The following is an 87361-nucleotide window of genomic DNA, read 5'->3' on the forward strand; positions in this document are numbered from 1 at the left end:
AGCGCGCCCCGCAATTTGCCATAGACATCGATTACGGGCACCGCTGCGGCCGCAACCTCAGGATCACGCTCGCCGATCGAGACGTAGAAGCCACGATCTCTGATCTTCTTTCCATCAGCGAATGCAAAATCGCGGTAAGCGGTAAGAACGCGGCCCGCAGCGCCGCGATCAATCGGCAATCGTTGTCCTTCTTCGAGGTGATGCCGGACGGAACGCGGAGAATTAACGCGATAAAGGCAAATGCGCTCGTCGCCCTCCGCGATGTAGAAGGATGCGGTCTCTCCGGTTGCTTCGACCAGACGATGGAGCGAGGGTCTGATCAGGTCACCGAGGTCCAGCCCACGCTGATAGAGCGCCCCAAGGCGCCATAGCTCCGGTCCGGGTCGAAATAGCCGGTCGGTCCCCCGCACCAGGAATCCGTCCGCTTCCAGGGATGCGGCAAGGCGAAGGACCGTGCTCTTGTAGAAGTCGGTCGCCTCGGCAATCTCGGTCAGCGTCATGGCTGCTCGCTCAGCGCCGAAGGCCTTGAGGATCGCCAGGGCGCGCCCGACCGCATCAACCCCAGTCTTTGCCATTGATACAGTCCTCGTGTTCTGTCGTGCAGAACAGATATCCAGAATGGATAGAAAGTCCAGTATTCAATGCTCATCTGGGTTCTATGTTGCAGAATGCAATTGACTCCGGATGTAGCGCCATTTACCTGTTTTGAGGCTTAGAACAGGTTCTGCGGAGCGAAACAATGGAAGGGCAGCCGGCACTTGCCGTCGACCTGCGCGACGTGATGATTCGCTTCGGCGACTTCACCGCCGTGAAAAGCATGAACCTCCAGGTCGGCGAAACCGAATTCGTTGCAGTGGTCGGGCCGACCGGCTGCGGAAAATCGACCATTCTCAATACTGTCACCGGACTGCTGAAGCCGGCCGCCGGCGAGGTTCGCATTTTCGGCAAATCGCTTAGGGGCCTGAACGGTCAGTCCGGCTACATGCTGCAACAGGAAGGGCTGCTGCCCTGGAAAACAGCCCAGGACAATGTCGGCCTCGGGCTGGTGTTTCAGGGAAGCTCGATCGCAAAGGCGCGCGAGCAGGCGCGGCCCTGGCTCGCCAAGGTCGGCTTGAAGGGGTTCGAGGAGCGCTATCCGCATCAATTATCCGGAGGCCAGCGCAAGCGCGTTGCCATGGCCCAGACCCTGATCATGGAGCCGAAGATCGTCCTGATGGATGAGCCTTTCTCCGCGCTGGACGTTCACACGCGCCGCCTCATGCATCGCATCCTGCTCGAGCTATGGCAGGCGGACCGGCGCTCCCTCGTCTTTATCACCCATGATCTCGATGAGGCGATCACGCTGGCGGACCGCGTCGTTGTGATGTCTGCCGGTCCTGCCAGCTGCATGGTTGGCGATGTCAGGATCACGCTGTCCCGTCCACGCGACGTCTTGGCACTCCAGACCACGGATGAATTCGTCGCGCTCTATCGTGAAATCTGGTCGCTGCTCGGCGCCGAAGTGGAGAAAAGCTATGCGCAGGGGTAAGGTTGCTCTCACGCAGTTCGCCATCGTCCTCGGTGTGATCCTGATCTGGGAACTGGGTGTGAGGGTCGGGCTGATCGATCCTTTCTTCTTTCCGGCACCATCGACGCTTGTCGCAAGAATAGGCGAGTGGATGTCAACATCGGACTTCTGGACCGATGTTGGGACAACACTGCTGGAGACGGTGCTGTCTTTCCTGGTTGGGATCGGGATCGGCACCGCGCTTGGTATCTGGCTCGGCTTAAGCCCGTTTGCGGCCGAGGTGGTCCAGCCCTTTATCAAGATGTTCAACGCGATCCCCCGCATCTTGCTAGGACCCATCTTCGTCATCTGGTTCGGATTGGGGCTCACCTCCAAGGTCGCGCTCGGGGTAACGCTGGTCCTCTTTGTCGCATTCTTCAACACGTTTCAGGGGGTCCGCGAGGTCAATCCGGTCGTGCTCGCGAATGCCCGCTTGCTGCGTGCATCGAAGTCCTCGCTGCTGCGCCACGTCTACCTGCCGTCCGCCACCACGTGGATCCTGTCGAGTCTGCGGGTATCTGTCGGCATGGCCGTGATGGGAGCGGTGGTCGCCGAATATCTCGGTTCGTCCGCAGGATTGGGGCACCTGATTGCGCAGGCCGAGGGCGTCCTTGATGCCACCGGTGTCTTCGCAGGGATCATCGTCCTCTCCGCCTTCGTCATCGCGCTCGATGCCATCGTCGACCGGGTGGAAAAGCGGCTGCTGGTCTGGCGGCCGGCACCTGCCCACGAAGTTTGATCGTAGCGCTCCCATTCTCACGGAGGTTCCCATGCACGCTTTTCCGAGACTGATGGTGGTTATCGCGGCAGCTGTATTGCCGCTCATTTCAGCGCATGCCGCCGAGCCCGAGAAGACAAAATTGAAGATCGCAGTGGGATCACAGATCCTCAACTATATGCCTCTCGAGCTTGGTGTGAAGCTCGGTTCGTTTAAGGACCAGGGCCTTGAGGTGACCGTCGAAAACTTCCAGGCCGGTGGTTCGAAGGCTTTGCAGGCGCTGGTCGGCGGTTCGGTGGACGGGACAGTCGGCTTTTACGATCACACCATTCAGATGCAGGCGCAGGGCAAACAGATTTCCTGCGTGTTCCTGCTCAATGACATTCCCGGCGTGTTGCTCGGTATCCGCAGCGGCCTCGCTGACAAGGTCAAGTCCGGTGCCGACCTGAAGGGCCTCAAGCTCGGGATCACGGCGCCGGGGTCATCGACCGACACCATGGCGCGCTACTACATCAAGAAATCTGGGTTGGGTCCGCGCGACGTGAACATTATCGCGGTCGGCAGCGGGGCACCCGGTATGGTGGCACTCGAGGCCAGGAATATCGACGCGCTCGTCTATTTCGACCCGATTGCGACCCTTCTCGCGCGCAAAAAGAGTGCGACGCCGCTGTTCGACGCGCGCACACTCGAAGGCTCAAAACAGGCCTTTGGCGGAATCTATCCGACCGCCTGTCTCTACCTGCAGCAGACTTTCATCGACAAAAATCCAGAAACGGTCCAGCGCCTCGTCAACGCCTTGCTCAAAACCCACCGCTGGATCAACACGGCGTCGACGGAACAACTCGTCGACGCGATGCCTCCTGCATACAAGACCGACAATCGCGAGGTGAACATCGAGATCATGAACGCGTCGAAAGCGCTGTTCTCGCCAACAGGTCAGATGGACATCGAGGCGGCCAAGATCCCGCTGGCTGTCCTAGGCGACTTTGATCCGAAGATCGCAGCCGCAAAGATCGACCTGATCAAGACCTTCACGAATCGATTCGCGGAACGTGCTGCGCAGCAACTGAAATAAGTTGCGTACTAAGCGCTCGCTATCGGATCACCTACAAGAAGGCTCTTCAGATGTCTCTGCCGCTAACCGGTATCCGCGTTCTCGACCTGTCAAACGTGTTGGCGGGTCCGTTCTGCGGTTACCATCTTGCGCGCCTTGGCGCGGAGGTCATTAAGGTGGAAAATCCGAACGGCGGCGACCTGGCGCGGCGCCTCGGCGCGGATCCGCAAAGAGCGGAGCGCCTGCAGGGACTCTCGTTTGTCGCTGTGAACGCCGGCAAGCAATCGATTGCACTGGACCTGAAATCGGAAGCGGGCCGCGAGGTGTTCTTGCGACTGGTCAAGGAAGCCGACGTGGTGCTCGAAAACTTCCGGCCGAAGGTGATGGAACGCCTTGGCCTCGGCTTTGATGTGCTTGTCAGGCTGAACCCGCGTCTGGTCTACTGCGCGATCTCCGGCTTTGGGCAGAGCGGACCGTGGTCCGCCCGTCCGGCCTATGACCAGATCGTCCAGGGTCTCTCCGGAGCCATGAGCGTCACCGGCGATATAGCCTCGGCTCCCCTGCGCACGGGCTTTCCGATCTCGGACACGATTGCGGGACTGACTGCTGCGTTTGCTATCGCCGCGGCTCTGGTCGACCAGCGGCATAGGCAACGGGGTCGGTTCATCGACGTGTCCCTGCTCGAGGCCACCATTGCGGCGATGGGATGGGTCGTCTCCAACCACCTGAACGCCGGGATCGAGCCGCAGCCCATCGGCAACGAGAACTTTACCGCGGCTCCCTCCGGCACGTTCCGCACCGCAACGGGCCCGCTGAACATTTCCGCCAACGAGCAGAAGCAGTATCAAGCCCTATGCGACCTGATCGACCGACCGGACCTGAAGACGGATCCACGCTTTGCTGGACGCGAGATGCGCAAGGTGAACCGCGCTACGCTGAGCGCGGAGTTGAACAAGGCATTGAGTTGCAAGCCCGCTGAGGAATGGGAGGCCCAAATGAACTTGGCTGGTGTCCCTGCCGGCCGTGTGCTGACGGTCTCGCAAGTGTTGCAGCAGCCACAGGTCGTTGAGCGCGGATTCATCGAGACTTTGGCGCCAGAACAAGACGATGCGCAGCCGTTACGAATCACGCGGCCGGGGTTCCGGCTGGATGAGGAGTTTTCGGTGCCTTCACCACCTGCGACGCTCGGAGCAGACACTGAGCGATGGCTGCAGCGGCTCGGCTATTCGTATGCGGAGGTTGAGCAACTAGTCTCAAGCCGAGCCGTCGGGAGGCCAAAGCAAGGAGAGGCTGATTTCCTGCCCGTCCGCGCAGCCACGGACGGACCGATATCATGACATCCGACGGCTTGCGTCGGTTGGCAATCGGCAGGTTGAAAGGACGGAAGCGGAAATGAGCGAAGAAGAACTGAGACAGCAAGCGGCCAGTTGGTGGCGAACCTCCATTTGCGATATCGCGCCAGGTCGCATCGCCTATCGGGGTTATCCAATTGAAGATTTGATAGGCCGCGTTTCTTTTCCCGCCATGATTTGGCTGATGTTACGTGGCAATCTGCCGACGCCAGCACAGGAGCAGCTGCTGCAAGCTGCGCTGGTTGGATCCGTTGACCACGGTCCGCACGCGCCCTCCATTGCAATTGCCCAAATGGCGGTGAGCTGCGGCCTGCCCCTGAATGGCGCAATGGCCTCGGCAATCAACACGCTCGATGACGTGCATGGCGGAGCAGGGGAGCAGGCTATCGAACTCTACGAGGATGTGCTGCGACGGCGCCAAGGGCGAGAGATCGAGCAGGCCGCTGGCGCTGCAATCGACCATTTCACCGCAACCCGCAGCAAATATCTGCCGGGCTTTGGCCATCGGTTTCATCCAGTCGACCCGCGCGCGGCCCCGCTATTGGCGCTGGTGGATGCCGCAGCTGACGAGGGCAGTGTCGGCGGCGATTATGCCAAGGCCGCTCGCGCGATCGAGCGGGTGATGCAACAGCGCAAGAGCAAGCTCATTCCGATGAACATCGATGGCGCGACCGCGGTCATTTACGGCGAACTGGGCTTCGCCTCTCCGCTCGCGCGGGGGGTCTTCTGCTTGTCGCGCGCGGTCGGAATCCTGGCTCACGCCTGGGAGCAAACTGGGCGCAACGATCGCAACAAGGGCCCGATGCCCAAGCAGTTCGGCTACAAATACGAGGGCCAGCCGCGTCGCAGGCTCGAAGGCGCATCATGAGCATCTCGAAAACCCGCCCAAGCTGATGGAGGTTAGCGTGTTCTCGTCGATGCCGGCGGAGTTTCGTCGCCCGGCTGTTTCTTCGGAATGGGCAGACGCGAACCGCGGGGCATATCCAGTAGATTGTTTCATCGAGGGACCGTCGTTCGACCAGTCCGGGAATCTCTATGTCGTCGACATCCCCTTCGGCTGCATTTCCGGATTTCACCGGAGGGCGTCTGGTCTTTGATCATCGAATACGACGGCTGGCCGAACGTCTGAAGGTTGCTCCGGACGGCCGGGTGCTCGTGTCCGACTATATCAACGGTCTCCTGGAGCTCGATCCACAGAGAGGGACCATCCGACCGTTGCTGGGCCACCGCAATTCCGAGTCCTTCAGAGGCTGCAACGACCTGCATATCGCGACCAAAGGCGACATCTATTTCACCGATCAGGGCCAGACTGGATTGCACGATCGGACCGGCCGGGTATTTCGACTTTGCCCTGACGGCCGGATCATTGCTTGATTTCTAATGGCCCGGGCCCGAATGGCCTGATCAGTTCGGACGAGACCGTATTGTTCGTTGCAATGACGCGCGACAATAGCATCTGGCATGTACCGCTGATGCGTGATGGCGTGGGGAAAGTCGGACGATTCAGCTGGTTCTTCGCGACGAGCGGTCCTGACGGACTGACGGTCGATCAAAAAAGGGCGGCTCTTTGTCGCGCATGATTCCCTCGGCCCACGTTTTCGTATTGGCGCCAAACGGCGAAGCGGTCCGCTTGCATCCAGTCCTGCGCATGGGGGAGCTGCACGAATGTCGTATTGGACGCGGCACTCGGCACATTGCTCATTACGGAATCCTCTACCGGATCAGTGTGATGGCTGATCTCGCGCACCTTCCTCGAAATTCGCCAGCAGGAGTGGCAAGGTGGTGCGGAATCCTTTCACGCGCCGGTCCGCCGCACCAAGATGCAGGAAATGAGACTGGTAGACGACTGGCTGGCCAGTTGCCGAGAGAATGTAATTGGTGACGAATGGATGGCGTTTGTGTGGGTGATCTCAAGCCAGAGCCAGTAAATCGCACTGCATGGGAAGCGCAAACGAACGATTCGTAAGGCTGGGTCGGGCTTCGCCCGCGACGGGCCGCAGCCGACCTGTCGCCTTTTGGTCGGGCGGGTCGCGGTATCGCTTCCCACAATGCAGAATGATTGATCGCTGATATTTTTGAACGTTCTCGCCAAGAAGGCCGAAGAGGTAACCGCTCGCGGTGGGAGTCAGCACCGCATCAGCGTCAAAGGTTCTCGATCATGCTGGGCCGCGACGCACGCGTGAAGCGTTCGTTTTGAGAAGCAACAAGCCCAGGATTGACTGCGTGAAGGACTTTACCGATAGCACGCTAGCCCAGGAGCGCTTTAAGTGTGTGGCGCAGAGGTCGTACCACTGTCAGAGCCTCTTGCGCGCGCGCAATCCTCCAACCCGATATCCCCTCTCCTCGTAGAAGTGGCGTACCCGTTCTAGGGCCGGATAGCCATCCGGAGGCAACGCAACCTCAATCATCTGCCAGCCGCGTCGCTTCGCCTCCGAATCTACCGCCTCGAGCAGATGCCGACCGCAGTCAGAGCTGCGGAAGTCACGAGAAATCCATAGCTCCTGAAGCACGCCGTACGCTCCGGCTGCTCTCACGGCCTGTACGGCCGAGATGCTAGCTACCCCTACAATCTGCCCGGTGCCTTGTTCCTCGACGACAAAAATGAAGCCCTGCCCGGGATCCTGAATCAGGCGCAACGCCGCCTGCTTCGCGCCTCGAAGGCTGAACTCCGGTCCGAGGCCACCTAACTCGGAAAGTAGCTCTTCGACCGCTTTTGCGACCGCGTTCTCATCTCCTGGCACGCTCTTGCGCAAAGCCGTGCCCGCGCTGGACGTGCCTCGCCCTTCAGCGCCAACACGAACACCTGACCGAGCCCTCTAGAGGAAATTCATGCTCAGGAGGATACAGAAAACGCAATTGAGAGCAACTATCTGGCTCGGTAGGAAGCAGCACGTCCACACTCGCTATAGGCAACAGAGCTGAGGTAATTGCAAGCCATTGCCGTTCTCAGAATCGACTGCGGCTTGAGCAGCTGCGAACTCATGATGGGCTGCCTTCGATTGGAAAACAATCACCAAACGGCACACGCCGGTCATGTCGATCAAACGTTCGTAAGAGTGATTGCCGATCGTCGCTCACGAACTACTCTATTCAATAAATCGTGCGCCACGATGATCGCAGCGCCATAGAGCGTCAGCTCGGTCCGTCCGAAGGAGAGATTCCCACCTCGCGTACGACATCGTACAAAGTTGCGCGAAGCGCGACAGGTATCATACGCGTGCGCCCGATAAAATCGTCTGAGCAAGATCGCGAAAGATTTTGCACACTAATGCACTATCTTAAGCTTATCTCGAACAATCGAAAGATATCGGGAAGCACAGCTTGTTTGGACCTTCGCTCCTCGTTTAAGGCACCGTCACGGAACGGGAGTGGTTGCGATGGAACATGGGCAGGCCGAACTGGTCAGACGGAAACCTGTAATCTTCGGGCAACGTAAGGTGCGGCCGCGGGCATGCCTGGCCGTCGGCAAGCGGCATCTGCGCGCCTTTCTACGGGATGTGCTGGAGGATATGGGATTTGTTATCAGCGAATGCAGGACTGCTGATGAGTTGCCGCATGTACTCCGCACGGAGTTCCCTGATCTGATCCTGCTCGGCATTGGCTCGGACCGCATCGAGCCTGGACGATTGCTCGAGATACTGGTGCGCGAAGAATTTGCAGGCCGAGTGCTGGCGTTCGGAGCGCGCGAGTCGATCATCATGGCGGCAGTGCAGCAGGTCGGCAGTGAATATGGACTTGCTATGCTGCCGCCGCTCAGGGCGCCGTTTGCAGCCGAGACGTTGCGCGATCGGATCGGCATGCTCTTGCCAAGAGAGCCGGCGCCCCGTCCCGCGGTCCATGTCGGAGAAGCCTTACACGCTGGCTGGCTTGAGCTCTGGTATGAGCCGAAGTTTGACGCGTGTACCCTTAGCCGCCGCGGCGCCGAGGCGCATGTGCGAATGCGGCACCCGACCTGGGGCGTTGTTCCACCGGCCTATTTCATCCCGGAACCTCACGATCCGCATTTTAGGAACTTGTCGCAGTTCGTGATCGACCGCGCGATCAAGGATTGGCAGTATCTTCTGGAGCAGCAAACTTCGATCGATCTCTCCATCAATCTCCCGGCAGCATTCCTGATTGACCCGCAGGCAGTACGCGATCTCTGTCGGCGCATGCCGTCGCACGCCGCTTTCGGCGGTTTGACGATTGAAATCGAGAGCGTGGAAGCGATCCAGAACCTAGATCTCCTGGTCGAGGTTGCGCGTGAGGTTCGCTTTCACAACATTGGCCTTGCAATCGACAATGTCGGTGCCAATTGGCCGCAGCTGATGGGGAGGACAAAATTCCCGTTCATGAAATTGAAAGTGGATCGTCAGTTCGTCGGCGGCTGCGCGAATGGGCCCCTCAAGCGAACGGTGTGCCGCCATATCGTCGATCTAGCCAAAGAGTACAATGTGCGCACCGTCGCCGAAGGTGTGGAGAGCCAGGCTGACCTAATTGCCGTGGCCGAACTCGGCTTCGACCTTGCGCAGGGCCATCTGTTCGGAAAAGCCATGCCACTGAAGCAATTTGCACAGTCATCTTTCAACCCTGCTCCAGCTGGTCTAAAATAGTTGCGAGTGGCTGAGTGCGGCCAAGCGACGCTCACGAGCACCGCCATGCCTACTCGGCACCAGGCATGAGGCTGAGTGCAATTCGGTCTGCAAGGCCAGTGTCGCTCGTCCCGCCGCCACTTCATTTCCCTCCGAAGCTTGTTATACCACAAGCCCGTTTTGGCAAGCCTCCAGCGAGTCCTCCGCGCAGCTAGCGTTGCAGCCATGAGCGAGGCTTGCACAAACCTCCAGTCGGGGTGTGTGACCGGAGGTTTGCCGAGATCCAACGTAGACCTGCGTCCGTTGGCGGTTTTTGCCGTCGCCGGTTGAGGAAGCGTCAGCCTCGCTTGCCCCCGCGCTGACGTGCCAAACAAACCGACGGACGCTTCCAGCGTCAAGTCGCGACTGACTCTCGCAAGAGGGCCCGAGGGCTCGTAGCCTGAAATTGAAGCGACCTGTTGCTGTCGCAGATGCAACATGGTCTCAGACCCGGGACAGCCGAATTGGGCAAATTGCCCAACATTGAGCGCGTCTGCGTTTGGCACGGCATTTGAAAGGGATCGCCCATGGCATCGCTCGCCTAAGGAGTCGGAAGGCATGGCTTACAAGATCGTCGCTTCGCAATGCACCGTTTGTGGCGCATGTGAGTTCGAGTGTCCCAACGCGGCGATCAGTCTGAAGCGCGACATTTACGTTATCGATGCCAAAAAATGTACGGAGTGCGAGGGCCATTGCGACACGCCGCAATGCGCGGTGGTCTGTCCGGTCCCTGACACCTGTGTCCCGTCCAAGACAGGATAGGCAGCCCGCGACCAAAAGGCCTCATCGCTCGATTTCGCGAACGAAGTTGTAGATGTGGGACCTTGAGGAGACCACGACCGCATGGGGCGCATCGAGGTCGATTAACATCGTTATGAGCTTAAGGCGCTGAGCGACTCCGAGGAACCCCTCAAAGGGCTCTGTCGGAGGACACCGTCGAATTTGTCACGAACAAGGACAAGGCCCTCGATGCTCAGTGGCCGCGTTAAGGCCTATCGTCGCTCGCCGCGAGTCGAGGCGAGGCAGACCGGCGTCGAGCGGCCACCGACGCATCGAAGCCGACGCAAAAGTCGCTCAGCACGTGAACACCTAGTGCACCGAGAAGATCATCTTGGCCAACCTCACGGAGCGGTCGACCTCGTGCCTGGTCGCGGGCCCGCCGAACACCAAGGAGCCGACCTGATCATCCGTGCGGTCCTGGAGCAATCCGGCTTTCGAAATTTTTAGGGAGCCTCGTGGGCTGTGACCAAACGGATGCCGGCCGAGGATGATCGCACCTTCCTGACGCGCAGGTTCGAAAAGCTGCTGACGGAAGGTCGCCTCCTCGCGATCACACAGATACCGAAAGCGGCCCGGGTTCGTTCCGGTGGTGGAGCTCAACCGTTACGCGAGCAGGGAGCGAATGCATTTCACAAGCGGAGCCTCCACGGATCAGGGCGTGTTCACCAGGCCGCGAGCAAGACCGTCGTACCCGCCTAGTGCGCTCGTAATCGCTTGGGCAATGTCGCAGCGAGAATCGGTAGGTTGACGCATCGATCCTCGTGCGCATAATTTCAAGCCGTCGCGGTCTCCGGATTTCGTTTGATCCGGAGCTAAGAGGGAAGCCGGTGCAATGCCGGCGCTGCCCCCGCAACTGTAAGCGGCGAGCCGCTGTCCAACGAAGTCACTGAAGCCATGCGGCTTCGGGAAGGCCGGACAGCAGCGACGACCCGTGAGCCAGGAGACCTGCCTCGACAAGATATCGTCCACGGGCGGGGCGTCCCGGTGTGCGCCAAGCAGTTGTCGCTCACGCGATGTTCGCTGTCTGCGTCCGCCATGGCCTTTGCCCCAACATGGGGTCTAAGCTATGTCAATCCTTTCGCTTCCCGTTGCCACACTGGGGACGTCACGCATCGGCCCACGACGCGAACTCAAATTCGCACTCGAGAGCTACTGGGCGGGAAAATCCAGCGAAGCCGAGCTCCTCGAGGCGGGGAGTGGACTTCGTGCCGCTAATTGGGCACGGCAGAAATCCCGCGGTGCGACCGTCATTCCTTCGAATGACTTCTCGCTCTACGACCATGTGCTCGATACCAGCCTAATGGTTGGCGCCATTCCCGACGTTTACGGCTGGAACGAAGGTCCTGTGTCGCTTAAAACCTACTTCACCATGGCGCGTGGCGCTCAAGACGGTGGTCACGCTCAGCATGGGCCCGGCGTAGCCGCACAGGAGATGACGAAGTGGTTCGATACGAACTACCACTACATGGTGCCGGAATTTCACCAGGATCAGATCTTTAAGTATGCCTCTCGGAAGCCGATCGAGGAATATGAGGAGGCAAGAAGCCTCGGTTATCAGACGCGGCCCGTCCTAGTGGGCCCAGTCACTTTCCTGAAGCTCGGCAAAAGCGTAAATCCCGCATTCAATCCGCTGTCGCTGCTTGATCGACTCCTCCCCGTCTATGTCGATGTTCTCCGCGAACTAGCCTCGCGCGGCGCTGAATGGGTTCAGCTCGACGAGCCATGCCTAGTGATGGACGTCGACGAAGCATCTCGGGCCGCTGTCCGCCGGGCCTATGCTCATTTCGCTAAGGCCGTGCCGGCCCTTAAAATCATGGTGGCCACATACTTCGGGGGTGTCGGCGACAATCTTGAAACAGTCTTGGCCTTGCCCGTTGCCGGGGTTCATGTCGACCTGGTTCGTGCACCTGACCAGTTGGACGCGATTGTCGCCAGAGCAGGTAGAGATCTCGTGGTCTCGCTCGGTGTCGTTGATGGTCGCAACGTGTGGCGCTCTAATCTGCCGGCGCTACTCGACCAACTTGCTCCTATGGTCAAAAAACTGGGCAGGGACCGTGTTCAGATTGCCCCCTCCTGCTCGCTGCTTCATGTTCCGACCGACATTGAACTAGAGATCGATCTCGATCCCAATCTGAAGACGTGGTTGGCGTTCTCAGTGCAGAAGATCAAGGAACTTTCGATATTGGGCAAAGCGCTGGCTGGCCATGCTGCCGACGTGACCGATGAACTCACGCTCTCAGAGGATGCATCCGTCACCCGCGAAACATCGCCGAAGATCCACAGTGCGAACGTCGCCGGACGAATGGCCGCGATCGACGATAGCATGCGTCGCCGTCGCAGTGCGTTCACCCAGCGCGCCGACGTCCAGCGCGTCGCCTTCGCATTGCCGATGTTTCCAACCACAACCATCGGATCCTTTCCGCAAACGGCGGACGTCCGCAATGCGCGTGCAGCTCATGCGCGGGGAGCGCTGAATGACACGCAGTACGAGCAGCTTCTGAAAGCGGAGACAGCCCATACCGTGCATTGGCAGGAAGATATCGGCCTGGACGTGCTCGTACACGGTGAGTTCGAGCGCAATGACATGGTTCAATACTTTGGCGAGCAGCTGTTGGGTTTCGCATTCACCAAGCACGGCTGGGTTCAGTCTTATGGCTCGCGGTGCGTTCGTCCTCCTATCCTGTTTGGAGATGTCTCCCGCCCGAAGCCCATGACCGTTAAATGGTGGCGACATGCGCAGTCTCTGACCAAAAAACCCGTCAAGGCTATGCTGACCGGACCGGTGACGATCCTGAACTGGTCGTTTGTCCGTGACGACATCCCGCGGAGCGAGACATGCCGACAGATCGCTCTCGCGATCCGAGACGAGGTCATCGACCTTGAGGCGGCTGGAGCGACCATGATCCAGATCGACGAGGCTGCGTTGCGGGAGGGATTGCCACTGCGCAAATCGCAGTGGAAGGACTATCTAGATTGGGCAGTGGACAGTTTCCGTGTTTGCTCCTCCGCTGTCGCTGACGGAACTCAGATCCATACGCACATGTGCTATTCCGAGTTCAACGAAATCATCGATGCGATCGCAGCAATGGATGCCGACGTCATTTCAATCGAGGCGTCGCGCTCCAAAATGGAATTGCTCGACGCTTTCAAGAGCTACAAATATCCTAATGAAATCGGGCCGGGCGTCTATGACATTCATTCACCGCGCATTCCCGCAGCAGCCGAGATCAAGCAGCTGATTGTGTTGGCGCGGCAGCGGGTTTCCGATCGGCAGCTCTGGATCAATCCCGACTGCGGACTGAAAACTCGAAGATGGGAGGAGGTGCGTCCCGCGCTCGTCAATATGGTGGCCGCCGCACGCGAGTTGCGGGCCGAGGCATGATCGTACGGAGCGTGTCGCCAACCTATCTGTGAATAAGATGAACGCGCTTTGGGAGCTCGCGATAACCTTGCGAGCTTCCAAAGTTTCCAGCGCCTACGAATGCCGGTTTGCCCCGGCGGAGGCGATCGCATACAGCGGCGACAAGCTCGAATCCGGCGGACGACCGCATGCCGGCCATACCGATTAGGTGACATATTCCCAGTCACTTGCGCTCGACGCGAACCACGATCCTATCGCTTCATTTATCCATCCCATGGATGCGTCCCATCACAACAATCTATTTTACCGCCCTTGCGGAATTTCATACCTAATTTGCGCCTTCGCGCGGTCTTCGGGAAGATTTGCTGGTATTCGGCGGTGCCAAAATACTGGCGCGTGACGGCAAACTGACGGTTGAGTTTCAGGGCTCGGCAGTCAAACCGCCTGCGCGATGGATCCCAGCTCCGTCAAGGCGCTGCCCGTGCCAACCGGACAGCTGGCAAGTGGTGAGCAAGTCCTGAAGTTTACGACAGGAGCGGAAGGCAAGCGGCTCGCTAACTTGTGCAGAGCGATATCCGCTTCTTGTTGTTTGACGGCGAGTGCCCTCGTCGTAAGTCGATCGCCGGTAGTCCTCCCTACCGACGAAAGCTGGAACGATGCGGAAAGCAGCGTCGCTCCCGCGTGACTTTCGCCCGGCCTCGCATTGAGGCCGGGCGGCTTTTTATGTGCCTGCTTATCAGTGACAGCAGGGGATCATTCATTTTGGCGTCATTGCGGGACCCCGGGTTCTTGGAGCGCATCTGTTGCTGTTCGGCAGGGCATGAGGCCGGTGCTGCTAAGGCTATCTGTCTATTGAAGGCTTTGGTGTCGTGTTGGTGCGCGTCGGCAGTATCGGATATTCGATCTTAGGCAGCCGACCGGTCAGCGAATTCAGAAATGAGATAATGTCGTTTTCCTCTCTATCGCTAAGCTTGGTGCCGAGCTGGATTTCACTCATCAGGGCAACAGCTTGCTTCAGGCTCCAAACCTGTCCCGAATGAAAGTAAGGGGCTCGCAACGCGACGTTTCGCAATGGCGCCGCGCGGAAGACATATTCGTCGCCGACCGCCCTGGTGACCGCAAACCGGCCCTTATCGGCGTCCGGAAGCACGCTTGCGTCCGGCTTTTTCATCACGCCGAACGGGAAGTAGGCCTGTCCACCGAGATTGATACCATTGTGGCAAGAGGAACATCCCTTCGCCATAAACAGTGCCAACCCTGACTTCTGCTGATCATCGAGGGCATGTGTATTGCCCTCCAGATACTGATCGAATGGAGCCGCAGGTGTAATGAGAGTCGCTTCAAAAGCCTCGATCGCCTTCGCAAAATTTTCAAAGGTGACCGGCCTCGCTTCGTTCGGAAAAGCGTTCTTGAACAAGACGACATAGCCGGGCATTGAGTTCAAGATACCGAGCACATGATCTGGAGTCGCATTCATTTCGGCACTCGCCTGCACCGGGCCGGTGGCCTGCGCCTTGAGGTCCGCGGCGCGTCCGTCCCAAAATTGCGCCGCATTGAACACTGCGTTGTAGACAGTTGGGGCCCGGCGCAGGCCGACCTTCCAGCCGTGACCAACGGAGGTCGGACCGGCATCGACTCCGCCGGTGCCGAGATTGTGGCACGTATTGCAGCTAATGACCCCGCTCGCCGATAGCCGCGGATCGAAGAACAGCATCTTGCCAAGCTCCACCTTTCCATGCGTCACCGGATTGTTTTTTACCGCAGGAATGACCGAGGGGATTGGATGGAAGATCTGCTTGGCGTTTCTCATCAGATCATCGTCGGCGTTAGCTCCTGACGACATCAGCAGCCCAATAGCTAAAATAGATGCTTCAGCGACAACCCGAAGCTCCGGGATCGACATGTTCATACACCGCCTCATTAGTTCTGATTGTTAGAAAAGGAAACAGTCGAAAGCGATGCCACGCGCTCCTCGAGGGTCCGGCGCAGCATGCAGCGGATCCTCTGAAGCGAGGCTGCATCAAAAATGTACGACTCTGAGGAGCTCGCCGCCGGCGTTCACGCACGGGCTTGAGGGGCTTATGTGATTCGCGAGTTCGCTTTGAGCTTAGATCGCGGCCTTTCTGTTGGTCGATCAGACTAGCGCCTCAACGTTCGGCGTGAAGGTCGATCTGACAACAACAAGTGTGCCGCAAGCAGTAAGCTGTCCGGTGGCCGCATCGGTGCTCCATCGAGCGATTGGGTGGCCAATACGCTCCCGCAAAGTTGATGTATCCGTCTTGCACCGCTGGCCGCGCTCAGCGCTCACGGTGTGGTTGGACAATTAGCAACTGCGATGCCAGTTGCGTCCGAGATGCAAGTTGCTGATTTAGTTGTAGAACGGGTCCGGAGGAACAAACAAAGGCGGATGTCTTGGTTTGATCACTACATTCAGTGTCACAGATGCTACAAGGCGCCAGGCCCGGCTAGAGGTGATCGCAGATGCTTGTGGTGAAGTTCGCTTGCCAGCTTGCCGGCCGCACGCGGGAACGGCGGTAACAAGACCTACGCAGCTGGCCGAGACACTGAGCCGAGGCGCCCGGCGGTGCGCATCGTTCACGATTTCGCCGAGCCCTGCCGACTGAAGCCTCTCCGACTCATATCCGGGCCGCTCTGGCGCGCCGCCGCCGCGAAGCCCGGCTCGTTCGTAAAGGACGAGCCTCCGAACCGAACATGGCTTGTTTCAATTCCACCTGAGGTTCGCTGGCATGGCAATTGCCGTGCTCAAGTCTGAAAGGCGCGGCTGCCCAGAGTGTGACCCCGTGATCCGGCGGGTGTTGGTTGGATTACCTAGTCGGCCCACTCACGGGCTGCTGCTAGCTTTTGAAATCCTGCGCGGTGAGGGCAGAATAAGCTGAACTTCTGCAGGAGCAACCGCTACTTCGTGCTCTTGCGTTGAAAGACGCCGATACAAGAGGACACGCTGGGAGGAGATCGTGACATCATGTCCGCAGATGGCCCAAGTCCTGAGATCTATCGGCGGCTTAGCGAGGAAGGACGTGATTGAGCACTTGTCCATGGCTGGTTCAAGTTGGATACGGTATCCGTGATGGCTTCGATTGACGATCGCTTGAATGAGATCAGATCCGTACGGAATGACATTTGGCGTTGTCGCAGAAGGCTTCAAAGCGAGCTAGATGATCTCCAGCGTAAGATGCTCGAAGAGCGTCTGCTTGAGCGGCAGTCTGCCTTTGAACGGCTCGTCTCGGCCACGTTTCCTTTTACATTGAGATTGTGAAGCAAAATTTTGGGACCTGTGCCGCGGGAGCATTCCGCGTTAAATAGCGTCCGCTCACAGAGCGCCTGCGCCTGGGTCAGGAATGTAGCGCCCCGGCGCCGCGGGCCGTCGCGCCTCTCATGGCCGCCGCCGACCTGAAAAGCTCGGCCCATAGCCTTGGTTCACCGACGTGCTGCCCGCTGCGCACCGACATTGAAATCGTTCCGGCCCCATCCAAGGGCACTGCGTCGCCTCGCTTCTGCGACACCGCAGTCACCTGAGTAACGTTGATCCGGCAGAGCGATCGAAGGAGCTTGAATCGCCCGTAGCGTCAGATTGTACAGAGCAGGGAACGATTTTTCAGATCAGGTGCAGTCGAATGATAAGACCCGCTCTCGCTTTTGTACTATGTTCCGCTCTCGAGTGGATCGGGCTAGGCATGGGGGCGGTTGCGGAAACAAGGCGGTACGCGTGCACGATCACTGCCGCCGATCGAGAGCCGGCCGGAGTTCGGAATGAGCGGATTATTCTCACCGTTCAATATGGCTGCCGGATCGAAGGTGGTCTCTTGACCGACGCGGGGATCACAGCAGTGTCGGTCAGCGAGTGGGCTGCTGACAAAGGGACATACTTGGCCTCCATGGAATTTCACCACGCGCTGGAGGGAGTTGCACTTGGGCAACTCTCCGAGGCGACCGACTTCTCTAGCATGGAAGGCGAGCAAGGCATTGGGGTCGCAACTTCCGGCACGACAGTTTTCACATTCGCATCTGGTTCATTGGCCGACCTTTCAGGGAAGACTCTTAAATTCACGACAAAACCCACCGGCCTACGTAGCTTCGAGTTGGAGTTCACAGACTGGCCAGAATCTCTTCTATGGAAGTGACGCGTGTCTTACGCTGAATTCCGCAGGCGCGTGCACACGAATACTGTCCATACTCTTAAGCACACACATATGTGGTCCCCGGCCGATATATGCCGTCCCCCAAGACGAGCACACCCGCAACAGGTTAAGCCAAGACTCCGAAGGCACTCGAGCGCGTAGAGCGTTCAAATTGACCTTCACGCGGTCCGATCAGCAGCTCTTTTGGCCGCCGATCCGCATATGGGACGATCTGGCCTCGCATGGCAGCGCCTGCGCGACGCGGAAGCTATCAACACGGAACAAACGCAGCCCGATCATGAGCACGAGGAAGAAGTTGCCCGCCAACCGCCTCCCGAACGCGGACGAGTACCAACTCAAGGCAGCCCTCATTGTACACTGAAGCGGTTGATGGCGGAGCGGGAGATCACTCAGACCGAAGCCGCGAAGCTCGTCGGCGTGAAGCAGCCCAACATCTCCAAGCTGCTTCAAGGGCAGTTCAAGTTGGTTTCCGTGGAGAAGCTGCTGCGCATGCTGGCGGCGTTCGATCAGGACGTCGAAATAAAGATAAAGCCACATCGGAAGCGTGGCGAAGGGGGCCGGATCACGTTTATTCGGGCCTAAGAGCTGCCGAAATGGAGGGTTCATGACACCTAACCCGACGGCGGCAAAAGGGCCCATGAACTCACCCTGCAGTGCCCAATCTGCAATCGAGATTCGGTTGACTGAATCCTTCGCCCCCGCTGTTCTCGCCGAGGCCCGCCAGCGTTTCCAGGAACAACTGGGCGAAGGACGCGAGGTCGCCCGAGAGACCGAAGCGCTTCAGCAGGAGCGCGAGAAGCTCAAAAGGGAAGATTAACGGGTCTAACGCTAGGTCGTGAACCGACGCGGCGGCTTAGTGCAGCAGCCAACTCGTCCCTACAGAAGCGAAAGGCGCGCGAGGCAGAGCGATCGATTCGGAGGAGATGATCTCCGCTTGCATGACGGGCATCTTCCATCCAGAGGGCAGACATCGTTAGAGCGGGATCCCGGCTGGAGTCTTCGCCAGCCCAAGTACCGAATCCCGTGACATGGCGTCCAATGCGGATTTCGAGGACAATCGGCACTGACACGGAGAATCAATTTAGCTGAGCGCGGTCAAGCCAAAGACGAGGTTCAGGATGGCCCCAGGCGTAGTGATGCCGAACCTAGAAGGCGATGATGGTTGGCAGAAGGTACCAAGTGGAATCATTCCAACCAGTCCAACGGACATGCGGATCAAAGCGGAAAGCGCGACGATGGCAGCGATGAGTCCGATCCCGAACTGCCGGTGCTCGGTGATGTTCAAGATGAGCGATTGGGCGATACTTTCTTCGTCCCTCCCTCGAGCTTCAATGCGGCAAGTAACCGATCTGTGGCGGCGTCGATTTTCGAAGTGGAGCCGTTCATATTCCTCGCGAAGCGCGGCATCGACGAACAGGGTCCGTCACGGAAGCCGAAGCTGATCATCTTGAAGAACGCCGGCGCCGACCCCTGGGCTTTCGGGATCCCTCACGCCCGATGGCCGGTTCTAACGTGAACTTCTCCTCCATCTCATTCAGGACGCAAAATGACTGAAACAACCGCGAGAAAGGCGACAGCAGCAATTGATCCGGTCCGGACACGTCCTCCCTGTGGGTCGTCCGCATAGATTCCACCCTGGATTTTCGTGTCGATGCTGGTCCCGTAAGCCCAGCACGAAATATAAACGCTCAGAATGGCAACCTGGATAATCTCAGGATTTGCATTCGACAGCGCCGTGATGGGTATGTCCTTGAGCGCAAGTCCCATGAACCCAAGCGCTGTTACCGCCGGAACAGTGGTGATGCACCAATTTACGAACGTTGCAATGCGTGAAATCCGCACCTGAGCACTTCGGTCCGAGGTCTTGGCCCTTTTTACCATAAATTACCTGGGCAAGAAAAATACCGTTCAAGTGGACCATCGGCGCGCTGTTCTGCAAAAAGGCTGGCGGAGCGCGTTAGCAAAACTGGTTTCAATGGCGATTGATACACCACGCAACGGAGGTAAGCGTAAGGAATTTCGATCCTGTCCTGGAACGAGAAAGGATAAATCGACCAGTGGTCCGCATTCGACCTGCCTTATCTCGACTGCCGACACTTGCGAAGCTGCCGGCCTTTCCGTGAATTCGCTCAAACTGTCTGACGCGTCAGAATCCGATGTTCCCCTTTGTCGAACTACGCCGAACGCAAAAGCTGCAGATTGTTTGATGCGGAAGCGCCCTGTGTCGTAGCCGGCAAGTTCAAATCCGGGCAAGCCCAGGGTGACCGTTTGCGGAGTTTAAGCTACCGCGCTGCTTGGGAATTGATCAGCTTACGTGCTCTCCACGGCGTCAGCTGTTCGCCCCTCCGAGCGCGCCTCTCCGCAGTATCAAATAAAAGAACGTCGGAGCGAGAGACCATGCGGAAATGGGAGAGGACTGCTGCTGGGCAACTGAGTTCTTGTGGAGACATCTGCAGCAGGTGGTGGAGCGCTCGATGCGATTCTTGCTGGGGGTGGGATCGCGAGCACGATGGGCACATCTAACCGCGCTGAAATCCGCTTCGAACGGATGGTGTTTGCGATCGTTGGATCGGCGCGTACGAAGCAAGGCTGCGCATTGGAGTGACGTCGGCGCGGCCAGACTCCAGCCACGCCGCTGGTGCAGAGCGTATCCGATTGTTTTGTTTCAGACAGGGCGTTGCGGCTACGCTTGTTGGTGGCAGACAGGGTCAGGTTTATAACAATCCGCATCCGGCAGCTATCTAGCTCTATAAACGTTGCTTTTTTTATTCAACCGGCGCTGGCACACTCGTTGCAGACCCCTGCGCAGGAGGCGGCTGTTAGTCCTTTGCATCCCATGCACAGGGACATGCCCCGTGATCGCACGCGAGTGAATAAAGAAGCCGATATGACCAACCGCTGGAGAGCAGGCATGACTTCACCGAGAAGCGTCTTGGTCATCGATAGACAGCGTCACACATGACGCTCCTAACCGCTCAGCCGAGATGAGCTACATGATCGTGAACGACCGCTGCGGCATGAACGTCGCGAAGTTGCGATCGGTAGGACCGCCCACGCAGATTGCACGCTTACCTGAACGCCGGATCGGAAATCCGTCGGTCGACCGCAAAAGCGTCGCTTCTTGTTGAGACCACAATCGAAAAGGAAACCTGTATGAGCCGAGCACCTACCCAAAGCGTTGCAGAGATCAAGGCGCGCAACAAGCAGCTAATCGATGAGGTGTTGACGGTCTACCCCGAGAAGACCGCCAAAAGGCGCGCCAAGCATCTCAGTGTTCACGAGGCGGGGAAGTCGGATTGTGGCGTCAAGTCGAATATCAAGTCCATTCCCGGCGTGATGACCATCCGCGGCTGCGCCTATGCGGGCTCCAAGGGCGTGGTCTGGGGACCCATCAAGGACATGATCCACATCAGCCACGGTCCGGTCGGCTGCGGTCAGTACTCGTGGGGCTCGCGGCGCAACTACTACGTCGGGACGACCGGCATCGACACGTTCGTGACACTGCAGTTCACCTCCGATTTTCAGGAGAAGGACATCGTGTTCGGCGGCGATAAAAAGGTCACGAAACTCATCGATGAGCTCCAGGAGCTATTTCCTCTCAACAGGGGCATCACCATTCAGTCCGAATGTCCGATTGGCTTGATCGGTGACGATATCGAGGCGGTCTCCCGAGAAAAGTCGAAGGAATATGGCGGCAAAACCATTGTGCCTGTGCGGTGCGAGGGCTTCCGTGGCGTGTCGCAATCGCTCGGCCATCACATCGCGAACGACGCCGTTCGGGATTGGATCTTTGACAAGAGCGCCCCAGAGACCAGCCCTAAATTTGAACCGACGCCATATGATGTTGCGATCATCGGCGACTACAACATCGGCGGCGACGCATGGTCGTCACGAATCCTGCTGGAAGAAATGGGCCTACGCGTAATCGCCCAGTGGTCCGGGGATGGATCTCTCGCTGAATTGGAGGCGACGCCGAAGGCAAAGCTCAACATACTGCATTGCTATCGCTCGATGAACTACATCTCACGGCACATGGAGGAAAAATTCGGGATTCCCTGGTGCGAGTACAACTTCTTCGGTCCTTCCAAAATCGCGGAGTCGCTGCGAAAAATTGCAAGCTTCTTCGATGACAAGATCAAGCAAGGCGCCGAACGCGTCATCGCGAAATATCAACCGCTTGTCGATGCTGTGACCGCGAAATACCGGCCGCGGCTTGAAGGAAAGACGGTAATGCTGTTCGTCGGCGGCTTACGTCCTCGCCACGTCATCGGCGCCTATGAGGACCTCGGCATGGATGTTGTCGGCACGGGCTATGAGTTCGGGCATAACGATGACTACCAACGCACCGCCCAGCACTACGTCAAAGATGGCACGCTGATCTACGACGATGTCACCGGCTACGAATTCGAGCGCTTCGTCGAAAAGATCCGGCCAGACCTGGTCGGCTCCGGTATCAAGGAAAAATACGTCTTCCAAAAAATGGGCGTGCCGTTCCGCCAAATGCATTCCTGGGACTACTCGGGTCCTTACCACGGCTATGACGGCTTCGCGATCTTCGCCCGCGACATGGACATGGCGATTAACTCCCCGATCTGGGGGAAGACCACCGCGCCTTGGAAGGACGCTCCGCAGCCGAGCCTCATGGCAGCGGAATAGGAAGGCCGACCCCGGGCCGTTTCTTTCCGCAGAGGAGGGGAAGGGCAGGAGAACGAACGCAAGAACCCAAAGAGTGCCATGATGACACAGAACGCCGAACACATACTCGACCACTCTGAGCTTTTCCGGGGAGACGAATACCAGCAGATGCTGGCCAAGAAGAAGGCGCTATTTGAGAATCCGCATGATCCCGCCGACGTCGATCGCATCAAAGAATGGTCCAAGACATCCGAGTACCGCGAGAAGAACTTCGCCCGCGAGGCGCTAACCGTTAATCCGGCGAAGGCTTGCCAGCCGCTGGGTGCGGTGTTCGCCGCCCTCGGGTTCGAGCGCACACTGCCGTTCGTCCACGGCTCACAGGGCTGCGTCGCGTATTATCGCAGCCATCTGTCACGGCACTTCAAGGAGCCGACCTCGTGCGTCTCCTCGTCCATGACGGAAGACGCGGCCGTGTTCGGCGGGCTTAACAATCTTACCGATGGGCTTGCCAACAGCTATAACATGTACAAGCCGAAGATGATCGCGGTCGCCACGACCTGCATGGCGGAAGTCATCGGCGACGATCTCAATGCCTTCATCAAAACATCAAAGGAAAAAGGTTCAGTCCCAGCGGACTACGACGTACCATTCGCTCACACTCCTGCGTTCGTCGGCAGCCACGTTACTGGCTACGACAACACGCTCAAGGGCATCCTCGAGCATTTCTGGGATGGCAAAGCCGGCACGGCCCCAAAACTCGAGCGCAAAGCGAACAACACGATCAACTTCATCGGTGGCTTCGACGGCTACACTGTCGGGAATGTCCGTGAGATAAAGCGTATCTTCGAGCTGATGGGCATCGGCTACACCATCCTCGCGGATAACAGTGACGTCTTCGATACCCCCACGGACGGCGAGTTCCGCATGTATGATGGGGGCACTACATTAAAGGATGCCGCGAACGCCGTCCACGCCAAGGCAACCATTTCCATGCAGCAATATTGCACGGAGAAGACGTTGTCCTTCATCAAAGGGCACGATCAGGAGGTCGTCGCTTTCAATCACCCGCTGGGCATCAGCGCCACGGACGATTTCCTGATGACACTGTCGCGTATCACCAACAAGGCAATTCCAAATGCGCTGGAGCAGGAGCGCGGGCGTCTGGTAGACGCAATGGCTGATTCCAGCGCGCATGTTCACGGCAAGAAGTTCGCGATCTACGGCGATCCAGACCTCTGCTATGGTTTGGCCGCATTCCTGCTGGAGCTCGGCGCTGAGCCGACCCACGTGCTGTCGACGAACGCGAGTAAGGCGTGGGAGCTGAAGATGCAGGCGCTGTTCGCGAGCTCGCCCTTCGGTAAAAACTGCCGCGCCTTCCCAGGCAAGGATCTCTGGCACATGCGATCGCTCCTGTTCACAGAGCCGGTCGATTTCCTGATCGGTAACACCTACGGCAAGTATCTCGAGCGTGACACCGGAACGCCGCTAATCCGCATCGGCTTTCCCATCTTCGATCGCCATCATCACCATCGTTATCCAGTGTGGGGCTATCAGGGGAGCATGAATGTGCTGGTCAAGATTCTCGACAAGATCTTTGATGAGATCGATCGAAAGACCAGCTCGGTTGGCAAGACAGACTACAGCTTCGACATCATACGCTAAGGCGAGCTCCCCGCCTCATCGTCCGCAGAAACAGCGGCGCTGCGGCGGGGATCACAGGTTCTCCGCCGGTCATCCTTGTGGTCTGCGGTGTGTTAACATCCCCGAGAGAGACACCATGACTTCGCTTCTCACGACCATACAGGACGTCTTTAACGAACCGGGCTGCGCCAGGAACGCGAGCAAGTCGAAGGTCGAGCGTAAGAATGGTTGCACCAAGCAGCTCAAGCCGGGCGGCGCCGCCGGCGGATGTGCCTTCGATGGCGCCAAAGTCGCGCTGCAGCCCTTCACCGATGTCGCCCATCTTGTGCATGGTCCAATCGCCTGTGAGGGCAATTCCTGGGACAATCGTGGTTCGGTCTCGTCCGGCTCCGATCTGTGGCGCAGAAGCTTCACCACAGATATGAGCGAGACCGATATCGTCTTCGGCGGCGAGAAGCGGCTGTACAGGGCAGTGAAGGAGATCACAGAGAAATACAACCCGCAGGCCATCTTCGTCTACCAGACATGCGTGCCCGCAATGATCGGTGACGACATCGATATGGTCTGCAAGGCGGCCTCCGCCAAATTCGGCAAGCCGGTCATTCCCATCAATTCACCGGGATTTGTCGGGTCGAAGAACCTTGGTAACAAGCTTGCTGGCGAAGCACTGCTGGAGCACGTCATCGGTACCGGAGAGCCGGATTACACGACATCGTATGATATCAACATCATCGGTGAATACAATCTGTCCGGCGAGCTTTGGCAGATCAAGCCCCTGCTCGATGAGCTCGGAATCCGGATCCTGTCCTGCATCTCGGGGGACGGCAAGTATCGCGAGGTCGCTTATTCGCACCGGGCCAAAGCCGCGATGATGGTTTGCTCAAGGGCAATGATCAACGTCGCACGCAAGATGAGGCAGCGCTACGGCATCCCGTTTTTTGAAGGCTCCTTCTACGGTATTGAGGATACCAGCGATTCACTCCGCCAGATCGCGCGCATGCTGATCGAAAGTGGCGCGCCGGCTGAGCTGATGGAACGCACGCAAGCCCTGATCGCACGCGAAGAGACCAAGGCCTGGGCTGCGATTGAACGTTTCAAGCCGCGCTTTGCCGGCAAGAGGGTTGTTCTCATCACCGGCGGTGTGAAATCCTGGTCGATGGTGGCCGCTTTGCAGGAGGCCGGGCTCGAGATGGTCGGCACGTCCGTGAAGAAATCCACCAAGAAGGACAAGGAACGTATCAAGGAATTAATGGGCCAGCACGCCCATATGATCGAGGACATGTCCCCTCGCGAGATCTATAAGATGCTCAAGGACGCAAAAGCCGACATCATGCTCTCCGGCGGCAAGTCGCAATTCGTCGCACTAAAGGCGGCGATGCCATGGCTCGATATCAACCAGGAGCGCTGCCACGCCTATATGGGCTATGTCGGCATTATCAAGCTCATGGAGGAGATCGAGAAAGCGCTCTACAATCCGATATGGGATCAGCTCCGCCAAGCCGCGCCATGGGATGAGTTCGACCGGAAGCGTCAGGCAAGGACGGTTGCGCAGATGCATGCGCAAACCGCTGATCCAATTCGGGACGTGAGCAAGAACGGCGTCAATGCGATAAGTTTCTCCAATCAAAGTGAGGCCAGCAATTGTGAAAGCGCGATTGCGGCGCATGGCCCGAACCTCGACGAGCCCGCCAAGCCGTGCACCAATTCCAGCGGACTGTGCGTTGCTTGTAAGGACATTCGTTCCGATCTCCAGCCCCCGGCACTGCAGGCGGCGGAGTAGGGGAACGACATGGCGATCGTCACTACCTCGAAGAAAGCCTGTTCGGTCAATCCGCTCAAGATGAGCCAGCCGATCGGCGGCTCATTTGCCTTCATGGGCCTGCGCGGCGCCATGCCGCTTTTGCACGGCCCGCAAGGTTGCACCTCCTTCGGGCTGACACTCTTCGTGCGCCATTTCAACGAACCTGTGCCGATGCAGACCACTGCCATGAGCGAAGTTGCCACCGTGCTCGGCGGCCACGAGAACCTCGAACAGGCGATCCTCAACATCTACAATCGCGTCGAGCCCGAGATCATCGGCATCAATTCGACTGGCGTCACCGAGACCAACGGCGATGACGTCGAAGCCTTCATCCGGTTGATCCGACAGAAGCATCCGCAGCTCGAAAAGCTCCCCCTTGTCTACGTCTCGACCCCGGATTTCAAGGATGCCTTTCAGGATGGCTGGGGCAAGACAGTGGCGCGGATGATCGAGGTGCTTGTGGCTCCCGTCGACGCAGCGAGACCGCGCGATGCCTCCCGCGTTAACGTGCTACCTGGTTGCCACCTCACGCCCGGCGACCTCGACGAGCTTCGCACGATCATTGAGGATTTTGGGCTCAAGCCCTCCTTCCTGCCGGATCTTGCCGGTTCGCTGGACGGCCACATCCCCGACGAATTCACGCCGACCACGATCGGCGGCATTGCGGTGGACGAGATCGCGACCATGGGGCAGGCGGCCTGGACGATCGCGATCGGCGCGCAAATGCGCCGTGCGGCCGAGACCATGCAGGCGCAGACAGGCACGCCTTTCCGTCTGTTCGAGCGGCTCTGCGGTCTTATTCCAAACGACGAATTCATCGCGTTCCTGAGCCAGATCAGCGGCCGGTCGGTGCCCTCGAAATATCGCCGGCAGCGTGGACAGCTGGCAGACGCCATGCTGGATGCCCATTTCCATATCGGCGCCCGCAAGCTCGCGATCGGCGCCGAGCCGGACTTGTTATTCGATCTCTCCAGCTTCCTCCACGAGATGGGGGCGCAGGTAACGGCTGCGGTGACGACGACGAACTCACCGGTGCTCCAGCGGGTCAGGAGCGAGGACGTCCTGATCGGCGATCTGGAGGATCTTGAAGAGCTTGCCAGGTCGCGTGACTGCGACCTCTTGATGTCGCATTCACATGGTCGCCAGGCCGCTTCGCGACTCAATGTTCCGTTCTTCCGGGTGGGCTTTCCGCTGTTCGATCGGCTTGGCGCTGCGCACCTCACGACGGTTGGCTATCGCGGCACGCGAGATCTGATCTTTGACATCGCCAATCTGATCATCACCGACCGCGAAACCAACCATGGGCCGACGCCCGACACCTGGCGATCCACCAGCGGTGACCTGCAGGTCGATCCGCCACAGTTGCATTGAGCAAGGAGAGAAAACAACACGGATGAAAGTTGCATTCGCCACTCAGGACTTGAAGCATGTCGATGCGCACTTCGGCTGGGCCAAGAACATCGCGATCTACGAGGTCGGCCCGGACGGGCATCAGTTTATTGAGGCGATCCAGTTCGACGGTGACCTCACGGAAGACGGTAATGAGGATAAGCTCGCGCCGAAGATCGAGGCGATCAGGAACTGCGCAATCCTCTATGTTGCGGCGATCGGCGGCTCGGGTGCTGCGCGAGTCGTCGCGAGCAAGGTCCATCCGATGAAGGTGCTGCAACCAGAGCCCATCGACGACCTTTGCATCAAACTCGAAACCGTGCTGAAGGGCTCGCCGCCGCCCTGGCTGCGGAAGCTGCTCAGCAAAAACCCGGAACGTACGGTGGATTTCGAAGCCTGAAGGAACAAAGATGGCCGACCCGTCTGAAGTCAGTCCAGCCGCCGCCGCGGAGAGTTCATTTCTAAAAGAGCTCATCAAGATCTGGCGCGCCCAGGACACCCACGGCGCCTGGGAGGGCAAGAAGGATCTCGAGCTGCTCGAACCCTACGTTCTCGACAAGCGCAAGCGCCGTGCGCTGCCGATCGTCGGCAATCCCGACTCCGACACGACATGGCGGCTGGAGCTGTTCTTTGACGCCGTTGCGCTCTCGATCGAGAAGGCGACCGGTGTAATGATCTCGCCAATGCTGAAGATGCATCACGAAGGGTTCGGTCGGATCGTGCTGATCGGCGGCCGGCTGGTTGTCGTGAGCAAGCAGCTGCGCGATGTGCATCGCTTTGGTTTCGACCATCTCTATGATCTCGCCGATCAAGGCGACAAATTCGTCAACAGTGGCGTCGAGATGATCCGTAAGTTCCCGGAAGTGGCGAATTATTGAGGCGAGCATGAGCGATGTTGAAAGCCTCAAAGCGGAAATAAAGAAGCTGTCGGCCAAGGCGACCCAAGCCAAGATGGATCTCCACGACCTCTCCGAGGAGCTGCCGGTCAACTGGTCCTCGATCCTGAACGTAGCCCAGAAAGCCCACGCTGCCTTCAGCGAGCTCGAAAGCAAGCGCCAATATCTCCAGGCGCTGGACAAAACATAACGGATCTTAAGCCATGTCATGCAGAACCCGCGATGGTCGCAATTGGAGGCCGGACTACCTGGTTTCTATCGATCCCAAGAAGTGCATCGGCTGCGGCCGCTGCTATAAGGTTTGCGGCCGTGAGGTCATGACGCTGAAGGGCCTGAGCGAGGACGGCGAGATGATCGATCTCGATGAGGATGACGATGAGATCGAAAAGAAGGTCATGGTGATGAAGGACGAGGGGGCCTGCATCGGCTGCAGCGCCTGCGCCCGGGTCTGCCCGACAAACTGTCAGACCCACGTGCCAGCTGCTTAAACCGACTTTCTTCGCTACGAACAGGGTTGGTTTGTCAGAGACAAAGGTAGCTCGGGAGATCTGGCATCGAGCCGAACGACCTGTACGGCGCGATCTTCAATATCGAAGCCCAGCCGGCGGGTTTTCACCGGCTCCATTTTAGCCAGGCTGTCCTCGTATGAGATCCGCGGATTGTGCTCGGACGCATTTTCGTCATATGGTTCGGATTGGGGCTCACCTCCAAAGTCGCGCTCGGCGCGACGCTGGTTCTTTTCGTAGCATTCTTCAACACGTTTCAGGGCGTGCGCGAGGTTAGTCCGGTCGTGCTAGCGAATGAACGCCTGCTGCGCGCATCGAAGTCCTCCCTGCTGCGCCACGTGCACCTGCCGTCCGCAACCACATGGATTCTGTCGGGCCTGCGGGTGTCCGTCGGCATGGCCGTCATGGAGCGGTGGTTGCCGAGTATCTCCGGCTCGTCCGCAGAATTGGGGCATCTGACTGCGCAGGCCGAGGGTATCCTCGATGCGACCGGAGTGTTCGCAGGAATCATCGTCCTTTCCGCCTTTGTTGTTGTCCTCGACGCCATCGTGGACCGCGCGGAAAGCGGCTCCTGGTCTGGCGGCCCGCGCCTGCCCATGAAGCCTGTTCGTAACGCTCTCTGAACAGTCACGGAAGCTCGGATGCACGTTTTGACACGACTGATGCTGGTCATAGCGCTACCGCTTGCCGGTCATTTCGGAGCATGCCGCCGAGCCCGAGGTGGCCCAATTAGCGATCGAGGTGGAGTCCCGGATGCTCAGTATATGCCTGTCGAGCTTGGCGTGAAGCTTGGGTCCTTTAGGGACGATGGTCTCAACGTTATCGTTGAGAACTTCCAAGCCGGTGGCTCAAAGACTCTGCGGGGGCTGGTCGGCGGCTCTATCGACGGGACGGTCGGCTTCTACGATCAGACCATTCAGATGCAGGCGCGGGGCTGGCGCTCGGAAAACTTCTGGAGCTCGCTACCTGCGACAAAATTTGGACCCAAGTCGTTGCTGCGCGTGCCTGACCTAAGTGGGCAGGACTATGGTTGATAATATTGACGAGGCTCTTGACTGGGAAGGCAACCGGCTTGACTGCGCATCGTGCGAGCATCTCCCACTGAGCGAAACCGGCGGGTGTCGACTCAAGCACGCCTGCGTCAACGACCGTTGTCCCCCCAGCATCGAGAGGTTCTTCGAATGGAATCCGGATCTCGCCGACGGCTATCTCAGCCATCCGCATTCTGAGGTAAGGGCAATCGCGGCGAAGTCTGCCAATGTCTTTCTGCTGCTGCGGCTGATCGATGATCCCAATGAAAAAGTGCAATGGAATGCGATGGTTCGCCTGCCTAGACGCTACGCGTTGCAATTGCGGAAGCATCCGCATCCCGAGCTGAGGAAGCGGGTCGCGACCCTGTTCGACGGTGAAGAATTGCTACCCATGGCCTCAGACGAATATTACTATGTTCGCCTTGTCGTCGCGAGCCGGATCGAGCCTATGCTGCTCCGCCGAATGGTGGACGACGAGGAAGCCGAGGTCCGCCGTGTTGTGGCACAGCGCATTCCAAATGAATGGTTGCTCCGCATGATCGACGATCGTGAGGCGTCGGTAAGACTGGAGATCGCCCGACGACTATCTGTGCAGCTTGTGCCGCTGCTGCGGCACGATCCTGACTGGCGCATCCGCTACGAGGTCGCAAGCCGTGCGCCAGTGACTGAGATCCTTAGCCTCGTCGATGACCCGCATAGTCTCGTGCGCGAAGTCGCGAGCTCGCGGATTACAGGAGACCGCCGCTGAGATCGATACCGCGCCGGCCGACGCGGAGGGCCAGATGAACTTGCCGCGATATGCCTATTGCGTCATGCTAGAGGATCTTGACCAGATCGCCGCGGCGTTCCCGGAAGATGTTGAGATCGCCAGCGTGCGGATCGCGCTTAGATTCTCCTGAACTGTAAGAGTCAGACTTCGCATGCTGGGACGCATGTCGGTGTGGCTAGTGGCGATCCAAACCCTGACGCGGCTCGGAATCTGGATCATCGTCGCCGCAGCAGCTCAAGAACTCACTACAGCGCCTCAACGTCCCCGTCACGGGCAACGCGACGCGACAGCCGCCGCCAAGCTCGATCTCGATGATTCCAGCTCTTGCACGCTGCGCAGGCAGGGAAGAGGCCGATTGTGGCGCGTCGATCGAGATCGGAGCCGCCACCGGCGTGATCTCGAAGGGAACGAGAGCTGGCACGGAATCGCCGTCCAGCCGACCCTGGCGCGCTTGTCGGCTTCAAGTGAACAACAGGCTGTGAGCCACCCGTGCCAGCGCGCGATGCCGCAGACCGTCTGGCCAGCCTGCAAGGTCTCTTCGACAAGGCGAGCCTTCTCATCGTAACTTCATCGCCGTCGACGCTCGGCGCCCAGCACATTGACCTGTTAAAATGTCGCGCTCCATGCGCAACCGCTCGGTCTCTCGCTGCAAACAAGCAATCTCCGCTGCGTGGTCTGTCGACGGCAGCGTCGCCTGCGTTGTGGGGCACCGCGCCGCCGCGGTCAGCTCCAGCCCGGCCCACGTCGTTCCACCCAGCGCCGTAGCGCGGAATCGCGCAGGCCAAGTTCCCTCCTCCGATGCGATCGAGCGGCCGCTCGATGCGACCAGATCGACGGTTTGCCGGTTGTAGTCGTCTGGAAATGAGCGGCGTCGACGTGCTTCCATCCGACACGTTGTGGCTCCCGAGCGCAGTGCACGAAACAGCAGATTCGAGACCCTGAAAGTCGTGCGTTCGATCGTGTCCCGTGGCGTGGTGTAGCTGGCGGCGGGGCACCGGGTTCACCGGCCGGAGCCGGGCAGGTCAGCTGGCGATAGCCGGAAGGCTGACGGTCGGATCATCGCTCAACGGCGCGATGGTTTCCAGTGTCATGCAGCGGGGCGCGCTGGACCGCCCACTCATCGTTCTGTTCGAGCAGGATCGCGCCGATGAGGCGGACGATGGCATCCTCGTTGGGGAAGATGCCGACCACCTCGGTGCGCCGCTTGATCTCGCCGTTGAGGCGTTCAATGGGATTGGTAACCGGTATGAGATCTCTCGGTGCCAACGTTCGGCTGCGGTATTCTACACCGTGGCGTATGGTGCGACCATCGGGACAGAGGCACCGGGAGCACGAAGGTGCGGGCAGGCCGATGCATACGATGAGCCGCGAGCTCGAGTTAGTAGCTGGCCGCCTCTGCGACTCGCCCGGTTGCGCTGAGAGCGCGAATCCGTAGTTGTCGGCCGCATTGATATGACGCGGACTGCGTTGGAGGGATTTAGCAAGACCCTGCTGGCCAGTGATGAGGTGGTGGTCGAAGCGACCGGCAACAGCATGGCGGTATCGCGGGTTCTGGCACCGTTCGCGGCGCGGGTGATTATCGCCAATCCATTGCAAGTGAAGGCGATCGCCCAGGCTCACGTCAAGACCGATAAGATCGATGCCGGCACGCTCGCCAGTCTGCAGGCGGCGGGATACCTGCCGCAGATCTGGACGCCTGACGCGGAGACCGAACGCAAGCGCAGACTGGTGGCGCGGCGCTACCAGGTCGTTCGACATCGTACGCGGCTCAAGAACGAGGTGCATTCGATCCTGCACGCACACCTGATCCGGAAGTGCCCGCATGCCGATCTTTTCAACGCCCGCGGCCGGGCGTAGTTGGCTACTCAACAGCTGCCGGACGATGAGCGCGCGGCCATCGATCGGCACGTCCGTGAGTTCGACCGGCTGGCGGAAGACCTGGCCCTGCTCGACCGCGAGATCGCGCAGGACGCAATCGAGGATTCCGCGGTCAACCGATTGATGACGATCACCGGCGTCAATCTGGCGGTCGCCGCCGGCATCATGGCGGCGATCGGCGACATCAGCCGGTTCGACAGCCCGCAGAAGCTGGTGAGCTATTTCGGGCTGAACCCGCGGGTGCGGCAGTCGGGACTGGGAGCGGCCCACCACGGCCGCATCAGCAAGATCGGCCGCAGTCACGCGCGCGCCATGCTGGTCGAGGCGGCCTGGGCAGCGGCCAAGGCGGCCGGTCCACTGCATGCGTTTTTCGTGCGCATTCGCGCGCGGCGCGGCCATCAGATCGCCGCGGTGGCCGTGGCTCGCAAACTCGCTGTGCTCTGCTGGCATTTCGGCGAAGATTACCTGTGGGCGCGCCCAGCGCTGGTCGCCAACAAGACCCGCGCGATGCTACTTCAGGCCGGACATCCGCAACAGAAAGGCAGCCGGCGTGGACCAGCCTATGCCTACAACATCAAGGCGCTGCGCGACCAAGAGATGTTGATTGCCGCCCAGGCGGAGCAAAGCTACGAGCGATTCGTGTCGCAATGGAAACCGCGGGCGGCCAAAGGCCGGGGCGCGGGCGCCTCAGTTCGGCAAGACAAAATAGGCAGTCCGGTGACGCTTGCAGCCGACACGTCACGCTTCGCCACGAGGTCGCCCGCGCCCCACAAACATAATCGCGGCTGACAGCAACTTCCAGCCGAGCTGGCCAGTCCCGTTCCACGCAGCCTGCCACCGTGCTCGGGCCGGTCAAGGCCAAGCCTTGCGGTGGCCGCAAATGCGGCCAGCCTTGACCGCCCCTGCGCGCGCCGGCTGCGAGATCGGTGGCCGGGACGGAAGAATGACCCGCCGCGCGGCCGAACAAAAGAATGGACTTGCAGGATTTTCGCAATCCTCGGCTCGGCAGGAAAAAATCGCTTGTCCATCTCATCCGTGGAGTGCAGCTTGGTCCGATGCTGCGGCGGGAACGTCATGTAGGCAAGCACATCGGTCTCAGCCTCGTCGAGGAAGCCGGCAAGCTTTGGCCGCTTGGGGCGGAGTTGATCGGCGAGCTTGCGCCATTGCGCAGTTGCGGCCTCGGCATCGTCCTGGGCAAACGCAGTGGCGATGAAGGCTGAGACGACGCGCCGCCCGCCGTTGCCGGCATGCGCCAATGCGTTGCGCATGAAGTGGACGCGGCAGCGCTGCCAGCTGGCGTTGAGCACCTTGGCCATGCTGGCCTTGATACCCTCGTGGGCATCGGACACGACGAGCTTGACGCCGCGCAGGCCGCGGCGGCCGAGCTTGCGCAGGAACGCCGTCCAGAACGTCGCGGCCTCGGACGGCCCGATGTCCATGCCGAGCACCTCGCGCCGGCCGTCGCCGTTGACGCCGACTGCGACAATCACCGCGACAGACACAATGCGGCCATTCTGCCGCACCTTCACAGAGGTGGCGTCGATCCACAGATACGGCCAGTCGCCCTCGATCGGGCGGGCGCGGAAGGCCTTCACTTTGTCGTCGATCTCGCCACAGAGCCGGGCTCACCTGGCTCTTGGAGATGCCGGTCATGCCCATGGCCTGCACCAAATCGTCCACCGAACGGGTCGAGACGCCCTGCACATAAGCCTCCTGCACCACGGCGGTGAGCGCCTTCTCGGCCACGCGGCGCGGCTCCAGGAAGCCCGGGAAGTAGGAGCCCTTGCGCAGCTTGGGAATGCGCAGTTCGACCGCGCCGGCGCGGGTTTCCCAAATCCGGTCGCGGTAACCGTTGCGCTGGGCCAGGGGCTCGGGGCTCTTCTCGCCGTAAGCTGCCCCGGTCTGGCTTTCGACTTCCAGCTCCATCAGGCGCTGGGCCGCAAAGCCGATCATCTCACGCAACAGATCGGCATCAGGGGTCTTCTCCACGAGCGTGCGCAGGTTCATCATATCATCGGTCATCCCGGATCAAGTCCGGGACTGGTTCCTCGGTTGGGGTGTCGCAACCCGGTCCTACCGGAGAACTGCCGGTGACCACCGCAAAGCCGCCCGCCCGCTACGGCGCTATTGGGGGCGCGCGTCCGGGCGGCTTTGCTCTACCGAGCTACACCACCACCGGGGAGTACATCATGCCAAGCTAATGAATGCTTGTGGGTGGAAGTCCCATCCGGCCAAGACCGAAGCAGGCAGGCCGGGACCGAGTCTTGCGGGCGTCGCGGCAACGCGGGGTCTGAAATGTAGGAGCCATGCGGGGTGCGGGAATGAGCCTCGAAAGGTGGATGTTCGCGGAGGCCGAGTGTGTTCCCTAAACACGAAGGCAGCATGAGCATCGTCGTTATGCGAGACGATGCCGCTCCGTCGGGGTCGATGGCCGGATCACCGGTGATCGCCCGCGAATTGGGCCTCGACCGGAAGACGGTTCGCCGAACGATCGCCCGCGGCCTGGAGCCTCCAGTGTACGGACCTCGCAAGCCGCGTTCGCGACTGATTGAACCGTTCGTGCCGTATTGCGAGAGCGCGTCACGGCCTACCCCGGCCTGACCGGCCAGCGACTGTGGCGGGAGCTGCGCGAGCGCGGTTACGCCGGCGTTATACCGCCGTCACGGATTTGCTTCGTGAACTGCAGCCAACGCCATTGCCGGTATTCGAGGTTCGCTTCGAGACGCCGCCAGGAGACCAGGCTCAGGTCGACTTTGCTCACTTCCAGGTCGTCTTTACCGACGAGCCCTCGGTGACGCGGATCGTGTGGTTGTTCTCCTTCGTGCTCGGACATAGCCGGTTGATCTGGGCCCGGTTCGTCCTCCACCAGGACATGCAGACGGTCCTGCGCTGTCACATGGCAGCCTTTGAGGCGCGGCGTTCCCAAGGAGATCCTCTACGACCGCATGAAGACGGCGGTGATCGGCGAAGGAGGTGGCAGCATTGTCTACAATCGCGCGCTCATCGATTTTGCCCGGCATTACGGCTTCCAGCCCAGGGCCTGCCGCCCTTACCGGGCCAAGACCAAAGGCAAGGTCGAGCGGCCGTTCCGGTATATCCGCGAGGACTTCTTCCTCGCCCGCTCGTTCCGCAATCTCGACGATCTGAACGCCTAGCTGCGGCATTGGCTCGATACGGTCGCTAATCCGCGCGTGCACGCCACCACCCAATGCGTAGTCAACGAAGCCTTTGCGACGGAGAAGCCACACCTAGGCCCCTTGCCGCTGGCATCATTCCGCTCGGTGCTCAAATTGGAGCGGCGGGTCTCCCATGAAGGGATGGTGAGCGTCGGCGGCAATCTCTATAGCGTTCCCGACGCCACCCGGAAGCGGATCGTCGAGGTGCACACGCTCGCCAACGAGATGCAGATCTTCGAAGACGGCACCCTGATCGCCACCCATCCGATCCTTGATGGCCGCAGGCAGCGACGGATCGCGCCGCGCCATCGCAAGATGCCACGCCTTTGCCCCAGCGGTATTGCCGACACCAATGCGAAGGACGTCGCTCGCAAGTTGTCCTGGCCACACAATCGTGCAGCGGATGTGCGGAGGTGGCCCCGAGGCTGTCAGTACCATCTCCCGCGACTGGTTGAAACCGGAATGCGGGGAAATCAACATGGCGACGGGAGTAACTGCGCCGCTTTGGCGAGGTAGACTTGGCTTCCTATGTTCAAGCAGGGCTCGCACCGGCTTTCGCGCCTGCGATTCCGACGGAGCAGCTCGCGCACGAGGTCATCGGCTTCCGTGGTCATCTGGACCGCGCCGAACAGGCAGCTTTGCAGCCCGGTTCGGAAAGCTGGTGCCGTGTCCGATGCTGACCGCTGTTGTTCTTTGCGACCCCACGTCCGCACGCTTGCAATTTGTCGGTCAGCGGGCATCATCCGGTTTCTCACGCGCCGCCTATTGGCGCAGCGCGGCTCACGGATGCGCATTCGCATGACAATGTTTTGGCGGCACGAAGGGCGCGATGTGTGCCCGAAATCTGACACCGACGCAAAGCATGTCAGGTTACATACAGGGGACCCTACTGGTCGTGTGGATGTTTTTCAAAGCTTTATCATGTACTCAGTGGGCGCGGACAGCCTGGCACGGTGATTGCTAACTCAGGTGAAGCGACAAGGTCGCGCAGCAAGTAACTTTGGAGAAAATCATGGTGCTGTGCATGGCGTCCCCGGCTCCTTCGCTCAAAGTCGAGAACTGGCTGCGTGGCGAGCCCCTCACGAACTTCCAGCCAGGGAAAGTGTACATTGTCGAATTTTGGGCAAGTTGGTGCGGCCCATGTGTGAGGGCGATGCCACATCTGATAGAGCTGCAAGCAAAATACCAAGACGAGGGGCTTGAGGTCGTCGGAGTCGCAGCTAGCGAACAAGCACCAACGGCGGATGAGGCTCGCACCAAGTTGGACGCATGGTTGACTGAAAAATTCTCAAATCTGAACTATCGAATCGGGTTCGACAGTACAGGCGAAATGAACAAGCTTTGGATGGATGCCAGCTCTTCTCTTGGGGTTCCGACATCGTTCGTCGTCGACCGCGACGGCCACATTGCCTTTATCGGTCATCCGATCCAAATCGACGACGTCTTGCCGAAAATTATCAACGGCACTTGGCGCGGCAGCTATCAAGCTAAAGCCGCTGATGCGAAACGAATTGCGAAAGACCAACGCCTAGCGCGCGAATTGTCAATGCGCCGGACAATTCGACCGGCGATGGAAGCAAATGATTGGCCGACAGCGCTATCAGCGATCGAAGAGGGCATTGCCGCGATGCCGGACAATCTCAATCTCCGCGAGATTCATGCGGATCTGTTGCTTCACAAAATGCGCGACACGGCGACCGGGTTCCAGGTCTTACGCCAACTGGTCCGAGATGCGATTGAGAAACAGTCAGAGGCTGTGCGTGGGCTGATTGTCGTGATGACGCAACTCTTTGATCCGGAGAACGATAAGGCCCACCTTCCGCGTGCGGAACGCTTCGCGATCGGCAGGGATGTGTCGGAACATATCCTTAATTCAGCGCAAGCCAGCGGCGGCCTCAACTTCTCTTCTTATAGGGTGGTCGCTCAGTATTACTACGAGAGTGGTGACAACCAACGCGCGATCGAGCTGATCGAGCGGGCAATGACATGGCTAGACCATCCGAAAGCAATGCCGGACGATATGAGGGAAGGTGCGAAAAAGTATTATATGCCGCAGTTGCTCCAGACCTTGGCCAACTACAGGGGCGAGAAGGTTTGTTGCAGCGGGTCTTGTTCGATTTCGCAGGAAAAGTCTCCTGGAGCTCCCAAAGTGCAGCCGCAGGAGGAGACATGAAGAGAGACGTTAATCGGAGGTGCACGATCGGGGCTATCTAAGCGCCTTCGAAGCGCTCGCGACCGGCAGAACGTCTAGGATCATTTGGGCGATTGCGACACGCAGGTCACAAGGAAAACCTAGCCCACAACGAGTGATGCGACGCCCTGCGGCCCGTCTTCGCTGGGTGTCTGGTTACTGCTTGTATTCAGGGGTGTCGCTGGCCGTTTTACATGCTCGGTTTGGTGGCTCGAAACTATCAATCGGCAACTCACATCGAGCATTACTCACGCAGTTATGTTCGCCTTGCCAGCACAAACAGCCCCGAAGAACTTAAATGCAAGCAGGATCGAGGTTCGATCTGACAGTCTTATTGCGGTTGCGCCGCCGCAGATGTTGATCCAGTTAGGCTACGATAGACCTGAACAGAACTTGTTGTCCCTTAAAGAAGGTGGCCGGGTTCAGACAATGCTGAAGGCGACTTGAGAATGTCCGATCTCGAATGCTTCAAACCATCCGTGGCTCTTCAACATCAAGTTTTGGGACAACTCTCCCGCATAAGTCGCCGCCATGTTCGCGACCACCAAACGCATGACCAAAACCACCACGGCCTTCGGGGCCCGGGGAGGCGTGCGCGTGTAGTCGTCGACTAGAACGCAATCCACTCTACCGAAGCCCCGCCCTCGTTGGTCCGGGGCGTTTTTGTTGTCTTCAGCTCACAGCATGATCCGGAAAAGTGGAATCCGGTTTTCCGACAAGATCATGCTCAACTTGAATGGAGGAGAATGTGAGTAACGATCCCGTCGTCGCGATTGTCGGCGTCACCGGTGCGGTGGGCGCCGAATTCATCGCCACCATGGACAAGCGCGGCTTTCGCGTCGGCAAGCTCAAGGCGCTGGCCAGCGCCCGCTCGGCCGGCAAGACGGTGTCGTTCCGCGGGCAAGACGTCGTCATCGAGGAGCTGACCGAACGCGCCTTCGAAGGCGTCGACATCGCCCTGTTCTCCGCCGGCGGCAGCATCTCCAAGAAGTACGCGCCGATCGCCGTCAAGGCGGGGGCCGTCGTCGTCGACAACTCCTCCGCCTTCCGGATGGACCCGAACGTGCCGCTGGTAATCCCCGAGATCAATGCGAACCGCATCCGCGACCACAAGGGCATCATCGCCAACCCGAACTGCGCCGCCATCACGGCGCTGGTGCCGCTATGGCCGATCCACCAGACCAACCGCATCAGGCGCGTGATCATCTCGACCTATCAGGCCGCGAGCGGCGCCGGCGCCGCCGCAATGGACGAGCTTGTCGAGTCCACCCGCGCCAATCTCAACGGGCAGGTCTATACGCCCAAGGTGATGCCGCACCCCTATGCCTTCAACCTCTTCAACCACAACACCGCGGTCGATCCCGAGACCGGCTACAATGATGAGGAGACCAAGGTCATCAACGAGACCCGCAAGATCTTCGAGGACGAGACTATCGCCATCGGTGTCACCTGCGTCCGCGTGCCGGTGCTGCGCGCCCATTGCGAGGCCATCACCTTCGAATGCGAAAAGCCAATCACCGAGGACCAGGTCCGCGCCATCATGGCGCAGGCACCCGGCGTGAAGATCGTCGACGACCGTGCCAAGAACAACTTCCCGATGCCGATCGACGCCTCGGGTCAGGACGACGTCCTGGTCGGCCGCATCCGCAAGGACCTCAGCGATCCCTCCGGCCATTCGATCTCGATGTTCGTGGCGGCGGATCAGCTGCTCAAGGGCGCGGCGCTGAACGCAGTGCAGATCGCGGAGCTGTTGCCAGGCAACAACGCGGTGGGCTCTTGGCGTGTCGTCGATGTTGCGGAAGAAAAGTCGCGTACTTGCGCGGCGGCTTCGCCCTGCAGGGAATCTTCGCTTTCCTCAACTGACAGCAGTTCGTCGAGTGTGCTGTTCGTTACCTCGATCGACGAACTGCTTAATGGCGATGCCGCCAATGCCGTCCTCGCCGCCGCCGGTTACAACTTCCGGCGGGCTCCAGCTTTTGTTGCGCCAATCCTCGCCCAGCTCATCATCCGACTTCAGCTCGTCTCAAGCTGAAATCCGTATTCTTCATGGACGACTACCTATCTTGAAGACGGCGACTGGGCCGTGCCTACCCGCACGATCGCCATCATCTATCTTCAAAGGCGCCGTTGCCCACCGCGAGGGCTATGCCGCCGCTGGGATCGCGGGCACTGCGTCCATATCGTCTATCATGCGGATCGCCTGTGGACAGGGCCGCACCCCCGTCTAAAGCATGCCCGGATGGCGCGGCTTGGACCCGAAGAGAATTCATCGAAACCTCCGGATTAGTGAGCTGGTGCGCACGCTCCAATTCACTGGTGATGTCGCCGCCGAGCTGCTCGATGATCCCGCTCAGCTAGGTCGTCAGTTCCTCGACCTGTTGGGGCTCGTGTCCTGACGCGCGACAAAGCCATGCAGGTTAACAGGCATGGTAATCCTTTCTTAATAGCGTTGGTGCGCTCCCTACGAGCCGTTCAAGCCCTACGGAGATCAAGTCGTGTAGGGATGCTCAGAAAAGTGGGGCAGCGGCGAGGCGGCGAGTTGTCGTGCGAGGTCGTGTGCAATGTCGTGTTCGCAACATATCGGCGGATACCAAACAAATGCGGGTTGGCTTTCGGAGAGGAGACACGCGTTGCGCTTCGCTTGCGTGCAGTTGGCCGCGTAGCGGCCCGTGCGCAGAAGTGTCAGGCGATCGGCCCGACATTTGCTCCGCTGCTTGCCAACGGCGTGCGGCTCACCTGCTTTGTCGCGATGTCCGCTGCAGAACGTGGATCTCTACCGACCAAAGGCCATGACATGAAGAATTCCAGGTCCCTGACAATCAAGGTGCTAGGCACGGCCACTTTTGCCCTGGCTTTGATCACGCGTACAGCGCTGGCGGTCGAGTCCAAAACGGAAAATGGCCGGGATCCTAGCTCCCGGGGCGCTCCTGTGAACAGGAGCGTTCTTGCCTAGATCACACCCACCCGCGAACGACCAGCGAGCTTCATACTTCAGAACGGCCTGCAAGTCGTGGTGATCCCGGACCACCGCACGCCCGTGGTCACGGAGATGATCTGGTACAAGGTCGGTTCGGCGGACGAGACGCCGGGCAAGTCCGGGCTCGCGCACTTCCTCGAGCACCTGATGTTCAAGGGCACGGACAAGCACCCGGTCGGCGAATTCTCCCAGACCGTGCTTCGCGTCGGCGGCAACGAGAACGCCTCCACCTCGGTCGACTACACCAACTACTACCAGCGCGTGCCGCGCGAGCAGCTGCCGACCATGATGGAGTTCGAGGCCGACCGCATGACCGGCCTGATCCTCAAGGACGAGAACGTGCTGCCGGAACGCGACATCGTGCTCGAAGAGTACAACATGCGCGTCGCCAACAATCCCGACGCGCGGCTGAACGAGCAGATAATGGCCGCGCTCTATCTCAACCATCCCTACGGCCGGCCCGTGATCGGCTGGCACCAGGAGATCGAGAAGCTCGATCGCGAAGATGCGCTCGCCTTCTACCGCCGCTTCTACGCGCCCAACAACGCGATCCTGGTCATCGCCGGCGACGTCGAGGCCGCCGAAATCCGTCCGCTGGTCGAGCGCAATTTCGGGCCGATTGCCGCCCAGCCGGCGATCCCGGCGCGGCGCATCCGCCCGCAGGCGGCCGCGCCGCGCACCGTCACGCTGTCGGATCCGCGCGTCGAGCAACCCAGCGTGCGGCGCTACTATCTGGTGCCCTCGGCCGCGACCGCCGCAGCCGGCGAGAGCGCCGCCCTCGACGTGCTGGCGCAGTTGATGGGCAGCGGCAGCAATTCCTATCTCTACCGCGCCCTCGTCGTCGACAAGCCGCTCGCCGTCTCCGCCAACGCTAGCTATTCAAGCATCTCGCTCGATCCGACCCAGTTCGCGGTCTCGGCCGCGCCGAAAGCCGGCGTCAGCTTCGTCGAGGTCGAGCAGGTCGTCGACGGCGTCATCGCCGACCTCGCGCAGAACCCGGTTCGCGCCGAAGACCTGGAGCGGGTCAAGACCCAGCTCATCGCGGAAGCGATCTACGCCCAGGACAACCAGGCGGTGCTGGCGCGCTGGTATGGCGGCGCGCTGACCACGGGCCTGTCGATCGAGGACATCAGAAGCTGGCCGGACCGCATTCGCGCGGTCACCGCCGAACAGGTGCGCGCTGTCGCACAGAAATGGCTCGAGAAGAAGCGCTCGGTAACGGGCTATCTGATCAAGGACACAGCTAGCACCAAGCGCGAGGAGAAGCGTTCGTGACCTATCCTTTTGCTTTCTCGCGCGCGCGGCGCGTCGCATTGTCCGTTGCCACCGGCGCGGTGCTCGCGCTGGCTACGATCTCGCCGTCACAGGCGGCCGCAAAGATCCAGCACCTGATCTCGCCGGGCGGCATCGAGTCCTGGTTCGTGCAGGACGCGACCGTGCCGCTGATCGCCATGGAATATTCCTTTGCCGGCGGCTCGGGCCAGGATCCCACGGACAAATCGGGGGTCGCCAATCTGGTCGGCGACCTCCTCGACGAAGGCTCCGGCGATCTCGACTCCAAGACGTTCCACGAACGTCTGGACCGCCGCGCCATCGAGCTGTCCTTCAGCGCCACCCGCGATAGCTTCCGCGGCAGCCTGCGCATGCTGCGCGACAACAAGGACGAGGCCTTCGACCTGCTCAGGATGGCTTTGACCTCGCCGCATTTCGAGGCCGCCGACGTCGAGCGCATCCGCTCCCAGGTGATCTCGGGGCTGCGCCGCGAGACCACCAATCCATCATCGCTGGCGAGCCGCAAATTCCTGGAGGTCGCCTTCGGCGATCATCCCTATGCCCGGCAGACCAACGGCAACCTCGACAGCGTGCCGACCATCACGGTCGCCGACATGAAGGACTATGTCGGCCGCGTGCTTGCCAAGGACGGACTGAAGATCGCGGTGGTCGGTGACGTCGATCCGGCCACGCTCGGCAAGCTGCTCGACCAGACCTTCGGCGCGCTCCCCGCCAAGGCCAACCTCGTGCCGGTGCCCGACATCGAGGCCGCCAAACCGCCGCAGCGCGCCTTCGTGGCGCTCGACGTGCCGCAAACGGTGATCACCTTCGGCGGCCCCGGCGTGAAGCGCAGCGATCCGAACTTCATGGCGGCCTATGTCGTCAACCACATCCTCGGCGGCGGCGGATTGTCCTCCCGGCTCTATCGCGAGGTCCGGGAGAAGCGCGGGCTGGCCTATTCGGTGTTCGAGTCCCTGCTATGGATGGAGCATTCGGCGGTCTTCATCGGCAACACAGGCACGCGCGCCGACCGCGCCGGCGACACCATCGATGCCATCGAGAAGGAGGTGCGCCGCATCGCCGAGGAGGGCCCGACGCAGAAGGAGCTCGACGAGACCAAGTCCTATCTCAAGGGCTCGCAGATGCTGGCGCTGGACACCTCCTCCAAGCTTGCGCAGGCGCTGCTGCAGTACCAGCAGCCAAGCGGCGCTTTGATCAATCGGATTCTCAAGCATCATTTTTCTTCTGCGTTGAGGTGCAGCATAACGGCTTCCGGATGACCGAAATACCGCGTCGTGCTAGTAGGTGCAAGGTTCCTTCCAAAGAGTTCTGCTCGCACTCGATGACAGCGACAAGAAGTCCGTCTCGAGGCGATATCGATGCACGTTCGTGCCGCGGTGCTGCGCCTGTGCCGGGTCCCGCGCCTGCCGGCATGAATGTCCGTGATGTGCCCGAATTCGAACGGCTCGAAGCCGAACTGCGGCGCATGGATGCCGGCGGACCAACTGCGGTTGATTGGAGCAAAGTCAGTACGCTGTCGTTCCATATCCTGGCGAACCAGTCGAAAGACATTCTGGTTGCCTGTTGGGCCGCCTATGGTCTCTTTCGGACCAAAGGATACCAGGGCCGACCAAGCGGGGACGGGCGCGGATCGGAGCGATCGATTGGCTCGTTTGCCGCGTTGCCGGCCGAAGTCGGCAGCACAACCACTGACCTTTCGCTGGTCGATCAAGTCCTCGCCGAAAATATCTGCTGATTCCCCAGGGTGCGAAGCTGATCGGCCAACACGACAGCTCTGTCGGTTCGGCCAGAGCCGCATCCTCTTGGTCTGGACCGGCGCCATCATGCCCGACGGCAACTCGATTGTGCTGGAACGCCAACCCGGCGCCTGCCGCAGCAGCCGCTGAGCTGGCGAGAGACGGTCCGAGGCGCTTCCTCAGACGGGGCGGTTTTCGCTTCTGTTCTTTACCGGCTCCATTTTGGCCAGGCCGTCCTCGTATGAGATCTCCGTGTATGATCCATCGATGTCCTTGGCTGCGTCGAGCAAGTAGTCGAGTCTACCGGCGGTACCGAGCTTCTTGATGTCATTCTTGTCGACGCCGGCGAGGTCCATCATCTCTTTCCACACAGTTGATTCATCGCAAGGCAGAATGCGGAAGGTGATCTCGCCTATCTTGGTGCGGTACTTCGCGAGCAGATCAACGTTGTTGCAGAAGATGAAATAGCTGCCTTTGGGGCTCAACCTGCCGTCCAGCACCTTTGCGGCCTCAGGTAGATATGCGAAGGAATGCAGATATCCGGCAAGAACTGGAATGGTGGGTTCGCCCTCCTGCGCGATTGCAAGAACTTGTTCGATAGAATAGTCCGGCGGTCGTTTTTCGTCGGCGAGCTGGGATTGAAACTTCAGCGCGATGTCGCCTCGAAATCCAAATCGCCCCGACTTCGTTGTTTCACTCTTAAGCACCGCATTCAGCAACCGCCCCTCCTTGTCCAGCGGGCCAAGAGCGGTGTTGTCGATCGAGGTCATGGAAGGCTCCCCATCAATGTGTGGTGTGCACGCGTCGCCCAATGCGACGTGTCCGCTACCTTCATGCAAGTTGTTTGCCGTCCCCCTATGTCTGCGTCGACGTAGAGCGTAAGCGGCGGCTTGGCGCGATGTGCATGGATACGTGCTGGCACCATCACCAGGTCTCGGCCGGATGATGTTGGGATGCTGGAAAGCCGCCTGTCGCGAACCCGACAGGTCGCAAATCGAATGGGTCGTCGCCTGCAAGACCAAGTGATTTCAGCTGCATCTCGACTGGCATGGGATTTGCGAAGTGTACCTTGCCACAGAAGTGAGAGCGAGCCAGAGATGATCAACCTAACGGATAGCGCCATCAACGCACTGAAGGCCGCAATCTCCTCGACAGCGCAGCCGGCGAGCGGTTTGCGGATCATGATCGAAGGCGGCGGCTGCCAAGGGTTCACATACAAAATGGGCCTTGCCGATGAGCCGAGCTCCGATGAGACCGTGTTCGAGCAAGGCGGGATTAAAGTCTTCGTCGACAACGCGAGCCGGGCGCATCTGAGCGGCACCACGATCGATTTCGTGGTGTCACTCGAAGGATCAGGGTTCCGCTTCGATAACCCAAATGCCAAATCGAGCTGCTCCTGCGGCAAATCGTTCGGCTAAGTTGCCTTGGGACCATTGGCGATGGAAGGAGCATCGAACATGGCCCTGAAGGCTGAACGAACGAATCAGTCTTCGACTGTCGAGCCTGCCGATCGCGAGCGGATTGTCAGCGCCGTGCTCGATGAGATTCGGCCAAGCCTCAGGCGTGATCGTAGAGATTGTGAGCTCGTCGAAATCGACGGCAACAAGATCATGGTCAGGCTTACCGGCGCCTGCATGTTATGCAAGCTTGCGGGCACGACGCTCGCGGCCATTCAGGCGCGCCTGGTCGAGCGGCTCGGCGAGTTCGTCCGCCTGATCCCGCTCCCCGGAGCTGCCAAAGTGGGACATTAAGTGCAGAGCGGAGAGTCCGTGCGGCCGATCTACCTGGATAACAACGCGACGACCCGTGTACATCCCTTGGTGGTTGCGGCGATGCTGCCGTTCTTCTCTGCGCAATTCGGCAATGCGTCGTCCGCGCACGCATTCGGCATTGAGGTTGCGCCCGCATTAAAACAAGCGCGCCGGAAGGTGCAGGCCCTCATTGGCGCGGCATTCGATCACGAGATCGTCTTCACCTCGGGCGCGACTGAATCCGACAACACGGCGATCCTGTCGGCGCTCGCCGTACAGAAGGGACGCGACGAGATCGTCACAACGGCCGTTGAGCATCCGGCCGTGTTGTCTCTTGCCGAGGAGCTGGGCCGACGAGGAGTCAAGACCCATGTCATTCCGGTCGATGCAAGCGGCCGATTGGACATCGAGGCTTATCGCAACGCATTGTCGAGGCGCACGTCAATCGCCTCGGTCATGTGGGCCAATAATGAGACGGGTACGATCTTTCCGGTGAAATCCCTCGCCCAGATGGCGCGCTCAGTCGGCGCGCTCTTTCACACCGACGCGGTCCAGGCGGTCGGGCGGATTCCGATTGACCTGAAGACCACGGACATCGACATGCTGTCGCTCTCCGGCCACAAGCTCCATGGTCCGAAGGGGATCGGCGCGCTGTATCTGCGCAGCGGCATCAAGTTCCGGCCGCTGATCTTCGGCGGCGTTCAGGAGCGGCGTCGCCGCGCTGGCAGCCAAAACGTTCCGGGCATTATTGGGCTCGGCAAAGCGGCGGAACTCGCAGCAGCACACCTCATACAAGAGCAGATGCAGATTGGCGCCCTTCGCGACCGGCTGGAGCAAGGCATTCTCGCTGTCGGCTGTTGCATGGTGCTTGGCCATATCAAGAATCGCTTGCCAAATACGTCAAACATTGCCTTCGAGCATCTCGAAGCAGAGGCAATCGTCCACCACCTGAACCGCAACGGAATTGCCGTCTCACTCGGTTCGGCCTGCGCGTCCGGCTCGATGGAACCGTCCCACGTCCTGCGCGCGATGAAAGTACCACCGGCCTTCTTGCGCGGTGCGGTTCGCTTCTCGCTGTCGCGCGAGACGGCGCCGGATGAGATCGATCGTGTCCTACAGGTCATGCCGGACATCACTGCCAAACAGAGAGCCTTGTGGCGTGCGCGTCAGGAGCGCGCGGGCGAGAGCTCACAACTTGCGGAGCTCCCATGAAGGTCATGATTCGCCGTTCGCCCGAGACGGGCCTTTCGATTTATGTGCCCAAGAAGGATCTTGAGGAGCCGATTGTCGAATGGGAGCACGAGACGCTGTGGGGTGGTTGGATTAGAATCGCGAACGGCTGGGTGCTCGACCTACCGGCGATGGCGAGTGACACCACTCTACCAATCACTATCAACGCCAGGAAGCGCGGCGGCGAAGCAACCGAATGATGAATGCTGCGGTTCCACAGACTTCGCCAAACCAGCGATGCGGAAGCTATTCTTGCCGGGGCGGTCCGGCATCTGCGAGGAAGGCCACATCGTTCCTTGGGCTTGGGCCTGGCGTAGCGGAAGGTTTCAGCCGAGCGCGCTGATCACTCCGGAAGCGCTCGAAGCGTTCTTCGGAACCAAGATCGCGGCGGCGCACGGTGGCAAACGCAACATCTCGGCCTAGGCCAGCACTGAGGCGTCGGGCCAGCGCGTTGGCGTTGATGGGGGAAACCCTCGCGACGCCCATTGCACTGACATCGCCAGCCCGGTCGTCGCATTAACGGCGTCAGGCCAATTGCTGCAACTCCGCAACATTCAGTGTCGAGAGGATTGAATGTCGCGCCGGGCCAGGTCGTAGCTGAAAAATCGTGATGCAACGTTCGCGATGCAAATCCTTGAACCATGTCGGAGCTACGCGTCAATGCCAAGGTTGTAATGAAGCATGGTCACAGAAAGAGCCTCGACGAAGTCGCGAACCGGAAGGCCAACGCCTTCCGCTCCTGACGATGATCCCTATCTATGGCTGGAACAGATCGAAGGCGCGCGTGCGCTGAACTTCGTCGAGCGGCAGAATAGCAGAACACTTCAGGTGTTTGGCGGACCGGCAGCCGAACGAGACAGAGATGCGCTGACGGCGATTTACGACCGACCTGACAATATCCCCTATGTCAGCCGGCGCGGCGGGTATCTCTACAATCTGTGGAGGGACGCCAACAATCCACGCGGCCTCTGGCGGCGAACCACCCTGGAAGAGTATCGCTCGCTGAAGCCGTCATGGGACGTCTTGCTCGACCTCGATCAACTTGCCGTCAGCGAAGGCGAAGACTGGCTTCTAAACGCCACGGTCGCACCGCCTGGAAGTCACTCGCGGTGGATCTTGAGTCTATCGCGCGGTGGCAGCGATGCCGTGACCTTGCGTGAATTCGACACTGATACGAAGCTCTTCATCCGCGATGGCTTTATCTTGCCCGAAGCCAAAGGCAGCGGCGTATGGTTCGATTCTGATACGCTCGTGTTGTTAAGCTCCTATGGCGACGGCATGGCCGCGACCACCGGCTATGCGCGCACGGTGAGGCTGTGGCGGCGCGGTACGCATGTTGAGCAAGCGGCAGTGATCTTTGAGACCAAGGCTGCTCATGTGTCAGTCGATTGCAGTGTTGACGACACCGTCGTGCCGCCCAGGATCTGGTTCCTCGATGCGACAGACGTCTCCAATTGCGTGGTCTGGCTCGGCGATGAAACGGGCGCCAAGACGAGGCTCGATCTGCCAAGTAACATCTGGATGCGGTCGCATCGCAACTGGCTTGCCCTGAAGCCGCGCGAATCCTGGTCTGTGGCAGGGCAGACCTATGCGGCGGATACGGTGCTCGTCATCCCGCTGCCGGCATTCCTGGCGGGCAGCCGCCAATTCGAGGTTCTCTTCGAGCCGGGTCTGCGCCGTGCGCTGCAGAGCTTCTTTTGGGCTGCGGGCAAGCTCGTGCTTTGCATTCTCGACGAACTCCGGCCAGTCTTCGAGATCTGCACACCATCCGATTATGGCTGGAACCGCGAGCAATTGGCCGGGCTTCCTGATCTTGGCGTCGTCGAAATCTGGTCTTTCGATCGCGATCCGTCAGAGAGCAATGGCGACTTGCTGGCCCACGTCGAGGATCCGCTCACGCCGCCGTCCCTCATCCTGATGGAGCGCGGCGTTACCAGTCCCGCCGTGCTGAAGCAGGCGCCGAAGACGTTTGCCGCGGAGCACTGCGTGGTCACGTGGCACGAGGCCATCTCGATCGACGGTGAGCGAATTCCCTATCTGCAGACCGGTCCCGTCAGGCAGCCCGGCAACGCGCCGGTCCATATGAGCGGATATGGCGGGTTTGGGATCTCCGTGAAACCGTACTACAATTCCGCGCTCGGTAAGCTTTGGCTCGATTGCGGCGGCACCACGGTTCAGGCAAATTTGCGCGGCGGCGGCGAGTTCGGCACGCGCTGGCACGACGCCGGTCGGCTCGCCGGCAAGAGATTGTCGCATGATGATTTCGCAGCGGTTGCCGCCGATCTCGTTAGGCGCGGCGTGACACAGGCCAAGCGGATCGCGGCCGAGAGTGGATCAAACGGCGGCATCCTCATCACCAATATGTTAACGCGATATCCCGAGCGCTTTGGCGCGCTGTTCTGCGCGATCCCGCTGATTGACATGCGCCGCTACACAAAACTGCTCGCCGGGGCGAGCTGGCTCGCCGAATATGGCGATCCCGACAACGCTGAGGAGTGGGAGTGGCTGAAGACCTATTCTGCGTATCATACCGCAAGACCCGGGCAGTCCTATCCACCGATCCTGATGGCCACCAGGCGGCGGGACGATCGCGTCCATCCCGGACATGCGCGCAAAATGGTAGCGAAGCTGCAGGCGATGGGCTATGAGGCGTATTTCTACGAGCATGCCGCTGGCGGCCACGGCTACGGCAAGGACAACCGGGAGCACGCCGAGTTGCTGGTGCTGGGCCTCCGTTTCCTGAAGAGCAGGATCGGCTGGCTGGATGCCGAGACCTCAGCGATGTAGGTAGTTGTTGGACGGCAGTTCGAGCGATGTCGACCGAGGCGGCTGCAGCTCGTGAATCTGATCGGCATCTACACCCCCGCGATCTATTCGAGAGCCAGCCAACGTTTGGACGCACGATCGAATTCGTGGCTGTCGGCACCGTGGCCACCAGGCGTTTCTCTTCACCTGCCTGACAATGCCTTCCGGAATGTCACGTAGAGGCCCGCGTGATCTTCGGCATAGGTCGGTAACGGGGCTGCTTCTTGTCTGCAACTACGAAGAATCGCCACACCAAGTTGTCCTTCAAAGCGTCCGGAACGTCTTTTGCGGATTGTGCTTTGCACTGGCGTCACATTTTGGCGACAAGATCAACTTTACAGGACGCCAGCCGCCCTGCTCTTCCAAGCGCCTAGATGAAGCAGCCTACCCGTCGCCAAAACAACGCTGCCAGCGCTCTTGTGATCGCAATCTCTGTCAGCTTTCCAACATGAGTTGATAACACCGACATACGAGCAACGTGACCTAACTGCTTGAAGCGAACGCAAAAATCATTTGTGGCAGACATGGCACGCCAGTTGCTCTTGGCTCTTCAGAAACGACTCTGGGGATGTTTGCCGGAAAAGTGCGGCCTGCGGAGAGAATTGGAAGAATGAGTACTTCAGCGCAACACCAGCTATCCTGCGGCGGCGGCGAGATCAGAGAGACCATGCAAGTTATGGCTAAGCACAAGGGCTGCGGTACGATCGGTGGCAGCGGGAAGGCGAGCTGCGGATCTCAGGCCGGCATCGGCAATCTGCCAAACGAGGTCTGGGAAAAGGCGAAGAACCATCCCTGCTACAGCGAGGAGGCGCACCACCATTATGCCCGCATGCATGTCGCGGTCGCACCCGCCTGCAATATCCAGTGCAATTACTGCAATCGCAAATACGATTGCGCCAACGAATCGCGCCCAGGCATTGCCAGCGAGAAGTTGACGCCAGAGCAGGCCGCCAAGAAGGTGCTGGCGGTCGCTTCCGCGATCCCTCAGATGAGCGTGGTCGGCGTTGCCGGCCCTGGCGACCCCCTGGCGAATCCGGACAAGACATTCAAGACGTTCGAGCTCGTCAACAAGCTCGCGCCAGATATCAAGCTGTGCCTCTCGACGAACGGTCTTGCGCTAGCCGATCATGTCGACACGATCACCAGACTCAAGGTCGATCACGTGACGATCACGATCAACATGATCGATCCCGAAATTGGTGCAAAGATCTATCCATGGATCTTTTACCGCCACAAGCGCTACACCGGAATTGAAGCCGCAAGCATCCTCAGCAATCGGCAGCTCCAGGGCCTGGAGATGCTGACCGCGCGCGGCATCCTGTGCAAAGTCAACTCGGTGATGATTCCCGGGATTAACGATCAGCATCTGGTTGAGGTTAACAAGGCCGTGAAGTCGCGCGGCGCCTTCCTGCATAACGTGATGCCGCTGATATCGTCGCCCGAGCACGGCACCGTGTTCGGTCTCGGTGGGCAACGCGGCCCGACCGCACGGGAAGTGACCGCGTTGCAGGACAGCTGCGAAAGCGAGATGAACATGATGCGTCATTGTCGCCAGTGCCGGGCCGACGCCGTCGGACTGCTCGGGGAGGACCGCGGCGCAGAGTTCACCATGGAAAAGATCATGGCCATGAACATCAAATACGACCAGCAGGCCCGAAAGGAGTATCAGGCCAAGGTCGAGAAGGCGCGCATTGCAAAGCTTGCGGCCAAGCAGGAGAAGCTTGCAGAGCTCGCCAGCGCGTCCAGCGAAATCAAGGTGCTGGTGGCGGTTGCAACCAAGGGCTCGGGATTGATCAACCAGCACTTCGGTCATGCCAAGGAGTTCCAGATCTACGAGCTCTCGACTTCCGGCGCAAAATTCATTGGTCATCGTCCTATCCACCCCTATTGCCAGGACGGCCATGGCGAGGACAGCAAGCTCGAAATCGCCATCGGCGCCATCAAGGATTGCCACGCCGTATTCGTCTCAAAGATCGGCGGCTGCCCGAAGGCCGAATTGATCAAGGCCGGCATCGAGCCGGTCGATCAGTACGCCTGGGAGTCCATTGATGGGTCAGCAATCGCCTGGTTCAAACTCTATCTCGATAAAGTCAACGAGGGAAAGATCAAGCACGTTGAGCGGGTCGATTCGGCGGCCAGCCACAACGCGCTGATTTCCGCCGCCTGAGGATGGGTTCAGATAATGCCGTTCAAGATCATCGCCTCACAATGCACGGGCTGTTCGGCGTGCGAAACACAATGCCCGAATCTCGCTATTTCCGAGCGAGCCGGCGTTTTCCTGATCGATCCTGAGAAATGCACCGAGTGCGCCGCCTACTTTGATGAACCGCAATGCGTGGCGGTTTGCCCGGTTGACAATACGTGCGTGCTCGACACGGCGCTGCCGCGTCACCAGATGCCTGCGTGAGGGCCACGATGGATGTCACCACGACACGAACGGTTCAGAAACTCTGGCGGGTAATGCTCGACGAGGCGCCGGTCGCGCCGGTCGCCTTGTCATACCGGGTGGACGGTTCGCCCTGGTCGCCGGCTTTTTCGCCAGTTGCTAAGCCATATTCTGGAGACGCGAATATCGGCGGGAGCGCGTTAAGCTATTCCTGTCGACCCGAAGGCCGCTTTCTCCAGCGCCAAGGGACGATTTCGCCGATGGGCCGACGAAGAGCGGACCCGTCTTCAGCGATATCAATCCAGTCACCTGCGGCCAGCCTTGCGCAGGCGACATTCATGCCCAAGGCCTTTAGTCGGTCATCCGAGAGAAACGAGGGCGTCCACACCGAGTCCTGTGTTGGTCGCACGGTGTCGAGCCGGCCCAGCATCATCCCAAGGCGGCAGAGCTATCCTATCACCTCGATGAAAGTGCCGAAATCTACCTGCGCCAAGCCAAGCCGTTGGCACCCGACCACGTGATGCGGAGACGAATTTCCTGCCACCGGCGCGGTCGGCCCCACCAAGCCGGAATTCGGCTGCAATGAGAGCACCTCGCGTGGGACTTCCAGTTCTCGGTCAAGGCTTGTTGCCTACTTGGAGATGCGTCTCGGGCAACTCGGGGAAGGACGGCAGCTGTCGAGAGACTGCTCGGGTTGGCGCCAAGGTGTTGTTAGGCACGCTCGAGCGTATCGGCGGGACCGTGAGTGGTGACGTCCACAACGCCCTCAGTTGCCGGGGTAATCAGGTCGACTCTGCCGGCTGTGCGCATCCCGCGCTGAAACGCGCGGCTCGCCGCCGGCTCAAGCACGCCCCCGTCGAGGACGGACGCGCGTGCCGCGTCGACGGCTTCTTCAACATCAACCATGGGCTGACGGACGGTTATCTCAAGCATCTGGATCTTAAGTTGCGGGCGTTGATTTTGCTGCACTGGGATCCCGAAAGGCTCATGCAACTCATGATCACAGCCGCGCCGCCGTGCGGGGATCGAACGCGGTTGATCGAGGATCATGATAGGGCGCTCCGTAAGGCCGGGCGCTCGCGAGGCGCGGTACAGTTGAAGCATGGAACGGAGACGACAGCATGAGCAACATCGTCCGTGATAGTGACATCGTCGAGTTGACGGACGCCCCCTTCTTTGATTATGGCGACAAGGTGCAGGCAAACCGCACCATCCGCAACGACGGCACCTATGTGGGCAAGGAGATCGGTGAGGTTCTGGTCAAGAAAGGCGAGCTTGGTTATGTCGTCTCGATCGGCACGTTCCTGCAACAATTTTATATCTATGGCGTCGAATTCCTCGACTCCGGCTATCGCGTCGGCATGAAATGCAAGGAGCTCGATCTAGTCACGCGAAGTCACGGAGGCGAGGAGCCTTGCTTGTCAGGAAGGGCACCCCGATGATCGAACCGAGGTTGCCAAAATACTGCTCAGGCCAACGTGTCAAGGCTGCAATCGATCTGCTCAACGACGGTTCCTTTCCCGACGCGTCGGCGGAACAGTGTCTGGTCAGCGTCGGACACATTGGTGAGATCGTACAGGTCGGTCGCCATACGGAAGCGAACCTACCCATTTATATGGTCGACTTCGGCAAGCAGTTGGTGGTTGGCTGCCTCGAGGCAGAAATTTCCGCAGTCCAGGACATCGCGCAATGAACGCCGCCATCATCAGACGACATCATTCCGGATTGCCCGCGCATCCCAACGAGCTCGACCGGTGGCGGCTCGTGCGCGCGCTGACGAGGCGCGAGCGCTACCGATATGTCTCGCCAAAGGTGACAGCGATTGCTGGCGGCTATCTGGTCGAGAGCCCGTGCTGCTCAGGCAATATCGATGCGGAGGGAGGTCTCGTCGACGTCGCGCTGTTGCACCACGATAGGACTGGGGCGGCATGGCAGCTGTTCCGCAAAGATCACCGCAAGGGCGTCTGGGAGTGGCATTCGACCCATCAACGGCTTGGCTTGGCGACAGCGGTTCTGAACGCCGACCCTGAACGTTTGTTCTGGCAATAAGGATTATGCAGATGGTGCTCGCCGCAGGCGAATTGACGAACATCGAGCAGACGCTCGCCGCTATTGATACAGCGTCTGAGCCCTGCCTCACGCTCCGGCAGAAATTTCCACATCTCGCCTGGATTTGTTGCGAGGCCTCTGACATGACGCAGAGTCCGTTCCACCGCGTTGGACAGTTCGACCTGCATCTGCTCGACAGTGGCGGTCAATGTGCACAGATTACGAATGATCCGCAGCGCGCCACCGGCATTGTGCTGGCCAAGCGCTCTGGCAAGTCATGATCAAGCAATCGCCTGCCGGTGCCAAGCTCACCCAGGACGGCTAGGCCCGCGGGTTGTTTACCATGCGGTAGTGACCAGTCCGGGGAATATCACGACGCTGGTTCGTCGGGTCCATGAGACGGGGGCAGCGATCGTTCTCGCAGCGGAATTGCCTGGGTATCTCAACGTGGCTAGTTAGATCAAGAATACTGCGGCAGATCAAATTAGGACGGGCGAGCCGTGCTCGATCAGCTGACGAGGATCCGGCATCGCAAGATTTGCCATTGTGAGTACTTTCACTTAAAGCCGCTGCGCTTCGGAAAATAGGACAAGACGTTTGTTCTTCGCGCGGTAACGCCGTGCACTCGCCGTGGAGGCCGGTTAATGATGCGCGCTCAAGTGAGGCAGTGCGAGTGTCCCGCGATCCAGCGCTACTCCATCAATACTGGCGCCTGAAAATATCATTCTACGAAATGTCTTGGTGAGCTGAGGTCGGAGCATTCAAGAAGCGCTTTTCGAGTTGTCTTTCGAAGGCGCATCGAGCGTCCCTTCTCTATTGCTCGCTTCCATGTTGAAGCTGGGTGACGTGCATGTCGAGAATCGGGTTTGTCACGCAGATAAAATCCAGGGAGGACAAATTCGCGTGTAGTTCCAGTTCTTATCTCGAAGAGAAAAATCCGCTTGAATAGTTGTCGATGACCATTGATATGGTAATGGGAAGCAGCTGCGTCTTCGCCAAAAACAAGGTGCTGCAAATGTGCAAAGTGAAATCGGAGAACACCACGTGGCAAAAACCGCCAAGCGCAAAGAGTATAGTAAGGATGACGTCAAGCTGCTCAAAGCGCACTCAAAGGCTCGCACCCCTGTAGCTAGGGTTTCAAAGCTGATGAAGCGATCCGAGGGGTCTCTACGACAGAAAGCACGTACCTTGGGGATTGGCTTGGGTCACCAGCGCTGAGATATGATTCAATTTTCGGAAATTGACCGGCGTGATGGACGACCGCCAGGGCAGCTGATCGTTTCAGGTCCTGCGTCCGAGGGTCAGCTCGCGCGATGAACGAGCTGACTGGTCTGCCGATAGACCGGCCCGCTTGGCCTAGACCTCATCGGTTGTCATGGTTTTAATCAGCGACTGATAAAGGCGCGTCTGTGAATATAGATCTACCACCCGGAATGCGGTCCGCGAGCGTGCCGGCGGATCATCAGCTCGGCCGGCAGACGTCATTCGGCGCTAAGCTGTCTCTCGCTGCTAGGGTCTGAACCTAAATAGCGCCACGTGATTCTCTTGCCTCCGTGTTCTTGATTCGGGAGCGAGACAATGCTCCCGGGGTAGGCAATGGGCTCGTATCGAACCTCATCTGCCGACGGGACTGACGGGGCCGGATCGGGACGACGATCGGCGCATCATCAGCGGTATTGTTCACATGCTGCTATCGGGTGCGCGATGGCGTGATTGTCCGCGCGAATACGGTCCTTACACGATGATCTACAACCGCTTCAATCACGGGGCCAAGCGCGAACGATGGTGCGCAATCTTTCAAGCACTGCTCAAAGCTGGCAAAGATGCCGTCGTGCTGTCGCTCGACTCGACTTCGATCAAAGCTCATCGGTGTGCCTCCGGCGGAAAAGGGGGAGCACAATCAGGCAATCGGCCGCTCGCGGGGAGGCCGTACGACAAAAATCCATGCGCTGAGTGATCCGCTCTGCCGACCGGTCGTCCTGCATCTGGCCCTCAGGTCAGGATGCCGACATCGCTGCCGCGCCCGATGTTCTGGCGCTCGCACCGCCCATGAGCGCGCTTCTCGCTGACAAAGGGTACGACGGGGACAACCTTCGGCCGAAATCGCTGGTCGCGGCGCCAAGCCCGTCATTCCCAATAATCCAACCGTGTCGTCATTCATCGTTTCAACAAACGCGACGGAGGCCGAAATGTCATCGAACGCTGCTTTTGCCGGCTCAAGGACTTCCGCCGCATCGCCACATGATACGACAAGCTCGCCCGGAATTTCTTGGCCGCTGTTCAGCTCGCAGCTCTCGTCGCATATTGGCTCAATTGAGTCTGTACCCTAGTTTGCTGTAAGCGGGGCGAGACCGTGAAATCCTCTTGCAGCTGTTGGCGGTAGCCCACCGCAAGTCTCTTAGGGCGCCGCGCGCATTGCCAAAAAGGAATTGCCTTCAACCCGGATCAAGTCCGTGGGGCAAGGTCCGGATGCGTCAGCCCCTCGATCCTTGTCCGCTTTCTGACGGCGGTGCACAAAGCTGTGAGATTCAAAACACCCTGCGCCGTTTGCGTATCGCGAACCGTTTCAAAGCACAATCAGGCGCTTAGTGCGCGCGAGGAGCGCTGGCACGGCCCTTGCTGTATCTCGCCGTAGGGCAGGAGGCGCCAATCGCTGCGATGCTCAATTCCAAATGGAGAAAAAGTGAATGCGTAAACTAATAATCGGCGTCCTCGCGCTGTTCATTTCAAACACTACCGCGTTCGCCGGCTCCGGGGCCATCGCATACTCCAAACCAGATGACGTGGTCGGTGTCTCGCACGGGTGTAGATCACAAAGGGGCGCTAAACGGTGGGCCCTGCTCGACTGTCGCCGCAAGGGCGGCTCGGATTGCAAAATCGAAGCTTACGAAAACAACGCTTGCGCCGCCGTTGCCATAGGCAATGGACGCGGGCTGGGACGTGCGTGGTGGTCCCACCCATTTGGTGAATTTGAAGAGGAGCTATCGCAGCAAGGCGCGGTGGCCGGATGCAATGAGACCGGCGACGTGGACTGCAAGCTGCGGGCCAGGGTTTGCCACTAAGGCCCCTCAGTAAGCCAACGCCCTAAGGAAGGAGGTCAGGCGAACCCAATTTGTAGCAGACATATCCAGCCGAACTCCGCGACTGAAGAGAGTTCTGTGCGTCAAGTTCAGCAAAGTCGGTCATGGGATCCGGCCGAGCCATCCCCTCGGAGCCGCCGTCGCTCGCCTCACCCAGAAGCGCAGCGGGCGAGCGACGGCGGCGGGGGGGTGGCGTCCATCCCTTTGGTGGGCCCGAGCATTGTCAGGCCGCTTGGCGTAGCGCCTCCTTCTTGTGGTCCTTCAACAGATCCATGTTCAGCTAGCGACGGTCGTCGAGCCAAGGCTCATGGCGATTCGACGGTCAACGCACGGACGAGCCGTAGACAGCTCTCGCCATTGGGGAAGATACGTACCACATAGGTGCGTCGCCTGATCTCCTCGTTGAGCCGCTCCAGCATGTTGGTCGACTTCATGTGCTTGCGGTGTGCCGGCGGCAGGCGGAAGTGGGTGTCCGCCATCCATCGCCGTCCCGCGCCACAACCCAGATCCGACGCTCCTGCTGTCTCTACGCCCGACGATCTCTCGGCCTAGCTGCACCGCTGCCGCGCGCTTCGCCCCCAGGATGCCAAAGATCCGCATTGCCAGGCGGTCTGGGAGGAGAACCGCGCGCGGTTGTTCGGCGGGCCGGCGCGGCCCGTGCCGCAACAGGCCGCGCCAGCCACACCGTCGACGACGAACGCTGCGGAGGGAGATAACGATGAACAACGTCGGCGTCATCGACACCTTCCTCAACACCTTCACCACCTATATCGATTCAGGCTTCGGCCTGATCCAAGGCGAGACCACTTCTCTCGCCTCGACGCTGATCGTCACTCGACATCACCTTGGCCGGCCGTTCTGGGCGTGGGGCGCCGACGAAGGCATCCTCCAGCGGCTGGTGAAGAAGACGCTCTACATCGGATTCTTCGCCTTCAACACTCTCTCGGGCATCATCTTCAATAGCTTCGCCGGCCTTGGCCTGAAGGCCGGCGGCGACAGCCGATTTTCTGGGGCCCGGCCGGCTCGCGCAGGTCGGTCTCGACGCGGGGCACCCACTGCTGAACGCCGCAAGCCAGATGCTGGGCTTCACCAGCTTCTTTGCAGTTGCGGTGCTGATGGTGTCCTGGCTCCTGGTCCTGATCGCCTTCTTCATTCTGGCGGTGCAGCTATTCGTCACGCTGATCGAGTTCAAGCCGACAACGCTGGCCAGCTTCATCCTGATTCCCTTCGCCCTCGACAACAAGATTGCCTTTCTCGCTGAGAAGGTGCTGGGCAATGTCGTCGCCTCCGGCGTGAAGGTGATGGTGCTCGCTGTCTCGTTGGCATCGGCACCGGACTGTCTCGCAGTTCACCACCACCTATGGCGGCGGCCAGCCGACGATCGAGCGGGGGTTTTCTGTCGTGCTCGCCGCACTCACCATGCTCGGCCACGGCGCCCGGCATCGCTAACGGTCTGTTCCTGGCGCGCCGCAGCTTGGCACGGGCGCTGCTGTCGGAGCTAGCTCGCCGTCGCCGGCACGGCGATGGCGGCGCTTCGCTCGCTCTCGCCGGAAGGGGAGCGATGGCGGCGGCCTCGGGTGCGGCGGCCGCCGCGCGTGGTGGTGCGGCGATGGCGGGAGGCGTGTCCTCCCCCTACCGCCTCGCCTCGGCCGGTCGGTCCGGCGCGGGCCACGTTGCGTCCGGCCTTAGCGGCGCGGGCCGTGCGGCGGCCAGTGCTGTCGCCGCACACGTCAGGCGCGCCGCCGAGCAAGCAACCGGGGCAATGCAGGAGAGCTTCGCCTCAGGCGCCCGCGCCAGTTTCGCTAACACGGGTGGTTTCTCGACTACGGGAGTCGTTGAGGGTGGCGAGGCCGCAAGAGGGAGCCGCTTCCCAAGGAGCGAGCGAGGTTTGCCCACCTGGGTCCAGCGCATGAAACGCAATGAGGCGGTTGTTCGCAGCGCGCAGTCCGCCGCGCAAGCCCTCAAATCCGGCGATACCCATGGCGGCGGCCACTCCGTCGACCTCTCGGGAGGAGAATAACGAATGTCAGTCTTTCGGCGATCGTCGGTCCGCTACGGCCGCACGCCCGAACCCGCAACTCCGTATCAGCGCGCGGCGCAGGTTTGGGATGAGCGCATCAGCTCGGCCCGCGTGCAAGCCAAGAACTGGCAGCTGATGGCCTTCGGTTCGCTGATCGTGGCTTGCGGCCTCGTCGGCGGGCTCGTCTGGCAGTCCACGCACGGCACCGTCGTTCCCTGGGTGTACAGGTCGACAAGCTCGGCGAGGCGCCAGCCATGGCGCCGGCTGCGGCCGACTACAGGCCGAGCGACCCGCAGATTGCCTGGTACCTCGCCCACTTCATCATGATGGTGCGCTCGCTTCCAGCCGATCCGACCATCGTGCGGCAGAACTGGCCGCAGGCCTACGATTTCACGACCAGGGCGGGCGCATTGGCGCTGAACGACTACGCCCGCGCCAATGACCCCTTCGCCAGTCTCGGCAAGCAGCAGTTCGCGATCGACGTCTCCAGCGTCATCCGCGCTTCGCCCGACAGCTTCCGCGTCGCCTGGGTCGAGCACCGCTATCAGGATGGGGCGCTCGCCGGCACCACAGACTGCGATCCTTACCATCGCGATTCAGCCTCCAACCGACGCCGATCGGCTGCGCAAGAATCCGCTCGGCATCTACGTCAACGCCATCAACTGGTCGAAGGAGCTGGGACAATGACCCCGCCGATTTCCGTAAGCGCCGGCGGTCCGGCTTCGCCTCTCTCAATCGTTCAGCAAAGCCGGAAAGACAGGGATACGTGCTTCCGTAAATCCGCACTTACGGCTTTGCTGCTGTCGTCGCGACGCTCGGCGGCTGCGCACAATTTCATCCCCCGACATCAACTACGATACCGCGGAGCCGGCAACGCTCACCGCCGATCCGCCGTCGCCCGTCAAGATCGTGGAATTGCCAAACCCCTGCCGCTACCCGGGCAGTTGAAACCGCTCGCCGCCGGCAAACGAATCCCGGAAGCTGCTGATCCGAAGGTTCGCGTCAAACAGGCCAACGCCGCAGCACGGGTGCAGCCGGTCCGCACCGGTTTCATCAACGCGGTCCAGGTGTATCCGTTCTCCGGCGGCGCTCTCTACCAGATTTATACGGCACCGGGTCAGATCACCGCCCAGACCACGGAGGCGGTCTATGGCAGTCCGTCCGGCAAATATCTTCTGGTCCCGCAGGTGCGAAGCTAATCGGCCAATACGACAGCTCCGTGGCTTTCGGCCCGAGTCGGATCCTCTTGGTCTGGACCCGCATCATCATGCCCGACGGCAACTCGATCGTCTTGGAGCGCCAGCCCGGCGCCGACACCGGTGGTCATGCCGGGCTCGAGGACGAGGTCGAAAACCATTGGGGCATGCTGTTCAAGACCGCCGGTCTTTCGACCATGCTCAGCGTCGGAGCCGAGGCGGGCACGAGCCAGGACGAGAACAACCTTGTTCAAGCGATCCGCAGCGGCGCATCCAACAGCATCAGCCAGACCGGGCAGCAGGTCGTGCAGCGCCAGCTCAACATCCAGCCGACGCTAACTATCCGGCCACGCGTCCCGGTCCGCGTGATCGTCACGCGCGATTTGGTACTGGCGCCCGACGGCAAGGGAGGAACACCATGACGAAGCTGAAACTTGGGCCGCTTGAAGACGACAAGCCGGTCAAGCTCACCATCGAGCTTCCAGCGGCGGTCTTCAGGGACCTCAAAAGCTATGCCGAGATTCTGACGCGTAGCGGAGGCGCGACGGCGCCGACCGATCCTGCCAAATTGATCACGCCGATGATCGAGCGGTTCATGGCGACCGACCGCGCCTTTGCGAAGGCGCGGCGAAATGCTGCTCAGCCCGCACCTGCGTCACCGGAAAGATCCGGATAGCGCTCGCGAAGCAGGTCGAGGAACGGACGCAGCGATGGATTGCAGTTGGCCTGCCGCCAATAGGCGCGGAAGCTCAGCCGCGTCGGACCCTCGGCATCATGCACCTCGCGGAAGGTGACACCCGGATAGACTGCGCCAGTCGCACTTTCCAATATCAGTAGAATGCCCCAGCCCACGCCGACCAAGGAGAGGAGCGGTCGAGCACGACATCATGGCGAAGCAGCAGGCAAGGGTCGGAGGATCCCAATTTGCTGATGAGGAGCTTCAGGAATTCCGGTCCCGGGCCTCGCTGTGACATTAAAAGCGATTCGCGCCTCAGTTCGCCCCAGTGAACTACTCCACGGCCCGTCAACGGATGGTTCGCGGGGAGGGCGGCAACGACACGCTCGCTCCAGAGCAACAATGACCTGTCACTCCATTTCGGGTTGGGCTCGGCCACCAAGGCGACGTCAACGGCGGAGCTGGCGAGATCCGAGATCAGATGGTCGCTCGCTCCGTCGACCAGTTGTCTATCGACATCGGGGAAGCGGTGCCGGTGCTCGAGGAGAGTGGCCCGGAGATTGCCGGCTGAGAGGGAGGTGTGGATGCCGATGGTCAACCGACCGCTCTCGCCACGCGAGCGGGTCTTGAGACGAGCGCTCATTGCATCAGCTTCGCCCACGACGCGCCGGGCGGCATCGAGGAATTCCTGACCTTCAATGGTCGGTCGCGTACCGCCATTTGTGCGCTCGAACAGAGTGCTGCCCAACTTGCATTCGAGATTGCGCAAGCGGCGACTAAGAGTCGACTGCTTGATGTTGAGCGTCTCCGCCGCTTGCCGCAGGCTTCGGTGCTGGGATGCGGCGATCGCCCAGCGTAGATCTCGAAATTCCACAGGCGCGGTCGAAGCCCTATGGCGAGTTGCCGGTAACAAAATTGTTTCTTGAATGGGTCACTCCATTTGCTTGCGCTTCTTCAGCACCCCTGCCAGCGAATTCGTTGACTACTGTGAGGTGCGGTCAATTCGGAATAGCTAGGATTCCGGTTCCGGCGTCGACCCAGACGAGGACACCACCGAAATTTTGGAAGCTTTGATCTTGCGCTTGAGCGCCCGCCTTTTCATGGTAGCCGTCAATCGAGCTTTCTCAGTCCTCTCTTTCGATGTGTTCAGAGGTGGGTTGCGAACCGATAGCCTCAGACTGGACATGCTGGTCTCCTTCATTTTCCTCATATGTGTCGATGAGGCCGCAGCCCACCTATTGCCTCCTATCGCGAGTTGAGTGGACTTCCACGGTGGCTTGCCTCTCTTGGCCGTTCAAATCAGTCAGCCCTCTGGAGGGCAGGCGCAATCGATGAGCCTCTCCAGAGCGGGGATCTCGTTATCTGGCCTCCATTGCGCAGAAAATTTGAGCGTCTCGGCCCGCGGAAGTGTTCCTGATCGCTCAGCCGTAGTCAGGTCGATTTGGGAATCATTGCCTGAATTCAAGCATGGCGCACGCAGATTTCTGGCGCTGAGAGACCTCCATGTTTTCGAGTATGAACCGCGCCGCGAAAAAAGTACGACTTGCGGCTGTCGACGAATGCCAGCGTTCGACCGCTCAAAAATCGCAATACCCACGAGATGCTCGAACTTTCGTATCGAGCGGCTAAGCGTCGTTTGTTTGACAAGAGGTACGTCAGCCGCCTGTCGGAGACTTCCGAAGTCCGCGGCTATAACAGCATAGCGAAGTTGCCGAGGATCAAGGTTCGGAATGTGAGGTGCTTCGATAGACAGTCGCGAGCCTGGATCATCCATCGCACACTTACCAAATTAATCTAAGGTACCGAAGCTGTGCGCATGGATTGTGACGATTTTTAGTTGTGTGGGACGGTCCGCCAGCGGCCGAGCTCAGCCAGATGACCCACCGCGGGCCCGCCGGCTTTGCATGCTCAGCACAGGCTCACATTCGGGATTGCGAAAGATGGGTCCAGTCGAGATCAATGCGCTGCTCATGATCGACCAACTACGCACAAATGCTTGAGAGATTTGATGCATTTGCGAAGCTCTAAGCGCTCCCCTGTTACTGTGAGAGGGTCGGCGCTCAAGGCGTCTCACGGACCTGCATCGGGCTTACGTCATCGGCCGCTGCCATGCTGCAAGACGCGCTCAGATTGTAGCCCGAGCCCAACGGAGGGCGGATGTCATCCATCGCAAAACCAGGGCGTTTCATCAAACGATTCGATGTCTGTTGCGCGATGCGAGATCGTGAATCTAACTATCGATCAGGGCGGATGCTTTGAGACACGCCGTCCGAAGTTACGCGCTGATCCGGGTATAGCCAGAGCTGTCGCGCTCACGTCGAGCTAGGCGCCAACAACCGACGCACCTATTTGGTTTGGCTTGCGCCAACAAGGGAGTTTCCACCGTGCTCGAAAATCCGCATCTGAGCGCCGGAGATCAGTCCGACAAGGATAAGAGCATGCGCGCTTCCTGCGTTTTGGCCTTCGCGATTACACGAGGCGTTGCGCGTTGCGCCAGTCCGGCGATGTTGCGTCATCGTGACTGAAGCGCTCGCGCGCTCGCGGGCTATACACGCGCCGAAGCGTTTCCTGCGCGTTGCGCGGCGATCCGGCTTCGTCCCCTTCGCGTGTCGGAGCGGCGCGCTCCGTCACGCTTTTGCGAAACCTGATTAGACTAGCTAGATCAGAGTCCAGCGGTCGATGGGCCTTGGCGCGGCGAGCTCGTGATTGGTCGCGCAATCAGCTCTTCAGCCATCCAATAAGTCGGATTGGAGATGACCATCTGGAGACCTCATGCGATATCAAGCGGCTTCCGGAAGGGTGGCCTTTTTACAAAGGCGGACTAGCCAACGGCAAAAAGCACGAGAAATTTCGGGATTGTCACTGCGGTCGACCGCATAGGCCCGATAGTGCATGCCGCTGGGCGCACGTGATCCTGGTATCACATGTAGAGCGCCCCCGCGCACCAGATCGCTGACAATGATTTCGGGCGCTACCAGAAGGCATTTTCCCGTCATGACCGCCGGTAGAGCAAGGTAATTGTGATCATAACGCGCCCCCGAGCTTATATCTTTAGTGGTCAGGTTCATCGCCCGCAGCCATGTGGGCAGTATGTCGGGCCGAGATGTGATATTCAGAATCGGCATTGCGCGAACAATCGAGAGGCCTTTACCATCGACGTGATTTGGAGAGCCCACACAGACCAGTTGCTCGTTGTAGATTTCCCAATCGTCGGCCGGTTCGACGATGGAAAGATCGCGTGTAATCAGGATGTCGAAATCGTCGGAGGATATCGGCAGTGACAGTGAGCTGATCACATCCACGATGACGCCGCCCATTTCAGCGGAAAATGCCTGGAGATTCGGAATCAGAAGAGAGTACGCGAAGGTCGAAAGCGACGTGCGGACCACAAGCCGATTGACGTCTGGTCGATCCCGCCGGCGCATTCTCTTAGCGGTGAAGCACACGGTGTCTAGCGGCTCGGCGACTGTGTTCGCAAAGAGCCGTCCGAATTCCGTCAATTCGCTCCGCTTGCCGCGTCGTTGCATGAGGTCTGTGCCCAGATGGTCCTGCAGCACGGCCAGGTAGCGGCTGACGGAGCTCTGGGTCATTCCCAATGCGTGAGCCGCGCGCGTGACGCTTCCTTCTCGCGCGATCGTCACGAACACGCGGATAGCGTTGAGGGGCACTTCATTGTCTTCGGTGGCCATCTTCTATTCCAGAAAATTGTCGCCAGTTCTTACTGGCAGCAGGCCACGACAAAATGAAAGTTCCCAGCACATTATTCGATGTCTATCGCCGGATTACTGCTTATAAACGATATGTCGCGCGCAAAAACGGCCTAAGCCAAAATGAACGGCGTAATGGCCTATCGCGTTGAAAACCTCGCCATTCGCGGCGCGGGCTGGAACGGATCAGCAAAGGAAGCGAGATTCGGCTGATTTAATCTCGTCCATCCTCTGAAGTCTAAAAATGTCCTCCACCGGCAGAATGTCCTTGTGGACGTTCTGGACGCCGCCATCGGCGATGATCCGGCGGAAGGTTTCCTGCATGCCAGTTGCAGCAGCGCGGATCCCGTAGTTGCCGTAGATCGTCATGCGAATATTGCCGAGTGCCTTGACGCGCTCGGCATTAAGTTCCGGGTACGCGTTCGGCACGATCGCCAGCGGCACCGATCCGGTCCAGGCGCGCGAAAAGCTTTCGATCTCGGAAGGATCCTTCTTTTTCGAATGGATCAAGATCATGTCGGCGCCAGCGTCCACATAGGCTTGCGCACGCTGCAGGGCTTCGGTTTCGCCGAGGCCTGCGATCAGCGCTTCGGTGCGGGCGATCACGAGAAAATCCGGATCCTGTCTTGTCGTGACGGCGGCCGCGATTTTGCCCTTGAACTCCTCAATGCGCAGCAGTTCCTGGCGCCCACCGGCAACGAGGCTCGTCACTTTCGGAAAGGTCTTGTCTTCGATGACGACGGCACTCGCACCGGCCCGCTCGTATTCGCCGATCGCATGGATGACATTGATTGCGTTGCCGTAGCCGGTATCGATATCGGCGACGATCGGCAGCGTCGTGCGTCCGGCGATCGCCCGCAGCATGTCGAGATGCTGGGTCATCGAGATCAGGCTCATGTCCGGCAGGCCGTAAAGCGCCGACAACTCGAAGCCGGAGGCCCACAGGCCATCGAATCCGGCTTCTTCCGCGAGGATCGCCGAAAGCGGGCTGTGGGCCGCCATGATGTGGACAAGGCTGGTCTGGGCCATGCGAGCGCGGAGGCGTTTGGCAGGGGACATCCGGAGATCTTTCAGGACAGGGCGGCGCAGGCGGCGATGATGCGGTCGCAGGCGCGGGTGAGGTCCTCGAGCGAGGAGGCGTAGGAAATGCGGATATAGGGCGAGGCCATAAATCCGCTTCCGGGCACGACGGCTACGGCGAATGCGTCGAGCAGGTACATGGCAAAATCGGTGTCGGTTTCGATCACCTTGCCGCCCGGTGTGCGCTTGCCGATAACACCCGCGCAAGAGGGAAAAACGTAGAAGGCGCCGTCCGGCACGCGACACGAAAGCCCCGCGGCCTGGTTCAGCTTGGCAACGATGAGGTCGCGACGCTGCACAAAGGCGCTCGCGAATTCCTGGATATGCTTCCGCCCGCCGGACAGCGCCTCGATGGCGGCATATTGGGAAATCGAACTGGTGTGCGAGGAGGTCTGGCCCTGGATGAGGTTCATGGCCTTGATCAGCGCCAGAGGCCCCGCGCCATAACCGACGCGCCAGCCAGTCATCGCGTCGGCCTTGGACACGCCGTTGACCGTCAGCGTGCGCTCGTAGAGGTCCGGCGCGACCGCCGCCATGCTAGCAAAGTCGGCGTTGTAGGTGAGCTTTTCATAAATATCGTCGGAGAGCACATGGACATGGCCATGGCGGCGCAACACCGCAGCGAGCGCGAGCAATTCGCCTCGGCTGTACACCGCACCGGTCGGATTGGACGGCGAATTCAGCATGAGCCACTTGGTGCGCGGCGTGATGGCAGCTTCGAGCGCCTCGGGGCGTAGCTTGAAGCCATGGAATTCATCGCAGGCGACGAGAACCGGCTTGCCGCCAGCCAGCGCCACCATATCGGGATAGGAGACCCAGCAGGGTGTCGGGATCACCACCTCCTCGCCCGGGTCGAGGGTGGCGAACAGTGCGTTGAATACGACCTGCTTGGCCCCACAGCCGACCGTAATTTGGTCGATGTCGTAGTCGAGCCCGTGATCGCGGCGGAAGCTCTCGCGGATCACTTTGCGCAGCGGCTTGATACCGGCGACCGCGGTGTATTTCGTCCGCCCATCGCGGATCGCCCGGATACCGGCTTCGCAGACAGCAGACGGCGTGTCGAAATCCGGTTCGCCCTGGCTGAGCGTGATCACATCGGCGCCCTGATCTTTCAGTTCGGAGGCGCGGGCGGTCATGGCCTTGGTTTCGGAGGGACGGACGGCATTGAGCCGTTCTGCAACGAGAGACAAGATAGAATACCTGCCAAGTTCAAAGCGAAAATTCCCGACGGCTTCTACTCGTTCCTTGACGGGTTAACCAATCATATCATCGCGTTTTCAAATGAAGGCATTGAGAATTACGATCCTTTACGCCCGTCGCATCGACGTGCCCTTGTTGCGGGCGCGCCATCCAGCGGTCGAAGCCGCGAGCAACATCAGAACACTGATGACGTTGGTCACGGCTCGTCGCACCTCGGACGAGTGAGACTGAAGATTTGAACGAGCGCGCCTAGAAAAACATTGTGAGATAGGTGCGCACGCTGGTGCGGTTCGCTTCCGTTTTGTCGCGCCGATGCATGCGCTCCGCAGTTAACAGGATCGCTCGCTTAGCGAGGGCGTCGGCGGAGGCCGACAATTCGCTGTTCGGCTGCCCAACTCGGCGACCTTTGACTCGAGATAGTTTTCCCGACAGCGAGGATGCTGGCCGAAACTCCGGCTGATACCGAGGCCTTTGCCACCCGCGTCGCCCACGAGACCTTCCCACCAAAGTTGCGCACCGCGCTCACCGATTGCACTTATTTTCCGTCGTTCTCCCCAAGAGCGGAACACGTCATCGCATCTGCGGATGTACAAATCGAATTATTCGATGAGCGTCATCCGACTGTAGCAGTACGAGTTTCTAACGTCTGCCACGCCAGCGTACACGTCCAGACGGGATGATCTCGTTGCCGTGCTCTGCGGGGTTTTTCATGACGATGTGGAGGTAACGGCGATGGCATCCGTATCGATTGACAGCATCCATAAGAATTACGGCGCGACATCCGTCCTGCGTGGTGTTTCGCTGTCGATAGCGGATGGCGAGTTCCTGACGCTGTTGGGACCATCGGGGTGTGGGAAGTCGACGCTGCTGCGTATCCTGGCGGGACTCGAGGTGCAGGATGCAGGTTCGCTCTCGATCGGCGAGCGGGCGGTCGACAACCTCAGGCCGAAGTGCCGGGACGTAGCGATGGTGTTCCAGTCTTACGCGCTCTATCCCCATATGACGGTTGCCTCCAACATGGGCCTGCCGCTTCGAATGCGCCGGCTCTCGACCTTCCAGAGGCTTCCTCTTCTGGGCCGTCTGCTGCCGGGAACGGCGCGGATCGCTGTCGAGATCGACGCGGAAGTCACCCGTACGGCCAAGTCCCTCGGCATCGGCCACCTGCTGGCCCGCAAACCGGGGCAGCTCTCCGGCGGCCAGCGCCAGCGCGTGGCGGTCGGCCGGGCAATGGTGCGTCATCCGGCTGTTTTCCTGATGGATGAGCCGCTGTCCAACCTCGACGCCAAGCTCCGTGTGCAGATGCGCGCCGAAATCAAGGAACTGCACCAGCGGCTCGGGGTCACCTTCGTCTATGTCACTCATGACCAAGCCGAGGCCATGACGCTGTCGGACCGCGTGGCTGTGATGCTCGACGGCGAGTTGTTGCAGGTCGCTCCGCCGCAGGAGATCTATGCCGATCCGGACGACCGGCGCGTCGCCGAATTCATCGGTTCGCCCAAGATCAACATGCTCGACGGTGTGGTGCGCGAACGTGGCCTGATCGATGTGGCCGGATCGACGCTTGCTATCGGGGCTGATGCGCTTGCCGGAGCGCATCTCACCCTCGGTATTCGCCCCGAGGCTTTTCATCTCGCCGAACGCGGCGGGCAGGGCGTACTGACCGGTTCCGTGCGCATGATCGAGCATATGGGCTCCGATCTCTTCGTCCATTTCGATCTGGCGGGTGGCGATCATCCGTTGATCGCAAGGCTGCTCGCCGAACGGGCGCCTGATATCGCCCCCGGCCAGACCCTACACGTCGGCGTCAGGCCAGACCGTGTGCTTCTGTTTGATCGTAACGGGCGGCGTTTGCGCCAAGAAGTCGAATCCGGCCGCGCATCGGTCACGCCGATCCGGGAGGTAGCCCGATGAGCGAGCCTCTTGCTCTTACCGGCGCTCCCAACGAGCCATCTGCGACCGGTAGCGTTCGAACACTCCCGCCATCCCTTGCCGCCGCACCGGCCCGCAGGCGGGCCTTTACAGAAGCGCTGGCGGCTTGGGCGCTGGCCGGGCCGGCGGTCTTCTTTCTGCTCGCCCTGTTCTTCCTGCCGGTGATCGGCGTCTTTGTCATCGCGATCACCGACTGGCAGTTCGGCGGGCTGACGCTCTCCTTTGTCGGCCTCGCCAACTTCCGCGAGATCTTCGCTGACGATGGTTTTATGGCCTCGCTCGTCAACACAATCGTCTACGTTCTGATCGTCGTGCCGGGCACCCTCGTCTTTGGCCTTCTGATCGCACTTCTGATCGAACGCGGAAAGTCCTGCCGCTCCTTTTACCGCGCCATCCACTTCCTGCCCTTCATGGCGACGCTTACGGCCATGGCGGTCGCTTGGGAGGCATTGCTGCATCCCACGATCGGCCTCGTCAACCAGACGCTCGCCGCCATGGGCCTGCCGACCGCCAACTGGCTGCGCGACGAGAATACAGCCCTCCCGGTGCTGGCCGTCATCGGTATCTGGCAGAACCTCGGCTACGCCATGGTGCTGTTTCTGGCCGGCCTGAAGAGCATCCCGCAGGATCTCTACGATGCTGCCGATATCGACGGTGCTGACCTTTGGCTCGACCGACTGCGCACCGTCACCTTGCCGCTGCTCGGGCCGGTCTCGATGTTCGTCGTCATCGTCGTGGCGCTGAGGGCATTCGAGTCTTTCGACACCGTGAAAGTGCTTACCCAAGGCGGGCCCGGCCACGCCTCCGAAATGCTGCTCTACACGCTATATCGGGAGAGCTTTGAGTATCTGCGCACCGGATATGGTGCCGCCGTTGCGGTCGTCTTTCTCGCCATCGTCGTGACCCTCACCCTCGTTCAAGCCCGGCTTATGGATAGGAAGGTGCATTACCAATGAGCGCCAATACTTCCACCAACAGCCTTTCGCCGCTGGCCGCCATTGTTCGCCATGCGGTGCTGCTCGTCACCGGCGCGCTCATTCTCGTCCCCTTCATGTGGATGGTATCGCTGTCGATCAAGCCGCCGGGCGAGATCTTTCACGCGTCCTTCTCCTTTTGGCCCGCGCAATTCTACGGTGTCGAGAACTATACCAAAGCGCTGACCGAAGCGCCGCTGCCGCGCTATATGGGCAATGGCCTGATCGTCTGTGCTCTGATCCTCGGCCTTCAGATCATTGTCTGCGCGCCCTGCGCCTATGCGCTCGCCAAGCTTCGCTTTCCCGGACGCGACCTGCTCTTCGGCATGGTGCTGATCGGCCTGATGCTACCGCACCAGGTACTGTCGCTGCCGCTCTTTATCCTTGGTTATCAGCTCGGCATCCTCAATAGCTATGCCGCGCTCATCTTCCCTTATGTGGTCTCGCCCTTCGGCATCTTCCTGTTCCGACAGCTGTTCAAGAGCATTCCTGATGACGTGGTCCACGCCGCGCGGCTCGACGGTCTCTCTGAATTCGCGATCGTCTGGAAGATCATGGTGCCGATGGCGCTGCCGGCCGTCATCGCTTTCTCAATTTTCTCGGTCGTTGGCCATTGGAACGATCTGTTCTGGCCGCTGATCGCAGTGCGCGACCAGTCCCTCATGCCGCCACCACTCGGGATCATGGCCTTCAAGAACGAGGAGGCCGGCAACGACTACGGCCCCCTCATGGCCACATCCACCCTCGTCGTGCTGCCCCTCGTCATCGCCTTCCTGGTCGCTCAGAAATGGTTCGTCGAAGGAATGACCGGAGGGGCAGTGAAGTGAAACGCCGCCGTTCCGCCGTCAAGTTCTATAGAACGTAAGCCCATGACTAATTTCACACGCCGGCTTTTGCGTACTCCGACGTCTTGATGGAGAGCAAGCGCGCATTCATCGGCACCAATGCCGCCATGAAGGTATATCCCTGGGAGTCACGGCTGGAGCTCACGGTTGCGGCCTCGAGGGCCGGCTTTGCGAAAGGCGGTCACACAATCAATTCGGGTCGCGGCGCTGCTGGCGGAGATTCTGCGGCGTTGATCTGCGAGGCCTACGACACTCAGATGTACGGCCTTTTCGAGTTGCTGCGCACGAAATGCGCAGCCCTCACAGCACGGCATGAGACAAATTGTAGAGATCATTCATTGTTGGACGCCTTGTTCCGATCCTCGTACGCAGGCTGGATCTATCGCCGCTCCGAAACTGCCCTCTGCAACTGCTACTACTACTACTACTACTACTACTACTACTACTACTACTACTACTACTACTACTACTACTACTACTACGTGGTGCACCAGCGCTCAGGCTCGCGCTGATAATCATTGAACTACGAAAGCCGGGCTGAGCGGCTCTCTTCCCACATCAGCGCTCACTCAACGCGCGCGCCACATCGATCCGGAAGCCTGCTTGCATGCCTCCGGACAACAGTTGATTGCGTCATCGCCAGTTTTGCCCTCGTTCAGTCAACGGGGCGCGCTGACTTGATGCCAGTGCTAATAACTTTCAAAGCTGAGAATGAGCTGACCAGTTGCCTTCCTGCCTAGAAACCGCAAGACACTGGTGCTACCCATTGGCACGCAGCTCGGCTCCGCGCTGGTAGTTTCCTGTCCGCAAAGAGAGCCCGTCGCGGACTGCTCCCAGATCAGGCACAACTTCAAGCTTCGCTGTTTTTTCAGACATCCGGAGCGCCGCCGCAAGAGGGCGCTCGGGCATGGCCTGCCGTTAGAAGAAGATGCTCGTTGATGCCGAGAAATTCAGGGCATGCCCAATCTGTGGCGTGTATGTAATGGTGGTTGGGTTATTGATGTAGGATACGCCGAGATTCAGATATATTCCTGGTGCAAGACGGGCCGTGTATGTCCCGGAGATTGCTTTACTATCCCAATGTACAAGATTTTTCTTGGCCAATGCAGCCTCAACTGCATAAGCGCTCCAATAGAGATCGGTGACGACAAGAGAAATCTGGTCATTCGGCCGGCTGTCAAACAGGCCCTTGGCGTAGAGGCGAAGCTCCTGATACTGCGTGACCTTGTTGAGATCAGGCGGGGCATACATGACCGTAAACCCGCCATAGATGCCGCGTGACGGCGCCTCAGCATTAGTCTGCCACAACTGTCTGTCGGTCGCGACATAATAGACAGTATTCCCCTCGGATCTCGGCAGAGTTGGAAATTCCAGGTTGTTGTACTTGCTGGTGTTGTAACCGGCTCCCGCGCGGAACCAGGTGTCCGGCGAGCCTGGCGCGGCCTTGCTCAAGTAGCCCGTTTCATCGAGAAAAAGAATACCCGAGTTCGGCGTTCTCCAGAGGGTCAGCGCAGTTGGATTTTGGGTGACTTGCGTAAAATAGCCGTCCGGACTCATGGATTGCTGGACGGTGGCTTTGGTGTACCAATGATCATCGATGTTGAACTTGAGGTTGATCGCCGGCGTCGGGGCGGCGGCATTGCTTATGCCTCCCTGGTACAGCATGTTTGACGAAGGGCCGAAGACGTTCGCCGCTGCATTGCCTCCAACGGTCTGACCCGCAAACTCGTTGTTCTGCCTGAGATAGCCAATCTTGAACTCGAACCGTCGATCCCAGAACGTCTGGTAGTACGACATTGTGGCAAGTCCGACGCGATCCGGACCGCCAGGCTTCCACGTATAGTATTGTTCATCGGCGCCCAGGACGATCTGGCCGTCGGGAATCCCATATCGGCTGAGATCGTAGGTCATATAGAAGTAGTTGTTGGTGCTGAACGTCGGAATCTGGCCCGAATAGAGTTGATTGGCGATCGTGCTCTTGGCTGCGTTCGGCAATTGATTGTTGGTGTAGGTAGCTTGCGACCAGCCAACAAAGCCGATTCCGAGGTCAGCCAGCGCCGACCTGACGCCGCCTGCATCCTGGACCACGGTATCGGCGGGACCCGGGATTGTGATCTCCAGGCCTTTCTCACGGAGGTTTTCGAACTTGGCGAACGGATCGACTTTTGCGCTTGTACTTCTTGCGACCGGGCCCAAGCTGCCAGTTCGGCTCAGTCCGTGTGCAGGTGCTGCCAGCGCGGAAAAATTACCGTCCTTTCTCGGCAATTTGTTTGATCGTACGGACGCCTTCTTGCCGGTCTTTTTCTTCACAGCCAAATCCGAAGCGGCGGCATTGGAGGACGGCGCACTGGTTGTTTGTGCGAGTGCCGTGCCGCTGACGAGGCTCGCTGCCACTGAAACAGCGACGAGCAATCCTTTGTGCTTTGTCATTTGCGGTACGCTGCTCAGCGACTGCACGGGCAAATAGCGGATATCGAACTCGCTTAACTCAACGCGCATAACACCTCCAAGCAGCTATGTTCCTGATGCGCTCAAATCACATTCAACCGCAACAGCGGGATGACGAACATCCAATTATTCGATGGAATAGTCTGAAACATGCGATAGCAGGCAGCGGCGGCGAGCCCGGGAATTGAAGCAATCCACGCTACGCTGGCGCCTACGCCTGTGGACGCGGGCGCTATCGACGAACCATCGACGGGAAAAAAGACCTGCAGCGGCGGGACCACGATGATTGACTGGTGTGCTGGGCTCGGAAAGCCACGCCGCATGTCGGTATGGCCCGTCGCCAGCCATACTCGCACGCCCGTTGGAATCGGGATCAGCGTAGTGTCTCGAACCCTCGCGTGGTTCGTAGCAACCGCGACATCGACGTTGCGATCCACGATCACGCGTCGGCCATTCGCGGTCACGACTTCCAGAGTACAAGTCGCCGCCGATGCCGCACACTCTGTCGTCGGCTGGACCTCCGACACAATCCCGGCCGGCACAAATCCGCCTACTGGACAGCCGCCAAGCTGTCCTTCGCGATAGGCCTTGCACCACGAAAACAGAAGCTGTTTCGAAAGCCCATGATGCCGTTCTGTCGCCGACACCAGCCGCGGACCTGAAACAATTTCCTCGACAATCCGCAGCTTCTCGGTAGCCGACCAGCGCCGACGCCGACCAGTCTCCACAATTTCAAGGCGTCGCACTTGGCGACTATCAGTAAGGATATCCCTACCGACAGTCAGCTACAGATCGGATGAACTCGCAAGACGGCCGTCCTCAGACGAGCACTGTTCACGAGCGGCGCGACGAACTTCATGTCAGGACGCGTCGCTTCAAACTGGCACGCGCTCTCCGTCATCACGTTGGCATAGGCGCCGGAAGAATACGCGACCGTGATGGCGACAGGCTCGGCGAAAGCGCCCGATGATTAGCTCGCGGCGAGTGCGCCACCAAGAACGAATGTTGTAATACGCATAATGAAACACTTTGTCCGATGGACAGTTTAAGCGACGGGCGGGGTGGTCAACGTGTATTCGTCAGCAGCGTGCCGAGCGCGAACAGGCAGTCGTCGATCTTCGTGCGGGCAGGCGCGCGCCGTGCGGGATCGTGCCGCCCTTCTTGACGGTAATCTCCGGCTCTCGCCAAGGCGTTTCCGTGAAATGCACCGCACCCACTGAATCGCGATCTGCAACCATGTGGCCGCACATCTGTTCTGACGAGGCGCGGGATTGCCGTTGGCTTTTCACCGCCTGACGACCCGTACTTTGCAACGCGCTCGAGGAATGGTTGGGCGAACAGGGGCGCACGCCCCGCCGGTCAAGGACCGAGCGGCAGGAGCGCGCCTGGCAAGCAGCGGATTAGGTCGGCTTCGGGACATGCCGCGGCGAACGCGAGGCGAACGCGGCTCGCGGTCTCGGCGACCCGGGCGGCGATTTTCAGGAGACGAAGACGCAGCGTCGCGAACTCCGCAGTGGCCAATTCCCGGCCTTTGGGAATGGCATCGCGCACGGTCAGCATCAGCCAATAAGCGGCGGTAGGGAGGACGAGACGGACCTGGTTGGCGAGCGCCGAACGGCGACTGGTGCGATCGGAGGCAAGCTGCGTCTTATGCAGCTTGATCAGAATCTCGGCCTGGCCGCGCGCGCAATACAGGCTGTCGTAGATCCACTCGGCCGAGCCGGCATCGAGGCTAGTGACGACGAACCGGATGTCGAGACCGAGCATCGTCGCCTCAATACGGGCGAGGGTGCGCCGTTCGCGATCCAAGGACTTTGCCTCGTGGCGCGTCTCGGTATAGCCGCGCGGAACAGGCAGGTTCTCGATGGCGCGTCGCGTGCGGATGTCGTCGGCAACCTCGTCGACTTTTCTGGCGACAGGCTTGGTACCGGACAGACCGAAGATGTAGTCGATGCCGTTGTTCTCGCACCACGTCATCGCCTCCGGCCAAGCATAGTGCCCGTCGCCGCGGAACGTAATTCGCGCCTTGTGCCATCGCGTGCGGATGTGCCGTACCAGGCGTCGAAAGCGGGCACGCACCTCGACGCCGCCCCGCGTCTTGCCGGCCGCAGGACGACTGCCACGGGCCGGCTCGTCTCCGTGTCGTAGACGTGGATCGGCAGGAAGCAGCGTTCGTCATAATGAGCGTTGAACAGTGAGCTGCTGATGGCCGTGGACGACATCGCAGGTGTCGTCGATGTTGAGCGTGACGGATGCGGGCTCGCACGGATAGCTATCCATCCATGCGTCGACCAAGGTCAGGCGGATCACGTCGCGCAGTCGCGGCGAATTCTCCAGCCGCGACAGCGTCAGTTAGGAACACAAATCCCGGCCCGTGTCCGGCAGGCGACCGCAGGCGAGCCCGAACGGCGGAAGCGCTGCGCAATATTGGCTTGTGGGTGATGCAGAAGCCTTTGCCGGGAGCGTCAAGCTCGCTCGCGAGTGAACTCGACGAAGATGCGCACGCGCGACAGTTCTTCCACTCGCGACATCATCCTCTCCCGGCACGCCATACATAATCGCATCTTGCACAGGTTCGCATCGAATTACTCGATGAACGTCATCCGACTGTAGCAATTTGAGCTTCACAATCTCGCGCGCATGGCGAAGTTGAAGCGAAGGCGATGACATCAGAATTGTTTGGACACATCCGAAAGAATTGTGCGCCCGCGTCTATCCTGCGTGATGTCTCGCTGTCGAGATCGGCCGGTGAGTTCCTGACGTGGTTGGGCCCATCGAGGTGTAGCAGTCGACGCTGGTGCATATCCTGGCAGGCCTCGAGGCGTGGACTGAAGGTTCCGACTCGATCGGCAACGGCCCGGCCGTTCCTCGTCATCCGTGGGAGGCTGCAGATGCAATCCGTTGAGGAGCACCCCGTTATCGAGATGAGCCGCACCCACCCGCCATTGGTGCCAGCGGTGTTCGATCCGGAGTACAGAGCTGCGCTCGCTGACGTCATAGCGCGTTTCACGCCGAGCGAAATGGTCGGTGCGCACCGCTGGATGGGTAGTGAACTCGATCGCGCTGCGGGCGCGGCTTTCACCGGCCATCGGCTGGGGATGCCGCCGGAACCGGGGCGCGTGGTCGTCACCAACGGCACGCAGAGCGCCTTCAACATGCTGATCGGCGTCCTGGTCGGTCCCGGCAACGTGCTTACTCTGGAATGCCCGACCTATCCACCCATTCTCGTACTTGCGGCGCGGTTCGGCCTCCGTCCACGCGGTGTTGCCATGGATGAAGAGGGCATGCTGCCGGAAGCTCTCGAAGAGCTTTGCCGGACAGATCGACCGAAAGCGATCTATCTGCTGTCGACGCTCCAGAATCCGACTATGTCGACGATGTCGCATGGACGTCGGGGGCGATCGTCGCCGCGGCGCGACATTTCGATTTGCAGATCATCGAAGATGATATTTACAGCCTGCTGCCCGAGACCCGGCTTCCGCCACTCGCAGCGCTGGCGCCGGAGCGAGCCTGCTATCTGTTGGGTGTCGCGAAGAGCATCGCAGCGGGCATGAAAATCGCTTATGTGGTTGCGCCGAGCGCCGACCGCGCGGGAGCCCTGTTTTGGCCGGGAGTGAGGGCGACTTTCTGGATGTCTGCCCCGATCAGCGCTGCCGTTATGACCCGGATGATCGAAAACGGCGCTGCTTGGCACATCATCGATGCCGTCCGTGTTGAGATGCAGGCACGTCACCGACTTCTGAGGCCGCTCCTGTCCGACATTGATGCGGTTACCGCGGATGGCGCTTTGCACCTCTGGATCCGCTTGCCGAACGGAACGTCCGCCCAAAGCTTGCGAACAGGATTTCCCGAAACCGGTCAATATCGGTACCGGCCAACCTTACACGCTTCCTGGAGAGACCGCGCCGCAGGCGATACGCGTTGGCATTGGCCACGCCCGATCGAGCGAAGAGCTCACGACGGCAATTCGCGTCGTCACTGCGGCCCACGCAGAGGAACTGGAGATGTCGACAGAGACACGCACCACAACAGACGTTACACCATGATCCAGAAAAGCCGTGTGTGGACCGATGTCGATCTGAATGCCGAAGGCATTGCGCATGGCTATCTGCGGGTACCGTTTTCCTCCAACGAATCGGGCGCCGGCTGGATTCCCGTGCCGATCGCCGTGGTCAAGAACGGCGTAGGGCCGAGCGTCCTGCTGATGGCGGGCAACCACGGAGACGAATACGAGGGACAGGTACTCCTCATGAAGTTCCTACGGAGCCTTTCGCCCGAGCTCGTCAAGGGCTGGATCATCATCCTGCCCGGCGTCAACGGCCCTGCCGATGAGGCTGGCAATCGCGTTTCGCCGATCGACGGCGGCAACCTCAACCGCCTGTTTCCCGGCGATGCCGACGGCACCCCGACCCAGATGATCGCGCATCACGTCGTCAGCGTGCTACTCTCCGAGGTTCGATATTGTTTCGACTTTCATTCCGGCGGGAATTCGCTGGAATTTATTCCGGCCGCCCATCTTGTCGCACCAGACGAACCAGAATTGCGTGCGGAGCCGATCGGGTTTCTCAAAGCCTTCGGCATGTTCAACAGCATCCTGATCGAGGGACTGATGGATGGAGACCAACGCCTTCTGGGTTCCTGCCGGCGGCTCGGCGTCGGCCATATGTCGACTGAACTTGGCGGAGGCGGCCGCCTTTCCCTTCGCGCTCTTCGCGCAGCGGAACGGGGGCTTTCCCGGCTCCTAAACCATGTCGGCGTTTTGGCCCACGAAGCAGACGAGGAACCGGCGCCGTCTTCCACATTCTATCTCCGCCACCCCACGCGCGATTACGTCTATTCGACCGCAAACGGCATCTTCGAATCCTTCTTCGAGCCGGGTGACACGGTGGCCGACGGCGAAGTCGCCGGCGTTGTGCGTTTCACTGAGACACCATGGCGGGAGCCGGAGGTCATTCGCTTCGGCAAGGGCGGTACGGTCCTCCTTGTGCGGGCGCCGGCTCGGACCAAGATCGGCGACGCCCTGTTCCGCTCGGCCCCCCGATCGAGGCACCCCAGTTTTGACCGAAAGCGCAGCTTCATTATGAATAAGATCCTGAGAGGCTTTGCGGCCGTCTGTTTCAGCTTAGCCGTTTCCTCGGCGAGCGCCCGGCCCATCACACTGAATGTTCTTGTGCAAGCAAGCGCTGGCCCGTACCGGGCAATCGCTGAGGCATTCGAAAAGGACAATCCGGATATCCGGATCGATATCGGAACACCGATCCAGACATACGAAGAAATTCTGCAGCGCACCTTGCGCGGCATCATGATCGGCGATGCGCCCGATGTGGCCTTCCAGGGCTTTAACCTTATGCGTCAGGCCGCCGAAGCCAAGGCTATGATCGACCTGACGGTATTCGCCGCAGATCCGACCTTGGCGGCGGAAGGCTACGACCATGGCCTGTCGCCCCTGTGCACCGTCAAGGGACAGTTGATGGGGCTGCCGTTTGCCATGTCTGTGCCTGTCCTGTTTTTCAACGCCGATCTCGTCAAGCGGGCCGGCGGGGATCCTGATGCCTTTCCGAACAATTGGGACGGCATCATCGCGCTGGCAGAGCGAATCCGGTCGCTCGGACCTGGAGTACAGGGCATCAACTTCCGTTACAGTCACAGCGGCAACTGGAGCTTTCAGGCCTTGGTCACCTCCGCCGGTGGGAAAATAATGGGGGAGGACGACAGGACGATTGCGTTCAACGGATCGGCGGGGCTGGGCGCGCTTGGCCTGTTCAAAAACTTCGTTGACAAAGGCGGTATGGTCGATCTTAGCCCCGATCAGGCGCGGCAGGCTTTCCTCGCGGGCGCTGTCGGGATCATGTCGGATTCCAGCGCGTTCCTCGAGACGGTTTCGAAAGGGGCGCAGGGCAAGTTTACCCTGCGAACGGCAGGTTATCCTCTGGCGCGCGATATCGGACGCCTGCCGCCGGGCGGCAATTGCGCCACCATCGCCACGAACAAGCCCAACCGGCAGAAGGCAGCGTGGGAATTCGTCAAATATGCGGTCGGTCCGAAGGCGCAGGCCATCCTGGCACAGCAGACCGGCTATTTGCCTGTGAACCGCACGGCCGCTGAGAAGCTCGAGGAAGCGCAGCAGGATCCGGCGTTGAAGACCAACATGGCCGTGATCAGGAGACAGCTTTCGCACCTTACGCAGTGGTACGGCTTTCCTCCGCCGAACAGCGGCAAGATCACCGACGCCATTCAATCCCGGATCCAGTCGGTGGTCTCCACGAAAGCGCGCCCTGAAGAGGCGATGCGAGCGATGGTCTCGGACGTACAGACCCTGCTCGGCGCTCGGCCGCAGTAACCGTCCAGTGCGATCCGCATATCCAATCATCAAATCAGGAGGCACGATATGCCGCAGCCGGCAAAGAGTATCGATCCGGTCATGCTGACCGCAACCCGGAAATATAAGGAACTGCAGGAGGCCGATGGCGGCCTCCCATCCTACCTGCTCACAACCGTGCGCAACAAGATCGGTTGGCCTACGCGCTGGCGCCCGAAAATCCGTTTCCGGCGGCAATCGACGACGTCCGCGCCGCGTTGGACTGGTGCGCTTCGCGTGGCGATGAGCTCGGTACAGACGGAACTCGGATCATCCTCGCAGGCACATCGGCAGGCGCCAACCTGTCGATCGCCGCCGCACTTGCCCGGCGATTGGCCCCACGCGGGGCCGCGGCTCGACCGCTCGAGCACATATGCGACCACATTGTCTTGGCTCAAGCGGATGTGCCAGACGATGCGCAGCGTCGGCACATTCTCGTGATATCCCCGAAACACTCTACGGCTTTGTGCCCGTGAGCGTCGTGTCACGACAGATCCAATCACAAACTAGTGGACCATCAGATGTCTAAAGATAGTTACATCCCAAACGCGCCTATTAGCCTTGAACGGTCAACGCCACCGGCCTCTCTGAACTTGAGAAGTACTGTAAAAGAGGGCCTGCGTGCGCTTAGTGACTTGACAGAAATCCACAACGTTCTGAGAAAACATCGGTTTTCTGGAACAGAAGCAGACAAAGCGCACGCCGCAGAGTGGTTGGCCTCGCGCTTCGAAACACCCGTGGATCCGAAACGGGTCATTCTGACCAATGGTGCCCAGAATGCGATGGTTCTTGCCTTGGCGTCGGTCGCGGGACCGGGCGATACGGTCTTGATGGAAACCTTAAGCTATCACGGTTTTCGGAAGCAGGCGCACGTTCAGGGTATCCGGACCAAAATCATAGCAATGGATAACGATGGCGCGGAACCAGAGGCGTTCGAAAAGGCGTGCCGTGAGTTCGCACCCAAGGCACTTTTTCTGATGCCAACCGTCCACAACCCGACCACGATTGTAATGTCAATGCAGCGACGCCAAGACATCGCTCGAATCGCTAGGCAATATGGAGTCAGCATCATTGAAGACGATGTGTACGGACTCCTTCCGGAGGATGTTCCAGCTCCCTTTGGAGCGCTGGCTTCTGATATAACATGGCACATCACAAGTTTCGCAAAATGCGTCGGCGCTGGCGTTCGGGTTGGCTATCTCGTGGCGCCTGATGCGAACGCGGCACAAAAAACATTAGATCGTTTCTATGGTATCTCGTCCTGGTATCCTGCGTCGGTATCGGTCGAGTTGGTCAACCTTTGGCTCGCCAACGGTTCGATGGAAAAAATGGTGGCCGGCGTCAGACAAGAAGCGATCGCGAGACAGAGGATCGCCGCAGATTGCCTCGCCAATGTCCCTTTTCAGACGCGGCCAGATGCGCTGTTTCTTTGGGTCAATCTAGAGGGGATCATCGATCAAGACGAATTGGTTGCGCAATGCGCTTCAAGGAACGTGATAATCCGGCCAGGGCGGCTTTTTGCAACTGATCCGAAGTCTTCCCTGAACTATGTCCGTATCGTGATCGGCAGCCCCGACAGCCGCGACGACTTGAAGGCAGCTATGGCTGTAGTCGGAGGTTTGCTCCAAACTGCTCGGGACCTAGGGCCTGTCTCAGGCGTTTATCAATGACTAACGATCTCCGCTTCATTGTTGTTAGCTTTGATGGCTTGCGCCCCGACCTGATTGGCCCAGAACTGACCCCCAACCTTTGGCGCCTGAAGGCGGCCGGGGTGACGCTTACGAACCATCGCACCGTCTATCCGAGCGAGACCCGTTCGGCTTTTCCCAGCCTTGTCACCGGCGCCACGACCGATCGGCATGGCATGGTCGGTAACAAATACGTCGACCGCGCCGTTACGCCACCGCGCTACATCGATACTTCCGACGCAGTTCTACTGCGCCGGCTGGACGTCGAGAGCGGTGGCCGGCTTTATTCGGCGCGCTCGCTCGGCGAAATCTTGGCCGCGAGCGGACGGAGCCTCGCTGTCCTCGCCACCAATACGCCGGGAACGACCCGGCTCTTTCATCATAACGCTGAGGATTTCGGCCATGTGCGCCTCTCCGGTCATTTTCGCGAGGTCTGCACGCCAGATGATGTGCTCACCGAAATCGAATCCCATGTCGGTCTGTTGCCACCAGCTCCGCCCAAGATCGAGCCGGACCGCACCGGGCAAGAATGGATTACTTCTGCCTTCTTGGACGTTGTTTGGTCGAAATCTCATCCCGATGTCACGATCCTTTCCTATGGCGAGCCGGACGTCACCTCGCATTTCCACGGCACGGGCGCGGAGGCGACGTGTTCCATCATCGCCCATTGTGACCACCAGTTCGGCCGTGTGCTCGACTGGTGGGAAGCGGAGGGAAGGCAGGCCCGAGTGCAAATCATCGCGATCTCGGACCACGGCCACATCACCGGCCATACGCGCATCTCGGTCGCCGACAGCTTACGTGCGGCCGGCTTTAGTCCCGGCGTCGCACCTGCTCCTGATGTTGATCTGGTAGTGGTGCCGGGCCAGGTCGGCGCTCTCTATCTTGCCAATCCGGATGAGGCGAACGTAGCCCGGTTGGTGGCCACTATTACGTCCGAGCCGTGGTGCGGGCCAGTCTTCACGCGTTCAAAGGACGCGGTCAACGGCATCGCTCCCGGGAGCCTCTCAAACCGCCTCGTCTTCGCGGATCATGTCCGCGCGCCGGATGTTGCCTTTTCTTTCCGTGCCGACGATAGCGTCGACGCATTCGGCCTCGTAGGCGGCACCTTCTATGACAATGATCGCCGGCCCGGTCTCGGCCTTCACGGCGGGCTGCATCCAAAGGAACTCGCAGCCTTGGGGATAGTCGCGGGATCGGCTTTTCCGAACATTGGGTCCGCATCTTCTTTGTCGTCGGGGATTTGCGACCTGGCGCCGACGATCCTAAATCTGCTTGGCATTGACGCACCGTTGACGATGGGTGGACGGGTGCTCAACGAACTGCTGAAGTGGCCCCAGGCTCCTGATATTTCCATACGTGAGGAGGTCTTCGAGGCGCATCTCGGAGGCTATACACAGGTGCTCCGGCGCGAGCACGTCGGCGCTGCCTGCTACATTGCTGGTGGCTGGAGTTTCTCTTGAGGTACTGAACTCCCAGACTGAACGCCAAATGTCTTTTGCGGATCATCGATCAGACGGGCTTTCCCAAGAAGGGCCGGCATTCGGTCGGGGTTTGCACGGCAATATTGCGGCCAGTTGATCTCGCCTTTTCGAACGCGCTGTCACCGTGCGATGCGGCACGCATGAATAACACTTAGATCTCGACGACAAGAGTATGGTTGCGCCCCTGTCGGAGGCCGCACAGCGCTAGAATATCGATGGAATGCGGAGTCATCACGCGAAAGATCGTTGCGCAGCTTCGCGGTCCCCTTGCGCTACGGCAAGCTGACCATTGCGTCGAACTCGCTGGAAAACTCCCAAAAGCTTGACGGCGACAAAGTCGAAACGCGACCGATCAAAGGCACAATTGCGCACTCCGAGGCGACGATCATACCATTCTCGGCACAGTCCTTTTCAGACGCTGAAGGACTTCAGCGCGAAGAGGGCTTCAATGATCGCAGCTGACAGTTGAAGGCAAGCGGATCGAATGAGGTCTACAGCCCGGCGCTGAAACGCTGTGCAACCGTGGCCCGGAAGACAACCGTGGCTCCATGTGTCATCGCGAATTCTGCAAGTTCATATCGAATTAGTCGATGAACGTCATCCGACTGTAGCAATTCGGGCTTCTATGTTCTCGCACGTCGACGGCATCCGAAGGAAATGCCGCCGACACGCGTCTCGCGTGACGTTTCGCTGTCGGTAGGCTCGCGTCGAACATGCATTGAACCATTGAACATTGAACGAGGAGGATACACATGAGCATGGCATTCACTGGCAAGGCGGCGGGCTTCGCATTGCGCCCGGCCTCAGCACATCTCGGCGCGGATCTCGTCGACTTCAACCTGTCCGCTTTGCTCGCGAGACCGTCCGGGACCGCGGTGAGGGAATTCAGGGACGCGCTCAACCAGTATCTCGTATTGAGAGCGAGCGACACGGCCTCGACTCATGACCAGCTCGTGCAATTCGCAAGCTTATTCGGAGATGTCCTCTCCGACCGCAAGAACGCGGAAGAAAAGGATTCGGTGCAACTTGGCAGAGCTGAGCTCAAGGTGCTCTCAAACGCCGTAGCGCCCGACGGCAGGCCGCTCGGCGACAAGGGCTCGGGGCCACAAATATGGCACACCGACGGTTCCTTTCGCGAAACCCCAAATGCCTATTCTCTTCTCCATTGCGTGAGCGCGCCTGCCGATCCGCCGACAACCTCCTTCATGAGCGCCTACCAGCTCTATGAATCGCTGCCTGCAGATCTGAAGACTGAGATCGCCGAGCTCAATGCGATTCACAGCGTTCATAACCGCTCGCAGGACTTCTGGGATTTCATGGAAGGCGCCTCGGTTAGCCCTGAGAAGCGCGCGGAAGGTGCTCTTCACCCCCTCGTCAGACTGCATCCGGAAACCCGCAGACCACTCCTCTACTTGCCTCGTCGTCGCGATGCTCTCATCCAGGGGCGCTCGTCGCTCGAGAGCCGACTTCTCATGGAGCGCCTCTGGGCGGAAGTCTTCCGCTCGGGGGGCTTCTGGGGCGTTGCCCTGAAGGCCGGCGATTTCGTATTCTTCGACAACCGCGCCGTTCTGCACAATCGCGAGGGATGGCCGGCGGCACAGGAGCGCGTCGTCTTGCACCTAGCGGTAGCCGGCGAGAGGCCGATTGCCGCCTTTCCTGGCGATCGCATCCGACGCGACGCGGCCTGAGGAGCCTTACCGCTCGGAATAATCGGGAGGCTCCGCTTCGCGGGCGCGTAGATTGGCGATATTCGCCAGGATGATCAGTGTGCCTTCGACGCGCGTCGAAGGCAGCAGGACCGATAAAAATTGAGCAAATCGAACGCACGAATTCGCGAGGCACCGAGCTCCCGATTTCGACATGCCGATAGGCAAAGGTGATCACTCCCAGCGCAAGCAGCATCATGGGTAGCGAGCAGGAACACAAATGAAACAAACGAAGGGAAAAATTCGGCGATCTAAGCACGATTGCGATGAGCGTTCTATGTGTTTAGTCCCGGCATTTGCTGGAGCGGTTTAAGTTTGAATCGTTCTGGCTGGGAAGTCGAGCATTGCAGATGTATTCGTAAGGCGAGAGGCCCTTCAGGGGTCTTCAGCCGCCGAGCGTAGTTGTATGCGTTGATGAAGTCGGCAAGGTGAGCTTCGAGCTGATCGTGTCGATCATAATGGTTGCGTTGGACGGTTGCTTCCTTGATCGTGCGGTTCATGCGCTCGACTTGGCCATTGGTCCAGGGATGCTTGATCTTAGTCAGGCGATGTTCGATGCCATTCTCTTGGCAGTGCACATCAAACATATGTGTCACGTATCTTGCCGTCGGGCCGCCCGCGTAACGCAGTGGGAAAGTGAACTAGATCCCATTGTCGGTGAGAACGGTGTGGATCTTGTAGGAGACAGCCGCGATCAGAGCTTCGAGGAAGGCGGAGGCTGAGGTCCTCCCGTCTTCCTGACCAGTTGCATGAAGGAACACTTGCTTGTGCGATCGATAGCGACATAGAGGTAGAGCTTGCCTTCAGCGGTCTGGAGCTCAGCGATGTCGATGTGGAAGTAGCCGATCGGATAAGCCTTGAATTTTTTCATCCAAGGCTTGCTGCCTTCCTCCGGCAATCGGCTGATGCCGTGGCTGGAGGCAGCGATTCAAGGATGATCGCGTCAGATACGGGATAGTTGACTGGTGCGCATAGAGGCAATCGTCAAGCGGCAGTAGCGTATGCCGCCGGAAAGCGACGATGACCGCCTCCTCCTCGATGGAAAGCACTGTCGGTTCGGCTTCCCTGGGACCTGTCGGGAGATCGGCGACGGTCTCACGCAGCTTCCACTTCGCGACAGTCTTCTGGTTGATCCCGTAGCGCTTGGCGAGCGCTCTCAGGCTCTCTTGACTATTTTGTATTGCTCGACAGACAACCTCAGTCGTTGTGGCGCAGCCGTGTAAAATTTGTCCCATAGCGCATCCCTCGAATCGTGCGATACCGCCGGACCAGCGCAGTGAGTATGAAGAAAGCGAACTCCGTGGAGGTCTCTCGTGTCTAAGCATGCACTTGGAACCGAGCTGCTTCGCGGAAAGGCAGCCAGCAGGAACGTAGGAACGGCGTATGACGCCCCCCATTGGGAGCAACCTTCCCGGATCAAACGCAGCCCAGCACTTCGGAGCAGTCCGTCGATATATCTCAAAGCTCGATCATCTTTTTGTCGCAACTCCGCAGCAACAAAGCGCGAATACTTTCCGCCACGTTCTTGCCTCTCGGATCTGAGCCACAAGGCGCCTTTTGACCTAACTTGGTGCATCTGGATTGGCGACGATCCACACCATTGGCCCAAGCGGACCTGCGTGGGCGCGATGGAGCCGGACCTCGTCGCAAAGCGCGTGCGCCATGCACCTGCGGTCATGGTGATGTGCAAGGCTGAAAGCGGCCTGCGTCGCCGCGCTTAATCATCGCTCTTCGGCTTTCTTCGGCTTAGAGCGACCGTCTACATCCACAAAGACCTCGTGCGTTTCAGTAAGACCCTGAGCAAATGTCGAAACTGACAAGTTGCGACGATCTCCGAGCTTGTAAGTGCGGACTTGAGCGACGCCGACAATCTGCTGGCGCGCGGCTAGCAGTTGTGATGCCCTCTCCAATTTGATCAGTAGGTTTTGACGACAATCAGCGCATCATCGGCACCCGCGCGATCTGTCCGCGAGGCACGAATCCGTTTTCGTTGTTAGGGGGGCATGAGCATTAACGAAGCCCAGCAAAAGATACGTCCCAATCGGGCCACAACTCGCGTTTTGGCCTGATCACCCAACTCGCCTGCGGAGCCGACGGCAACTATGCAATCGTCTTCCACAGCGACCGCAGCATTCGGAATTGGCTTGCCTCCAAATCCATGATCAATGTTGCGTCGTTCAATAGCAAACTGTGTTTCGGCATGAAATAAGGACCCCGTTTTCGGGGTGATCGGCATCCAATCGGTGGACGCCGATAGGGGGTCCCAGTCGGGGTCTGACTCATTTCTGATGAAGTTTGCCAGGCGACTGTGGTTCTCAAACGGAGAATCAGCGCCATGCGGACGGGCTTTCAAATCTCATCGTTAGTACCGAGTGGTTTGGTGTTTGATGGTGTAAGTGATTCAATGGACTCGCTTATTCTGGCTGTTAGGTCGGCAGCTGCGGAGGCTCGGTGTCCTTTGTGCGCGACAGCGTCGAACCGCATCCATAGCCGCTACGTCCGGCATGTTGCCGATTTGCCATCGGCGGGCAGAAAGGTTCGCCTCCGATTGCTCACGCGGCGCTTCACATGCGAGGTGCCGCATTGCCGCCGACGTATCTTCGCGGAACGGTTCGGAGAAGACGTCGTTCCGCTTCGACGGCGTCGGACGGCACGGCTCGAACACATCGTCCATCACCTGGGGTTGGCGCTCGGCGGCCGGCCGGCAGCAAGCTTCGCCAAGCGGCTCATGCTGCCTGTCAGCAACGATACTTTGCTGCGGGTGGTCCGCCGGCGGACGGCGATGCCGACGGATCCATTGCTTGTTGTGGGTATCGATGACTGGGCGTTCCGGAGAAACCGTCGGTACGGGACCATCGTGTGTGATTTGGAGCGTCGGCGGATCGTTGCCTTGCTGCCCGACCGGGAAACGGCGACCGTTCAGGCGTGGCTGTCGAAGCACCCGGGCATCAACATTGTGTCGCGAGATCGCGGTGGTGGATATGGCGAGGCCGCAGCCAAGGCGCTGCCGAACGCCATCCAGGTCGCCGACCGCTGGCATCCGATGGAAAACGCGAGCGCGGCCTTCCTTGATGCGGTGCGCCGCTCCATGAGCAAAATCCGAAGCGCAATCGGGGCGACGACGATCGATCCTAAACTACTGACCTGCGCGGAAAAGCTTCGCTATCAGGGCTATCTGCGGCGCCAGGACAGCCATGCCGCAATCGCGGCTCTTGTCAGCGACGGTGTGCCGCTCAAGGAGATCGTCCG

At 59.7% G+C, this 87361-nt stretch carries 68 protein-coding genes, 15 pseudogenes and 1 riboswitch (1 of these 84 only partly in view); of the genes and pseudogenes, 65 read left to right on the forward strand and 18 right to left on the reverse strand.

Translation table 11 applies throughout. The features are described from left to right. Positions 1–575, reverse strand: partial view of an IclR family transcriptional regulator gene (locus tag AC0L3U_RS14475; RefSeq protein ID WP_259217612.1) — the 5' portion only. Its footprint begins 115 nt before the window's first position; only the first 575 of its 690 coding nucleotides appear in the window; its start codon is at positions 573–575; its stop codon lies off the left edge, out of view. A gap of 164 nt (positions 576–739) precedes the next feature. Between AC0L3U_RS14475 and AC0L3U_RS14480 the strand changes: the two genes are divergently transcribed. The 6 genes from AC0L3U_RS14480 to AC0L3U_RS14505 all read left to right on the forward strand — a co-directional run bounded on the left by AC0L3U_RS14480 (position 740) and on the right by AC0L3U_RS14505 (position 6044). Further along, positions 740–1528: an ABC transporter ATP-binding protein gene (locus tag AC0L3U_RS14480; protein ID WP_259217610.1), complete on the forward strand. Its 789-nt coding sequence runs from the start codon at positions 740–742 to the stop codon at positions 1526–1528. Then, complete coding sequence (locus AC0L3U_RS14485) at positions 1515–2285, forward strand: ABC transporter permease (protein ID WP_259217608.1); 771 nt, start codon at positions 1515–1517, stop codon at positions 2283–2285. Before AC0L3U_RS14480 ends, AC0L3U_RS14485 begins: the two co-directional genes overlap by 14 nt. 31 nt (positions 2286–2316) lie before the next feature. Next, complete coding sequence (locus tag AC0L3U_RS14490) at positions 2317–3339, forward strand: ABC transporter substrate-binding protein (protein ID WP_259217606.1); 1023 nt, start codon at positions 2317–2319, stop codon at positions 3337–3339. Between the two features lie 50 nt (positions 3340–3389). Then, positions 3390–4655, forward strand: coding sequence for a CaiB/BaiF CoA transferase family protein (locus tag AC0L3U_RS14495; RefSeq protein WP_259217605.1), 1266 nt, complete (start codon positions 3390–3392; stop codon positions 4653–4655). 55 nt (positions 4656–4710) lie between these two features. Then, positions 4711–5538, forward strand: coding sequence for a citryl-CoA lyase (locus AC0L3U_RS14500; protein ID WP_259217604.1), 828 nt, complete (start codon positions 4711–4713; stop codon positions 5536–5538). A 167-nt stretch (positions 5539–5705) separates the two neighbouring features. After that, positions 5706–6044: an SMP-30/gluconolactonase/LRE family protein gene (locus tag AC0L3U_RS14505; protein WP_310473285.1), complete on the forward strand. Its 339-nt coding sequence runs from the start codon at positions 5706–5708 to the stop codon at positions 6042–6044. A gap of 920 nt (positions 6045–6964) precedes the next feature. Here AC0L3U_RS14505 and AC0L3U_RS14510 read toward each other — a convergent pair. After that, positions 6965–7423, reverse strand: a complete 459-nt coding sequence (locus AC0L3U_RS14510; protein WP_259217603.1) for a GNAT family N-acetyltransferase — start codon at positions 7421–7423, stop codon at positions 6965–6967. A 624-nt stretch (positions 7424–8047) separates the two neighbouring features. On the opposite strand from AC0L3U_RS14510, the gene AC0L3U_RS14515 reads away from it, so the two are divergent. From AC0L3U_RS14515 to metE, 3 genes are all read left to right on the forward strand, one after another. Then, the gene (locus AC0L3U_RS14515; protein ID WP_259217602.1) at positions 8048–9262 is read left to right on the forward strand and encodes an EAL domain-containing response regulator; all 1215 of its coding nucleotides are present in this window, start codon (positions 8048–8050) and stop codon (positions 9260–9262) included. 576 nt (positions 9263–9838) lie between these two features. Then, entirely contained in the window at positions 9839–10042 is a 204-nt protein-coding gene (locus AC0L3U_RS14520; protein ID WP_007600001.1) for a 4Fe-4S binding protein, read from the forward strand. 785 nt (positions 10043–10827) lie between these two features. Further along, a riboswitch (cobalamin riboswitch) is annotated at positions 10828–11027 on the forward strand. A gap of 99 nt (positions 11028–11126) precedes the next feature. Further along, positions 11127–13442 (forward strand): 5-methyltetrahydropteroyltriglutamate--homocysteine S-methyltransferase, encoded by a 2316-nt coding sequence (metE, locus tag AC0L3U_RS14525; RefSeq protein ID WP_259217598.1) that lies wholly within the window; start codon positions 11127–11129, stop codon positions 13440–13442. A gap of 820 nt (positions 13443–14262) precedes the next feature. On the opposite strand, the gene AC0L3U_RS14530 is transcribed toward metE, so the two are convergent. Beyond that, positions 14263–15330, reverse strand: a complete 1068-nt coding sequence (locus tag AC0L3U_RS14530; RefSeq protein ID WP_219682848.1) for a cytochrome-c peroxidase — start codon at positions 15328–15330, stop codon at positions 14263–14265. 1915 nt (positions 15331–17245) lie between these two features. Between AC0L3U_RS14530 and AC0L3U_RS14535 the strand changes: the two genes are divergently transcribed. The 4 genes from AC0L3U_RS14535 (at position 17246) to AC0L3U_RS14550 (ending at position 19097) form a co-directional block, all read left to right on the forward strand. Next, a complete protein-coding gene (locus tag AC0L3U_RS14535) occupies positions 17246–17563 on the forward strand; it encodes a hypothetical protein (RefSeq protein WP_259217595.1) in 318 nt (105 codons plus the stop codon). 201 nt (positions 17564–17764) lie between these two features. Continuing rightward, a complete protein-coding gene (locus AC0L3U_RS14540; protein ID WP_246648982.1) occupies positions 17765–18163 on the forward strand; it encodes a helix-turn-helix domain-containing protein in 399 nt (132 codons plus the stop codon). 97 nt (positions 18164–18260) lie between these two features. Further along, positions 18261–18398 (forward strand): hypothetical protein, encoded by a 138-nt coding sequence (locus tag AC0L3U_RS14545; protein WP_219682847.1) that lies wholly within the window; start codon positions 18261–18263, stop codon positions 18396–18398. 345 nt (positions 18399–18743) lie between these two features. Then, on the forward strand, positions 18744–19097 hold the full coding sequence (locus tag AC0L3U_RS14550; RefSeq protein ID WP_219682846.1) for a hypothetical protein: 354 nt from the start codon (positions 18744–18746) through the stop codon (positions 19095–19097). A gap of 14 nt (positions 19098–19111) precedes the next feature. On the opposite strand, the gene AC0L3U_RS14555 is transcribed toward AC0L3U_RS14550, so the two are convergent. Further along, positions 19112–19423: a hypothetical protein gene (locus AC0L3U_RS14555; protein WP_219682845.1), complete on the reverse strand. Its 312-nt coding sequence runs from the start codon at positions 19421–19423 to the stop codon at positions 19112–19114. Between the two features lie 1311 nt (positions 19424–20734). Between AC0L3U_RS14555 and nifD the strand changes: the two genes are divergently transcribed. The 11 genes and pseudogenes from nifD (at position 20735) to AC0L3U_RS14610 (ending at position 30228) form a co-directional block, all read left to right on the forward strand. Beyond that, positions 20735–22237: a nitrogenase molybdenum-iron protein alpha chain gene (gene nifD / locus AC0L3U_RS14560; RefSeq protein WP_007600010.1), complete on the forward strand. Its 1503-nt coding sequence runs from the start codon at positions 20735–20737 to the stop codon at positions 22235–22237. An 81-nt stretch (positions 22238–22318) separates the two neighbouring features. Then, on the forward strand, positions 22319–23878 hold the full coding sequence (nifK, locus tag AC0L3U_RS14565; protein WP_219682981.1) for a nitrogenase molybdenum-iron protein subunit beta: 1560 nt from the start codon (positions 22319–22321) through the stop codon (positions 23876–23878). A 115-nt stretch (positions 23879–23993) separates the two neighbouring features. Continuing rightward, positions 23994–25637, forward strand: coding sequence for a nitrogenase iron-molybdenum cofactor biosynthesis protein NifE (nifE, locus tag AC0L3U_RS14570; protein WP_259217587.1), 1644 nt, complete (start codon positions 23994–23996; stop codon positions 25635–25637). A 9-nt stretch (positions 25638–25646) separates the two neighbouring features. Next, positions 25647–27029 carry a nitrogenase iron-molybdenum cofactor biosynthesis protein NifN gene (gene nifN / locus AC0L3U_RS14575; RefSeq protein WP_259217586.1) on the forward strand — a complete coding sequence of 461 codons (1383 nt, stop codon included), beginning with the start codon at positions 25647–25649 and terminating at the stop codon, positions 27027–27029. Positions 27030–27051: 22 nt separating this feature from the next. Further along, positions 27052–27447 carry a nitrogen fixation protein NifX gene (gene nifX / locus AC0L3U_RS14580; protein ID WP_259217585.1) on the forward strand — a complete coding sequence of 132 codons (396 nt, stop codon included), beginning with the start codon at positions 27052–27054 and terminating at the stop codon, positions 27445–27447. Between the two features lie 10 nt (positions 27448–27457). Then, entirely contained in the window at positions 27458–27925 is a 468-nt protein-coding gene (locus AC0L3U_RS14585; protein ID WP_219682843.1) for a NifX-associated nitrogen fixation protein, read from the forward strand. A 7-nt stretch (positions 27926–27932) separates the two neighbouring features. Next, complete coding sequence (locus tag AC0L3U_RS14590; protein ID WP_219682842.1) at positions 27933–28133, forward strand: CCE_0567 family metalloprotein; 201 nt, start codon at positions 27933–27935, stop codon at positions 28131–28133. 13 nt (positions 28134–28146) lie between these two features. After that, a complete protein-coding gene (gene fdxB / locus AC0L3U_RS14595; protein ID WP_219682841.1) occupies positions 28147–28431 on the forward strand; it encodes a ferredoxin III, nif-specific in 285 nt (94 codons plus the stop codon). Between the two features lie 164 nt (positions 28432–28595). Next, positions 28596–29062, forward strand: a pseudogene (locus tag AC0L3U_RS14600) (ABC transporter permease); the annotation flags it as partial. Positions 29063–29213: 151 nt separating this feature from the next. After that, positions 29214–29483, forward strand: a complete 270-nt coding sequence (locus tag AC0L3U_RS14605) for a type 2 periplasmic-binding domain-containing protein (RefSeq protein WP_374762365.1) — start codon at positions 29214–29216, stop codon at positions 29481–29483. After that, positions 29476–30228, forward strand: coding sequence for a 4Fe4S-binding leucine-rich repeat protein (locus AC0L3U_RS14610; protein WP_259217580.1), 753 nt, complete (start codon positions 29476–29478; stop codon positions 30226–30228). The genes AC0L3U_RS14605 and AC0L3U_RS14610 overlap by 8 nt, the downstream gene beginning before the upstream one ends. A gap of 1043 nt (positions 30229–31271) precedes the next feature. On the opposite strand, the pseudogene AC0L3U_RS14615 reads toward AC0L3U_RS14610, so the two are convergent. Continuing rightward, positions 31272–31491 (reverse strand): annotated as a pseudogene (locus AC0L3U_RS14615) (transposase); the annotation flags it as partial. 210 nt (positions 31492–31701) lie between these two features. On the opposite strand from AC0L3U_RS14615, the gene AC0L3U_RS14620 reads away from it, so the two are divergent. Next, positions 31702–32106 (forward strand): IS110 family transposase, encoded by a 405-nt coding sequence (locus tag AC0L3U_RS14620; RefSeq protein WP_259217579.1) that lies wholly within the window; start codon positions 31702–31704, stop codon positions 32104–32106. Positions 32107–32250: 144 nt separating this feature from the next. Continuing rightward, complete coding sequence (locus AC0L3U_RS14625) at positions 32251–32916, forward strand: transposase (RefSeq protein ID WP_473280152.1); 666 nt, start codon at positions 32251–32253, stop codon at positions 32914–32916. A gap of 230 nt (positions 32917–33146) precedes the next feature. Here the strand turns inward: AC0L3U_RS14625 and AC0L3U_RS14630 are convergent. Beyond that, positions 33147–34149, reverse strand: a pseudogene (locus tag AC0L3U_RS14630) (IS256 family transposase); the annotation flags it as partial. 375 nt (positions 34150–34524) lie between these two features. Between AC0L3U_RS14630 and istA the strand changes: the two are divergent. The 7 genes and pseudogenes from istA to AC0L3U_RS14665 form a co-directional block, all read left to right on the forward strand. Then, a pseudogene (gene istA / locus AC0L3U_RS14635) lies at positions 34525–35624 on the forward strand (IS21 family transposase); the annotation flags it as partial. Between the two features lie 691 nt (positions 35625–36315). Next, complete coding sequence (locus AC0L3U_RS14640; protein WP_219682838.1) at positions 36316–37476, forward strand: TlpA disulfide reductase family protein; 1161 nt, start codon at positions 36316–36318, stop codon at positions 37474–37476. 754 nt (positions 37477–38230) lie between these two features. Beyond that, a pseudogene (locus AC0L3U_RS14645) lies at positions 38231–39250 on the forward strand (aspartate-semialdehyde dehydrogenase); the annotation flags it as partial. Between the two features lie 1197 nt (positions 39251–40447). After that, positions 40448–41746 (forward strand): M16 family metallopeptidase, encoded by a 1299-nt coding sequence (locus AC0L3U_RS14650; RefSeq protein WP_374762372.1) that lies wholly within the window; start codon positions 40448–40450, stop codon positions 41744–41746. After that, positions 41743–43023, forward strand: a complete 1281-nt coding sequence (locus AC0L3U_RS14655) for a M16 family metallopeptidase (RefSeq protein WP_259217577.1) — start codon at positions 41743–41745, stop codon at positions 43021–43023. The genes AC0L3U_RS14650 and AC0L3U_RS14655 overlap by 4 nt, the downstream gene beginning before the upstream one ends. A gap of 62 nt (positions 43024–43085) precedes the next feature. Then, a complete protein-coding gene (locus AC0L3U_RS14660) occupies positions 43086–43499 on the forward strand; it encodes a type VI secretion system ImpA family N-terminal domain-containing protein (RefSeq protein WP_259217576.1) in 414 nt (137 codons plus the stop codon). Next, positions 43475–43632 (forward strand): annotated as a pseudogene (locus tag AC0L3U_RS14665) (TrbI/VirB10 family protein); the annotation flags it as partial. The gene AC0L3U_RS14660 and the pseudogene AC0L3U_RS14665, both read left to right, overlap by 25 nt. 47 nt (positions 43633–43679) lie before the next feature. On the opposite strand, the gene AC0L3U_RS14670 reads toward AC0L3U_RS14665, so the two are convergent. Beyond that, positions 43680–44270, reverse strand: coding sequence for a hypothetical protein (locus AC0L3U_RS14670; protein WP_219682315.1), 591 nt, complete (start codon positions 44268–44270; stop codon positions 43680–43682). A 327-nt stretch (positions 44271–44597) separates the two neighbouring features. On the opposite strand from AC0L3U_RS14670, the gene AC0L3U_RS14675 reads away from it, so the two are divergent. From AC0L3U_RS14675 to AC0L3U_RS14745, 15 genes and pseudogenes are all read left to right on the forward strand, one after another. Further along, positions 44598–44918 carry an iron-sulfur cluster assembly accessory protein gene (locus AC0L3U_RS14675; protein WP_259217575.1) on the forward strand — a complete coding sequence of 107 codons (321 nt, stop codon included), beginning with the start codon at positions 44598–44600 and terminating at the stop codon, positions 44916–44918. 39 nt (positions 44919–44957) lie between these two features. Next, positions 44958–45251, forward strand: coding sequence for a NifU family protein (locus AC0L3U_RS14680; RefSeq protein WP_259217574.1), 294 nt, complete (start codon positions 44958–44960; stop codon positions 45249–45251). An 18-nt stretch (positions 45252–45269) separates the two neighbouring features. Then, a complete protein-coding gene (gene nifS, locus AC0L3U_RS14685) occupies positions 45270–46463 on the forward strand; it encodes a cysteine desulfurase NifS (protein WP_259217573.1) in 1194 nt (397 codons plus the stop codon). Then, positions 46460–46681 carry a putative nitrogen fixation protein NifT gene (gene nifT, locus AC0L3U_RS14690; RefSeq protein WP_219682318.1) on the forward strand — a complete coding sequence of 74 codons (222 nt, stop codon included), beginning with the start codon at positions 46460–46462 and terminating at the stop codon, positions 46679–46681. The genes nifS and nifT overlap by 4 nt, the downstream gene beginning before the upstream one ends. A gap of 52 nt (positions 46682–46733) precedes the next feature. Then, positions 46734–46904 carry a hypothetical protein gene (locus AC0L3U_RS14695; protein WP_473362194.1) on the forward strand — a complete coding sequence of 57 codons (171 nt, stop codon included), beginning with the start codon at positions 46734–46736 and terminating at the stop codon, positions 46902–46904. A gap of 258 nt (positions 46905–47162) precedes the next feature. Next, positions 47163–49268: a prolyl oligopeptidase family serine peptidase gene (locus AC0L3U_RS14700; RefSeq protein WP_259217572.1), complete on the forward strand. Its 2106-nt coding sequence runs from the start codon at positions 47163–47165 to the stop codon at positions 49266–49268. 628 nt (positions 49269–49896) lie between these two features. Then, entirely contained in the window at positions 49897–51453 is a 1557-nt protein-coding gene (gene nifB, locus AC0L3U_RS14705) for a nitrogenase cofactor biosynthesis protein NifB (protein WP_219682319.1), read from the forward strand. Between the two features lie 15 nt (positions 51454–51468). Then, entirely contained in the window at positions 51469–51693 is a 225-nt protein-coding gene (locus AC0L3U_RS14710; protein WP_219682320.1) for a 4Fe-4S binding protein, read from the forward strand. 561 nt (positions 51694–52254) lie between these two features. Continuing rightward, positions 52255–52797, forward strand: a complete 543-nt coding sequence (locus tag AC0L3U_RS14715; protein WP_374762366.1) for a 4Fe4S-binding leucine-rich repeat protein — start codon at positions 52255–52257, stop codon at positions 52795–52797. Then, complete coding sequence (locus AC0L3U_RS14720; RefSeq protein ID WP_219682322.1) at positions 52794–53114, forward strand: nitrogen fixation protein NifZ; 321 nt, start codon at positions 52794–52796, stop codon at positions 53112–53114. Before AC0L3U_RS14715 ends, AC0L3U_RS14720 begins: the two co-directional genes overlap by 4 nt. Beyond that, entirely contained in the window at positions 53111–53365 is a 255-nt protein-coding gene (locus tag AC0L3U_RS14725) for a nitrogen fixation protein NifZ (protein WP_259217569.1), read from the forward strand. Before AC0L3U_RS14720 ends, AC0L3U_RS14725 begins: the two co-directional genes overlap by 4 nt. Further along, on the forward strand, positions 53362–53721 hold the full coding sequence (locus tag AC0L3U_RS14730; protein WP_219682324.1) for a DUF3024 domain-containing protein: 360 nt from the start codon (positions 53362–53364) through the stop codon (positions 53719–53721). Before AC0L3U_RS14725 ends, AC0L3U_RS14730 begins: the two co-directional genes overlap by 4 nt. A gap of 11 nt (positions 53722–53732) precedes the next feature. Beyond that, a complete protein-coding gene (locus AC0L3U_RS14735) occupies positions 53733–54002 on the forward strand; it encodes a hypothetical protein (RefSeq protein ID WP_246648881.1) in 270 nt (89 codons plus the stop codon). 1310 nt (positions 54003–55312) lie between these two features. Then, a pseudogene (locus AC0L3U_RS14740) lies at positions 55313–56038 on the forward strand (IS5 family transposase); the annotation flags it as partial. 370 nt (positions 56039–56408) lie between these two features. After that, positions 56409–56783 carry a DUF4189 domain-containing protein gene (locus AC0L3U_RS14745; RefSeq protein ID WP_219682325.1) on the forward strand — a complete coding sequence of 125 codons (375 nt, stop codon included), beginning with the start codon at positions 56409–56411 and terminating at the stop codon, positions 56781–56783. Between the two features lie 298 nt (positions 56784–57081). On the opposite strand, the pseudogene AC0L3U_RS14750 reads toward AC0L3U_RS14745, so the two are convergent. Then, positions 57082–57271 (reverse strand): annotated as a pseudogene (locus AC0L3U_RS14750) (transposase); the annotation flags it as partial. 82 nt (positions 57272–57353) lie between these two features. On the opposite strand from AC0L3U_RS14750, the pseudogene trbK-alt reads away from it, so the two are divergent. The 5 genes and pseudogenes from trbK-alt to AC0L3U_RS14775 form a co-directional block, all read left to right on the forward strand. After that, a pseudogene (trbK-alt, locus tag AC0L3U_RS14755) lies at positions 57354–57470 on the forward strand (putative entry exclusion protein TrbK-alt); the annotation flags it as partial. 49 nt (positions 57471–57519) lie between these two features. Next, positions 57520–58821 (forward strand): annotated as a pseudogene (trbL, locus tag AC0L3U_RS14760) (P-type conjugative transfer protein TrbL). A gap of 3 nt (positions 58822–58824) precedes the next feature. Further along, positions 58825–59508 (forward strand): annotated as a pseudogene (gene trbF / locus AC0L3U_RS14765) (conjugal transfer protein TrbF). Then, a pseudogene (locus AC0L3U_RS14770) lies at positions 59505–60439 on the forward strand (TraB/TrbI/VirB10 family type IV secretion system protein). The pseudogenes trbF and AC0L3U_RS14770 overlap by 4 nt, the downstream one beginning before the upstream one ends. Continuing rightward, positions 60436–60693, forward strand: a complete 258-nt coding sequence (locus AC0L3U_RS14775; RefSeq protein WP_259217567.1) for a DUF2274 domain-containing protein — start codon at positions 60436–60438, stop codon at positions 60691–60693. Before AC0L3U_RS14770 ends, AC0L3U_RS14775 begins: the two are co-directional and overlap by 4 nt. On the opposite strand, the gene AC0L3U_RS14780 is transcribed toward AC0L3U_RS14775, so the two are convergent. The 6 genes from AC0L3U_RS14780 to AC0L3U_RS14805 all read right to left on the reverse strand — a co-directional run bounded on the left by AC0L3U_RS14780 (position 60657) and on the right by AC0L3U_RS14805 (position 66670). After that, positions 60657–60845, reverse strand: a complete 189-nt coding sequence (locus AC0L3U_RS14780) for a hypothetical protein (RefSeq protein WP_473362195.1) — start codon at positions 60843–60845, stop codon at positions 60657–60659. The genes AC0L3U_RS14775 and AC0L3U_RS14780 overlap by 37 nt on opposite strands. Positions 60846–60847: 2 nt before the next feature. After that, the gene (locus AC0L3U_RS14785) at positions 60848–61567 is read right to left on the reverse strand and encodes a LysR family transcriptional regulator (RefSeq protein ID WP_259217566.1); all 720 of its coding nucleotides are present in this window, start codon (positions 61565–61567) and stop codon (positions 60848–60850) included. Positions 61568–61996: 429 nt separating this feature from the next. Continuing rightward, on the reverse strand, positions 61997–62467 hold the full coding sequence (locus tag AC0L3U_RS14790; protein WP_374762367.1) for a helix-turn-helix domain-containing protein: 471 nt from the start codon (positions 62465–62467) through the stop codon (positions 61997–61999). A 1006-nt stretch (positions 62468–63473) separates the two neighbouring features. Continuing rightward, positions 63474–64382, reverse strand: coding sequence for a LysR family transcriptional regulator (locus tag AC0L3U_RS14795; protein WP_085399333.1), 909 nt, complete (start codon positions 64380–64382; stop codon positions 63474–63476). A 204-nt stretch (positions 64383–64586) separates the two neighbouring features. Further along, complete coding sequence (locus tag AC0L3U_RS14800) at positions 64587–65459, reverse strand: isocitrate lyase/phosphoenolpyruvate mutase family protein (protein ID WP_473284084.1); 873 nt, start codon at positions 65457–65459, stop codon at positions 64587–64589. 11 nt (positions 65460–65470) lie between these two features. Further along, the gene (locus tag AC0L3U_RS14805) at positions 65471–66670 is read right to left on the reverse strand and encodes a pyridoxal phosphate-dependent aminotransferase (protein WP_456652769.1); all 1200 of its coding nucleotides are present in this window, start codon (positions 66668–66670) and stop codon (positions 65471–65473) included. 742 nt (positions 66671–67412) lie between these two features. Between AC0L3U_RS14805 and AC0L3U_RS14810 the strand changes: the two genes are divergently transcribed. From AC0L3U_RS14810 to AC0L3U_RS14825, 4 genes are all read left to right on the forward strand, one after another. After that, entirely contained in the window at positions 67413–68591 is a 1179-nt protein-coding gene (locus AC0L3U_RS14810; RefSeq protein WP_259217563.1) for an ABC transporter ATP-binding protein, read from the forward strand. Beyond that, the gene (locus AC0L3U_RS14815; protein WP_259217562.1) at positions 68588–69565 is read left to right on the forward strand and encodes a carbohydrate ABC transporter permease; all 978 of its coding nucleotides are present in this window, start codon (positions 68588–68590) and stop codon (positions 69563–69565) included. The genes AC0L3U_RS14810 and AC0L3U_RS14815 overlap by 4 nt, the downstream gene beginning before the upstream one ends. Then, a complete protein-coding gene (locus AC0L3U_RS14820) occupies positions 69562–70410 on the forward strand; it encodes a carbohydrate ABC transporter permease (RefSeq protein WP_259217561.1) in 849 nt (282 codons plus the stop codon). The genes AC0L3U_RS14815 and AC0L3U_RS14820 overlap by 4 nt, the downstream gene beginning before the upstream one ends. A gap of 368 nt (positions 70411–70778) precedes the next feature. After that, on the forward strand, positions 70779–70940 hold the full coding sequence (locus tag AC0L3U_RS14825; protein ID WP_473284087.1) for a hypothetical protein: 162 nt from the start codon (positions 70779–70781) through the stop codon (positions 70938–70940). Positions 70941–71346: 406 nt separating this feature from the next. On the opposite strand, the gene AC0L3U_RS14830 is transcribed toward AC0L3U_RS14825, so the two are convergent. From AC0L3U_RS14830 to AC0L3U_RS14840, 3 genes and pseudogenes are all read right to left on the reverse strand, one after another. Next, positions 71347–72927: a carbohydrate porin gene (locus tag AC0L3U_RS14830; protein WP_259217558.1), complete on the reverse strand. Its 1581-nt coding sequence runs from the start codon at positions 72925–72927 to the stop codon at positions 71347–71349. A 32-nt stretch (positions 72928–72959) separates the two neighbouring features. Next, entirely contained in the window at positions 72960–73622 is a 663-nt protein-coding gene (locus AC0L3U_RS14835) for a transposase (protein ID WP_310473286.1), read from the reverse strand. A gap of 613 nt (positions 73623–74235) precedes the next feature. Continuing rightward, a pseudogene (locus AC0L3U_RS14840) lies at positions 74236–75186 on the reverse strand (IS1380 family transposase). A gap of 1000 nt (positions 75187–76186) precedes the next feature. On the opposite strand from AC0L3U_RS14840, the gene AC0L3U_RS14845 reads away from it, so the two are divergent. The 7 genes and pseudogenes from AC0L3U_RS14845 to AC0L3U_RS14875 all read left to right on the forward strand — a co-directional run bounded on the left by AC0L3U_RS14845 (position 76187) and on the right by AC0L3U_RS14875 (position 84094). After that, positions 76187–79216: an extracellular solute-binding protein gene (locus AC0L3U_RS14845; RefSeq protein WP_456652765.1), complete on the forward strand. Its 3030-nt coding sequence runs from the start codon at positions 76187–76189 to the stop codon at positions 79214–79216. A 236-nt stretch (positions 79217–79452) separates the two neighbouring features. After that, on the forward strand, positions 79453–79710 hold the full coding sequence (locus AC0L3U_RS14850) for an alpha/beta hydrolase fold domain-containing protein (RefSeq protein WP_245343986.1): 258 nt from the start codon (positions 79453–79455) through the stop codon (positions 79708–79710). A 45-nt stretch (positions 79711–79755) separates the two neighbouring features. Further along, complete coding sequence (locus AC0L3U_RS14855; RefSeq protein ID WP_259217556.1) at positions 79756–80904, forward strand: aminotransferase-like domain-containing protein; 1149 nt, start codon at positions 79756–79758, stop codon at positions 80902–80904. Then, positions 80901–82385 (forward strand): alkaline phosphatase family protein, encoded by a 1485-nt coding sequence (locus AC0L3U_RS14860; RefSeq protein ID WP_085399323.1) that lies wholly within the window; start codon positions 80901–80903, stop codon positions 82383–82385. Before AC0L3U_RS14855 ends, AC0L3U_RS14860 begins: the two co-directional genes overlap by 4 nt. Positions 82386–82408: 23 nt before the next feature. Continuing rightward, positions 82409–82502 (forward strand): annotated as a pseudogene (locus AC0L3U_RS14865) (transposase); the annotation flags it as partial. Positions 82503–82652: 150 nt separating this feature from the next. After that, entirely contained in the window at positions 82653–82868 is a 216-nt protein-coding gene (locus AC0L3U_RS14870) for a hypothetical protein (RefSeq protein ID WP_085399322.1), read from the forward strand. Between the two features lie 290 nt (positions 82869–83158). Then, positions 83159–84094: a TauD/TfdA dioxygenase family protein gene (locus tag AC0L3U_RS14875; RefSeq protein ID WP_085399321.1), complete on the forward strand. Its 936-nt coding sequence runs from the start codon at positions 83159–83161 to the stop codon at positions 84092–84094. A 293-nt stretch (positions 84095–84387) separates the two neighbouring features. Here the strand turns inward: AC0L3U_RS14875 and AC0L3U_RS14880 are convergent. Beyond that, positions 84388–85347 (reverse strand): annotated as a pseudogene (locus AC0L3U_RS14880) (IS481 family transposase). 1100 nt (positions 85348–86447) lie between these two features. Here AC0L3U_RS14880 and AC0L3U_RS14885 point away from each other — a divergent pair. After that, positions 86448–87361, forward strand: a 914-nt coding sequence (locus AC0L3U_RS14885; protein WP_473362196.1) for an ISL3 family transposase, incomplete at its 3' end; no start/stop codon positions are given.

Source organism: Bradyrhizobium sp. Kon69 (assembly GCF_055807515.1).

Coding starts and splice junctions, on each gene's coding strand:
- nifT (WP_219682318.1), top strand. CDS start 46,460: ATGAAGGTCATGATTCGCCGTTCGCCCGAGACGGGCCTTTCGATTTAT.
- AC0L3U_RS14640 (WP_219682838.1), top strand. CDS start 36,316: ATGGTGCTGTGCATGGCGTCCCCGGCTCCTTCGCTCAAAGTCGAGAAC.
- AC0L3U_RS14725 (WP_259217569.1), top strand. CDS start 53,111: ATGATCGAACCGAGGTTGCCAAAATACTGCTCAGGCCAACGTGTCAAG.
- nifD (WP_007600010.1), top strand. CDS start 20,735: ATGAGCCGAGCACCTACCCAAAGCGTTGCAGAGATCAAGGCGCGCAAC.
- AC0L3U_RS14820 (WP_259217561.1), top strand. CDS start 69,562: ATGAGCGCCAATACTTCCACCAACAGCCTTTCGCCGCTGGCCGCCATT.
- nifN (WP_259217586.1), top strand. CDS start 25,647: ATGGCGATCGTCACTACCTCGAAGAAAGCCTGTTCGGTCAATCCGCTC.
- AC0L3U_RS14700 (WP_259217572.1), top strand. CDS start 47,163: ATGGTCACAGAAAGAGCCTCGACGAAGTCGCGAACCGGAAGGCCAACG.
- nifX (WP_259217585.1), top strand. CDS start 27,052: ATGAAAGTTGCATTCGCCACTCAGGACTTGAAGCATGTCGATGCGCAC.
- AC0L3U_RS14810 (WP_259217563.1), top strand. CDS start 67,413: ATGGCATCCGTATCGATTGACAGCATCCATAAGAATTACGGCGCGACA.
- AC0L3U_RS14515 (WP_259217602.1), top strand. CDS start 8,048: ATGGAACATGGGCAGGCCGAACTGGTCAGACGGAAACCTGTAATCTTC.
- AC0L3U_RS14490 (WP_259217606.1), top strand. CDS start 2,317: ATGCACGCTTTTCCGAGACTGATGGTGGTTATCGCGGCAGCTGTATTG.
- fdxB (WP_219682841.1), top strand. CDS start 28,147: ATGTCATGCAGAACCCGCGATGGTCGCAATTGGAGGCCGGACTACCTG.
- AC0L3U_RS14855 (WP_259217556.1), top strand. CDS start 79,756: ATGTCTAAAGATAGTTACATCCCAAACGCGCCTATTAGCCTTGAACGG.
- AC0L3U_RS14720 (WP_219682322.1), top strand. CDS start 52,794: ATGAGCAACATCGTCCGTGATAGTGACATCGTCGAGTTGACGGACGCC.
- AC0L3U_RS14495 (WP_259217605.1), top strand. CDS start 3,390: ATGTCTCTGCCGCTAACCGGTATCCGCGTTCTCGACCTGTCAAACGTG.
- AC0L3U_RS14590 (WP_219682842.1), top strand. CDS start 27,933: ATGAGCGATGTTGAAAGCCTCAAAGCGGAAATAAAGAAGCTGTCGGCC.
- AC0L3U_RS14585 (WP_219682843.1), top strand. CDS start 27,458: ATGGCCGACCCGTCTGAAGTCAGTCCAGCCGCCGCCGCGGAGAGTTCA.
- AC0L3U_RS14830 (WP_259217558.1), bottom strand. CDS start 72,927: ATGCGCGTTGAGTTAAGCGAGTTCGATATCCGCTATTTGCCCGTGCAG.
- AC0L3U_RS14730 (WP_219682324.1), top strand. CDS start 53,362: ATGAACGCCGCCATCATCAGACGACATCATTCCGGATTGCCCGCGCAT.
- AC0L3U_RS14625 (WP_473280152.1), top strand. CDS start 32,251: ATGACGATCACCGGCGTCAATCTGGCGGTCGCCGCCGGCATCATGGCG.
- AC0L3U_RS14480 (WP_259217610.1), top strand. CDS start 740: ATGGAAGGGCAGCCGGCACTTGCCGTCGACCTGCGCGACGTGATGATT.
- nifK (WP_219682981.1), top strand. CDS start 22,319: ATGACACAGAACGCCGAACACATACTCGACCACTCTGAGCTTTTCCGG.
- AC0L3U_RS14670 (WP_219682315.1), bottom strand. CDS start 44,270: ATGACCTCGATCGACAACACCGCTCTTGGCCCGCTGGACAAGGAGGGG.
- AC0L3U_RS14500 (WP_259217604.1), top strand. CDS start 4,711: ATGAGCGAAGAAGAACTGAGACAGCAAGCGGCCAGTTGGTGGCGAACC.
- AC0L3U_RS14710 (WP_219682320.1), top strand. CDS start 51,469: ATGCCGTTCAAGATCATCGCCTCACAATGCACGGGCTGTTCGGCGTGC.
- AC0L3U_RS14605 (WP_374762365.1), top strand. CDS start 29,214: ATGCCTGTCGAGCTTGGCGTGAAGCTTGGGTCCTTTAGGGACGATGGT.
- AC0L3U_RS14800 (WP_473284084.1), bottom strand. CDS start 65,459: ATGTCCCCTGCCAAACGCCTCCGCGCTCGCATGGCCCAGACCAGCCTT.
- AC0L3U_RS14715 (WP_374762366.1), top strand. CDS start 52,255: ATGAGAGCACCTCGCGTGGGACTTCCAGTTCTCGGTCAAGGCTTGTTG.
- AC0L3U_RS14505 (WP_310473285.1), top strand. CDS start 5,706: ATGTCGTCGACATCCCCTTCGGCTGCATTTCCGGATTTCACCGGAGGG.
- AC0L3U_RS14745 (WP_219682325.1), top strand. CDS start 56,409: ATGCGTAAACTAATAATCGGCGTCCTCGCGCTGTTCATTTCAAACACT.
- AC0L3U_RS14860 (WP_085399323.1), top strand. CDS start 80,901: ATGACTAACGATCTCCGCTTCATTGTTGTTAGCTTTGATGGCTTGCGC.
- AC0L3U_RS14735 (WP_246648881.1), top strand. CDS start 53,733: ATGGTGCTCGCCGCAGGCGAATTGACGAACATCGAGCAGACGCTCGCC.
- nifB (WP_219682319.1), top strand. CDS start 49,897: ATGAGTACTTCAGCGCAACACCAGCTATCCTGCGGCGGCGGCGAGATC.
- AC0L3U_RS14795 (WP_085399333.1), bottom strand. CDS start 64,382: ATGGCCACCGAAGACAATGAAGTGCCCCTCAACGCTATCCGCGTGTTC.
- AC0L3U_RS14790 (WP_374762367.1), bottom strand. CDS start 62,467: ATGGATGATCCAGGCTCGCGACTGTCTATCGAAGCACCTCACATTCCG.
- AC0L3U_RS14530 (WP_219682848.1), bottom strand. CDS start 15,330: ATGAACATGTCGATCCCGGAGCTTCGGGTTGTCGCTGAAGCATCTATT.
- metE (WP_259217598.1), top strand. CDS start 11,127: ATGTCAATCCTTTCGCTTCCCGTTGCCACACTGGGGACGTCACGCATC.
- nifE (WP_259217587.1), top strand. CDS start 23,994: ATGACTTCGCTTCTCACGACCATACAGGACGTCTTTAACGAACCGGGC.
- AC0L3U_RS14775 (WP_259217567.1), top strand. CDS start 60,436: ATGACGAAGCTGAAACTTGGGCCGCTTGAAGACGACAAGCCGGTCAAG.
- AC0L3U_RS14520 (WP_007600001.1), top strand. CDS start 9,839: ATGGCTTACAAGATCGTCGCTTCGCAATGCACCGTTTGTGGCGCATGT.
- AC0L3U_RS14680 (WP_259217574.1), top strand. CDS start 44,958: ATGGCCCTGAAGGCTGAACGAACGAATCAGTCTTCGACTGTCGAGCCT.
- AC0L3U_RS14675 (WP_259217575.1), top strand. CDS start 44,598: ATGATCAACCTAACGGATAGCGCCATCAACGCACTGAAGGCCGCAATC.
- AC0L3U_RS14815 (WP_259217562.1), top strand. CDS start 68,588: ATGAGCGAGCCTCTTGCTCTTACCGGCGCTCCCAACGAGCCATCTGCG.
- AC0L3U_RS14485 (WP_259217608.1), top strand. CDS start 1,515: ATGCGCAGGGGTAAGGTTGCTCTCACGCAGTTCGCCATCGTCCTCGGT.
- AC0L3U_RS14610 (WP_259217580.1), top strand. CDS start 29,476: ATGGTTGATAATATTGACGAGGCTCTTGACTGGGAAGGCAACCGGCTT.
- AC0L3U_RS14660 (WP_259217576.1), top strand. CDS start 43,086: ATGACAGCGACAAGAAGTCCGTCTCGAGGCGATATCGATGCACGTTCG.
- AC0L3U_RS14620 (WP_259217579.1), top strand. CDS start 31,702: ATGACGCGGACTGCGTTGGAGGGATTTAGCAAGACCCTGCTGGCCAGT.
- AC0L3U_RS14875 (WP_085399321.1), top strand. CDS start 83,159: ATGAGCATGGCATTCACTGGCAAGGCGGCGGGCTTCGCATTGCGCCCG.